General features: G+C 71.1%; 89 protein-coding genes and 6 pseudogenes (1 of these 95 running past the window's edge). 44 read left to right on the top strand and 51 right to left on the bottom strand.

Going from position 1 to position 115,343, the window contains the following annotated elements:
* Positions 1-1,992: the 3' portion of an ABC transporter permease gene (locus ACQEV8_RS02885; RefSeq protein ID WP_432957074.1), read on the top strand. It extends 360 nt beyond the left edge of the window; only the last 1,992 of its 2,352 coding nucleotides appear in the window; its start codon lies beyond the left edge, outside the window; it ends in the stop codon at positions 1,990-1,992.
* Between the two features lie 240 nt (positions 1,993-2,232).
* Here ACQEV8_RS02885 and ACQEV8_RS02880 read toward each other — a convergent pair whose 3' ends face one another.
* Positions 2,233-3,702, bottom strand: coding sequence for a non-reducing end alpha-L-arabinofuranosidase family hydrolase (locus tag ACQEV8_RS02880; RefSeq protein ID WP_432957072.1), 1,470 nt, complete (start codon positions 3,700-3,702; stop codon positions 2,233-2,235).
* A 777-nt stretch (positions 3,703-4,479) separates the two neighbouring features.
* Here ACQEV8_RS02880 and ACQEV8_RS02875 point away from each other — a divergent pair.
* Both ACQEV8_RS02875 and ACQEV8_RS02870 read left to right on the top strand, forming a co-directional pair.
* On the top strand, positions 4,480-5,907 hold the full coding sequence (locus ACQEV8_RS02875; protein ID WP_432957070.1) for an endo-1,4-beta-xylanase: 1,428 nt from the start codon (positions 4,480-4,482) through the stop codon (positions 5,905-5,907).
* 31 nt (positions 5,908-5,938) lie between these two features.
* Complete coding sequence (locus ACQEV8_RS02870) at positions 5,939-7,309, top strand: RICIN domain-containing protein (RefSeq protein WP_432957069.1); 1,371 nt, start codon at positions 5,939-5,941, stop codon at positions 7,307-7,309.
* 482 nt (positions 7,310-7,791) lie between these two features.
* Here ACQEV8_RS02870 and ACQEV8_RS02865 read toward each other — a convergent pair whose 3' ends face one another.
* Positions 7,792-10,533, bottom strand: coding sequence for a SpoIIE family protein phosphatase (locus tag ACQEV8_RS02865; protein ID WP_432957067.1), 2,742 nt, complete (start codon positions 10,531-10,533; stop codon positions 7,792-7,794).
* 195 nt (positions 10,534-10,728) lie between these two features.
* Here ACQEV8_RS02865 and ACQEV8_RS02860 point away from each other — a divergent pair, with 195 nt between their 5' ends.
* Positions 10,729-11,853 carry a PP2C family protein-serine/threonine phosphatase gene (locus ACQEV8_RS02860; RefSeq protein WP_432972365.1) on the top strand — a complete coding sequence of 375 codons (1,125 nt, stop codon included), beginning with the start codon at positions 10,729-10,731 and terminating at the stop codon, positions 11,851-11,853.
* A 215-nt stretch (positions 11,854-12,068) separates the two neighbouring features.
* Here ACQEV8_RS02860 and ACQEV8_RS02855 read toward each other — a convergent pair whose 3' ends face one another.
* A complete protein-coding gene (locus ACQEV8_RS02855) occupies positions 12,069-12,461 on the bottom strand; it encodes a DUF6281 family protein (RefSeq protein ID WP_432957065.1) in 393 nt (130 codons plus the stop codon).
* A gap of 279 nt (positions 12,462-12,740) precedes the next feature.
* Here ACQEV8_RS02855 and ACQEV8_RS02850 point away from each other — a divergent pair, with 279 nt between their 5' ends.
* Entirely contained in the window at positions 12,741-13,448 is a 708-nt protein-coding gene (locus ACQEV8_RS02850) for a GNAT family N-acetyltransferase (protein ID WP_432957063.1), read from the top strand.
* Positions 13,449-13,478: 30 nt separating this feature from the next.
* Here the strand turns inward: ACQEV8_RS02850 and ACQEV8_RS02845 are convergent.
* Positions 13,479-16,318 (bottom strand): annotated as a pseudogene (locus tag ACQEV8_RS02845) (SpoIIE family protein phosphatase).
* A gap of 54 nt (positions 16,319-16,372) precedes the next feature.
* Positions 16,373-17,461 (bottom strand): ABC transporter substrate-binding protein, encoded by a 1,089-nt coding sequence (locus tag ACQEV8_RS02840; protein WP_432957061.1) that lies wholly within the window; start codon positions 17,459-17,461, stop codon positions 16,373-16,375.
* Between the two features lie 233 nt (positions 17,462-17,694).
* On the opposite strand from ACQEV8_RS02840, the gene ACQEV8_RS02835 reads away from it, so the two are divergent.
* Positions 17,695-18,108: a nuclear transport factor 2 family protein gene (locus tag ACQEV8_RS02835; protein WP_432972362.1), complete on the top strand. Its 414-nt coding sequence runs from the start codon at positions 17,695-17,697 to the stop codon at positions 18,106-18,108.
* Between the two features lie 243 nt (positions 18,109-18,351).
* Here the strand turns inward: ACQEV8_RS02835 and ACQEV8_RS02830 are convergent.
* Together ACQEV8_RS02830 and ACQEV8_RS02825 are read right to left on the bottom strand one after the other, a co-directional pair.
* Positions 18,352-18,798, bottom strand: a pseudogene (locus ACQEV8_RS02830) (aldolase/citrate lyase family protein); the annotation flags it as partial.
* Between the two features lie 35 nt (positions 18,799-18,833).
* Complete coding sequence (locus ACQEV8_RS02825; protein WP_432957059.1) at positions 18,834-19,814, bottom strand: aldo/keto reductase; 981 nt, start codon at positions 19,812-19,814, stop codon at positions 18,834-18,836.
* 211 nt (positions 19,815-20,025) lie between these two features.
* Here ACQEV8_RS02825 and ACQEV8_RS02820 point away from each other — a divergent pair, with 211 nt between their 5' ends.
* On the top strand, positions 20,026-20,934 hold the full coding sequence (locus ACQEV8_RS02820) for an endonuclease/exonuclease/phosphatase family protein (RefSeq protein ID WP_432972359.1): 909 nt from the start codon (positions 20,026-20,028) through the stop codon (positions 20,932-20,934).
* Here ACQEV8_RS02820 and ACQEV8_RS02815 read toward each other — a convergent pair.
* The 6 genes and pseudogenes from ACQEV8_RS02815 to ACQEV8_RS02790 form a co-directional block, all read right to left on the bottom strand.
* Positions 20,922-21,995 (bottom strand): ABC transporter substrate-binding protein, encoded by a 1,074-nt coding sequence (locus ACQEV8_RS02815; protein WP_432957057.1) that lies wholly within the window; start codon positions 21,993-21,995, stop codon positions 20,922-20,924. The two genes, ACQEV8_RS02820 and ACQEV8_RS02815, sit on opposite strands and share 13 nt — an antisense overlap.
* Positions 21,992-23,512, bottom strand: coding sequence for an aromatic amino acid ammonia-lyase (locus tag ACQEV8_RS02810; RefSeq protein WP_432972356.1), 1,521 nt, complete (start codon positions 23,510-23,512; stop codon positions 21,992-21,994). Before ACQEV8_RS02810 ends, ACQEV8_RS02815 begins: the two co-directional genes overlap by 4 nt.
* 113 nt (positions 23,513-23,625) lie before the next feature.
* On the bottom strand, positions 23,626-25,119 hold the full coding sequence (locus ACQEV8_RS02805) for a tryptophan 7-halogenase (protein WP_432957055.1): 1,494 nt from the start codon (positions 25,117-25,119) through the stop codon (positions 23,626-23,628).
* A complete protein-coding gene (locus ACQEV8_RS02800) occupies positions 25,116-33,146 on the bottom strand; it encodes a type I polyketide synthase (RefSeq protein ID WP_432957053.1) in 8,031 nt (2,676 codons plus the stop codon). The genes ACQEV8_RS02805 and ACQEV8_RS02800 overlap by 4 nt, the downstream gene beginning before the upstream one ends.
* An 82-nt stretch (positions 33,147-33,228) precedes the next feature.
* On the bottom strand, positions 33,229-33,738 hold the full coding sequence (locus ACQEV8_RS02795) for a DinB family protein (RefSeq protein WP_432957052.1): 510 nt from the start codon (positions 33,736-33,738) through the stop codon (positions 33,229-33,231).
* A 120-nt stretch (positions 33,739-33,858) separates the two neighbouring features.
* Positions 33,859-34,317: pseudogene (locus tag ACQEV8_RS02790) on the bottom strand (FAD-dependent monooxygenase); the annotation flags it as partial.
* Here ACQEV8_RS02790 and ACQEV8_RS02785 point away from each other — a divergent pair.
* Both ACQEV8_RS02785 and ACQEV8_RS02780 read left to right on the top strand, forming a co-directional pair.
* Positions 34,308-34,487 (top strand): annotated as a pseudogene (locus ACQEV8_RS02785) (F420-dependent methylene-tetrahydromethanopterin reductase); the annotation flags it as partial. The pseudogenes ACQEV8_RS02790 and ACQEV8_RS02785 overlap by 10 nt on opposite strands.
* Positions 34,488-34,608: 121 nt before the next feature.
* Positions 34,609-35,034 (top strand): hypothetical protein, encoded by a 426-nt coding sequence (locus ACQEV8_RS02780; RefSeq protein WP_432973406.1) that lies wholly within the window; start codon positions 34,609-34,611, stop codon positions 35,032-35,034.
* Here ACQEV8_RS02780 and ACQEV8_RS02775 read toward each other — a convergent pair.
* Positions 35,019-35,231: a hypothetical protein gene (locus ACQEV8_RS02775; protein WP_432957050.1), complete on the bottom strand. Its 213-nt coding sequence runs from the start codon at positions 35,229-35,231 to the stop codon at positions 35,019-35,021. The two genes, ACQEV8_RS02780 and ACQEV8_RS02775, sit on opposite strands and share 16 nt — an antisense overlap.
* Positions 35,232-35,322: 91 nt before the next feature.
* Here ACQEV8_RS02775 and ACQEV8_RS02770 point away from each other — a divergent pair, with 91 nt between their 5' ends.
* A complete protein-coding gene (locus tag ACQEV8_RS02770) occupies positions 35,323-35,856 on the top strand; it encodes an AAA family ATPase (protein WP_432972353.1) in 534 nt (177 codons plus the stop codon).
* Here the strand turns inward: ACQEV8_RS02770 and ACQEV8_RS02765 are convergent.
* Positions 35,810-36,775, bottom strand: coding sequence for a LysR family transcriptional regulator (locus tag ACQEV8_RS02765; RefSeq protein WP_432957048.1), 966 nt, complete (start codon positions 36,773-36,775; stop codon positions 35,810-35,812). The two genes, ACQEV8_RS02770 and ACQEV8_RS02765, sit on opposite strands and share 47 nt — an antisense overlap.
* A 96-nt stretch (positions 36,776-36,871) precedes the next feature.
* Here ACQEV8_RS02765 and ACQEV8_RS02760 point away from each other — a divergent pair, with 96 nt between their 5' ends.
* Together ACQEV8_RS02760 and ACQEV8_RS02755 are read left to right on the top strand one after the other, a co-directional pair.
* On the top strand, positions 36,872-38,029 hold the full coding sequence (locus ACQEV8_RS02760) for a nuclear transport factor 2 family protein (RefSeq protein WP_432957046.1): 1,158 nt from the start codon (positions 36,872-36,874) through the stop codon (positions 38,027-38,029).
* 28 nt (positions 38,030-38,057) lie between these two features.
* Positions 38,058-38,471, top strand: a complete 414-nt coding sequence (locus tag ACQEV8_RS02755) for a cytidine deaminase family protein (protein ID WP_432957045.1) — start codon at positions 38,058-38,060, stop codon at positions 38,469-38,471.
* Positions 38,472-38,592: 121 nt separating this feature from the next.
* On the opposite strand, the gene ACQEV8_RS02750 is transcribed toward ACQEV8_RS02755, so the two are convergent.
* The gene (locus ACQEV8_RS02750) at positions 38,593-39,870 is read right to left on the bottom strand and encodes a cellulase-like family protein (protein ID WP_432957043.1); all 1,278 of its coding nucleotides are present in this window, start codon (positions 39,868-39,870) and stop codon (positions 38,593-38,595) included.
* Between the two features lie 110 nt (positions 39,871-39,980).
* Between ACQEV8_RS02750 and ACQEV8_RS02745 the strand changes: the two genes are divergently transcribed.
* Complete coding sequence (locus ACQEV8_RS02745) at positions 39,981-42,029, top strand: glycoside hydrolase family 2 protein (RefSeq protein WP_432957041.1); 2,049 nt, start codon at positions 39,981-39,983, stop codon at positions 42,027-42,029.
* A gap of 52 nt (positions 42,030-42,081) precedes the next feature.
* On the opposite strand, the gene ACQEV8_RS02740 is transcribed toward ACQEV8_RS02745, so the two are convergent.
* Genes ACQEV8_RS02740 through ACQEV8_RS02725 form a run of 4 tightly spaced genes read right to left on the bottom strand, consistent with a single transcriptional unit; the run spans position 42,082 to position 47,390 of the window.
* Entirely contained in the window at positions 42,082-43,017 is a 936-nt protein-coding gene (locus ACQEV8_RS02740) for a carbohydrate ABC transporter permease (RefSeq protein ID WP_432957039.1), read from the bottom strand.
* Positions 43,014-43,955: a carbohydrate ABC transporter permease gene (locus ACQEV8_RS02735; RefSeq protein WP_432957037.1), complete on the bottom strand. Its 942-nt coding sequence runs from the start codon at positions 43,953-43,955 to the stop codon at positions 43,014-43,016. Before ACQEV8_RS02735 ends, ACQEV8_RS02740 begins: the two co-directional genes overlap by 4 nt.
* Positions 43,952-45,304 carry an ABC transporter substrate-binding protein gene (locus tag ACQEV8_RS02730; RefSeq protein WP_432957035.1) on the bottom strand — a complete coding sequence of 451 codons (1,353 nt, stop codon included), beginning with the start codon at positions 45,302-45,304 and terminating at the stop codon, positions 43,952-43,954. The genes ACQEV8_RS02735 and ACQEV8_RS02730 overlap by 4 nt, the downstream gene beginning before the upstream one ends.
* A gap of 37 nt (positions 45,305-45,341) precedes the next feature.
* Positions 45,342-47,390, bottom strand: coding sequence for a beta-galactosidase (locus ACQEV8_RS02725; RefSeq protein WP_432957033.1), 2,049 nt, complete (start codon positions 47,388-47,390; stop codon positions 45,342-45,344).
* Positions 47,391-47,541: 151 nt separating this feature from the next.
* Between ACQEV8_RS02725 and ACQEV8_RS02720 the strand changes: the two genes are divergently transcribed.
* The 6 genes from ACQEV8_RS02720 to ACQEV8_RS02695 are packed head-to-tail and all read left to right on the top strand — an operon-like array spanning position 47,542 to position 52,776.
* On the top strand, positions 47,542-48,285 hold the full coding sequence (locus ACQEV8_RS02720) for an SDR family NAD(P)-dependent oxidoreductase (protein WP_432957031.1): 744 nt from the start codon (positions 47,542-47,544) through the stop codon (positions 48,283-48,285).
* A 55-nt stretch (positions 48,286-48,340) separates the two neighbouring features.
* Positions 48,341-49,096: a FadR/GntR family transcriptional regulator gene (locus ACQEV8_RS02715; RefSeq protein WP_432957029.1), complete on the top strand. Its 756-nt coding sequence runs from the start codon at positions 48,341-48,343 to the stop codon at positions 49,094-49,096.
* On the top strand, positions 49,093-50,238 hold the full coding sequence (gene dgoD, locus ACQEV8_RS02710; protein WP_432957027.1) for a galactonate dehydratase: 1,146 nt from the start codon (positions 49,093-49,095) through the stop codon (positions 50,236-50,238). The genes ACQEV8_RS02715 and dgoD overlap by 4 nt, the downstream gene beginning before the upstream one ends.
* A gap of 55 nt (positions 50,239-50,293) precedes the next feature.
* On the top strand, positions 50,294-50,914 hold the full coding sequence (locus tag ACQEV8_RS02705) for a bifunctional 4-hydroxy-2-oxoglutarate aldolase/2-dehydro-3-deoxy-phosphogluconate aldolase (protein ID WP_432957025.1): 621 nt from the start codon (positions 50,294-50,296) through the stop codon (positions 50,912-50,914).
* Positions 50,915-50,955: 41 nt separating this feature from the next.
* Positions 50,956-51,876 (top strand): sugar kinase, encoded by a 921-nt coding sequence (locus ACQEV8_RS02700; RefSeq protein ID WP_432972350.1) that lies wholly within the window; start codon positions 50,956-50,958, stop codon positions 51,874-51,876.
* A 15-nt stretch (positions 51,877-51,891) separates the two neighbouring features.
* The gene (locus ACQEV8_RS02695; RefSeq protein ID WP_432957023.1) at positions 51,892-52,776 is read left to right on the top strand and encodes an SMP-30/gluconolactonase/LRE family protein; all 885 of its coding nucleotides are present in this window, start codon (positions 51,892-51,894) and stop codon (positions 52,774-52,776) included.
* A 17-nt stretch (positions 52,777-52,793) separates the two neighbouring features.
* Here ACQEV8_RS02695 and ACQEV8_RS02690 read toward each other — a convergent pair whose 3' ends face one another.
* The 3 genes and pseudogenes from ACQEV8_RS02690 to ACQEV8_RS02680 form a co-directional block, all read right to left on the bottom strand.
* A complete protein-coding gene (locus ACQEV8_RS02690) occupies positions 52,794-53,480 on the bottom strand; it encodes a GntR family transcriptional regulator (protein ID WP_432957021.1) in 687 nt (228 codons plus the stop codon).
* 54 nt (positions 53,481-53,534) lie between these two features.
* On the bottom strand, positions 53,535-54,248 hold the full coding sequence (locus ACQEV8_RS02685) for an aspartate/glutamate racemase family protein (protein WP_432957019.1): 714 nt from the start codon (positions 54,246-54,248) through the stop codon (positions 53,535-53,537).
* Positions 54,245-55,587, bottom strand: a pseudogene (locus ACQEV8_RS02680) (dicarboxylate/amino acid:cation symporter). The gene ACQEV8_RS02685 and the pseudogene ACQEV8_RS02680 overlap by 4 nt, the downstream one beginning before the upstream one ends.
* A 146-nt stretch (positions 55,588-55,733) precedes the next feature.
* Here ACQEV8_RS02680 and ACQEV8_RS02675 point away from each other — a divergent pair.
* From ACQEV8_RS02675 to ACQEV8_RS02665, 3 genes are all read left to right on the top strand, one after another.
* Positions 55,734-56,447 carry an SDR family NAD(P)-dependent oxidoreductase gene (locus tag ACQEV8_RS02675; RefSeq protein ID WP_432957017.1) on the top strand — a complete coding sequence of 238 codons (714 nt, stop codon included), beginning with the start codon at positions 55,734-55,736 and terminating at the stop codon, positions 56,445-56,447.
* Between the two features lie 354 nt (positions 56,448-56,801).
* The gene (locus ACQEV8_RS02670) at positions 56,802-56,993 is read left to right on the top strand and encodes a winged helix-turn-helix transcriptional regulator (RefSeq protein ID WP_432957015.1); all 192 of its coding nucleotides are present in this window, start codon (positions 56,802-56,804) and stop codon (positions 56,991-56,993) included.
* 215 nt (positions 56,994-57,208) lie between these two features.
* Positions 57,209-58,444: a glycoside hydrolase family 88 protein gene (locus tag ACQEV8_RS02665; protein WP_432957013.1), complete on the top strand. Its 1,236-nt coding sequence runs from the start codon at positions 57,209-57,211 to the stop codon at positions 58,442-58,444.
* On the opposite strand, the gene ACQEV8_RS02660 is transcribed toward ACQEV8_RS02665, so the two are convergent.
* The 7 genes from ACQEV8_RS02660 to ACQEV8_RS02630 form a co-directional block, all read right to left on the bottom strand.
* Positions 58,425-59,858: an aminobutyraldehyde dehydrogenase gene (locus tag ACQEV8_RS02660; protein ID WP_432957011.1), complete on the bottom strand. Its 1,434-nt coding sequence runs from the start codon at positions 59,856-59,858 to the stop codon at positions 58,425-58,427. The two genes, ACQEV8_RS02665 and ACQEV8_RS02660, sit on opposite strands and share 20 nt — an antisense overlap.
* Positions 59,851-61,170 carry a flavin monoamine oxidase family protein gene (locus ACQEV8_RS02655; RefSeq protein ID WP_432957010.1) on the bottom strand — a complete coding sequence of 440 codons (1,320 nt, stop codon included), beginning with the start codon at positions 61,168-61,170 and terminating at the stop codon, positions 59,851-59,853. The genes ACQEV8_RS02660 and ACQEV8_RS02655 overlap by 8 nt, the downstream gene beginning before the upstream one ends.
* Positions 61,171-61,197: 27 nt before the next feature.
* Entirely contained in the window at positions 61,198-62,268 is a 1,071-nt protein-coding gene (locus ACQEV8_RS02650) for an ABC transporter ATP-binding protein (RefSeq protein WP_432957008.1), read from the bottom strand.
* A 3-nt stretch (positions 62,269-62,271) separates the two neighbouring features.
* Complete coding sequence (locus ACQEV8_RS02645) at positions 62,272-63,153, bottom strand: ABC transporter permease (protein ID WP_432957006.1); 882 nt, start codon at positions 63,151-63,153, stop codon at positions 62,272-62,274.
* Entirely contained in the window at positions 63,150-64,043 is an 894-nt protein-coding gene (locus ACQEV8_RS02640; protein ID WP_432957005.1) for an ABC transporter permease, read from the bottom strand. The genes ACQEV8_RS02645 and ACQEV8_RS02640 overlap by 4 nt, the downstream gene beginning before the upstream one ends.
* 3 nt (positions 64,044-64,046) lie before the next feature.
* The gene (locus ACQEV8_RS02635) at positions 64,047-65,171 is read right to left on the bottom strand and encodes a polyamine ABC transporter substrate-binding protein (protein WP_432957003.1); all 1,125 of its coding nucleotides are present in this window, start codon (positions 65,169-65,171) and stop codon (positions 64,047-64,049) included.
* A gap of 196 nt (positions 65,172-65,367) precedes the next feature.
* Positions 65,368-66,543, bottom strand: coding sequence for an aromatic ring-hydroxylating oxygenase subunit alpha (locus ACQEV8_RS02630; protein WP_432957001.1), 1,176 nt, complete (start codon positions 66,541-66,543; stop codon positions 65,368-65,370).
* 328 nt (positions 66,544-66,871) lie between these two features.
* On the opposite strand from ACQEV8_RS02630, the gene ACQEV8_RS02625 reads away from it, so the two are divergent.
* From ACQEV8_RS02625 to ACQEV8_RS02590, 8 genes are read left to right on the top strand one after another with little or no spacing between them, the layout of a single operon-like run.
* Positions 66,872-67,291 (top strand): hypothetical protein, encoded by a 420-nt coding sequence (locus ACQEV8_RS02625; protein ID WP_432957000.1) that lies wholly within the window; start codon positions 66,872-66,874, stop codon positions 67,289-67,291.
* Positions 67,288-68,511 (top strand): NADH-ubiquinone oxidoreductase-F iron-sulfur binding region domain-containing protein, encoded by a 1,224-nt coding sequence (locus ACQEV8_RS02620; RefSeq protein ID WP_432956998.1) that lies wholly within the window; start codon positions 67,288-67,290, stop codon positions 68,509-68,511. Before ACQEV8_RS02625 ends, ACQEV8_RS02620 begins: the two co-directional genes overlap by 4 nt.
* Before the next feature lie 49 nt (positions 68,512-68,560).
* Positions 68,561-68,752, top strand: a complete 192-nt coding sequence (locus tag ACQEV8_RS02615) for a ferredoxin (protein ID WP_432956996.1) — start codon at positions 68,561-68,563, stop codon at positions 68,750-68,752.
* A gap of 1 nt (position 68,753) precedes the next feature.
* Positions 68,754-70,808, top strand: a complete 2,055-nt coding sequence (locus ACQEV8_RS02610) for an acetate--CoA ligase family protein (RefSeq protein ID WP_432956994.1) — start codon at positions 68,754-68,756, stop codon at positions 70,806-70,808.
* A 19-nt stretch (positions 70,809-70,827) separates the two neighbouring features.
* Entirely contained in the window at positions 70,828-72,000 is a 1,173-nt protein-coding gene (locus tag ACQEV8_RS02605) for an acyl-CoA dehydrogenase family protein (protein WP_432956993.1), read from the top strand.
* Positions 72,001-72,034: 34 nt separating this feature from the next.
* Positions 72,035-73,207, top strand: coding sequence for an acyl-CoA dehydrogenase family protein (locus tag ACQEV8_RS02600; RefSeq protein WP_432956991.1), 1,173 nt, complete (start codon positions 72,035-72,037; stop codon positions 73,205-73,207).
* A gap of 34 nt (positions 73,208-73,241) precedes the next feature.
* A complete protein-coding gene (locus tag ACQEV8_RS02595) occupies positions 73,242-74,144 on the top strand; it encodes a 3-hydroxybutyryl-CoA dehydrogenase (protein ID WP_432956989.1) in 903 nt (300 codons plus the stop codon).
* Positions 74,145-74,191: 47 nt separating this feature from the next.
* Positions 74,192-74,803, top strand: coding sequence for a TetR/AcrR family transcriptional regulator (locus ACQEV8_RS02590; protein WP_432956988.1), 612 nt, complete (start codon positions 74,192-74,194; stop codon positions 74,801-74,803).
* A gap of 77 nt (positions 74,804-74,880) precedes the next feature.
* Here ACQEV8_RS02590 and ACQEV8_RS02585 read toward each other — a convergent pair.
* A pseudogene (locus tag ACQEV8_RS02585) lies at positions 74,881-75,360 on the bottom strand (sigma factor); the annotation flags it as partial.
* Between the two features lie 69 nt (positions 75,361-75,429).
* On the bottom strand, positions 75,430-77,109 hold the full coding sequence (locus tag ACQEV8_RS02580) for an NAD-dependent malic enzyme (protein ID WP_432956986.1): 1,680 nt from the start codon (positions 77,107-77,109) through the stop codon (positions 75,430-75,432).
* A gap of 119 nt (positions 77,110-77,228) precedes the next feature.
* On the opposite strand from ACQEV8_RS02580, the gene ACQEV8_RS02575 reads away from it, so the two are divergent.
* From ACQEV8_RS02575 to hypA, 8 genes are all read left to right on the top strand, one after another.
* Positions 77,229-78,803, top strand: coding sequence for a hypothetical protein (locus tag ACQEV8_RS02575; protein WP_432956985.1), 1,575 nt, complete (start codon positions 77,229-77,231; stop codon positions 78,801-78,803).
* 1 nt (position 78,804) lies between these two features.
* Positions 78,805-79,896, top strand: a complete 1,092-nt coding sequence (locus ACQEV8_RS02570; RefSeq protein ID WP_432956983.1) for a hydrogenase expression protein HypE — start codon at positions 78,805-78,807, stop codon at positions 79,894-79,896.
* 73 nt (positions 79,897-79,969) lie between these two features.
* Complete coding sequence (locus tag ACQEV8_RS02565) at positions 79,970-81,763, top strand: nickel-dependent hydrogenase large subunit (RefSeq protein WP_432956981.1); 1,794 nt, start codon at positions 79,970-79,972, stop codon at positions 81,761-81,763.
* Positions 81,756-82,331, top strand: a complete 576-nt coding sequence (locus ACQEV8_RS02560) for a NifU family protein (protein ID WP_432956979.1) — start codon at positions 81,756-81,758, stop codon at positions 82,329-82,331. The genes ACQEV8_RS02565 and ACQEV8_RS02560 overlap by 8 nt, the downstream gene beginning before the upstream one ends.
* Positions 82,328-82,924 (top strand): DUF5947 family protein, encoded by a 597-nt coding sequence (locus tag ACQEV8_RS02555; RefSeq protein ID WP_432956978.1) that lies wholly within the window; start codon positions 82,328-82,330, stop codon positions 82,922-82,924. Before ACQEV8_RS02560 ends, ACQEV8_RS02555 begins: the two co-directional genes overlap by 4 nt.
* 40 nt (positions 82,925-82,964) lie before the next feature.
* Positions 82,965-83,171 (top strand): hypothetical protein, encoded by a 207-nt coding sequence (locus ACQEV8_RS02550; protein WP_432956976.1) that lies wholly within the window; start codon positions 82,965-82,967, stop codon positions 83,169-83,171.
* Between the two features lie 34 nt (positions 83,172-83,205).
* Positions 83,206-83,403, top strand: coding sequence for a hypothetical protein (locus ACQEV8_RS02545; RefSeq protein WP_432956974.1), 198 nt, complete (start codon positions 83,206-83,208; stop codon positions 83,401-83,403).
* A 7-nt stretch (positions 83,404-83,410) separates the two neighbouring features.
* Positions 83,411-83,767, top strand: coding sequence for a hydrogenase maturation nickel metallochaperone HypA (hypA, locus tag ACQEV8_RS02540; protein ID WP_432956973.1), 357 nt, complete (start codon positions 83,411-83,413; stop codon positions 83,765-83,767).
* A gap of 50 nt (positions 83,768-83,817) precedes the next feature.
* Here the strand turns inward: hypA and hypE are convergent, their stop codons facing one another.
* The 10 genes from hypE to ACQEV8_RS02490 all read right to left on the bottom strand — a co-directional run bounded on the left by hypE (position 83,818) and on the right by ACQEV8_RS02490 (position 96,574).
* Entirely contained in the window at positions 83,818-84,888 is a 1,071-nt protein-coding gene (hypE, locus tag ACQEV8_RS02535) for a hydrogenase expression/formation protein HypE (RefSeq protein WP_432956971.1), read from the bottom strand.
* Positions 84,881-86,023 carry a hydrogenase formation protein HypD gene (hypD, locus tag ACQEV8_RS02530; protein ID WP_432956969.1) on the bottom strand — a complete coding sequence of 381 codons (1,143 nt, stop codon included), beginning with the start codon at positions 86,021-86,023 and terminating at the stop codon, positions 84,881-84,883. Before hypD ends, hypE begins: the two co-directional genes overlap by 8 nt.
* Positions 86,020-86,301, bottom strand: a complete 282-nt coding sequence (locus ACQEV8_RS02525) for a HypC/HybG/HupF family hydrogenase formation chaperone (RefSeq protein ID WP_432956968.1) — start codon at positions 86,299-86,301, stop codon at positions 86,020-86,022. Before ACQEV8_RS02525 ends, hypD begins: the two co-directional genes overlap by 4 nt.
* A 3-nt stretch (positions 86,302-86,304) precedes the next feature.
* Entirely contained in the window at positions 86,305-88,629 is a 2,325-nt protein-coding gene (gene hypF, locus ACQEV8_RS02520; RefSeq protein WP_432956967.1) for a carbamoyltransferase HypF, read from the bottom strand.
* Positions 88,626-89,375, bottom strand: coding sequence for a hydrogenase nickel incorporation protein HypB (gene hypB / locus ACQEV8_RS02515; RefSeq protein ID WP_432956965.1), 750 nt, complete (start codon positions 89,373-89,375; stop codon positions 88,626-88,628). The genes hypF and hypB overlap by 4 nt, the downstream gene beginning before the upstream one ends.
* Before the next feature lie 48 nt (positions 89,376-89,423).
* Positions 89,424-90,011, bottom strand: a complete 588-nt coding sequence (locus ACQEV8_RS02510; protein WP_432956964.1) for a hydrogenase maturation protease — start codon at positions 90,009-90,011, stop codon at positions 89,424-89,426.
* Positions 90,008-91,750 carry a hydrogenase maturation protein gene (locus ACQEV8_RS02505; protein WP_432956962.1) on the bottom strand — a complete coding sequence of 581 codons (1,743 nt, stop codon included), beginning with the start codon at positions 91,748-91,750 and terminating at the stop codon, positions 90,008-90,010. Before ACQEV8_RS02505 ends, ACQEV8_RS02510 begins: the two co-directional genes overlap by 4 nt.
* A gap of 77 nt (positions 91,751-91,827) precedes the next feature.
* Positions 91,828-93,318 carry a family 43 glycosylhydrolase gene (locus ACQEV8_RS02500; protein ID WP_432956961.1) on the bottom strand — a complete coding sequence of 497 codons (1,491 nt, stop codon included), beginning with the start codon at positions 93,316-93,318 and terminating at the stop codon, positions 91,828-91,830.
* Positions 93,315-95,252: a discoidin domain-containing protein gene (locus tag ACQEV8_RS02495; RefSeq protein WP_432972347.1), complete on the bottom strand. Its 1,938-nt coding sequence runs from the start codon at positions 95,250-95,252 to the stop codon at positions 93,315-93,317. Before ACQEV8_RS02495 ends, ACQEV8_RS02500 begins: the two co-directional genes overlap by 4 nt.
* A complete protein-coding gene (locus ACQEV8_RS02490; RefSeq protein WP_432956960.1) occupies positions 95,249-96,574 on the bottom strand; it encodes a hypothetical protein in 1,326 nt (441 codons plus the stop codon). Before ACQEV8_RS02490 ends, ACQEV8_RS02495 begins: the two co-directional genes overlap by 4 nt.
* A 208-nt stretch (positions 96,575-96,782) precedes the next feature.
* Between ACQEV8_RS02490 and ACQEV8_RS02485 the strand changes: the two genes are divergently transcribed.
* A complete protein-coding gene (locus tag ACQEV8_RS02485; protein WP_432956959.1) occupies positions 96,783-98,408 on the top strand; it encodes a glycoside hydrolase family 43 protein in 1,626 nt (541 codons plus the stop codon).
* On the opposite strand, the gene ACQEV8_RS02480 is transcribed toward ACQEV8_RS02485, so the two are convergent.
* The 6 genes from ACQEV8_RS02480 to ACQEV8_RS02455 are packed head-to-tail and all read right to left on the bottom strand — an operon-like array spanning position 98,335 to position 106,210.
* A complete protein-coding gene (locus ACQEV8_RS02480; RefSeq protein ID WP_432956958.1) occupies positions 98,335-99,069 on the bottom strand; it encodes a TetR/AcrR family transcriptional regulator in 735 nt (244 codons plus the stop codon). The genes ACQEV8_RS02485 and ACQEV8_RS02480 overlap by 74 nt on opposite strands.
* Positions 99,036-101,042, bottom strand: coding sequence for a CocE/NonD family hydrolase (locus ACQEV8_RS02475; protein ID WP_432956955.1), 2,007 nt, complete (start codon positions 101,040-101,042; stop codon positions 99,036-99,038). The genes ACQEV8_RS02480 and ACQEV8_RS02475 overlap by 34 nt, the downstream gene beginning before the upstream one ends.
* Positions 101,039-102,787: a dipeptide ABC transporter ATP-binding protein gene (locus ACQEV8_RS02470; protein WP_432956953.1), complete on the bottom strand. Its 1,749-nt coding sequence runs from the start codon at positions 102,785-102,787 to the stop codon at positions 101,039-101,041. The genes ACQEV8_RS02475 and ACQEV8_RS02470 overlap by 4 nt, the downstream gene beginning before the upstream one ends.
* Positions 102,787-103,671, bottom strand: a complete 885-nt coding sequence (locus tag ACQEV8_RS02465) for an ABC transporter permease (RefSeq protein ID WP_432956951.1) — start codon at positions 103,669-103,671, stop codon at positions 102,787-102,789. The genes ACQEV8_RS02470 and ACQEV8_RS02465 overlap by 1 nt, the downstream gene beginning before the upstream one ends.
* On the bottom strand, positions 103,668-104,624 hold the full coding sequence (locus tag ACQEV8_RS02460) for an ABC transporter permease (protein WP_432956949.1): 957 nt from the start codon (positions 104,622-104,624) through the stop codon (positions 103,668-103,670). Before ACQEV8_RS02460 ends, ACQEV8_RS02465 begins: the two co-directional genes overlap by 4 nt.
* Before the next feature lie 2 nt (positions 104,625-104,626).
* Entirely contained in the window at positions 104,627-106,210 is a 1,584-nt protein-coding gene (locus tag ACQEV8_RS02455; protein ID WP_432956947.1) for an ABC transporter substrate-binding protein, read from the bottom strand.
* Between the two features lie 201 nt (positions 106,211-106,411).
* On the opposite strand from ACQEV8_RS02455, the gene ACQEV8_RS02450 reads away from it, so the two are divergent.
* The gene (locus ACQEV8_RS02450; RefSeq protein WP_432956945.1) at positions 106,412-107,170 is read left to right on the top strand and encodes an IclR family transcriptional regulator; all 759 of its coding nucleotides are present in this window, start codon (positions 106,412-106,414) and stop codon (positions 107,168-107,170) included.
* Between the two features lie 113 nt (positions 107,171-107,283).
* Positions 107,284-108,510, top strand: coding sequence for a PP2C family protein-serine/threonine phosphatase (locus tag ACQEV8_RS02445; protein ID WP_432956942.1), 1,227 nt, complete (start codon positions 107,284-107,286; stop codon positions 108,508-108,510).
* On the opposite strand, the gene ACQEV8_RS02440 is transcribed toward ACQEV8_RS02445, so the two are convergent.
* Complete coding sequence (locus ACQEV8_RS02440; protein WP_432956940.1) at positions 108,477-109,787, bottom strand: acyltransferase family protein; 1,311 nt, start codon at positions 109,785-109,787, stop codon at positions 108,477-108,479. The genes ACQEV8_RS02445 and ACQEV8_RS02440 overlap by 34 nt on opposite strands.
* An 84-nt stretch (positions 109,788-109,871) precedes the next feature.
* On the opposite strand from ACQEV8_RS02440, the gene ACQEV8_RS02435 reads away from it, so the two are divergent.
* Genes ACQEV8_RS02435 through ACQEV8_RS02425 form a run of 3 tightly spaced genes read left to right on the top strand, consistent with a single transcriptional unit; the run spans position 109,872 to position 113,591 of the window.
* A complete protein-coding gene (locus ACQEV8_RS02435; protein WP_432956937.1) occupies positions 109,872-111,341 on the top strand; it encodes a helix-turn-helix domain-containing protein in 1,470 nt (489 codons plus the stop codon).
* 5 nt (positions 111,342-111,346) lie between these two features.
* The gene (locus ACQEV8_RS02430) at positions 111,347-111,814 is read left to right on the top strand and encodes a hypothetical protein (RefSeq protein WP_432956935.1); all 468 of its coding nucleotides are present in this window, start codon (positions 111,347-111,349) and stop codon (positions 111,812-111,814) included.
* Between the two features lie 4 nt (positions 111,815-111,818).
* Entirely contained in the window at positions 111,819-113,591 is a 1,773-nt protein-coding gene (locus ACQEV8_RS02425) for a WD40 repeat domain-containing protein (RefSeq protein ID WP_432956932.1), read from the top strand.
* 4 nt (positions 113,592-113,595) lie between these two features.
* On the opposite strand, the gene paaK is transcribed toward ACQEV8_RS02425, so the two are convergent.
* On the bottom strand, positions 113,596-114,909 hold the full coding sequence (gene paaK / locus ACQEV8_RS02420) for a phenylacetate--CoA ligase PaaK (RefSeq protein WP_432956931.1): 1,314 nt from the start codon (positions 114,907-114,909) through the stop codon (positions 113,596-113,598).
* Positions 114,906-115,319, bottom strand: a complete 414-nt coding sequence (gene paaI / locus ACQEV8_RS02415) for a hydroxyphenylacetyl-CoA thioesterase PaaI (RefSeq protein ID WP_432972344.1) — start codon at positions 115,317-115,319, stop codon at positions 114,906-114,908. Before paaI ends, paaK begins: the two co-directional genes overlap by 4 nt.
* Positions 115,320-115,343: the final 24 nt, after the last annotated feature.

Below are 115,343 nucleotides of genomic sequence, written 5' to 3'. Positions count from 1 at the left end.
CTGGTCTCCCCCGCGCTCAAGGACATACTGGAGTCGGACGACGCGAATCTGCTGCGGGAGCGTCTGCCGTACAAGGTCACCGGCACGATCGGCGAGAGCGGGCTGGTCGGCTCGCACGAACTGGTCTACTACGCGGGCGCCTCGGGGCTGAAGCTCACGGATTCCACCCTGGTGACGCGGCTGAACCGGTTCGGCAAACCGGACGATCTCACCTCGCCCGAGAAGACCGACCCGGTGCTGCTGCTCATGGTCCTCGTGGTGTTCGTGGCGTTGCTGACGCCGGTCGCCGTGTTCATCGCCGCCGCCGTCCGCTTCGGCGGCGACCGCCGCGACCGCCGGCTCGCCGCGCTGCGCCTGGTCGGCTCAGACCGGGGGATGACCCGGCGGATCGCGGCGGGCGAAGCGCTGGCGGGGGCGCTTTTGGGCCTGGTCGTCGGCACCGGCTTCTTCCTGCTCAGCCGTCAGAAACTGGGCTCCGGCACGTTGCTGGGCGTGAGCGTCTGGCCCAGCTACCTCGACCCCGCTCCCGCGCTCGCCGCGCTGGTCGCGGTGGCGGTGCCGGTCGCCGCCGTACTCGTCACGCTGCTCGCGATGCGAGGCGTGGTCGTCGAACCCCTCGGTGTCGTGCGCTCGGCCAAACAGCGCCGCCGCCGGCTGTGGTGGCGACTGCTGCCGCCGCTGGCCGGCCTCGGGATGCTCTACCCGATGATCGGCCAGGGCCACAAGAACGGAGAGTTCAACCAATACCTTGTCATCGGCGGCGTCCTGATGTTGCTGATCGGCATCACCGCCCTGCTGCCCTGGGTGGTGGAGGCCGTCGTGGTCCGGCTCGGGAAGGGCTCGCTGTCCTGGCAACTGGCTGTGCGAAGGCTGCAGTTGAGCAGCGGCACCGCCGCCCGCATGGTCAACGGCATCGCCGTGGCGGTGGCAGGGGCGATCGCGCTGCAGATGCTCTTCACCGGGACGCAGAGCCAGTACACCGAGAGCACCGGTCAGGACCCGAGCCGGGTCCAGATGCAGGTCGAGTTCAGCGGACCCAAGCAACTGTCCGGCGTCGAGAGCGAGTTCGCCGGCGCCAAGGGCGTACGGGCCGCGGTCGCCCTGGCCCGCGCCGAGTACGGGGACGGACGTCGCGACCCCGAGTACAGCGACAGTATGACCGTGGCCACCTGCGCCGCACTGCGCGAGCTCGCCACCCTGCCCTCCTGCAAGGACGGTGACGTGTTCGTCACGCGACCACGCAGCGGCTCCGCGAACCCCGACACCGCGTCCGAACGCGCCCTGCTGAAGCCCGGCCGGCAGGTCTACATCGAACCGTCGTACGACGGCAGCGACCGCGGCATCGAGGTGCCCTGGACCGTTCCGGCGAACCTTCGGGCGGTGGACGCGCGCAAGGACTCACTGCAGGACTACAACAGCATGCTGGTCACCCCCGCCGCCCTGCCCCGGGCGGCCGCGCCCGCGGTGATCTCGGACGGCGTCTACCTGCGGCTGGACCCCTCGGTGCCGGACTCACGCGAGTACGTCCGCAACGTCGCAGCCCGCCTCGACCCCATGGCGCAGACCTACGGCTGGTCGGCGTCCCAGGAGAACGCCAAGTACACCTCCATCCGCACCGGCCTGTTCGTCGGCTCCGCCTTCGTGCTGGCACTGATCGGAGCGAGCCTGCTGGTCTCCCAGTTGGAACAGCTGCGCGAACGCAAGAAGCTGCTCTCCGCGCTGGTCGCCTTCGGCACCCGGCGCCGCACACTCGGCCTGTCGGTCCTGTGGCAGACGGCCCTCCCGGTCGGACTCGGCCTCGTCCTGGCCACAACGGTGGGTGTCACCCTCGGCTCGGTGCTGCTGAAGATGACCCGTACACCGGTGGCCATGGACTGGGCGAGCGTCCTGACCATGACTGGCGTGGGCGCTGCCGTGGTCGGCGTGGTCACGCTGCTCAGCCTCCCGCCGTTGCTGCGGATGATGCGCCCAGCGGGCCTGCGCACCGAATAACCCCACACACATCCCCAGCGGGTGGGTTCCTCCTGCCAGGAGGAACCCACCCCCTGCACGCGGGCAAGCCCCGGTCACCGCATCGGTTCATGGTGCGCGGTCCTGTGCCTGGTGCACGCTGCCCGCCCCGCGCGCCGCCGCCGTATGCGCCCTGACGTTGTCGCGTGACCCGGGCGGGCACGACTTTCCGCCGAGCCCGCCACGCCGGCTCCATCCCGGAGCCGGACTCGTGTCACGCCGTCAGCGCCGCAGTGTCAGCAGACCCGGACGGTAGGGCAGGAGGCCGTAGTCGCCGCCTGAGTTGGGGCTGCGTCCCTGGTAGAGCAGCTGCAGATTGCAGGGATCGACGGTCATGGTCTGATCGGGGCTGGTGCGGATCAGTTCGCCATGGCTGATGTCGTTGGTCCAGGTGGCGCCGCTGTTGGCCTTGCCGGCGAAGGGATTGCTCTCGGTCGCGGCCTGGGGCGTCCATGAGCCGTTCAGACTGGTGGCCGTGAACGAGCGGAAGTAGCGGTGGCCCTGCGCACCGATCGCTTCGACGATCATGAGGTAGCGGTTCTGGCCCTGCAGCTTGTAGACCTGCGGGGCTTCGAACAAGTTGTTCTTCGTGTCGCTCATGACCACGGTCGAGGTCGCGCCGAAGCTGCCCGGGAAATTCCCGATCGGCATACTGGCCCGGTAGATCTTGCCGTTGTCACCGGCGAAGAACAGGTACATGTTCGTCCCGTCACCGATGAGCGTTTGGTCGATGGGCCCCGTGCCGGAATCGGAGATGCTTCCGGAGAAGAGCACCTGCTGGGACGACCAGCCGTTCGGGTTGGTGGGGTCGCTCGACGTCCGGTAGGAGAAGGCGGTTCCGCCCCACTGGTAGGCGAGCACCCAGATGTTCTTCGGCGCGAAGTAGAAGAGCGTGGGCGCGACGGTGGAAGTCGACATCGTGTTCTGACTGGCCGAGGCCATCTCCGGCCAGTTGGTGAACAGGCCGAAGTTCATCGAACCCCACTTCGTCCCCGTGTCGTGCGTCGTCGCATAGACGAGTTGCCTGCCGTTGTAGGGGACGACGGTGAAGTCCTTGAGCGAGACCCACCCCTGTTTGGGCTGCGCCAGCGCGCCCGTTGATGTCCAGCGGTATGTCGATGGAAGATCACACGGGCCGGGGTTGTCGGCGCCGACCTTGACGAGCTGCCACTGCTGGTTGGTGCCGCCCCAGTCGTCGTACTGGACGATGTTCGCGTTGTCGGCGGTGGCTGCGCCTTGCACTTCGAGGGTCTTGTTGCTGTGGCGGGAGATGAGCCTTACGTAGCCGTCCGAGCTGTCGGCCGGCCGCCACTGCTGGTTGGTGCCGTTCAGGTCGGCCCACTGGACGATCGAGCCGCCGTTCGCGGTGGACCAGTTGTGGACGTCGAGCACCTTGCCCGAGTGGCGGGACTTGATGCGGTAGTAGCCGCCCCCGGAATCGACGAACTGCCACTGCTGCTGGTTCTGATCGTTCCTGGTCCACTGGGTGATGCGAGCCCCGTCGCCGGTCGCCATGTTGTGGACATCCAGGGCTTTGCCGCTGTTGCGGTTGACCAGCACATACGAGGCGTTGGGGTCTATGGTCGCCGCGCCGGCCGGCTGGGCACCGAGGAGGGTGGCCACGAGCAGCAAGGGCGCGAGCACGGCGAGTAAGTGTCTTGGACGGACCAGGGACGGATGGCGAAACCGCATCAGAGGGCACTCCTTCGAGGGGGTGGGGGTGAGGTGACCGCGATGAACCGCAGAGCGGACTGCCAGGAGGCAGAGGCGATCTCGAAACATTTCGAAGAATTCCCGGAAGCTTTGACGCCACAAGCTAGGAATGCGAGGCCGTCTGGTCAAGGCCTGTCGCCGATCTGTCCACAAACAGTTCCTCAAGGTGTCTGCGCATGAGGGGAGGGGGCGAGTGGGCGGCGTTCGTGCCCTCGGCCCGGCCCCGGCTCTACGGCATCCGTCGACGACGTCGCCGAGTGTGCGCCGTCCGGCTCGCCAGGAGGCCTGGAAAGTTTCGGACGAGGAACCGAAACTTCTCTTGCGGTGAGTATTGACGATCCATCGTCAATACCTCAATCTCCCTGTCTGAGAACCCGGCCGTAGTTCGAGATATCGAAGCGAGTCGAGAGCACCGAAGCACCTGCGCCACCCCGTCACGTTCCGGTGAGGTTCGCACCAGCGCATCCTGGCTCTCCGCACAAATGGAGAGGTACGCGACGCCGCGAGGCGGCCCCCGGCTGAGCCGCGATGGAGCGCCCCATGCCTGTGTCGAAACACCGCTGCCCGCCGTGTGTCACGCAACGGCCGACCGCGTGCCGTCCGTGTGGTTGAGATCGTCCCGGTCTCATGACCCCGGTGGTTGGTGATCCCGGGCTGCCCGGGTTCCTGTCCGCCCCGTCCGTCTGCCGTGTGGGAGCGGACGACGCGTTCCCTTCGCTTCAGTCCTTCCGTGATCTCTACCTTGGAGGCACAGCCATGGGCTCGTATGCCCTTCCCAGAGCGGTTGTCCGCCGGAAGATCCGCAGCCTGCTGTTGGCGCCGGTGGTCGGCGTCCTCGGCGCCGCCGCACTGGTCGCGCCGCCGACCGCGCACGCCGCCGAGAACACGCTCGGCGCCGCTGCGGCGCAGAGCGGCCGCTACTTCGGCACCGCCATCGCCTCGGGCAGGCTGGGCGACTCGGCGTACACGACGATCGCGGGCCGTGAGTTCAACTCGGTCACGGCCGAGAACGAGATGAAGATCGACGCCACCGAACCGCAGCGGGGTCAGTTCAACTTCACCGCAGGTGACCGCGTCTTCAACTGGGCGGTGCAGAACGGCAAGCGGGTGCGCGGCCACACCCTGGCCTGGCACTCCCAGCAGCCCGGCTGGATGCAGAGCCTCAGCGGCAGCGCGCTGCGGCAGGCGATGATCGGCCACATCAACGGCGTGATGGCCCACTACAAGGGCAAGATCGCCCAGTGGGACGTCGTGAACGAGGCGTTCGCCGACGGCAGTTCGGGAGCCCGGCGCGACTCCAACCTGCAGCGCACCGGCAACGACTGGATCGAGGTCGCCTTCCGCACCGCGCGCGCCGCCGACCCGGCCGCCAAGCTCTGCTACAACGACTACAACGTCGAGAACTGGACCTGGGCCAAGACCCAGGCCATGTACGCCATGGTCCGGGACTTCAAGCAGCGCGGCGTACCGATCGACTGCGTCGGCTTCCAGTCGCACTTCAACAGCGGCAGCCCCTACAACAGCAACTTCCGCACCACCCTGCAGAACTTCGCCGCCCTCGGCGTCGACGTGGCCATCACCGAACTCGACATCCAGGGCGCCTCGGCCACGACCTACGCCAACGTGACCAACGACTGCCTGGCTGTCCCGCGCTGCCTCGGCATCACCGTCTGGGGCGTGCGCGACAGCGACTCCTGGCGACCGGAGCACACACCGCTGCTGTTCAACCGCGACGGCAGCAAGAAGCCCGCCTACACCGCCGTCCTCAACGCACTCAACGGCGGTACCACCACGCCCCCTTCGGGTTCCGGAACGGTCAAGGGCGCCGGTTCGGGCCGCTGCCTGGACGTGCCCGGCACCACTACCACCGACGGCACCCAGCTCCACCTGTGGGACTGCCACAACGGCACCAACCAGCAGTGGACGTACACCGCCGCCGGCGAGCTCAGGGTCTACGGCAACAAGTGCCTGGACGCCGCCGGCACCGGCAACGGCACCAAAGTCCAGATCTACAGCTGCTGGGGCGGCGACAACCAGAAATGGCGCCTCAACTCCGACGGAACCATCGTCGGCGTCCAGTCCGGCCTCTGCCTCGACACCGTCGCAGGCGGCACCGCCAACGGCACCCTGATCCAGCTCTACTCCTGCTCGAACGGCAGCAACCAACGCTGGACCCGCACCTGATGGGACCCGCCACAGACGAAGGGGTGACTCGATGAAGACCTACCGGGCGGTTTCTCCCGCCCCTCCCCAAAGACACCGCTGGTGCTCCCGGGTCGCCGCCGTGGTGGCGGCGGCCCTCGCGATCGGCATGCTCGCCGTGGTGAATCCGGCGCCCGCCGAGGCGGCGACGGTGGACACCCGTGCCTGGTACGTCCTGGTCAATCGCAACAGCGGCAAGGCCCTGGACGTCTCTGGCGCGCCCACCGCCGACGGCGCGCGGGTCAGCCAGTGGACGCGCGACGACGGAGCCAGCCAGCAGTGGCAGTTCATGGACTCCGGCGGCGGCTTCTACCGGCTCAAGGCCCGGCACTCGGGCAAGGTTCTCGACGTGGCCGGCGCCTCGAGCGCCGACGGTGCCGCGATCCAGCAATGGGCCGACCACAACGGGGCCAACCAGCAGTTCCGCCTGGCCGACTCCGAAGCGGGCCACGTCCGGCTGATCAACCGAGGCAGCGGCAAGGCGGTGGAGGTTCAGGGCGCCTCCACGGCCGACGGAGGCAACGTCGTCCAGTACACCGACTGGGGCGGCGCCAATCAGCAATGGCAGATGATCAAGCTGTCGTCCGGTGGCGGCGGCGGATGCGGCAGCGCCCCGACCCTGGCAAGCGGTACGCACACGATCCAGAGCGGCGGTAAGAGCCGCAGCTTCATCCTCAGGGTTCCCGCAGACTACGACGACAGCCACCCCTACCGGTTGATCTTCGCGTTCCACTGGCGGGGCGGAACCGCCCGCGACGTCGCCTCGGGCGGCACGAGCGGGAACGCCTGGTCCTACTACGGCCAACAGGAACAGTCGAAGAACACCGCGATCCTCGTCGCCCCCCAGGGCCTCGGCAACGGCTGGGCCAATTCCGGCGGTGAGGACATAACCTTCGTCGACGACATGATCCGGCGCATCGAGGGCGGCCTCTGTGTCAACCCGGCACAGCGCTTCGCCACGGGATTCAGCTGGGGCGGCGGCATGAGCTACGCACTCGCTTGCAGCCGGGCCAACGTCTTCAGGGCCGTCGCGGTCATCTCCGGCGCTCAGATCAGCGGGTGCAGTGGCGGGACCCAGCCCATCGCCTACTTCGGAATCCACGGCATCAGCGACTCCGTCCTCAACATCGCGCAAGGACGGTCCCTGCGCGACAGATTCGTCAGCAACAACGGCTGCACCTCCCAAGGCCCGCGCGAGCCCGCGCCGGGCAGCCGAACGCACATCACCACCAGCTACTCGGGCTGCCGTACCGGATACCCGGTCCAATGGGCCGCGTTCGACGGAGGCCACATACCCGGTCCGGTCGACGGCTCCTCCGGCGAAAGCGGCGTCACCACTTGGACCAAGGCAGAGATCTGGAGGTTCTTCGCACAGTTCCAGTGACAGGCCCGCACCAGGGAACGCCCACGCCTTCGGACCGGTGAGGACCGGCGAACAGGCCGTGGGAAGAAGGAAGTCGGAGGCTTCGTCCCCATGGAGCGACCAGGCCTCGTCGGCCGGATGTGGTGCCGCCCTCGCGTCGGCGGCGAATTCCCGCACCGATGCGAAGTGCTGTTGCCGTACCCTGCCGCGAGGCTTGCGGTCCGCGGGCTTGGAACTCAGTGCGGCTCAGCCCGCTTCCAGCCTGGATCGGCCCCGCTCGACGGCGTTGCGGGTGGTGCTTCGGGGTCCCAGGGCGAGGTGCCGGAGCGACCGGGGCCGGGGCCTGTGCGTCCCCGCTCGCGGGAATCGCCCAGCATCCGGGCAGATCGGTGACGGTTCCGATCCCGGCAGTGTGCGCGAGGGGCCGTAGCCGCGGACGTGCCACACGTCGACGACTGGCTCCGCGCACCGGCCCGCTGCCTGGAGACCGGCCCCGACCTCAATCACGGGTCGGCTGCCTCATCGTCCAGGGGTGTGTCCGCGTCGGCCGGACTCGGGGAAGGCCGCCGCATGGCCTCGGGCAGGGCCTGCTCAGCCCAGATCACCTTGCCCTGCGGGGAGTACCGGGTGCCCCAGCGCTCAGTCATCTGCGACACCAGGAACAGGCCCCGGCCACCCTCGTCCGTCGACGCGGCGTACCGCAGATGCGGTGAGGTGCTGCTGCCGTCAGCCACTTCGCAGATCAGCGCACGGTCGCGGATCAGTCGCACGTGGATCGGCCCGGAGCCGTAGCGGATGGCGTTGGTGATGAGCTCGCTCAGGATGAGCTCCATGGTGAAGCCGAACTCTGAGAGGCCCCACGCTTCGAGCTTTTGGGACACGGCGTCGCGCATACCCGCGACGGCGGCGGGATCCGGTGGCACGTCCCAGTCGGCGATCCGGTCGGGCGGCAGTTGCCGCGTGCGGGCGACGAGCAGGGCGACGTCGTCCTTGGGACGCCCGGGGAGCACCCTGTCCAGCACGTCCTGGCAGGTCTCCTCGGGCGGCCGGCCGGGATGGCCGGTGAGCGCATCGCGCAGCAGCTCCATTCCCACGTCCAGGTCGCGCCTGCGGTCCTCGATGAGGCCGTCGGTGTACAGGACGAGCTGGGTCCCCTCAGCGAGACACAGCTCCGCGGTCTGGAACGGCATGCCGCCGAGGCCCAGGGGTGGACCGGCGGGCACGTCCGGGAAAGTGACGGTTCCGTCGGGCCGGACCAGCGCGGGCGCCAGATGCCCAGCCCGTGCCATGACGTAGCGGCGCGTCACGGGGTCGTAGATCCCGTACAGGCAAGTGGCGCCCACGACGCCCGCCGCGCTCTGAGCCGTCTCGTTCTGGTCGATGCTTCCGACCAGGTCGTCCAGATGGCTCAGCAGCTCGTCGGGTGGCAGATCGAGGGCGGAGAAGTTGTGCACCGCGGTACGCAGCCGTCCCATCGTGGCGGCGGCGTGGAGGCCGTGGCCGACCACGTCGCCGACGGCCAGTGCCACCCGGCTGCCCGGCATGGGAATCACGTCGAACCAGTCTCCGCCCACGCCCGACTGGGCCGGGAGGTAGCGGTAGGCGATGTCGAGGGCGTTCTGCTCGGGCATGGCCTGCGGCAGCAGGCTGCGCTGGAGGGTGACGGCCAGGGTGTGCTCGCGGGTGTAGCGGCGGGCGTTGTCGATGCTTATCGCGGCACGGGCCACCAACTCCTCCGCCAGCGACACGTCCTCTTCGTTGAAGCGCTCATGCTGTCGCGTGCGCCAGAAGGTGGCCATGCCCAGCACGACGCCGCGGGCCTGGATGGGGGCGGTGATGAGGGAGTGGATGCCGTAGTCGATGATCGCCTTGGCCCGCTCCGGGTCCTGCACGCGCCAGCCCGTGGCGCTCGGCAGATCGCTCACCAACTGGGAGCGGCCGCTGCCGTAGCCGCGCGCCTGCGGTGTGGAGGGCAGATAGTCGAAAAGCCGGCCCTGTTCGGTGAGCGGATGGTTGTCCACGATGCCGGACACGGCCGCGCGTCGCATGTCCGTCCCCGTGGGGGCCGGCTCCTCGCCGTGCAGGACCGCGTCGGCCAGGTCCACGGTGACGAAGTCCGCGAAGCGGGGAATGGGGACCCGTGCCAACTCGTCGGCGGTGCGCAGCACGTCCAGGGTGGTACCGATGTGGAGTCCGGCGTCGTACAGCAGCCTGAGCCGCTCCCGAGCCACCTCCGCCCTGCCCGTCACCGCTTGCAGCTCGGTGGAGTCGCGCAGTGTCACCACCGTTTCCCTGGGGCCACCCTCGCGACTCGTGGGCCGCTGGTTGACCGCGATCAGTCGCTCTCCCGCAAGGTGCACCTCGTCGGTGGCCTCGCGCCCGGAGGCGAGCAGTGCCTTCGTCTCGGGGTCGAGTCCGGGCAGTTCCGAGACGAGCCGCCCCTCGATGTCCCGGGGCAGCTCCAGCAGTCGTCTGGCCTCGTCGTTCGCCAGCATCACCCGTCCGTCGGCGGCCACGATCAGCACCCCTTCCCGAACGGAGTGGAGCACTGTGTCGTGGTGCTCGTACATCAGGGACATCTCGTCCGGGGCCAGGCTGTGGGTCTGCCGTCGCAGCCGCCTGCCCAGCAGTGCCGTCACGCCGATGGACAACAGGAGCGCTCCGGCCCCCGCGCCCAGGATGATCGGTAGTTGCCGGGCCAACTGACTTTCGACGTTCTCGACCTGCATCCCGGCCGAGACGATCCCCACGACCTCACTGTCGGCGTTCTTGATCGGCACCGTGGCCTGCACCTCACGACCCAGCGGGCCGTCGACGCTCTCCACGTAGAGCTTCCCCGCCAGCGACGGTCCGATCTCACCCACGAACCGTTTACCGATGCGGTCCGGCAAGGGGTGCGTGTACCGGATGCCCTCGGTGTCCATGACCACGATGAAGTCGACGTCGGCGGCCCGGCGTGCCGCTTCGGTGAGCGGCTGGAGGATCTTGCTGGGGTCCGGGGTCCGCAATGCCGCCAGGACACCCGGCGAATGCGCGAAGGTCTGTGCCACGGCCGTGGAGCGGCGCCTTGCCTCGGCGCTGGTGTCCCGCTCCGACTGCAGAATGAGGGCGAAGACACCGCAGGCTACGAGCAGCACCACCAGGGCCACCTGGAAAACCAACACCTGCCCGGCTACGCTCCGCGTGCTCTTGCTGATCAGACGCTTAACCGATAGGCGTTGAAAACGGGCGAAAAGACTCGCCATGCGACCTTTTTAACACCGGTGATCCCAAGTGGCCAGGGCACGCCCCATCCTTGTGTGGCTGATCTCGAACATCCGTGCGGCTGTGTGTCGTATGGCCTCGGCCCCTCCGGGCGGGCCTTCCGTCCCGAAATCACGCGCGCGACGCGTGATCCCTCCGCGCCCAGTGTCTAATTAGGTCGATATGATGCTTTTGTGATCACGCCTGCACGGCTGTGGCGCCGTCGCCCCGCCTACAGCGGCCGATGGGAGGCTGCCAGGCTGTCGCCCTTTGTTCTGACCGTTCTCATCGCCGCCCTCGCGTTCTCCACCCCCAGGGAGATCGCCTTCAGCCGCCTGCTGCCCGCCGCGCCCGCCCTTGCGGCCGCGATGTGGCCCGTGCTCCCCACGATGGTGCTGGGGGCGTTCTGCCTCCTGCTCATGATCGTCCTCAGCTTCTTCCATACCGATCTGGGGACGCAGTACACGTCGGCAGCGATCATCGCCGTCACCTTGGCGGCCGCATACGGCAGTCATGTCCGACTTCAGCGGGAGGAGATGCTCTTCCAGCTCCGCCTCGTCGCCGACGCGGCCCAGAAGGTACTGCTACGCCCCCTGCCGCGCCGCATCGAGGGCGTCGAGATCGAATCGCTGTATCTGGCAGCCCAGGAACAGGCCCGGATCGGCGGCGACTTCTACGAGGCGATCGGTACACCGTACGGGGTCCGGCTGCTCATAGGCGACGTACGGGGCAAGGGCCTGTCCGCAGTAGGGGCTGCCTCGGCGGTGATCAGCTGCTTCAGGGAGGCCGCCTACGACGAGCCCGACCTGCGGGGCATCGTCCACCGCCTGGAGACCACCGTGACGCGCCACAGCGCCGCATTTCCCGTCCAGGACCAGCCCGAGCACTTCGCCACTGCTCTTCTCGCCGAGATCCCGCACGGTGGCGACCGGCTACGACTTCTCAACTGCGGACATCCCCCACCGCTGATCGAGCGTGACGGGAACGTCCGGGTCCTGGAGCCCACCCTCCCCTCCCCGCCCCTCAACCTCGCAGCGCTCATCGGTGACCGCTACTGGGTCGACGTCGTCGCCTTCGCCCCGGGCGAGCGATTGCTGCTCTACACGGATGGCGTGTCCGAGGCCCGGGACCACACCGGCCGGTTCTTCCCGTTGCCGGACTGGATGCGGCGGCAGGATACGGAGCACCCCCGCGAGCTGCTCGACCAGCTGCACCGGGATCTGCTCCGGCACAGCGGCGGAAGGCTCGGTGACGACATCGCGGCCCTCGCGCTGAGGCGCACCACCGCGCTGGACCGGGGAGCCGCCGGAGCCGAGGGCTGAGGTCCTGACCCGCCGTCGTGTCCCGGGGCCCCATTCGGGTACCCGCTCCGCCGGCCGTCGCCGTTCCGGCCGCCCCGGATCGCAGGAGGCATGCCCGTCCGAGTGCGAGTCTTTTCTCAGGGCACAAGGCACCGGATCGGTTCCGACGGAGAGGGAGTGCGGATGTGAGGCGTCAGGGGCGGCCCGTCCGATCAGCTGCGCCCCTCGCACCTTGTTCATGGGCCGGCGATCAGCTTCTTCACCTCGGGGGGAAGTTCGTCGCCGGAGTGGACCGCGACGAACCGCACGTCCTCGGGTGCGTCCCCGACGGCGATGGCGATCTTCGGAGAGATGCCGTCCACTGAGTAGGCGGTCTCCGTCGTGGACGGCATCTCGCCGTTGTTCTGAGCGCCGGTGTCGTCGCATGGCGGTTGGGTCGCTGTACCGAGTTCGCTGCCGACCGTGAACTGCACGTCGGCCACATCCCGGTAGGTGCGCCCTTCGTAGGTCACCTGGTAGACGCACGATGCCGCGCCCTCCGCGCTGTCGTCCTCCGACGTGCAGGCGGCAACCGACGCCGCTACGGCTGCCGCCAGCAACACGCTCGCGGATCGCTTGTCCCAGCTCATGAACGTCCCCCTCGGTAGATCCGGCCTCATGAGTTCCGACGGAGCGCATGCCGTATTCGTTCGACAATCGGCCGGCTGGCTTGATCGTGAAGTCGTGATCGCGGGTGGTGAAGCGGACAGGACGCACCGTAACGCTGTCCCACATCTGCTTGACGATGCGTCTCAGGCCGGCGGCGGCGACCGCGGGGGAGGTGACTACGATGGTTCGCCGGCACCCGATGACGCCGGGTCGGTCAGGGGCGACCGACTTCGACACAGGTTCAGGAGCGGCACAGCACGATGATGGGTCTCCGCGACGTCGTCGCACTCGACGACCCGGTGGGGGAATCGCTCCGCGGCCGCCACGGGCATCTCGCTCGCAGGCTCGGCAGGGCTGTCACATACCTGCCGGGAGTCGCGACCTTTTCCGCGGTATCGGCGGAGGCGGACTCGGAGGAGTGGGGCGACCTCGCCAGGCTGCTGGGGCCCGGCGAGTTCGCTGACATGTTCAGCTGCCCGGCGATGCCGCCGTCGGACTGGGAGCCGGTCTTCGTCCTCGAAGGGCGCCAGATGATCTGGACCGGCGACGGCCGACCGGATGTTTCGCGTGGCGAGCTCGATCCCGCCGTGGTCCAGCTGGGCGCCGGCAGTATGCCGGGGATGCTCGGTCTCGTCGAGCGGACCCGGCCGGGGCCGTTCTGGCCACGCACCCATGAACTCGGCACCTATCTCGGCATCCGCGACGGCGACACGTTGGTGGCGATGGCGGGGGAGCGGCTCCGGCCCCCTGGGTGGACCGAGATCAGCGCTGTCTGCACCGCTCCCGAGGCACGGGGTCGAGGCCATGCCGCCCGTCTGGTGCACGCGCTCGTCGCGCGCATCGTGGGTCGGGGGGAACGTCCCTTCCTGCACGTGGCCGAGGCGAACACCGGCGCGATCGCGCTCTACGAGCGGCTCGGGTTCGAAACCCGGAAGCACGTGACGTTTCGCGGGTTCCGCACTCCCTGAGCATCCATGCGGACCCCGGCGCCGTTCAGCTCACCAGGCCGCGTCCTCCCATTGGTCCAGCAGCGCGTCGGCCGATGCTCCGTCGGGAGAGGCCGGTGGGCTCTGGGTGGACTGTTCCGTCCAGATCACTTTGCCCCGGGCCGTGTAGCGGGTGCCCCAGCGCTGTGCGAACTGGGCGACGAGGAGCAGCCCTCGTCCGCCTTCGTCGGTTGTCGCGGCCCGGCGCAGGTGTGGTGAGGTGCTGCTGCCGTCGGCGACCTCGCAGATCAGGCTGTCGCGGTCGTGTACCAGCCGCAGCCGGATGGGTTCCGTGCCGTAGCGGATGGCGTTGGTGACCAACTCGCTGATGATCAGCTCGGTCGTGAAGGCCATCTCCTCCAGCCCCCAGATCTCCAGCCGGCGAGCGACGTCCGACCGGATGCCGGCGACCACCGCCGGATCGTTGGGTACGTCCCATTCATCCACGTGGGAGGGGTCCAGCAGGCGGGTGCGGGCCACGAGCAGGGCGATGTCGTCGCTCGACCGGGCGGGCAGCACCGCGTCGAGGACGTCCTGGCAGGTCTCCTCGGGGGTCCGGGCCGGGTGGGCCAGGGCTTGGCGCAGTGCTGCGAGGCCGGTGTCGGGGCCGTGTTCCCGGTCCTCGATCAGACCGTCTGTGTAGAGGACCAGCCGGGAGCCCTCGGGAAGGGTGAGTTCGGCGGTCTCGAAGGGCAGGCCGCCGCCCAGGCCGAGCGGCGGTGAACCGGGCACCCTCAGGTACTCCACGGTTCCGTCGGGGTGCACCAGGGCCGGCTCGGGGTGCCCGGACCGGGCCAGAGCGCACTTCCCGGACGCCGGGTCGTAGATCGCGTAGAGACACGTGGCTCCGGAGACGCTCTCGTTGTCCCGCTCGACGTTCTCGTCGCTGTCGATCCGGGCGACCAGCTCGTCCAGATGCCCGAGGAGCTCGTCCGGGGGCAGGTCCAAGGTGGAGAAGTTGTGCACCGCGGTACGCAGCTGACCCATCGTGGCCGCGGCATGCAGGCCGTGCCCCACCACGTCGCCCACCACCAGGGCGACCCGGGCACCGGGCAGGGGAATCACGTCGAACCAGTCGCCCCCACCCCCTCCAGGGCGGGCAGATAGCGGTGGGCGACCTCCACGGCCGAGTGGTCGGGCAGGGAGCTGGGCAGCAGGCTCCGCTGGAGTGTCTCGGCCAGAGTGTGCTCACGGGTGTAGCGGCGGGCGTTGTCGACGGCGACCGCGGCCCGGGCGGCCAGTTCTTCGGCGAAGGCCAGATCCTCGCCGCCGAAGGGAACGGCGTCCGAGCGCCAGAAACTCGCCACGCCCAGCACCACACCGCGGGCCTGGAGCGGCACAGTGATCAGGGAGTGGAAGCCGAGGCTCAGCAGGTGCCGCGCGCGTTCGGGGTCCTGGACGTTCATCCACTCACTGGACGTGGTCAGGTCGGCGTCCAGGACCGCGCGGCCGCGCTCGGCGCCGACAGCCACGGGCGAGGTGGGGGCGAAGCGGATCAGTTCCCCGACCGGGTAGAGCGACCGGGCACCGTCGACGCCGTGTACCGCCACCCGGCGCATCTCGGGGCCGGGGCCGGCCGACATCGCGCCCCGCAGGATCGGATCCAGCAGATCGACCGTCGCGGCGTCGGCGAACCGGGGGACCGCCACCTCGGCCAGTTCCCGCGCGGTGCGCACCACGTCCAGCGTGGTACCGATCCGAATACCTGCCTCGTACAGCAGCCCCAACCGCTCCCGGGCCACCTCCGCCCGGCCCGCCAGTGCACGCAGCTCTGTCGTGTCGCGCAACGTGACGACGCTGCCCGCGGGACGGCTGCCGGGATCGACCGGCCGGATGTTGACCGCCAGCAGCCGGTCGCCCGCCAGGTGCACCACGTCCGTCACCGTCCGGCCCGAGCCCAGCAACTCGGCGGTGTCCGCCGCCAGACCGAGCTCGGTGACACGGCGCTCCTCGGCGTCCGCGGGAAGGTCCAGCAGCCGCCGCGCCTCGTCGTTGGCGAGCAGCAGCCGGGCCTCATCGCCGATGATCACTACGCCTTCCCGCACCGCGTGCAGCACCGCGTCATGGTGCTCGTACATCCGGGTCATCCCGGACGGATCCAGTGCTCGGGTCTGCCGCCGCAGCCGCCAGGAGACGAGCGCCGTGCCGACCGCGGCCACCGCGAGCGCCGCGCCGGCGAAACCCAGCAGCTGCGGCAGCTGCTCCTGCACCACGTCGTCCACGCTGGCGACGGTGACCCCGACCGATACGAAGCCGACGATGGTGGTCCTGTTGGTGTCGTAGACGGGGACGGTCGTGTCCACGGCAAGACCCAGGCTGCCTTCGAACGTCTTGGTGAAGGGCCGGTCGGCGGCGCCGCCCTCGCGCAGGGCGAAGATGTGCTTGCCGATCAGCCTGGGGTCGGGGTGGGTCCAGCGAAAGCCCTGAGGATCGAACGCGACCACGTAGTCGACCCCGGTGTTCCTGCGGGTGTCCTCCGCGCGCGGCTGCAGCAGCTCGGTGGGGTCGCCGGACTTCATGGCAGCCAGCGTCCCCGGGGCGCGCGCGAAGGACTGCGCGACACCCATCGACAGCTGCCGGGCCTCCTGCATGCTCGAGTCACGGGCCTGGACCACGAGAGCCCCTCCCGCGGCGGCGGCGAACAGCACCATGATCACGAGCTGAAGCAGAAACACTTGGCCGGCGACGCTGCGCACCCTTGGCAACAAGGCCCTCCGGCGTCTGCCGGAGGGCCGGAATGCCTGCTCCGGCTGCGGACCGGGCTCCTCTGCCTTGTGCGAGACCCGCCGAGGGCGCCCTCCGCTCTGTGCGGAGGGCCGGAAGGCCGCGAGCCGACCAAGGTGCCTGGCCATACCGACTCTTTACCATCAACAGTCATATACGGCTATATGGCTGGGTTCGGTCGATCAGCCGCGCATCCACTCCTGCCAGCGTCTGGTCACGGAGTCCTGGTTCTCCAGCCACCACGCGATGTCCAGGTCGAAGCCCGACAGCAGGTGCCCAGGCGTGCTCGCCAGGTTCACGGCGGTGGATTCGGTGAGAAATCCGTAGGCGGCGGGCACCACGGGCCCTTCGGGGTAGATCCGGGCCGAATAGGCCTGGACCTCGGGCCGCAGTGCGAAATCGATGAGCCGATAGGCGGCGTCGGGATTCGCGGCACCCTTGGGAATTCCGTAGCCGTTGCTCTGCCTGCGGGCGCCGTTCCACTCGTACGCGAGCGGAGACCCGTCCTTGATCAGGCTCTGGACGCGTCCGGCCCAGCTGCTGGATGCCGCGACCCGGTTGCGATCCAGTAGCTCACCCGGTTCGGCGCCGTACTCCCAGAACGTCCGAACCGAGCTTTTGATCTCGTCGAGGACCTTGAAAGCACGGTTCACGTCGAGCGGGTAGAGCCTGTCGAGCGGCACACCGTCGGCGAGCAGGGCGAACTCCAGTTCCGGCCAGTCCACCGCGCCCTGAAGTGCCCGCCGGCCCGGGAAGCTGCCGAGGTTCCAGAAGTCCGCCCACGACTCGGGCTTCCGCCCGCCGAAGGCGTCCGCGCCGTAGGCGAGGACGCTGGCCCAGTAGCTCTTGCCCACGCCGTTGGGGGTGAGCAGGGAATCGGCGATCCCGGCGTTCCGGGTGTTCTTCAATCGGCCGTAGTCCAGTTCCTCGGAGGCGCCCGCGTGCTCGAAGCGCACCAGATTGGACATGTCGATGTCCATGACGTCGAACCGTGGGCGGCCTTCCTTGATCTGGGCGAGGATCTGGGTGTTCGAGAAGTTCACCACGTTGATCCGGATGCCGGTCTCCTTGGTGAACGGGTCGTAGATCGCTTTCCGGTTCGCCTCGCCGTAAGAGCCGCCGAAATCACGGACCACGAGCAGCTTGCTGCTCTTGGTGGAGCTCCGGTCGGTGCGGCTGTCGCACGCGGTGAGCGCTGCGGCCGCCGCACCCGCTGCGGTTCCGCCGACTCCGCTCAGAAAGGCCCTGCGGTCGATCCCGACGTCTCCCACCGGCTGCCTCCACAGTTTTTCTGGGTGATCCGTGACGGAGGGTGATTCCTGGCCGGTCCTGCTTCGAGCTTCAGTCAGTTCTTATCAGGAAAAGTCCCTTCTTCACAGGCGAGGGGGACGGCTCTTCACAGGCGAGGGGGACGGCCGGTTGTGGTTTCCGGCTTTGAGATCTCAGGGGGTGTTGTCGGAACATCGCCAGCTCCTTCGCCTGCGATTGCCTAGGGTCGGCGGGCATGTCGCAGAAGAGCCGCAACATTGTCCAGAACGCGTGGAAGGCGTTCGCCGCCCACGACCCTGACCGGATCTCCGCGGTCTTCACCGAGGACGCCGAGTGGATCGCGCCGCCGGGAAACGCCACTGCCACGGCACTGCAGGTCCCCAGCCACATGGTCGGCAGGAAGGCGATCGCGCGTTTTCTCGCCGAGGATTTCCCCCGCCTGTTCGTGCGTGACGTCACGGTCACCTTCCACGCACTTCACGCCGATGGCGAGCGGGTGGTCGTGGAGGAGACCATGACGGCGACTCTGGCCGACGGAAACCACTACGCCAATGAGTATTGCCTCGTTTTCGAACTCCAGGACGGGCTGATCCACCGGGTGCGCGAGTACATGGACACGGCCCGCGGGCACCGCATGATCTTCGGCTGATCTCCGGCAGCGCGGGGTCTGGCCGGTCAGTCGCCCGGCATGAGGCCCAGCGTCTCGAGCACCCCGTACACGCAGAGGAAGAGAATCGCCGCGCTGCTGAGTATGAGCGCGGCGGTCATCCAGGGGTTGGCGCGGAAGCGGGGCGGGACGCCGGTGTAGCGCAGGCGCCAGACCGCGATCACCAAGGCCGTCGGTGGCGCAGATCTCTTCGACGTTGGCGAGGCCGTCGGCGGTTTCGATCATGGCGAGGACGGCGGTCTGGGCATGGGTGTCGGCGGGGTCGGGGCCGATGCGGAGCTGGGCGCGCATGGGTCCGTAGGAGCGGCGGCCCAGTGGTGGGTAGCGGACGGCGGCGACGGCGTCGGCGGCGTCCTGGGCGGTGTCGATCAGCGGGACGATGACGGCGGTGGCGCCCGCGTCGAGGGCTTTGCCGATGTAGGTGGGGTCGTTGGCCTCCACGCGCACGATGCCGACGGCGGTGGAGCCTTTGGTGTCGGTGGCCAGGAGGTTGTTGAGCATGCCCTGGTAGCCGAAGAGGCCGTGCTGGGCGTCGAAGGCGAGGTAGTCGTAGCCCAGGCGGGCCAGGCGTTCGGCGGCGATGGGTGAGTCGAGCAGGGACCAGTAGCCGATGAGCTGTTCGCGGGCGCGCAGGGCGGTGGTGAACTCGGCTGGGGTGCGGCCGGTTGCCATGAGGGGGGTCTCCGTAACGGTCCGGGGGTGTGGGGTCAACGGTTGTAGGCGGGCATCGGGCCGCGCAGGCGGGCGCCGACCTCGTCGCAGGCCGCGGTGACATCGGCGGGCAGCGGCCCGGCGGCGGCTGCCGTGATGTTGGCGAGCAGGTGCTCGGCCTTCGAGCCGCCCAGGAGCAGTGCGTCGGTGGAGGGGCGCTCCAGCAGCCAGCGCAGGGCGAGGTCGGTCAGCGGCAGGCCCGCCTGCGAGGCGACGGCGGCCAGCTCCTCAACGGCGGTGAAGAGCCGTTCGTCCCAGTACCGCTGCCGGTACATCGCGGCCAGCTTCGAATCACCGAAACGGCCCGAGCCCGGGGCCTGTTCGAAGGTGTGCCGTCCGGTGAGCAGGCCACCGCCGAGCGGGTTGTAGACCACCGTGCGCAAACCGCTGACGGCCGCGTACTCGACGTATTCCTCTTCGATGCGGCGGGCGAGGAGGTTGTGCAACTGCTGGGCGATAACCGGACGCGGAGCCCCCACCTCCTCAGCCGTGCGGGAGAGTTCGGCGATCTGCCAGGCCGCGTAGTTGGACACACCCAGCGCACCGATCTTGCCCTCGGCGACGAACTCGGCCACCGTCGCCAGCGTCTCGGCCGGCGGCGTCGCACGGTCCGGCTGATGCAGATAGAACAGGTCGACATGGTCCGTGCCGAGCCGCTTCAGGCTGCCCTCCAGCGCGGCCCGCAGCCCGCCCGGCGACAGCGGCGCATGGTCGCCCTGGTCCGGATGCGGGATGCCCGCCTTGGTCGCCAGCACGACCCGCTCCCGGCGCCCCGGCAGCAACTCCCCCAGCAGCCGCTCACTGTCACCGCCCGCATAGCCGTTCGCGGTGTCCACGCCCGTGATGCCCGCATCGAGCGCGGCGTCCAGCATCGACGCGGCCGTCGTACGGTCCACGGTGTCACCGAAGGTCATCGTGCCCAGGACGAGACGCGACAGCGGAACAGGGGCGTGCGGGAGTTCGATGCCGACGGTCACGGCGTTTCCTTCCGGGGCGGTGGGTGCGAGCAGGGCCGGGGCGGGGCGTGGGCGGTGATGCCTCGTGTCACGATCCGGGAAGGTCGCCCCATGCCGGACGATTCGAAGGAGGGGCGATCCCGCGACTTCGCGGCTCTCGGCGTGCCCCGGCTGCTGAAGGATCAGAAGCGTGTGTCGCCGACAGCCTCGTCCCATAACCTCGTGCATGAACATGGAGACGTCGGATGCCACATGTCTTCACATGGAGGAGGCGATGGTGCTCGTCAGGGGTACGCGGTTGCTCGCGGGCGCCGTGGTCGTGGCCTGCATGGTGCTGGTCGGGCCCAGCGCACCCAGCGGTGCCCTCTTCGGCAGGTCGGTGCCCGTCGACGCCGTCAGGGATGTGGTACCGAACCGGGTCATGACATGGAACATCTGCAACCCGTGCGATGCGAGCAACGTCGGCCGGGCGGCGGAGATCGCCACGTACGCGCCTCAGGTCATCGGCCTGCAAGAAGCCTGTGTGCGTGATGTCGAGAGGATCCGGGAGTATCTGAAGAGCCTTCACGGGCTGGAGTACCACGTCGAGTACGGGACGGTTCTGCAGGATTGGGGCCGCTGCGGGGGAGCGCCGTGGAATCCGGGAGGCTTCGGTCAGGCGGTCCTCTCGGCCGCGCCCATGACGGACACCGTCGAGGTGGAATACCCCGACGGAGGATCCGAGGACCGTGGATACATGTCCGTCACGACCATGGTGGGCGGCCAGCCCGTCCGGGTCTTCAACACCCACCTCGCCCAACGACGTCAGGAAGCGGTCCGAGCGGACCAGACCCGCGTACTCGCCGCGGATGTCGCCCGGCACGACCGTGCGATCGTTCTCGGCGACTTCAACGCCGTGCCGGGCGCACCCGAACTCGCCCCTATCTGGGCACTGGCCGCGGACACGGACTCCGAGTGCCGTCCCTCGTCCGTCGGCACCTGCAAGCCGACCACGGACTGGCGCAGCAAGTTCGACTACGTCTTCCTGCGAGGCATCGCCCCGCTCAGGCACCGAGTGCAGACCACCCCGTACTCGGACCACGACCTGCTGTACACCGACGTGGATCCAGCCTTCAGCGAGGGCCCGGCTCAGCCGGTGTGAAGGATCCGAAAGCGATCGGGTGCCGCCGGGTCCCGGTCGACGACTTGGATGGGTGGCCCGGCCCATTGCCAGACGCTGCTGCCTGGCGTACGGGTGAACCGGATCTGCCCGCGGGTTCCTTCGACCGCGACACGCGGCCAGGATCCGGCGATGCGCCGTCGGTCCGTGCCGTGCGAGCGCAGGACGTCGGCCAGTACGGCGATCGTGTCGTAGCCCTCGAAGGCGACGAAGGAGGGCGCTTCGGCCAGCCGCCGGCGGAGGGCTGACCCGACTCGTGCACCGAGAGGGCTGAGGCGCTCGGGCAGGTAGCGCAGGAACGGGACCCCGGCGCCGTCGTCGCCCAGCAGCTCCGCCCATTCGGTGAACTCAGGTTGCCCGGCCGGAGCACCGATCATGATCTCGGCGAGGCGTTGGTCGCGTCGGACGGACCGGACGATCGGCACGGCCGGCTCCGGGTGGCCGACCAGCAGCAGGAGGGCGGTCGCGCGATGGCCGACGAGTGCGTCGCACACGGCTGCGGGAGTGAGCGCGCTCATGTCGAGTTCGGTGACCGTGCCGCCGCGTGGAGCGAGAGAGTCCCGCAGCACGCGGGCCCCGGATGCCCAGTAGGCACTCGGCTGGGTCGCTACGGCGATACGGGTGTGGCCCGCGCCGCGGAGGAAGTCCGCGTAGGCCCGCCAGCCGTCGGACTGCGGCGGAGGCAGGCGCGCGACCCATTCCGTCGGCTGTTCGGTGAGCGCGTCGATCACCGCCGACGAGCAGAGGAACGGCAGGCCGACGGCATCGGCTCTGGCGGCAGCGGTGCGGGCGACGACGCTGTGATACTCCCCGGACAGGGCGGCCACGCCCAGGGCGGACAGTTCGTCCACTGCCGCCGTGGCCCTCTGGGGATCAGCCGCGGTGTCCCGGACCACCAGCTCGAGCGGTCTCCCGACGATCCCCCCGGCGTCATTGACTTCGGATACGGCCAGTTCCAGTCCGGCGAGCAGGTGCCGGCCCGCTTCGGCCCAGCCGGGCCGAGTCAGAGGTACGAGTGCGCCGACCCTTACAGGTGACCTCACGTGCCTTTCCTCCAGATGTCCGTGAACCGGTCGAGCAGTGCGGCCGCCGCCGTCACATCGTCCGTGAGCGGCCGGTCGGCATGGTCCTCGTCGAGCACCGATCCGGCGAGTTCCCACGCGTGGGCCACCGGAAGCCCCGGCTCGGGCCTCAGGCCGCGCTGGCGCAACGCCCGTACGGCGGAGACGAGTTCACAGCCGACGACGAGACGGAACGCGCCGCAGGCGCGCAGTGTCTGACGTGCGGCCAGGCAGGCGAAGCTGGCCTGTTCCTCGACGCCGCGTGAGAGCACGGTGTGGCCGAGCGACGCGGGCGCGGAGAACGCCCGCAGATCACCGAGCGCGGCCCCGGCGGCGTACTCCAGGATCATCACGCCGGAGGAGGCGGGCTCCTGGTCGGAGAGGAAGGGGCGCAGACGGGTGTAGGCGGGCTCGTTCAGGGTCGCGAGTCGGGAGGTCGACAGCCGTGCCACCTGCGTCAGCGACAGCCGGAAGTGGTCCAGGGCGAGGCCGAGTTGGGCCTGGTAGAAGCCGCCGTGGTGATAGGCCGCCATGTCCTCGGGAAAGATGAGCGGGTTCTCGGCGGCCGCGTTGATCTCGACGGCGACGACCTCCTCCAGGGCGTCCGCCGCGTCATGGGCCGGGCCGTGGATCTGAGGCAGACAGCGGAAGCCGTACGGGTCCTGGAGACGGTCCAGCGGCGGGGTCGGACGATCGGCCGCGCCGATCAGCTCCCGCATACGGCGGGCGACATCGGCGCAGCCGCGGTGCGGGCGGGCGGCGTGCACGGGGGCGGCGTAGGCCTCGTGCGAGCCGTCGGTGGCCAGCAGCGACAGCGCGGCGACGACCTGGGTGGCCTCCAGCAGCCCGCGCAGCTCGTGCAGGGCGAGCGCCGACTGACCGAGGGTGAGGGCGTTGCTGCTGATGAAGGCCAGCGCGTCGTTGTTGTCGAGCGGAAGGGGCTCCGGCGGGGTGCCGCCGCGCCAGGGATGCTCCCCTGCCAGGGCCAGCCCCGCCTGCGCCAGGGCCGCGATGTCGCCGGTGCCGACGGACCCGAACTCATTGACGACCGGATACGCCCCGCTCTCCAGTGCCTCGCACAGTGCCGTCACGACGGTGGGCCGCAGCCCCGCGCCTCCGGCCAGCAGCTGGTTGGCCCGTACGGCGAGCATCGCGCGTACCTGACGGGCGGGGAGCTCCGCGCCGATGGCCCCGGCGTGGCTGCGCAGCAGCCGCAGACCGTGCTCGGCGTCCGCCCCGGTGGGTACGTCCTCGTTCCGTTTGGCGCCGACGCCGGTGGAGCGGCCGTAGACACGGCCGGTCGCGGCGATCTGCCGGGCGGCGTTCCAGGACTCCTCCATGCGCAGCATCGCCTTGCTCAGAGGTGTCGGCCGCGCGGTCCCGCGGGCGAGCCGCGCGACGTCCGCCACACCGAGACCGGTGCCGTCGAGAGCGATGAGAGCCGAGCCGAGGCCGACACTCTCAGGAGTGTCCGGAGTGTCCACGATCTGAGACGAGATCAAACGCAAACACCCCTCGATCCAGGCAGTTGACCGCTATTCATGCAGAAAGAACTCTGCATGAGGTCATACATCCGGGCAAGGGGTGTCTCACGGCGGTGACCCCGTGATTCCTACCGCTCAGGGGCGACCCAGGACAGCCCGTCCTCCGACGGCACCAGTCCGCCCGGCCGCTGCGGCGCCTCGTCCTCCAGCGGGCCGCCGAACAGCCCGCGTTCCTGCAGGACGGTCCCTTCCTGGAACACCTGCCGGAAGGTCTCGGACTCGTAGAGCGGATTGCGCAGGTCGTCGGCGTCGGGAAGGCGGCGCACGGCTCGCTCGAAGTCGCAGGCGGCCGCCGTCAGCCGCTCGCCGGCCGGTCCGGCCCCGGTGAGCGAAGCGTCGCCTGACGCCAGACCGCCCACCAGCTCGACGAACGCCTCCAGTTCCGTCGTGCCGACACTGGTGACCTTGCGCGCCTTCCAGAAGTACGACCGTTCGTCCTGGTGCATGTCGTAGAAGGAGACCAGGAACTCGTGGAACAGGCCGTACTCGTGCCGGTAGCGGGCCTCGAACTCGGCGAACAGCCGGTCCTCGTCGAGGGTTCCGGCGAGGCAGCCGTTGAGGGACCGGGCGGCGAGCAGTCCGCCGTAGGTCGCGAGATGCACCCCGCTGGACAGCACCGGGTCGACGAAGCACGCCGCGTCTCCGACGAGCGCCAACCCGGGCCGCCACAGCCGTGACTTCCAGTACGACCAGTCCTTGCGGACACGGACCTGGTCGTAGGGAGTCTCCGTGGCCTGCGGGACCCCGTCGAGGAGGTCGCGTACCTCCGGGCAGGCGTCGATCAGCCGGCGCCAGGCGGTCGCCGGATCCCCCTGGACGGCCTCGGCGTTCTCGCGGGCGACCACTGCTCCGACGCTGGTCAGATCGTCCCGGAGCGGGATGTACCAGATCCAGCCCTCGTCGAAGGCGGCGCAGAAGATGTTGCCGTCGTTCGGTGCCGGGAGCCGCGCGCCGCCGGCGAAGTAGCCGAACACCGCGATGTTGCGGAAGAAGTCGGAGTGGACCCGCTTTCCGCCGACGTGCGGGTGGATCCTGCTGCCGTTGCCGGAGGCGTCCACGACGTACCGGGCGGTGGCCTCGCGGACCTCGCCCTCGGGGCCGGTCCAGCGCACCCCGCGGACCCGCTCCTCGTCGGCGAGTACGTCGATCACCCGGCAGCCCTCCCGTACGTCGACCCCGACCCGGCGGGCGTTGTCCAGGAGGATCGCGTCGAACCGGGACCGTTCCACCTGGTAGGCGAACGAGGTCGGGTCGGCCAGCCGCGGCGACAGCGCGAAGGAGAACTGCCAGGGATCCCGGTTGCGGCCCCAGCGGAACGTTCCGCCGCGCTTCGGCTTGAAGCCCGCCCGCGCCACCTCGTCCTCGACACCGAGGATCCGGCACACGCCGTGCACGGTGGAGGGGAGCAGGGACTCGCCGATCTGGTACCGAGGGAAGGTCTCCTTCTCGAGAAGGAGGACGCGATGGCCGTGCAGGGCGACGGCCGCCGAGACGGTGGACCCGGCCGGGCCGCCACCGACCACGATGACGTCGAAGTCCTGCGGGGGATGGGCCTGACTCACCGGTCTCCCTTCGTCGTGCGCGCGTCGATCCAGGTGCGGATCGTCGACGCGGTGGTCTCCGCGTGCTCCCGCATCATCGTCAGATGGTCTCCGGGGACGTCCGCGACCTCATGTGCCGTGGGCCAGCACGTCCGCCAGTGGTGCGCGTCGGCGGAGGCCGCCATGGCGGGCGTGGGCCGCAGCGCGCGCACCAGCAGCGTGGGCGTGGCGACCGGCTCGGGGGCCCAGCCGAGGAAGATCCGGTTGTAGGCACCGATCGCCGCCAGAGCGCTGTCGTCGTCCCCGGTGGAGAAGGGCTGTTCGGTGTCCTGCGGCGGTGGGGCGCCCAGGGACAGCAGCCAGTCCTTGCCACTGTTCTCCGGCGTGATGTGGTACGTGTCCAGCAGCACCAGACCGGTCGGTGGCCGGCCCATGGTCTCCAGCCGGTGGGCCACCAGGTGCGCCACATTGCCGCCCGCCGAGCGTCCTACGACCACGAAGGGCCCGTCCCCGACGTGCCGCAGCACGTTCTCGGCCTGCGTACGCGCCAGCGCGGCACGGTCCTCAGGTACGGCGGTACCGGCGCCGATCCCGGGGTGCGGGAACTCCAGGACGCCCAGCTCGTCCTGGAGTGCGCGGTGGAAGCGGGGGAAGTCGCCGCCGTCCGACGCGGGCGAGGGACGGTAGGACGGGAAGTAGACGAGCGCGGGCCTTCCGGAGCCGGGCCCGGACCGGCCGTGGGAGCGGCGGATCGGGGGCAGCGCGTGCTCGCGGCCCTGTGCGGCCGGGAAGGTGGGCAGCGCCCAGGACGCGGTGACGAGCAGGTGCATCGCCGCCACCGGCTGGCCGGCGGCACTGACCGTCCGGAACAGGGAGGAGAGGGTGTACGCCTGTGGCTCGGGCCCCGTGGCCTCGGTGGGCGTCGCCGCGGCAGGTTCGCCGTCCAGCAGGCCGAGCAGATGGCGTGCCAGTTCCTCGGCCGTACGGTGCTCGAACACCACCGTGGCCGACACCCGGAGCTTCAGCGCGATGCTGAGCCGGTTGCGGATCTGCACGGCGGTGAGGGAGTCGAACCCCAGGTCGGCGAGGGACTTGCCGACCGGGAGCGCGTCGGCGTGCGGATAGCCGAGCACGGCGGCCACGTCGGCCCGCAGCAGCTCCACGAGCGCCGCCTCCCGCTCACCCGGGGGTACGGGGGCCAGCCGCTCCCGCCAGGCTCCCGGCTCCAGCATCTGCCCGGAAGACCCGGAAGACCCGGAAGACCCGGAAGACCCGGAGGGCGCCTTCGCGACGGCCGGCCGGTTCTGGCGGACGAGCCCGCGCAACGGCGGTGGCAGGTGCCCCGCACCTGATCGAAGCGCTGCCCGGTCCAGCAGGATCGGCGCCAGCACCGGCTCCGTCGAGCGCAGCGCGGCGTCGAAGAGGGCCAAGCCCTGCTGTGTCGACAGCGGCACCAGCACGTCGCGTGGGTGCTGTGGGCGCACGAAGTGCTGCCCCGCCGCCATGCCCTCGGCGTGCTCCCACGGGCCCCACGCCAGCGACACCGCCGGGAGCCCCTCGCCGACGCGGCGCTGGACGAGGGCGTCGAGGAACGTGTTCGCCGCCGCGTAGTTGCCCTGGCCCGCCCGGCCCAGCAGACCGGAAACGGAGGAGAACACGACGAACGCCGAGAGATCCATGTCCCGGGTCAGTTCGTGCAGATGCCAAGCCGCGTCGGCCTTCGGACGCAGCACGGCAGCCATCCGCTCGGGGACAGTGAGTCCAGCACGCCGTCGTCGAGGACCCCGGCGGCGTGCACCACCGCGGTCAGCGGCGGCTCGCAGCGCTCGACCACCTCGGCCAGGGCGCCACGGTCGGCCGCGTCGCAGGCGACGAGAGCGACCCGCGCTCCCAACTCCTCCAGTTCGCCGCGCAGTTCCCGGGCCCCGGGTGCCTGCGGCCCACGGCGTCCGGTCAGCAGCAGATGCCGTACGCCGTACTCGGCCACCAGATGACGTGCCAGTTCCGCGCCGAGCGCGCCGGTGCCTCCGGTGATCAGCACCGTGCCGTCCCCGTCGAAGGGGGCCGCGTGGCCGGAGACAGCACCGGCCGCGGCCAGTCGCGGACGTCATCTGCCCTTCTCGCAACCGGAGTTGTGTCTCACCGGTGGCGACCGCCGACGGCAGCGTCCGCAGCGACTCGGGCCGCCCGTCCACATCCACCAGGACCACACGGCCGGGCAGCTCCGACTGCGCCGCACGCACCAGCCCCCAGACCGCCGCACCCGCCAGGTCCGGCACCGGCCCAGTGGCATCCCGCGTCACCACCACCAGCCGGGAGCCGGCCGTACTTGGATCGCCCTGCCAGTCCTGGAGCGCCTCGAGCACGCGGCCGGTCAGCTCGTGTACGGCGGAGAGCGGATCGGCGCCGGTGACACGGGCGACGGCGGTGACCGCGACGACTTCGGGGTCCACGGCGCCGGGCAGGAACCCGGCGAGGTTCAGCTCGTCGGGCCCGTGTACCGCCCAGGTGTGCCCGTCGGTGTCGCCGGAGACGTCGAAGGCGGCCCACTCGGGACGCAGCAGAGCCCTTCGTACGATGGCGTCGGCCGGGTCGTCCGCCATGTCGGCCTGGTCGGGCGGGAGTTCCCTGGTGGTCAGTGAATCCACGCGTGCCACGAGTCGGCCGGACGAGTCCGCCAGGGTCAGCGAGACCGTGTCCGGGCTCGTCGGAGTCACCCTGACCCGCAGCTCCGTGGCTCCCGAGGCGTACAGGCTCACGCCGCTCCAGGCGAACGGCACCCGGACCGTGCCCGGGCCGGCGGACGCGGCCAGCAGCGGCGCGTGCGACGCGGCGTCGAACAGCGCCGGATGGAGCCCGAAGCGACCCGCTTCCGCGGTGCGCGACGCGGGCAGCCCGACCTCCGCGAAGACGTCGCAGCCGCGCCGCCAGAGAGCGCCGACCCCCTGGAAGGCGGGCCCGTAGACGAGCCCGGCGTCGGCGAGGGCGGCGTACGCGCCGGTGAGGTCCACCGCCTCGGCGCCCTGGGGCGGCCACTGCGTCAGCTCGTCCTGCGCCGCGCGGCCCCGGCCCAGCTGTCCCGTGACATTCCTGGTCCATGATGCGTCCTCGCCGGACTCCTCCGGGCCGGACTCCTCCGGTCGGGAGTAGATGTCGACCGTCCGGGATTTCGAGTCGTCCCACGCACCCACCACGACCTGGATCCGCACCCCGGCGGAGCCGGTCAGCGCGAGCGGCGACAGCAGCACGAGTTCGTCGACCGCGCCGCAGCCCACCTCGTCCCCCGCCCCCACGGCCATCTCCACGAACACCGTCGCCGGCACGACGACCCTCCCGGCGACGACATGATCCGCCAGCCATGGGTGGGTCGCGAGGGACAACAGTCCGGTCAGCACTGTCCGCCCGGTGTCCGGCACCGGGAACGCGGGGCTCAGCAGAGCCGCCCCGTCGTCGGCCGCCGCCGGGCGCGGCGCGTCCAGCCAGTACCGCTGCCGCTGGAAGGCGTACGTCGGCAGATCCACCCGGCGCGCACCGGAACCCGCGTACACCGCCGCCCAGTCGACGGTGACCCCGGCCACATGCAGCCGGGCCACGGCCGACAGCAACGTCTCCGGCTCGTACGTACCGCTTCGTGTCGCCACGGCGAGAACGGAGGGGCGGGTCGTGAGCGCCTCGGTCTGACAGTCGGTGGCCGCCGCGGTGAGGACGGGCGCGGGGCCGAGTTCCAGGCAGGCGGAGATCCCGTCGTCCGCGAGCCGGCGCACGGCGTCGGCGAAGCGCACGGGCAGCCGGGCGTGCCGCGCCCAGTACTCGGGCGAGCACAGTTCCGCGGGATCGGCCGGCCGGCCCGTCACGGTGGAGACGATCGGGATACGAGGCGGCCGGAAGGTCAGCTCCCGCGCGACGCTGAGGAATTCGTCGAGCATGGGCTCGACCAGGGGCGAGTGGAAGGCGTGACTCACGCGCAGCCGTACGGCCCTGCGGCCACGCGCCTCGAAGTCGGCCGCGACGGCGAGTACCGCGTCCCGCGCGCCCGAGATCACCACGGATCGGGGCCCGTTGACAGACGCGACGGCTATCTGCGCCCCGAACTCAGCGAGCGATGCCACGGCTTCTTCCTCGGTCGCGTCCAGCGCCACCATCGCGCCTCTGTCGGGCAGCGCCTGCATCAGGCGGCCGCGCGCGGCGACGAGCATCGCGGCGTCGGGCAGATCGAGCACACCGGCGACATGTGCGGCCGCCAGCTCGCCGACGGAGTGGCCCACCAGGCGGTCGGCTCGCACGCCCCACGACTCGAGCAGCCGGAACAGCGCCACCTCGAAGGCGAACAGTCCGGCCTGGGTGAAGTCCGTACGGTCCACAAGAGCCGCCTCCGGTGAGCCCGCCTCGGCGGACAGCACCGCGCTGAGCGGCTGGGGGAGAGAGCCGTCCAGGTGCCGGCAGACCTCGTCGAAGGCGTCGGCGAAGGCGGGGAAGACGGCGCGCAGTTCGGCACCCATCCGGGGGCGCTGCGCCCCCTGCCCGGTGAACAGGAAGGCCGTACGGATCTCCGGGTCCGCCAGTCCTCGTACGACTCCCGGTGCGTCCCGGCCCTGCGCGAACGCGCTCAGCGCGTCCAGCGTCCTGGTCGGGTCACCGGACGGCACGAGCGCGCGATGGGGGAGGGTGGAGCGCGACACCGCCAGTGAGCAGGCGACGTCGGCGGACGACAGGCCGGGCCGGTTCGCCACTTCGGCCGCGAGCCGGCGGGCCTGGCTGCGCAGGGCGGGTTCGTCGGCGGCCGAGAGCAACCATGGAACGGCGGCGGAGAGCAGCCACGGCACGGGCGGCGCCACCCCTGCCCCCGGTGAGCCCGTGGGTTCCCTCTCCGGCGCCTCCTCCAGAATCACATGCGCGTTGGTCCCGCCGATCCCGAAGGCCGACACCCCCGCGCGCCGCGGCCGGTCCGAAGCGGGCCAGGGACGGGCGTCGGTCAGCAGCTCCACGCGGCCCGAGGACCAGTCGACATGAGCCGAAGGCGAGTCGGAGTGCAGCGTCCGGGGCAGCTCGCCGTGCCGCATGGCCTGCACCATCTTGATGACGCCGGCGACTCCGGCCGCCGCCTGCGTGTGCCCGAGGTTGGACTTGACCGAGCCGAGCCACAGCGGCTGCTCGCGGCCCTGTCCGTACGTGGCCAGCAGGGCCTGTGCCTCGATCGGGTCGCCCAGCTTGGTGCCGGTGCCGTGGGCCTCCACCGCGTCCACGTCGCCGGCGCGCAGTCCCGCGTCCGCGAGCGCCCGTGTGATCAGCCGCCGCTGAGCCGGCCCGTGGGGCGCGGCGAGCCCGTTGGAGGCGCCGTCGGAGTTCACGGCGGAACCGCGGAGCACGGCCAGGACCGGATGGCCGCCCCGCCGCGCGTCGGACAACCGCTCCAGCAGGACGAGGCCCACGCCCTCGCCCCAGGCCGTGCCGTCGGCCGCCGCCGAGAACGACTTGCAGCGCCCGTCCGGCGACAGCCCGCGCTGCCGGCTGAAGGCGAGGAACGGCTTGGGCGTCGCCATCAGCGTGACCCCGCCGGCCAGCGCCATCGAGCATTCGCCCGAGCGCAGCGCCCGCGCCGCCTGGTGCAGCGCCACCAGCGAGGACGAGCACGCGGTGTCGACCGTGATCGCGGGACCGCGCAGACCGTAGACGTACGAGATCCGCCCGGAGGCCACGCTGCCCGCCGAGCCCAGCCCCAGGTGTGCCTCCAGCTCGTGGGAGCGGCTGAAGCGGGCGGAGTAGTCGCCGTACATCACGCCCACGAACACGCCGGTGTCGCTCTCACGCACCGAGGCCGGATCGATGCCGGCGCGCTCCCACACCTCCCAGGACGTCTCCAGGAGCAGCCGCTGCTGCGGATCCATCGCGAGCGCCTCGCGCGGTGAGATCCCGAACAGCCCGGCGTCGAACTCCGCAGCCCGGTGCAGGAATCCGCCGTGTCGCGTGTACGACGTGCCGATCCGGTCGGGATCCGGGTCGTACAGGGCGTCCAGGTCCCAGCCGCGGTCGGACGGGAACGCCGAGATGGCGTCCCGCCCCTGCCTCACCAACTCCCACAGCTCCTCGGGAGAGTTGACATCACCTGGATACCTGCAGCCCATGGCGACGATCACCACGGGGTCGTCCTCGGGGGATTGGTCCTGTGCACGGGGCGTACGCGGCCGGTCGTCGGGCTCGCCCTCGAACAGTGCCACGCGCAGGTAGCGGGCGACCTCGGCCGGCGTCGGCTGGTCGAAGACCAGCGTCGGCGACAGGTCCCGGCCGGTCAGTTCGCCGAGCCGGTCCACCAGCTCGACGACGCCGACGGATGTCATGCCGAGATCGGTGAAAGGGCTGTCCGCGTCGGGCAGATCGCCGGGCGTGTACCGGCAGACCTCGGCCGTTTCGGTGAGCACCGCTTCGCGGAGCGCGCGTTCCTGGTCCTCGGGCGAAAGGGACATGAGCCGCTCGCGCAGGGCGGTGGGAGCGGTGCCGGCCGTGGCCGGAGCAGGGACGGCCAGCGCGTGCCGGGCGATCTTGCCGGACGCGGTGCGCGGGACGGCGGTGATCTCGTGGATCTCGGCCGGAACCTTGTGGTCGGCCAGTCGGGTGCGGCACTCGGCGAGCACCCGCCGTGCGTCGATCCCGTCCGGACCCGGTACGACGAAGGCGACCGGCACCTCGCCGAGCACGTCGTGCGGCACACCCACGACGACGGCCTCGGACACGCCCGGACACCGCGCCAGGGCCTGCTCGATCTCCGTCGGGTGGATGTTCTCGCCGCCGCGGATGATCAACTCGCTGACCCGGCCCGTGAGCCGGAGATGGCCGTGCTCGACGCGCCGGCCGAGGTCGCCGGTGCGGTACCAGCCGTCCCGCAGCGCGGCGGCCGTCGCCTCGGGCTGCCCGTGGTACCCGGTCATCAGGCCCGGCCCGCGCACCCAGACCTCGCCCTCGCCGCCGTCCGGGACGTCCTCGCCGCTGCGCGAGTCGACCAGGCGTACGTCCATGCCCGGGACGGGCGCCCCGCAGGAACCCTCGGCTCTGGGCCCGTCGGGGCGATTCACCGCGATCATGCCGCAGGTCTCGGTACTGCCGTACGCGTCGAGCAGCGGAGCCCCGAGGCTCTCCTCCACGGCCGCGCGCAAGGCGGATCCGCTCGGGGCGCCGGCCACGACGCACACCCGCAGCGCCTCCGGGAGTTCGCCCGCCGAGCCGACCAGCCGGTGATACGTCGTCGGCACGCCGGCCAGCATGGTGAAGGGCCCGCCGAGACCCTCGTACGCCGTGAGCAGCTCCTTGCGCAGACCGCCCGGCGGCAGGGGTTCACCTGCGATCCGGGCGCTCGCGCCCACAGCGATCACGCCCAGGATCGCCAGCGAGTGGCTGAAGCTGTGGAACAGCGGAAGCGGCCAGAGCAGCCGGTCGTCGGGCGAGAGGCCGAAGATCGGGGCGTAGCAGGCGGCCACCGACCACAACGCGGCCCGCTGCGTGGACAGCACGCCCTTGGGCCGGTGCGTGGTGCCGGAGGTGTAGAGCATCCAGGCCGGATCGTCGAGCCCGAGCAGATCGATCTCCGCGGACGCGTCGCTCTCGACCGCGCTCTGGAACAGTTCGCCGCCCTCCGGGACCGGACCGGTCCCGGTGACCAGGACGCCCAGGCGGTCGTACGGCGGTCCCAGTCGGCGCAGTTGTGCGAGATGCGCGGCATCGGTGATGACGAACTGGGCACCGCTGTCCTGGAGGAAGTGCGCCAGCTCGGCGTCGGACGATCGCGGATCGAGCGGCACGCCGACCATCCCCGCCCGCAGCACGGCGAGGCAACTCTCCACCGCCTCCACGCAGTTGCCGAGGCAGATCGCGACGCGGTCGCCGCCGCGCAGTGCTGTCCGGGTTTTCAGGTACGAGGCCAGCGAGCGAGTGTGGCGCTCCAGCTCGGCGTAGGTGACGCTGCGCGTGGAGTCGGAGTAGGCGATCCGCTGCGCGGCCACCTCGGCGTGCTGCCGCAACAGCTCCGGCACCGGCCGGATCAGCTCGTCACGCCTCATGTTTCCGCCTCCCAAGTCCCTCGCGGTGCAACGATGTTGACCTTACGGGACCTGGGAGCGGTGCCCCGGCCGGCGCCCCGGATCAGCTGGGGCGCGTCCGGTCGCCGAGGATCTGCTCGCGAAGGATCTCGGCGTGGCCGCAGTGCTGGGCCAGCTCGCGCAGGGTGTGGAGGTAGATCCAGCGCAACGGCAGTGGGCCCCGGCGGTTGCCCTGGAGGACGTCGTCCAGCGTCAGCGTCTCCGTGGCTCGGCGGGACGCCTCGCACGCCTGCTGATGAGCATCCTGGATCGAGGCGACCGTGTCGTCGTCGTGGAGGTCGAACGACTCGTCGGGCGAGTCGGGAATGCCGATCTCGCTACGGGGCCGACAGGTGATCGCCTCATCGAACCAGACCTTCTCGACGAACGTGGCGTGTTTGACCAGGCCGAGCAGGGTGGTCTTGGACGGGACCAGCGACCGGCGCGCCTGCTCCTCGGTCAGCCCGTTGAGACTGTCGTGCAGCGCGGATCGATGCTCATCGAGGAAGACCTCGAACTGTTCGCGGAACGCCGCGTGGAAGACGGCCGGCTCTGTCGTTGACTCGAAGACCATGCTCGCAACGATAGGCTTCGCAGCCTTTCGCGAAGGCCCCCGGCAGAGCATCGTCGACGACCGGAGCCAAGCAGAGCCGACGCGAGGAAGCCGGGCGCTGCGGACGGGCACGACGCGGGTTCAGGGCTGGGGGCGTGCGTCACCGGCCCGCCCGGGGCGGTCCAGGCTCGGCGGTGTCCGGCCGGCGTGGCGCAGGACGGCGCGGACGGTCGCGGGGGAGGGGGCCAGGCGGAGGGCCGTGTTGCGCAGGGCGACGGCCAAGGGGTGCGTGAGGCGCTGGCCCGTCCGGTCGGCCCGGCGGGCGGCGCGGGCCGCGGACTGGCTGCGTGGGCGGTGCTCGGCGTCGTATCGGGCCAGTGCCGAATCGACCGTCGGCTCGGTGACGAGCGCCGCGGCCAGGGGTGGCCGCGTCTCCAGCGCCTGCCAGGCGCCCTGCCCGAGGTTCGGAGTCATGGCGTGGGAGGCGTCGCCGAGGAGCACCACCCGGCCTTCGGCGAACGCCGGCAGAGGCGTTGCCGGCTCGTGGCTGTCGTGGTGCAGGACGGCGTCCGGCCGGGTGGCGTCGAGCAAGGCGGGAACGCGACCCGATCGCCGTCGCCCGGCAATGGCGCGAGCGCGCCGGGGCGGAGAACCTGTCGATCCGCGAGCTGGTCATCGAGACCACCGGCCGCCAGTCGTTCATCGGCTTCCCGGCCACGGTCGCCGAGACCGTCAACGCCTACGTCCAGGCGGACGCCGCCGACGGCTTCAGCAGCCGAGCCGCTCACGCTTTTGGCGGCGCTTCGCGAGAAGTGACCTCCGGAAGCGGTCGAGGATTGACGCGACATATGCGGCGGAACAGCTCGCCGCCCCGCCGGAGGAGGCACCTATATGCGCCGTGCAGCTTTCGTCGTCGCCGCCACGACCGCCCTCACGCTGGGGACCGCCGGACAAGGCTGGGCGGACACCACCAGTGGCGACATCACCACCAGCTGGGGAGACCGGAGCCGCATTCAGCTGACCTGGGCCGACCGGAACTCCTTTGACAACGGCGCCCTCGCCGTCGCCGACCAGACCTGCGACGACCGGTCCGTCCACGCCACCCTCACCATCCGGACCGGATCCGGTGCGGCTCGCCCTGTGAGCGACAACCACAACACCGAAGGCTGCGGCACGACCGCCGACTTCCAGAACATCGCCGCCACCGACCCGAGCGGCATCAGAAGCCTGACGATGACCCTGTGCCGCAGCGCGCCCGGAACAGCCGACGAGTGCGAGACCGGCTACATCGCCGTGAACCCCTATTTCGGCTCGTGAGCCCGGGCCGGCCCCGCCTCCTTCCAGAACCGTGCGGTCCGCCGATCACCCGCGGGGTCCTCGGGGTTCCGGCCGGCCGGACAGCCGGTGACCGCGCCGGTGGAGAGGGTGCTGAGCAGGGCCGTATCGAGGGCGCCGCCGACCTGCTGCATGGTGTTCACGGCGGCGGAGGCGACACCGGCGTCCCAGGCACTCACCCCGGGGGCGTTCGCGGCACCAAGGTGAAGAGTCGTTGACAGGTCCAACAACTCTCCGGCAGCCGGCACCGTCGGTAACGTGACCGCCGTGATGGTGGGCACCGAAGAAACCCGGCTGGTCGTCCTGCGCGGCAACAGCGCCTCGGGCAAGTCGTCCGTCGCGGCCGCGCTCCGCGAGAGGTTCGGCCGCGGCCTGGCCCTGGTCGGCCAGGACAACCTCCGCCGTATCGTTCTGCGCGAGCGGGACCGGCCCGGTGCCGCGAACATCGGCCTGATCGACCTGACGGCCCGCTACGCGCTGGAGGCCGGATTCCACGTCGTCGTCGAGGGCATCCTCTACGCCGACCGCTACGGCGACATGCTCGCCCGGCTGCGCGCCGACCATCGCGGCCCGACCCACGGCTACTACCTGGACGTACCGTTCGCCGAGACCCTCGCCCGGCACGCCGGCAAGCCGATCGCCGACGAGGTCAGCGAGGCACAGCTCCGCGACTGGCACCGGCCGCTCGATCTGCTGCCGGGCGGGGTCGAGACCGTCATCGGCGCCGGCAGCGCCCTGCACGAGACCGCCGACCGCATCATGCTCGAGACCGGCCTGGACCGCCTTCCCGCACTGGACCGCTGAGCCGCGCGGCCGGGGCCGCCACCGCCGCCGGGCGGATCGACGCGAACGCCGTGGCGAGGTGATCGAGCAGGGGCGCTGCGCAGGGGTGTGGATCGCGGCGTGGGGTGATCGCGTAGACGCCCCGGCCCGGAGGGTCGACGAGGTCGACCGTGGTGACGTCGGTCCGCAGGGCGCGCGTCAGCACGCCGGGTATGAGCGCGATGGCGTGACCGGTCGCGACCAGGGCGAGTTTGCCGGGCAGATCGGCCGCGACGAGGTCGATGCGGGCGCTGACTCCGGCGCGGTCGGCATGCCGGCGCAGGAGCGCCGCCGAGCCGTCGTTGTCCTCGGCCCAGGTCTGGTCGGCGAGGGCGTGGATGTGCACCGGGCCTCGCCCGGCCTGGGGATGGCCGACGGGCAGTGCGACGACCATCTCGTCCAGCCCGAGGAAGCGTCGCTCGACCCGCTGGTCGTGGGGCAGCCCCGGCGGTGCGTCGGTGACGACGGCGACGTCGAGATCACCTTCGAGCACGCGCTGGTGCAGTTCCGGGCTCAGGGCGGGGAGCAGGCTCCATCGGACGGATCCGGCCTGCCGCAACAGCGCCCGGATGGCTTCGGGCACGATCCCGGTGGCCAGGGAAGGGGTCGCACCGACGGCCAGCGGCCGGTTGAACGCCCCGTCATGAGCGTCTCGCGCGGCGCGAACGGCCCGGTCGGCCTCGTTCAGCGTGGTCAGCGCGTGGCGCCGGAACACCTCCCCGGCGGGCGTCGGACGGACACCGCGCGCATGACGTTCCATCAGCGGCACGCCGAGCCGCCGCTCCAGTCCGGCGATCTGCCGGGAGACGGCCGACTGCGTGTGATTGAGCTCGGCGGCCGCAGCCGACAGCGAACCCAGGCGGCACACGGTCACGAAGGTTCGCCACACCGTCAACTCCATGCCGCCAGTATGCGCAGGGGGTATGCGAGTTCCGCAGGGCAGGGCTGCGAAATCTGCGCTTGTCGCAGCCCGGGACGGTGCACGATTCTGGCGCGCATGACCACACCACACACCATCGCCGTCCTCGGCCTCGGGCGCATGGGCGACGCGATGGCGACCCGCCTGACGGCCCAGGGCCGGCATGTCGTCGGCTGGACCCGCTCGGGGCGCACGGCAGGAACCGTCGAGACGACCGCCGATCCCGAAGAGGCCGTGGCCAAGGCCGATCTCGTGCTCCTGACGCTGTTCGACGGCCCGGCCTGCCGACAGGTCCTCGACCAGGTCCGTGACGCGCTGCGCCCGGACACGATCGTGCTGAACACCAGCACCGTCGCGCCCGCCGAAGCATCGGACCTGGCCCGGCGACTCGGCCCCTCCTACGTCCACGCGCCCGTGCTCGGATCCGTCCCGGCCGCCGCCGCGGGCGCCTTGCAACTGCTCGCCGCCGGTGACCACCTCGCGCTCGACCGCGTCCGGCCGGTGCTGGACTCGCTGGGCACCGTGCGACGCGTGGACGACGCCTCCACCGCCGCCGCGCTCAAGCTGATCGCCAACCACAGCCTCGCCGGGGCCGTCCTCGCGCTGCGCGACTCGCTACGGCAGGCCGACGCCCTCGGCCTGCCCCGCGCCCAGGTGCTGGACGTCCTCGAACTCGGGCGGCTCGGTGGGCTCGTGACCGCCAAGAGACCCTTCCTCGCCGGAGAATCGGCCGCTGTCACGGCCGAGTTCACCATCGGTGCGCTGGCGAAGGACATGGCTCTGCTGGCCGACGCGTCGAACACCCCGCTGCGCTGCACGGCCGGCCTGGCCGATCCTCCCGCCGGCCCCGAGGCCGACATCGCCGTCGCCGCCGTGGTCCCCGCGGTGGCGGACGCCGTGCTCGAACCGCTCCGCGCCTACGTGCGCGGACACGCCACCGGCGACCCCGCCCACTTCCGCGAGGCGTTCCTGCCCACCGCGCACATCGAGGGACTCCGGGACGGGATGTTCGTCTCCTGGCGCCTGGACGAGTACTGCGCTCTCTTCCCGGGCCGGCCGGCCCGGGGCGAAGCGACCCGCTCCCGTCGCATCGACGCCGTCGACGTCCACGGCACGGTCGCGACGGCCACCATGACACTGGGGCACGGCACTGACCTGTTCACCGACATCTTCCTGCTGGTGCGAGCCGACGACAGCTGGCGCATCGCCAACAAGGCTTATCACCGACACTCGTGAGGATCCTTTCCTGACGAAGGCAGAGACCATGACCACGCAGACGCACCACATCGACCACGAACTCATCGAGGCAGCGGCTCATGTCGCCCGCACTCGTTGCCGGGGCGACCACCACACCATGGCGGCCGCGGCCCGCGCTCAGGACGGGCGGATCGTCACGGCGGTGAACGTCTACCACTTCACCGGAGGTCCCTGCGCCGAGCTGGCCCTCATCGGCGCGGCAGCCGCACAGGGGGTCCACGAGCTGGCCACGATCGTCGCCGTGGGAGACCGCGACCGGGGGGTCGTCCCTCCCTGCGGCCGGTGCCGTCAGGTCCTTCTCGACTACTTTCCCGCCCTCAAGGTCATCGTCGGCGAAGGCGACCGCGTCCGAACCGTCCGTGTCTCCGACCTGCTCCCCGAGAGCTATGTCTGGGCCGACCACCAGGGCGACGCCGAGTAGGCCGCCGCTCGGCGCGACGTGGCCCGGGGCTCAGGGCCAGACCCCGGAGAAGTCGACGTCGCGGGCCCCTTCGGGTTCAGACCTGAGATACGTGTGCGAAAGGGGCGAAAGATACCCGTGTTCAGCCTGCGGTGATGCGCGCGTTCACCCGTCGCATCCACTCCTGGTCGGTCTGCCACATGGGGTGGTGAGGAGCCGCGTTGGACGTCAGGACGACGCCTCGGAAGCCCGCCGCGAGGCAGCGGTCGACGACGAACTCCGCGATGTCCTTGCCGACGGCGTCCTCCTCGAAGCGCGTCAGGAGCGGGGTGTACCCCACCACGCCTTCGCCCAGGACGGCGGGGATGCCCCGGCGACGGGCGAAGCCGGCGACGGAGTCGATCCACCGGGCCAGCGTCTCGCGCATGGCGTCCCGGTGGGCCGAATAGTTCTCGTAGAGCCACAGGTCCCAGCGGTCGGGGTCCACCCAGTCGTGCGCGTAGAAGAGTTCGCGCGGGATTCCGGTCGCCGCCAGGCGCCAGGGTTCGTCCGGCTGGTGGTCGGCGAAGGCGGGTGCGTCGGGGCGCAGCATGGCGGCCAGTGCGGGAGGGGGCCAGGAGGCAGTCCCGGGTGCCGGTTCGGTGCCGTGGCCGAGTCCCACCGCCTGGTACAGCGCGCCGAGCACGCCGTAGACGTAGAAGTGGAAGTGCGCGATCTGCGCGTGCTCCGGCAGGTCGTCGAGTTCGTCCGGCCAGGGCTCGCCGAGCGAGTAGGTGACGGGGATGCCGGGGTGGCGCGCCCGCAGCAGCTTCACGGCGCGTTCGAGGGGGCCGCGCAGTCGGGCGTAGTGCGTGGAGGTGCCGTCGCTCGGCACCAGGGAGCAGTTGTCGACCTCGTTGTGCACCTCGACGTAGGCGACGCGGTCGGCAAGGCCGTGCTCGGTGAGGAAGTCCAGCAGCCCGGTGAGTGCTTCGGCCACCGCCTCGGCCCGGTCCGGGCCGGGCACATCCGCCAGGGCGCGGTGCCAGGCGTCGGTGTCGGCAAAGCTGGGGGACTGCTGGTATTCCCACGACGACACGATCACCCGGCAGTCGTGCCGGGCGGCCGCCTCGAAGAGCTCGACGAGCCGCCGCCGGCCGTCCAGCGGGTAGCCGCCGTGCACGTTGTACCAGCGGGTGCGCTGTCCGAACTGCTCGCCCAGGCCGCGGATCCGCGGTGACTCGGGGGCGTCGACGCGTCCGGAGAACAGCAGGAAGGGCATGGCGCAGACGCGCACGGTGTTGAAGCCCCGCTCCACGGCCTCGGCGAAGGCGCGGTCGAGGTCGGCGAAGGGCTCGCCGGGTCCTGCCTGGGTGTACCAGCTGAAGTCCCACAGGGTGATGGCGAGGCGCTCCGTGGGGGCCTGTCGGTGTGAGGTCATGAGTTCACGCTAGACCACAATTCATTAATTATGAATAATCCTTGACAGGGGTGATGGGGCTGTCCAGGCTCATGGGGCGAACGAACGCGCGCTACCGAGGAGCTGCTGAGATGACCCAACGCATCCCACCGTCACGGCGGACCGTCGTCACGGCACTCGGCGCGGCCGGCGCGGTCGTCGCCCTGCCGGCCTGGCCTGAAGAGGCCCGGGCGGCGGACGGTGCGGCAACGGCCGCCGCGGACGGCCCGGTGCTCGACACCCACCCGGCCACCGAGCCCTCCGGAACTCATGTGCGAGACGTCGGGGGCACCAACGTCGTCTTCCAGTACGGCGCGGTACTCCCCGCCTTCGACGGCTGGCGCACCCACGAGCCCACGCGCGAGTACCTGTCCCTGGACAAGCGGTGGCGCTTTCGATTCGACCCCGGCAACAAGGGGCTCGTCGAGGGCTGGCAGTCCCCGCGCCTGGACGACACGGCGTGGGGCGGCATCGACGTCCCCTCGGCCTGGGACCTGCTGGACACGCCCGGATTCGCCTCGGAGACCGCCGAGTTCGGCAAGGGCACCGCGTTCGCCGACGGCTACGCCTGGTACCGCACCACCGTCGACGTTCCCGGATCCTGGCGAGCCCGGCATGTGCGCATCGCCTTCCTGGCCGCCGGCTACAGCGCCGAGGTCTGGCTCGACGGCGTGCACCTCGGCAAGCACGAGGGCGCCAACTCGCCCTTCGCGCTTCCGGCGACGAAGGCCCTCAGGCCGGGCACACGCCAGACGATCGCGGTGCGCGTGTTCCGCAGGGCGACCTTCGAGAACTACACGGCCTCGCCCGCGCAGCCGGTCACCGACGACCACGAGATCCCGTACAAGCCGGTCGACTACTGGCCCTACGCGGGTCTGACCAGGTCGGTCCGGATCGAGGCGGTTCCGCGGGTCACCGTCGCCAAGCTGCTCGTGTCCGCGGCGAAGGGGAGGCTCGAGGCACGGGCCGTGGTCGAGAACCACGGTTCCTCGGACTTCGAGGGCTTTCTCACGCTGGATCCCGGCCGGGGGAGCGGCGCCCGGCCCAGGGTGGTCGCGGCCCGGATCGCGGCCCGGTCGGCCGGTGTCGTACGCGTCTCGGTCCCCGTGCCCCACGCGCCACGGTGGAGCCCGGGCTCGCCGCACACCCTCACCGCCCGCGCCACACTGACCGCCACGAAGCCCGGTGGCCCACGGGTGGACACCCTCTCCACGCGCTACGGCGTGCGTGACCTGTCCGTCGCCGATGCCCGACTGCGGCTGAACGGCCGGCCCCTCTTCCTCAAGGGCCTCAACTGGCACGAGGAGACCGGCGCCCACGGCAGGGCGATGACCCCGGCGGAGTACGACAGGGAACTGGGTCACATCTCGGCGGTGGGCGCCAACTTCATCCGCAACTGCGTCTACAACCGCCACCCGTACGTCTACGAGTGGGCGGACGAGCACGGTGTCCTGGTGATGGACGACGTCGACACCATGTGGCTCAACACCGCCCAGGAAAAGCTGCAGACCGAGCGCTATGGCCTCGCCCGCGCCCTGGCCCTGACCATGGCCTGGAACCAGCACAACCACCCGTCGGTGATTCTCTGGTGTCTGCAGAACGAGTCGGAGATCGACCCCGAGGGTGCGCCGGTCTACCGCGCCTGGCTCGCCGACATGAAGGCGGCGGTGAAGGCCGTCGACCTCACCGCCCGGCCCGTGACCTGGGCCTCCAACACCAGCAACGACCCCGCCTTCGACATCGCCGACGTGATCGGGTTCAACGAGTACTTCGGCTACTTCTACGGCAAGGACGCCGATCTGGGCCCGACGTTGGACGCGGTGCACGCGAAGTACCCCGACAAGCCGATCCTGATCACAGAGAACGGCACCTGGGCCGTGGCCGGCACCCACGGCCCGGACACCACACAGGGCACCGAGGAATGGCAGGCGGCGAGCTTCACCGCCCACTGGAAGCAGGTGGCCGAGCGCAGCGAGTTCGTGGCCGGCTTCACCTACTGGGTCCTGAAGGACTACAAGCAGCGGGCCGGGTACAACCAGGACCACAACGGCATCTCCGTCATGGGGCTGCTCACCTTCGCCGACGAGCGGCCCAAGCTCGTCCACGAGTCGTTCCGGAAGGCGGCCGACCCCAGGGCGTAAGCGCCGTCGAAACCGTGGCCCGTGTCCCGAGCAGGACACGGGCCACGGTGCGTCAGCCTTTGACGCTGCCCTGCGTCAGACCTGAACGCCAGTACCGCTGGAGGACGAGCATCGCGGCGGCCAGGGGGAGGACCGAGAGGAACGCGCCGCCCACCGTGAGCTGGTTGAGCTCGGGAATGCGGTTGGCCGCTGCCTGCCAGGTCGTCAGGCCCAGGGTGATCGGGTACTTGCGGTCGTCCGAGAGCATGACCAGCGGCAGGAAGTAGTTGTTCCAGATGCCGACGAACTGGAAGAGGAAGACGGTCACGAGCGCGGGTGTCATGGTGCGCAGGACGAGGGTGCCGAAGATCCGCCACTCGCCGGCGCCGTCGACGCGGGCCGCCTCCAGCATCTCGGCCGGTACCGCGGCCTCCGCGTAGATCCGGCACAGATACACCCCGAACGGGCTGACGACGCTGGGAATCAGCACCGCCCAGTAGGTGTTGGCCAGGCCCACCTTGCTGAACAGCAGGTACAGCGGCAGTGCGAGCGCGGTACAGGGGAGCAGCACACCGGCGAGTACGGCCTTGAAGACCGCCTCCCGCCCGCGGAAGCGGTACACCGCGAGGGCGTATCCGGCGGCGCCGGCGAGCAGGGTGGCCAGCGCGCCGCCCACCCCCGCGTACAGGAGGCTGTTGAGCGTCCAGTCCCAGAAAACGCCGTCACTGTAGGAGAAGACCTTCGACAGGTTGTCCAGCCACCGCGGATCGGAGAACCACAGCCCGAAGGTGCCGAAGAGGTCGGCGCTGCTCTTGGTGGAGGCCACCACCAGCCAGTAGACGGGCAGCAGGAAGTAGAGCGCCGCGAGGGTCAGCAGGGCGACCAGCAGGATCCGCGAGGGCTTCACGGTACGGCGCCGACCGCTGTCAGGGCGGCCTCGCCCGGCCGTCTGTGGAAACCGGGCGGAGGCGGCGGTCGGTTCCTTGGTGCGGGGTGTGGACACGCTCACCGTGCATCCCTTCCTTCCCTGCGGTTCACCAGGCTGAGGAAGCCGAAGGACAGCACGCTCGCCACCAGGGCGAGGATCACCGACTCGGCCGCGGCGAGGTAGATGTTGTTGTTGGCGAACGCCTCGTTGTACGCGCTCAGGTTCGGTGTGTACGAGTTGGTGACCGCCGGGGTCAGTGGCTTGATGACCAGCGGTTCGGCGAACAACTGCAGCGTTCCGATGATGGAGAACACTCCGGTGAGCACCAGGGCCGGCCGGGCGAGCGGCAGCTTGATCCGCATCGCCGTCTGCCACGCACCGGCCCCGTCGATGCGGGCGGCCTCGTAGAGCTCCTGGGGGATCGCCTTGAGCTGGGCGACGATCACCAGCATGTTGTAGCCGGCGAACTCCCAGATCACGATGTTGGCGATGGACCACAGCGCGGTGTCGTAGCCGAGGAAGTCCGGTGCGAGCCCGGCCCGCCCGAGCAGATCGGTGATCGGGCTCACGCCCGGTACGTAGAGGAAGCCCCAGAGGATCGAGGCGATGACACCGGGCACGCCGTAGGGCAGGAAGTAGGCGGCACGCAGGATGCCCGCCCAGCGGTGGGAGAGTGTGTCGAGTGCCAGTGCCAGCGCGGTGGACAGCAGCAGCATCACCGGGATCTGCACCAGGCCGAAGAGCAGCACCCGCGCGAAGCTCTCCAGGAAGGCCGACTGCCGCAGAGCGAGGGCGTAGTTGTCCAGTCCGGCGAAACCGAGGGTGGCCGGGCCCAGGCCCAGCGCGCCGGAGCGGACCGGTGTGAGCAGGCTCTGGTAGACCGCGTAGCCGAGGGGGAGGACGAAGGTGAACAGGAAGAGGGCGACGAAGGGGAGCAGGAACCCCCAGGCCGCCCGGTCCGGGCGAGCCGAGCGCCGGCTGGGTGCGGACTTCTCCGTCCGGTCGGTCATGGTGCTCATCGCGCGCTCCTCGCCTTCAGGCCCTTCGCCAGCAGGTTGTCCACGGTGCTCTTCTGACCGTCGGCCAGCGCGCCGGTGAGCCCGCCTCCCGCGTCGATGGCGGCGCCGAAGGCGTCCTGGAGCTGGGCGAAGTCGGCGTCCGTGGTGGGCGACCACTTCCAGGAGGTGTCGATCGCCCGGTCGGACACCGTGAACACGTCGTTGTAGCGCTGGCCGCCGAAGAACGGGTCGGGCTTGTCGAGCGCCGATCCGCGGAAGACGCCGGCTGCCGCGGGCCAGCCGTAGCCGACGGAGACGTTCAGGTCGACGGCCCGGCGGTCGGTGTTGATCCAGTGCGCGAACCGCAGTGCCTCGCGCGGGTGCCGGGTGCCCTGGAGGATCGCGGTGGACGATCCGCCCCAGTTGGCGGATGCCTTCTGCCCGGCCTTCCACTGGGGCAGCAGGGCGACCCGCCACTTTCCCGTGGTGCCCGGCGCGTTGCCGCGCAACAGGGCGTCGCCCCACTGCGGACCGACCCAGGCGGAGATCTGTCCGGTCTGGATGTGCTTGTACCAGGCGTTGGACATGTCGGGTTCGATGAAGACGAGGTCGTCGCGGACCATCCTCTCCCAGTACTCCGCGACCTCGCGGGAAGGACCGTCGTCCATGTCGACGACCCAGGTGTCGCCCTCCGTGCGTACCCACCGTGCGCCGCGCTGCCAGCACATCGCGGCGAACCAGGTGGGCTGGTTGGGCGCGAAGGCGCACAACCTGGCACCGTTGCCGCGGGCCTTGACCACGCGGGCGGCCTGTTCGAACTCGGTCCAGGTGGCGGGCGTTTCGATGCCCCACTTCGCGAAGAGGTCCCGGCGGTAGAAGAGTCCCATCGGGCCGGACGCCTGAGGGACGGTGTACACCTTGCCGTCGAAGACTCCCTGCTGCCACTGCCACGGCACATAGCTGTCACGCAGTTCGTCGGCCCCGTACTCGCTCAGGTTCGTCAGACCGTTGACCAGCATGAAGCTGGGAAGCTCGTGGTATTCGACCTGCGCCAGGTCGGGAGGGTTCCCGGCCGTCAGCGAGGCGTGCATCTTCTGGTAGCCGCCCGTCACGTTCTGGGGGATGGTCTGCATCTCGACCTGGATGTCGGGGTGTGTGCGGTTCCACAGGTCGACGGTCTTCTGCATCGGCACCCAGGTCCAGAAGACGAGCTTGACCTTCTGGCCGCGGCGCGTGGGCGCCTGCCGGGTGGCGCGGGCGGCTCCGACGCTCTGACCGCAAGCGGTCAGCGCGGGGACGGCGGTGAGTGCCGCGGCCGTCCCGGCGCCCCACCGGAGAACGGCTCTCCGTGAGGTTGTTGAGGTGTCCATGTGTCTTCCTTCGGCTCTGCGGTGTGCCCGGTGCGGCTCAGCGGGTGTTCGGCGTGCTCAGTACGGCCACTCCGGCCGCGGGCAGCCGGAGGCGGTCGGCGGGTGGTGCCCCCGGGGTCAGGGCGTCGGCCATCGGCTCGGGCAGCCGGACCTCGGCTTCTCGCTGACCGTGGTTGAGCAGGAAGACGAACCGCCCGCCGTCGCCCTCACGCACGGTCGCCTGGACGTGCTCGGGAAGTCCGGGGAGCACGGGGCCGACGGACGCCGCACGGCACACGCCGTCGGTCAGGGCGCGCATGGCCTGCGGTGCGAGGCGCGTCGCGACGTACCACGCCTGTCCCTCGCCGAAGGCGTGGCGGGTGACGGCCGGCTGCCCCGTCAGCGGGCCGGAGCCGAACTCGGCCACCGTCTGGGCCCCTTCAAGCTCGACGGCCTCCGACCACAGGTCGGCGCGGCTGACCGTGCCGTCGGTGTGCCGGACGTCCACCGCGTCGTTCTCGCCCAGCGGCCAGAACTCCTCGACGCGCAGGCCCAGCACCTCTCGCAGGGGCGCGGGGTATCCCCCCAGGTGCACCCGGTCGCAGTCGTCGACGATGCCGGAGAAGAACGACACCAGCAGGTGGCCGCCGCCGCGTACGAAATCGGTGAGACGTCCGGCGTCCCGCTCCTCGAGCAGGTACAGGTTGGGTGCGATGACAAGGCGGTAGCCGGACAGGTCGCGGTCGGGCGGTACGACGTCGCAGTTGACGCCTGCTTCGAACAGCGGCCGGTAATGGGCGAGCGCGATCTCCATCTGGTTCAGCGCGGTGGACGGGTGCGAGTCCAGCTCCAGCGCCCACCAGCTGTTCCAGTCCAGTACCAGGGCGACGTCCGCGGTGGACCGGGTACCGGCGATGCGCGGCACGGATGCCAACTCGCGGCCCAGCTCGCTCACTTCACGGAAGGTGCGGGTGCCGGTGCCGCCGTGCGGGACCATCGCCGAGTGGTACTTCTCGGCTCCGCCCCGGGACTGACGCCACTGGAAGTACAGCACCGCGTCGGCGCCCTGGGCGACCGCCTGCCAGCTCCACAGCCGCATCCGCCCGGGCGGCTTGGGACCGTTGCGGTCGCGCCAGTTGACCGCGCTGGGGGCCTGCTCCAGCAGCATCCACGGCTGACCGGCGCGGGCGGACCTGGTGACGTCGAAGATGAACCCCGCCGAGACATGCGTGTTCTCGTCGTGCGGGTCCTGATAGACGTCGACTGAGGCGACATCCTCGTGGGCGGCCCAGCGGAAGGCGTCGACGGGCTTGTGCACGCCGATGAAGTTCGTCGTGACGGGCACGTCCGGGGTGATCCGCCGCAGGACGTCCTTCTCCGCCAGGTAGCACCGCAGCAGCGCGTCGTCGGAGAACCGGGCGAAGTCCAGCTGCTGGGCCGGGTTGGGAAACGTCGGCGCGAGCCGGGGAGGCAGCACCTCGTCGAAGCTGTCGTAGCGCTGCGCCCAGAAGGCCGTCGACCAGGCGTCGTTGAGGGCCTCGATGCCGCCGTACCGCTCGGACAGCCAGCGCCGGAAGTCCGTCGCCGACTCGTCGCACCAGCACATCGGGGTGTGGCAGCCGTACTCGTTGCCGATGTGCCACATCTCCAGAGCGGGGTGGCCGGCGTACCGGGCGGCCAGTCGCTCGACGAGGCGCACGGCGTACTCGCGGTAGACGGGGCTGGAGGGGCAGTAGTGCTGGCGTCCGCCGGGCCACAGGCGCCGGCCGTCGGCGGTCTCGGGGAGGATCCCGGGGTGCAGCCGGGACAGCCACGGTGGCGGGGAGGCCGTCATGGTGGCCAGGCACACGGCCACCCCCGCCCCGGCGAGGTTGTCCATCACCCGGTCGAACCAGTCGAAGTCGTACTCGCCGGGCCTCGGCTCCACCCTGGCCCAGGAGAAGATCCCGGCCGTCACCAGGGAGACGCCCGCCTCCTTCATCAGCGCGATGTCCTCCGCCCACACCTCCTCGGGCCACTGCTCGGGGTTGTAGTCGCCGCCGAAGGCGATGCCGGCCGGGCGCAGGCGCCGCCGGGAATCGATCGCTACTGAGTCTGCCTGTCGCATGGCGGTCAGTCTTGAACCGTCACTGCCCTCCGTCAAGATATATTCATTATTAATTGAAACAGCTATGATGGGGGCGAGAAGACGGGACCTGCCCGGGCAGCAGGATGCAGGCAGCGGAGGGGTGAGGCGCACGATGACGGAGTGCCACAGGATGGCGGGGCGCGTGGCGGTGATCACCGGCGCGGCGCACGGGATCGGCGCGGCCACGGCGCGCAGACTCGCGGCCGAGGGCGCGGCGGTCGTGGTCACGGACGTGGACGACGCCGCCGGCAAGACGGTCGTCGCGGACATCGAGGCCGGTGGGGGACGCGCGGAGTACCTGCGCTGCGACGTGACCTCGGCCGCCGACTGGGAGCACCTGGGCCGCCATGTCCAGGAGCGCCACGGGCGGCTCGACGTGCTGCACAGCAACGCCTTCGCCCAGCTGAACAAGCCCGCCCATGAACTGAGCGAGGCCGAGTGGGACGGCCAGATGGCCGTGCTGCTCAAACCGGCCTGGCGGGCGCTGAAGACCTTCGCGGTCATGCTGCGCGAGGCGAACGGGGCCGTGATCCTCACCTCCTCGGTGCACGCGGTCATCGGCCTGCCCGGCCACGCCGCCTACGCCGCCGCGAAGGGGGCCCTGTGCTCCCTCGGGCGCCAACTGGCCGTCGAGTACGGGCCCGGCATCCGGGTCAACACCGTGCTGCCCGGGCCGATCCTCACCGCCGCCTGGGAGGCAGTCCCGGAGCCCGACCGGGCGCGCAGCGTGGCGGCAACGGCGGCCAAGCGGTTCGGGCAGCCGGAGGAGGTGGCCGCCGCGGTCGCCTTCCTGGCATCGGCGGACGCCTCCTACGTGACCGGGGCGAGCCTCGTGGTCGATGGAGGATGGAGTGTCATGAAGGAGTCCTCGTGAGCGACGCCCACCGTGCGCGCTGTCAGCGACAAGGACCGGAGCGGAAACGGAGAACGTGGTGACCCATCCCGGTAAGGGGCTGCACGGCCAGGCCGTGGAGGAGCTGGGCCGGCGCATCATCCGCGGCGACTACCCCCCGGGCTCCGTCGTGGACCCGGTCAGCTTCGAGACGGAACTCGGCGTCAGCAAGACCGTGGTCCGCGAGGCGATGCGGGTGCTGGCGTCCAAGGGACTGCTCGAGTCCAAGCAGAAGCGCGGTACGACCATCCGGCCCCGTGCCGACTGGAACCTGCTCGACAGCGACCTGCTGCGCTGGCAGGGCAGCAGCGCCCCGACCGACGGTTTCCTGGAAGACCTCGCCGAGGTCCGCGCGATAGTCGAGCCCGCCGGAGCCCGGCTCGCCGCGACCCGCCGCACGCCGTCCGACCTGGACGCGATGCGGCAGGCGATCGCGGCGATGGCGGCGGCGGGAACGGACGCGGACGCCATGGTCGAAGCGGACCTGGCCTTCCACCGCGCCCTGCTGGACGCCGCCCACAACGAACTGCTGAGCCGCATGGAGGTCGTCATCGAGGCCGGTCTGCGCGTGCGCGACCGGATCGTGCACGGCGCCCAGCACTTCTCCGACTCCATACCCGTGCACCAGGAACTGCTCGACGCGGTCGAGGAGGGCGACCCGGACGCCGCCGTGGCCGCCGTAGTGTCACTCCTGGCCCAGGCCTCGGACGACCTGGCGGCCGTACGGGCCGGTGCGGAACCCGAAGACCCCGACCACCTCGCTAACGACACGCCGTCCAAGGAAACTCGTTGAAGATAACCGGACTTGAGACATTCCTGGTGGCCCCGCGCTGGCTGTTCCTGCGCATCGCCACTGACGAGGGCATCACCGGCTGGGGCGAGCCCGTGGTCGAAGGACGCGCAGACACCGTGCGCGCCGCCGTCCATGAACTGGCCGACCACCTCGTCGGCCGCGATCCGCTGCGCATCGAGGACCACTGGCAGGTCCTCACCAAGGGCGGCTTCTACCGGGGCGGCCCCATCCTCTCCAGCGCCGTCGCCGGCATCGACCAGGCCCTGTGGGACATCGCGGGCAAGACCTACGGCGCCCCCGTGCACCGCCTCCTCGGCGGCCCGGTGCGGGACCGCGTCCGGATGTACGCCTGGATCGGCGGCGACCGGCCGAGCGACGTGGCGGAGCTGGCCGAGGAGCAGATGAAGGCGGGTTTCACCGCCGTGAAGATGAACGCCTCGGCCGAACTCGCCCCGATCGACACACCGGCCCGCACCGCCGAGGTAGTCGAACGCGTCGCGGCCGTCCGCGAGGTGCTCGGCGACGAGCGGGACATCGCCGTCGACTTCCACGGCCGCGTCTCCACCGCCATGTCACGCCGTCTGCTTCCCCTCCTCGAACCACTGCACCCGCTGTTCGTCGAGGAACCCGTCCTGCCGGAACACTCGGGTCACCTGCGCAGCCTGGTCGAGTCCACGAACATCCCGCTCGCGACCGGCGAACGCCTCTACTCCCGCTGGGACTTCCGGGAGGTCCTGGCCAGCGGAATCGCCGTCGCCCAGCCCGACCTGTCGCACGCCGGCGGCATCTCCGAGGTCCGCCGCATCGCGGCCATGGCCGAGACGCACGACGTCGCGATGGCGCCCCACTGCCCCCTCGGCCCGATCGCTCTGGCCGCCAGTCTGCAGATCGCCTTCTCCGTGCCGAACTTCCTCATCCAGGAACAGAGCATGGGCATCCACTACAACCAGCAGTGCGACCTGCTGGAGTACGTGATGGACCCCGAACCCTTCCGTTTCGAGGACGGCTACGCCGCCCGGGGATCCCGCCCCGGGCTCGGCGTCGAGATCGATGAGAAGGCCGTACGCCGCGCCGCCGAGACCGGGCACCGCTGGCGCAACCCCGTATGGCGGGGCGTCGACGGGGCGTTCACCGAGTGGTGACACCGTCGAGTCCGTCGCGCGCCACGCACCTCACGTACAAGGAGAGCCCGCTCCCATGAACCTGGTGGAATCGCTCCGAGCCCATCGCCTGCTGGCGATCGTCCGCGGCAAGGATCCCGCCGCGGCCCTGCGCACCGTACGCACCCTCGCCGAGGAAGGCGTCGCCGCCGTCGAGGTCTCCCTGACCACCGCCGACGCCCTGACCGTGATCAGGCAGGCGCGCAGCGACCTGGGCCCCGAAGCCCTGCTCGGTGCCGGCACCGTGCGCTCGGCCGAGGACGCCGCCCGCGCCGTGGAGGCCGGTGCCTCCTACCTCGTCACTCCCGCGCTGGTCGACGGGCTGGAGGAGTACGGCGTACCCGTGCTGATGGGCGCCCTGACACCGAGCGAGATCGAAGTCGCCCTCGCACGAGGAGCCGCCGCGATCAAACTCTTCCCCGGCTCCCTCGGCGGACCGGACTATCTGCGGGCCCTGCGCGACCCCTTCCCCGAGGTGCCCTTCGTCCCTGTCGGGGGAGTGGACGCCTCGGCCGCACGCGAGTACCTGGACCGGGGCGCCCTCGCCGTCGGCGTCGGCTCACCGCTCGTCGGGGACGCGGCCGACGGCGGCGACGTGGAGCGACTGCGTGCCCGCGCGGCCGAGTTCCGCACGGTGGTGGCGGGGGAGAGGCCGTGACGGCATCGACCGCACCGGAGGTGGTGACCTTCGGCGAGACGATGGCGGCGCTCCGGGCCCAGGGCGCGCTGCGGCTGGGCGGCAGCCTCGGACTGTCCGTGGCGGGAGCCGAATCGAACGTCGCGATCGGCCTCGCCCGGCTCGGGCACCGGGTGCGCTGGGCCGGGCGGGTCGGTGCGGACGAACTCGGCGCACTGGTACTGCGCACGCTGCGCGCCGAGGGCGTCGACACCGAGCACGCGGCCGTCGACGACACCGGCCGGCCCACGGGACTGCTGCTGACCGAACCCCGCCTGGGCACGCTCACACGGGTCAGTTACTACCGCGCCGGTTCGGCGGGTTCGGCGGTCTCACCCGCCGACGTCCTGCCCGCACTGGCCTCCGGCCCCCGGGTCCTGCATCTGACCGGCATCACCCCGGCGCTCGGCCCCTCGGCGGCCGAGGCGGTCCAGGCCGCCGCCGAGGCCGCTCGCGACGCCGGCGTCACCGTCTGCCTCGACATCAACCACCGCTCCCGGCTGTGGTCCCACGACCGGGCCCGCACCGCCCTCAGACCGCTGCTGGCCCACACCGACCTGCTCATAGCGTCCGAAGACGAGCTGCCGCTGGTGCTGGAACGGCCCGCCGCGTCCGAGCCGGAGGCCGTGCGCAGCCTCCTGTCCGCAGGCGTCGGCGAGGTGGTCGTCAAACGCGGCGCACGCGGCGCGACCGGCTTCACCGCCGAAGGGGCGACCGACCGCGCCGCTCGCCAGGTCGCCGCCGTCGATCTGGTCGGCGCGGGCGACGCCTTCGTGGCCGGATACCTGTCCGGACTCCTCGACGGCGTGGACCTCCCCGCCCGCCTGCACCGGGCCGTCACCACCGCGGCCTTCGCCGTCGCCACCCGGGGCGACTGGGAAGGCCTGCCGACCCGGGACGAACTCGGCCTGCTCGACGAGCCCGACGGCACGACCATCCGCTGACCCAGGAGGCCGGACATGACAGCTACGGCAGCATCCGCGGCGGTGGTGGTGGACGGAGGATACGAACTCGCCGAGGGCGGCCGCTGGGTCGACGGCCGGTACGTGTACGTCGACATCCTCAGCGGCCGGCTCTTCGAATTGCGTGAGGACGACGGGCCGACGGTGCGACAACTGGCCGGGCTGGAAGTGCCGTTGGGTGCCGTCGCGCCCGTGACCGACCGGCCGGGCACCTGGATCGCCGCCGCGGGCACCGGCATCGCGCTGCTCACCCCCGAAGGCGCGCCGACATGGCTGGACCGCCCCGAGGACCGCACCCCGATTCCCAGCCGCATGAACGACGGCGTCGCGGACCCCGCCGGACGCTTCTGGGCCGGCAGCATGGCCTACGACGGCACCCCCGGCGCGGGCTCGCTCTACCGAACGGACCCCGACGGCACGGTGATACGCGTCCTCGACGGCCTGACCATCGCCAACGGTCCGGCCTTCACCGCCGACGGCACGACCCTGTACCTCGCCGACACGGCCGCGGGCACGATCCTCCGCTGCCGGATCGACCCGGTCTCGGGCGACCTTTCGGGCGGCCCGGAGACCTTTTCCCGCCTGAGCGAGGCCGAGGGCAGCCCCGACGGAATGACCGTGGACGACGAGGGCTGCCTGTGGGTCGCGATGTGGGGAGCCGGCGCGGTCCGCCGGTACCACCCGGACGGCCGTCTGCTCCAGACGCTGACGGTGCCCGGCCCGCACCCCACGTCGGTCTGTCTGCACCCCGGCGGCAACCGCCTCTTCGTCACCACGGCCCGCTACGGAGTCAAGAGCCCGACCCCGGCCTCCGGCGCGGTGCTCAGCGTCCCGGTACCGAGCCGGGGAATGGCCGCCTGCTCCTGGCGGGGCCGGAGCTGACAGCGGCGGCCGCCCCGTCAGGCGGGCGCGGCTTCCGTGAACTGGTTGGTGTCGAAGAGCCGGCTGATGTGGCCGCCGAGCTCCGACCAGTGCTGCCCGGAGAGTTCGGCGGCGGCGCGGGCGTCGCCGCCGGCACAGACGTCGATCAGCTGGTCGTGGTGCTCGATGGTGTTGCGGCCGCCGAGCAGCGTGGAGAACTTGCGGTAGAGGATGCGGTGGATCTGCGGGTGGAGCTGCTCGACGATCCGGCTGAGGACGGGGTTGTCCGCCGCGGCGATGGGGACGGCGTGGAAGCGGTCGTCGGCGGCGAGGGCGGCGTCGGTGTCGTTGGCGGCGACGGCCCGTTCGAAGTCCCGGTTGGCCTGGCGCATGCGCTGCCGGTCCTGCTCGGTCATGACCGGCACGGCGGTCTCGATGGCGAGCTGGTCGAGGGAGCGCAGGACGGCGAGGGTCTTCTCGGCGTCACGGCGGTTGAGGGTGGTGATGCGGGTGTAGACGCCTGGCTTGGCCTCGACCAGACCGATGTCGGCGAGCCGGGCGAGCGCCTCGCGCACCGGGGTACGGCTGAGACCGAGACGCTCGGCGAGTTCGCCGTCCTTGACCTTTTCCCCGGGCGCGAGTTCCCCGCGCACGATGGAGTCGCGCAGACGGTGGAAGACCTCGTCGCTGAGGAGGCGGCGGGAGACAGGGCTGTCGAGTGACATATTGCGTACAGTACATCGGCTGCCGCTCGGAATCCCCGCCCGCCGCCTCCGTCCTCATGCCGCGCGCACCCGGCGGACCAGGGCCTGAGCCAGGACGACGGCCGGATCGATGAGAGGGACCTCGGCCGTGCCGGAGGGCAGCCCGAGAGGTATCTCCGTGCAGCCCGCGATGATCACTTGCGCTCCCCGCGCCTGGAGCCCGAGCGCGGCCCGCACCAGCGGTTCCGTGGCCGTGGCGTCGCGCCGGCCGGCCTTCACCGCCTGGATGGCGGCCATGACCTCGTCCCGCTGGCTGCCGGGGCCGGGCAGCACGAGGCTGATGCCGAAGCGGTCCAGCCACTCCTGATAGAGGCCCGCGCGGACGGTTCCGGTCGTGGCGAGCAGCCCGGCGGTGTGCACGTGCGGCCGCAGGGCGGACAGATGCCGTGCGACCTCGCCGATCATGTGGACGATGGGCAGGCCCACCTGGCCCGCGATGCGGGGGACGAACGCGTGGGCGGTGTTGCAGGGAATGGCGATGACGGTGGCGCCCGCCTCGCGCAGGACGCGCCCGCCGTGCAGGAGCCAGGGGGTCGGGTCGGGTCCGTCGCCGAGCAGGGCCGCCGTACGGTCGGGGATGGTGGGGTCGGACCAGATGACCGTCCTGAGGTGGTCCTGGTCGCCGCTGCCCGGCGTCATCGACACCAGCTTGGCGTAGAAGTCGGCGGTGGCGGCCGGGCCCATGCCGCCCAGGATGCCGATGATCTCCGTCGTGGCAGGACCGCTCACCGCGCGGTCTCCTTCTGCAGCGTCCGGGCCGGCTCCGCGGTCTCGGGTTCGGTGGTGGGATGCGGGCCGCGCCTGGCCTCGCGTCGCCTTTCGGAGCTGTCGACGACGGCGGCGGCGAGTGAGTTGCCGAGGACGTTCACGCCGGTCCGGGCCATGTCCACGATGAAGTCGACGCCGAGGAGCAGGGCGATGCCCTCGGCGGGCAGGCCGATGGAGTTGCCGGCGGCGATGAGTACGACGACGGACGCGGAGGTGACGCCGGCCATGCCTTTGGAGAGGATCACCAGCACGCCGACCATGAGGAGCAGGGCGGGCAGCGAGGTGTCGGCGCCGTAGGCGTTGGCGAGGAAGACCAGGGCGGCGGCCTGGTAGAGGACCGAGCCGTCGGTGTTGAAGGAGTAGCCGAGGGGACGACGAACGAGGTCGTCGACCGGCTGAGGCCGAAGGCTTCCAACTTGCCCATCAGCGGGGCCAGCACCGCTTCGGAGCTGCGGGTCACGAAGGCGATCCCGGCCAGCCCGGCGACGGATCGCAGCAGTTCGACGTAGCGGATGCGGTAGATCGCGGCGATCAGCGGGAACAGCACGCCCACGACGATGGCCAGGCCCGCGTAGACCACGGCGATGAAGCCCAGCAGGCTGCGCAGGTTGCCGAAGCCGTAGTGGGCGACGTCGTACGAGATGAAGCCGAGCACGCCGAGCGGCGCGACACGGATGACGTAGCCGACGACCTTGAACATCACCGAGGCCACGGACTCCAGGACGGAGGCGAACGGCTCGGACTTCTCCCCGATCGCGGCCATCGCCACGCCCACCAGCAGGGCGAAGACGATCGCGCCGAGCAGATTGCCCTCGCCGAACGCGGCGAAGATGTTCTTCGGGAAGGCGTGCAGGACCAGTTCGTGGAAGTCGATGCCCTGGCTCATGCCGTCCAGATCCTGGGCGTCGGCCCCTTCGACCGGGGCGCCCTTGCCGATGCCCGTGAACCTCGCCAGGCCCACCGCGATCAGCAGGATGACGGTCGTGACGATCTCGAAGTAGAGGATGGCCTTGCCGGCGATCCGGCCGACCTTCTTGACCGACTCCATGCGGGCGATGCCCAGCACGATGAGCGGGAAGACCAGCGGCAGGACCACGACCTGCACCAGGTTCAGGAACACCTCCCCGAGGATCTTCATCTGCTCACCGGCCGAAGGGGCCAGGGATCCGATGAGGGCGCCGAGGCCGACGGCGATGATCGACTGGATACCGATCGGCACCTTCGGACAGCGCGGCCAGAACCCTGTGGGGCGGGCCGGTGGGGTGTCTGTGCTGGTGGGACGGGGGTGAGTGGCGTCCATGAGACTCCTGCCATATGCAATATATTGCGTTCTGCGTTTTGGCGGGTAACACTGGGCCTGAAAGCGGGGTCTGTCAAGGGGCGAGAGGAATGGAGAGGCCATAGCGGTGGTTAGGCTTGCCGGCAGACACAAGGGAGTTGACCCACATGGCACTGGTCCTGGTGACCGGCGCGGCCGGCGGACTCGGGCTCGACACGGCGAACGCGCTGGCCGACGAAGGGCACGAGGTGGTCGTCCACGTGCGCAACCGGGCCCGTCTCACCGAGGCGGGTGACACGGCCCGGTGGGAGGGCGTCGTCACCGGGGACCTCGCCGAGCCGGACGAGATCCGCGGGGTTGCCCGGCAGGCCTCAGGGTTCGGCCGTTTCGACACCGTCATCCACAACGCCGGGGTCATGAACCGCCCGGAGGACGTCACCGTCAACACCGTCGCGCCGTACACGCTCACGGCGCTGATGGAGAAGCCGGGCAGGCTCGTCTACCTCAGCAGCTCCATGCACCGGAGCGGCTCCACCGACCTGCGACGGCTGACCTCGGGCTCCGCCTCCTACGACGACACCAAGCTGTGGGTCACCGCACTCGCGCTCGCCTTCGCCTCCCGCTGGGAAGGAACGACCAGCCATGCGGTCGACCCCGGGTGGGTCCCCACCCGCATGGGCGGTCGCGGCGCCCCGGACGACCTGACCGCCGGGCACCAGACCCAGGTCTGGCTCGCCACGCACCCCGACGCGACCCCGGGCACCGGCGGCTACTGGTACCACCAGCGGGTACAGACACCCCACCCCGCCGCGCAGGACGAAGAGTTCCAGGCTCGCCTCATCGAAACCCTGGAGCAGTACACGGGCGTTTCGCTCGACTAGGCCCTGACCGCCTCCCCCACCGCAGCGGACGCAGTGCCGTCCGCCGTGCCCCGGCAACGACCCCCGGCCGCCGTTCCCCCACCCACGTCGCCTGCTCGAAGACGTGCCCCGCCCACAGCGCGGCCGCGTCGCCCCGGTGCGGTCCCACCACCTGGGGCCCGACCGGCACCGTGATCGGCATACGCTGCGCGCCCGGCCAGGCCCGCGTCGTCGCCACCGCGCCGCCCCGGCTGCGTCACGCGGGCCTCCTCACGGGGGTCGGGATCGCCGCACTGTCCGAGGGCGCACCCACCGTCGCGGGACCTCCTGCCTGCCTCCGAGGGTGCCGAACTCGCCCGCTCCGAGCTCCTGTTGGTGAACACCCTGGCCGAGGACGGCCGGTGTGCCTACGACGAACTGGCTCGGGTGGCAGGGGTGTCCGAGGCCACCGTCCGACGCCGACTGGGTGCGCTGCGCCGGGAGGGACGCGTCCGCATCCGGGAGCGTCACCGGCGAACGCCGACTGCTCGCCCTCACCGCCTTCCCGGACGAGGCGGCCCTCCATGACTTCGTGACGCGCTTCCCGAGGCTGGACTAGGCGGCGTCCGTGGATGTGTCGATGGTCCTCGGATCTCTGAAGCGGGGCGGGATCCTCGCGCCGTGGCTGCGCGGCCGACATCTCACTCTGCCGCCATACATCGGATGAGTCGTGGCCACTGAGGTCATTGACAGGGCGCCCGGGCCTGACCAGTTGTCACCGCTGACCTTTCTGGAGGACCAGCATGAGTGTTTCCCGACGTACGGTGCTGGCCACCGGGGCCGGTGCCGTGGCGACAGGCGCCACCTCGACACCGGTTGTGGCCGCCGGGACGCCCCCGGCACCGACCCTGCGGAAGCTCCGCACGGCCGCCGACTACGCCATCGAGAAGCTCCACGCCGTCGCACCGACCGTGACCGCCTTCCCCGTCGGCACGAAGTTCGGGAAGTGGACCTACTCGCAAAGCGGCGACTGGGTCGGCGGGTTCTGGCCGGGCACACTGTGGATGGCATGGCTCTACAGCGGGGACGAGGCCTTCCGCACGCCGGCATCGGCCTCGGCGCGGAAGCTGGCCCCGCGCCAGTACGGCACCGGCACCCACGACCTCGGTTTCCTCTTCTACCCGTCCTGGGTCACCGCCTGGCGGCTGACGGGCGACGAAGCCTGGCGGACGGGCGCCTTACGGGCGGCCGACTCGCTGATCCAGCGGTACAACCCGCAGGGCCGCTTCATCAGGGCGTGGGGCGCACTGAACGACGAGAAGAACGCCGGCCGGTTCATCATCGACACGATGATGAACCTCGACCTGCTGGCGTTCGCGAGCCGCCAGACCGGCGATGCGAAGTACCTGGACATCGCCGTGGAGCACGCGAGGACGACCCGGCGGGTCTTCCCGCGACCGGACGGATCCACCCCGCACGTCTACGACTTCGCCCCGAAGAGCGGTGCGCCGGTCGGCCCGAACACCGTGCAGGGGTACAGCCCCACCTCGTGCTGGTCGCGCGGGCAGGCGTGGGGGCTGTACGGCTTCACGACGATGTACCGGAGGACCGGGAACCGGGACTTCCTGGCCACCGCCCGCAAACTCGCGGACTTCGCGATCGGATCACTGACCCCGGGCCACGTCCCCGTGTGGGACTACCGGGCTCCCCAGCAGCCCCACGACATCAAGGACGCGTCGGCCGGAGCGATCACGGCCTGCGGCCTCCTCGACCTGTCCGCCGTCACCGGCCGACAGACCTATCGCGATGTGGCGCTACGGCTGCTCACCGCCCTCTCGGAGACCTGCCTGACGCGGAACTCGGCCCGAGCGGGAGCGGTGGTGGCCCGCTGCACCCGCCACCGTCCGAACGAGGACGGCATCGAGATCTCTCTTCCGTACGCCGACTACTACCTGCTGGAGGGCATCCTGCGGGTATTGCGGCCGCAGGACGTCGACCGGGCGATCGACCTTTCCTCGGTCACAGCATCACATGCTTGACCTGCGTGTAGTCGAGCAGACCGGTGAGCGAGAGGTCGCTGCCGTACCCGGAGTGGCCTACGCCGCCGTGCGGCATCTCCGACACCGTCGTGCCATGGGTGTTGACCCAGACGATGCCGGTCCGCAGTGCGCGGCTCGCCCGCATGGCCCGGTCGTGGTCGCGGGTCCAGACGCTCGCCGCGAGTCCCTGGGGAACGCCGTTGGCCAGGCGGAAGGCCTCGGACTCGTCGGTGAAGGGCTGGACGGTGACGACCGGGCCGAACACCTCGCTCCGTACGATGTCGTCCTCCTGCCGCGCCCCGGCGACCACCGTGGGCTCGTGGAAGTAGCCGGGGCGAGGCAGGCTCGAGCCGCCGGTGACGATCTCGGCGTGGTCCGGCAGCCCGTCCAACAGGCCATGCACATGGGTGAGTTGAGCGGCATTGGCGAGCGGGCCGAACGCGGCCCGCTCGTCGTCCGGTGCTCCGGGCCGCAGGCCGGCCGCGCGTTCGGCGAAGCGGGCCAGGAAGTGGTCGTGGACGCGCCGGTCGACCAGGATCCTGGTCGCGGCCGTGCAGTCCTGCCCCGCGTTGTAGAAGGACAGCGACGACAACTGCTCCACCGCGTCGTCGAGATCGGCGTCCGCGTGGATCAGCACCGGGGCGTTGCCGCCTAGTTCCAGGTGCAGCCGCTTGAGGTCGGCAGCCGCCGCGGCGGCGATCTCCTGCCCCGCGCGGACACTGCCCGTGACGGCCACCAGCCGCACGTCGGGGTGGGCGACGAGGGACCGCCCGGTCTCGCGGTCACCGCACACGACGTTGAGCACGCCGGGCGGCAACTGCTCGGCGGCCAGCCGGGCCAGGAGCACGGCCGAGGACGGCGTGGTGTCGGACGGCTTCAGGACGACCGTGTTACCGGCGGCCAGCGCCGGGGCGATCTTCCACAAGGCCATCATCAGCGGATAGTTCCACGGGGTGATCTGGGCGCAGACGCCGACCGGTTCGCGGCGCAGTACGGAGGTACGGCCCGGTGTGTACTCGGCGGCCGCCGCGCCCGGCAGGTTGCGGGCGGCTCCGGCGAAGTACCGCAACACGTCCACGATCGCGGGCAGTTCATCGCCCAGGAACAAGGCGCGCGGCTTGCCCGTGTCGGCCACCTCGGCACTCGCCACCGCGGCGGCGTCTCGCTCCAGCGCGTCGGCGATCCGCAGCAGCGCGGCCTGCCGTTGCGCCGGAGTCGTCACCGCCCAGCCGGGAAAGGCCCCTTCGGCCGCCCGGCAGGCCGTGTCCACGTCCTCGGGGCCGGAGAGCGGGGCCGTGCCGTGCGGGAGTCCGGTGGCCGGGTCGATCAGCCGCAGGGTGGCCCCGGAGGCGGCCGGTACCTCCTTGCCGCCGATGTGGTTGAGGACCTGCGCGAGGTCGGAGGTGTCAGCCACGGCGCAGTGCCTCCTCGGCGGCGGCGCGGCCGGTGCGGACGGCGCCCTCCATGTATCCGGCGACCCACTGGTCCGAGCCGCAGACGTAGAGCGGCGGTTCATGGGTGCCGTGCAGCGGGCCGACCGCCATGACCTCGCCCGGCGGCCACTGGGTGACGTAGCCCTGGGTCCACGGGTCGGTGCCCCACAGCCGCAGCTGGCAGGAGGCCGGGCGGAGCGCCTCGTCGCCGAACATGCCGGCCATCTCGGCGAGCAGCTCGGGCGTGCGGAGCTGGGGCGGGGTGCCGAGCAGGACGCCGTAGCGCTCGGGCGGGATCAGCGCCGACAGGACGCCCTCGTTCTGCGGCCAGGTGCTGCCCAGCACGCCCTCGGACTCGGACAGGCCGTTCAGATCGGCGTCCCGCCAGAAGGGCCGGTCGTAGACGGCGGCGAACTTCGCTGCGGTCGCGTGGCGTTGGCGGTGCAAGGAGGCGAGCCGGGCTTCGCCGACCCCGCTGATCGCGACGGACCGCAGCGGGCCCACCGGGAGGGCGCTCACCACGGCCGCCGCTGTGAGGATCTCGCCGATGACCAGGTGTACGGCGCAGCGGTCCGGGCGGATGTCCAGGGCGGCGACGGGGGAGCCGAGACGGATGCGCGCTCCCAGATCGCCGCCCATGACCTCGGCGAGCGTCGCCGAGCCGTCAGCCAGTCGCAGTCCTTCCCAGTCCTCGTAGTCGTAGTCGCCCGTGCCCGGCCCGGGGACCGCCGCGCTCTTGCGCAGTGCCGCCAGCAGGGAGATCCGCTCGTAGGAGCCGCCGGCCAAGGCGAGTTGGCCGATGTCCCACAGGCGTACCACGGCGGGCGTGGCCTGCCGGGAGCGCAGCCATCCGGCGACCGACAGCCGGTCCAGGGCGGTCGCGTCCGGATGCGACCACGGGTCGTCGGGGTCGACGGTGCCGGCGAGGGCGGAGAACTCCTTGCTCAGGCGCGAGTGCAGGGCCGTGTCGCCGGGGCCGAACCAGTGCGGCGGATCGCCCGCCGAGCGGCCTTCCGGAGTGGCCCGGGTCATGCGGCCGGGTTCGGCGACATAGCTGGGAACCAGCTTCAGGCCCAGCTCCTCGGCGAGTCGGAGATAGGCGGTGTGCCCGTGGCCGACGACCTCACCGCCCAGCTGGACGGTACGGCCGTCGGGCGTGTGGCTCTGCTCGACCCGGCCACCGACCCGGTCGCGGGCCTCCAGGACGAGCACGTCGGTGCCGGCGGCTGCCAGGTCCCGGGCGGCGGCGAGCCCCGCGAGACCGGCGCCGAGCACGATCACGTCGTGATGCATGGTTTCGCTTTCCTCAGTCAGGGGTGCTCAGGCCAGGACCAGGCAGTGCTCGGGCCGCCAGCCGAACTCCACGGTCTCGCCGCCGCACCAGCGGTCCTCCATGCGCGCACGGTCCGTGTTCTGCTCCAGCACCGACAGCGTGACGCCCGGGGCGAGTTCGATCAGATAGGTCGTGGTCGGGCCGCTGTAGACGGTCTCGCGGACGACACCGCTCAGCATCGACATGCCGGGCTCGAAGTCCGACAGCCAGATCTTCTCGGGGCGTACGGACACGCTGACGGCGGTGCCGTCCGCGATTTCGGAACGGGGTCCGACGGGCAGGGCAGGCCCCTTCTCCAGCGCCACCTCACCGCCCCGGTAGGTGCCGGTCATCAGGTTGGAGGTGCCCATGAAGGAGGCGACGAAGCTGCTGGCGGGGTGCTCGTAGATGTCCTCGGGGGTGCCGCACTGCTCGATGCGGCCCTCGTTCATCACGGCGATCCGGTCGGACATGGTCAGCGCCTCGTCCTGGTCGTGGGTGACGAAGACGAAGGTGATGCCGACCTCGCGCTGGATCTGCTTCAGCTCGACCTGCATCTGCCGGCGCAGCTTCAGGTCGAGGGCGGCCAGTGGCTCGTCGAGGAGCAGGACGGCCGGACGGTTGACCAGCGCGCGGGCCAGCGCGACGCGCTGCCGCTGCCCGCCGGAGAGCGTGCCGGGCTTGCGGTCGGCCAGCCCGGCGAGCTGGATCAGCTCCAGCATCTCGCCGACCCGCTGCCGGATCTCCGCCTTGGCGACGTTCTTGCGCTTGAGGCCGAAGCCGACGTTGTCGGCGATGCTCAGATGGTCGAAGAGCGCGTAGCTCTGGAAGACCGTGTTGACGTTGCGCTTGTTCGGCGGCAGCGCCGTCACGTCCTCACCGCCGAGCAGCACGGCACCCTCGGTGGGGTCGCTGAACCCGCCGATCATGCGCAACGTCGTGGTCTTGCCGCAGCCGGACGGGCCCAGCAGGGAGAAGAAATGGCCGGCCTCGATGTCGAGATCGAGCTGGTGGACGGCGTAGGAGTCGGCGAACTGCTTGGAGACGCCGTCGAGCCGGACGGCGGGGGTCGCGTCCATGGATCACTTCCCGGAGAAGAGGTCGAGGCCGCCGCGGCGGCCGAAGAGGCGCGGGATGAAGAGGGCCAGGGCGATCAGGGCGATGGATCCCGCGAGCATCAGGGTGCCGACGGCGTTGATCGTGGGCTGCACCCCGAAGCGGATCGCCGAGTAGATCCGCACCGACAGGGGCTGCGGGTCGACGCCGGTGGTGAAGTAGGCGAGCACGAAGTCGTCGAAGACCAGCGCGAAGATCAGTACGGCACTCGCCAGCACGGCGGGCAGGAGTGCCGGCAGTGTCACCAGCCGGACCGCCTGCCACCGCGTCGCCCCGAGGTCCATCGCGGCCTCCTCCACCTCCGGGTTCAGCGCGGCGACCCGCGAGCGGAGGACGACCGTGACGTAGGAGATGGAGAAGGTGATCTCGGCGAGCATCACCGTGCCGGTGGACAGCGGCACGCCCAGTCCCTTGAACAGCAGCATCGACGCCACGCCCGTGACGATCTCCGGCGTGATCAGCGGCACCAGCATGATCAGGCCGGCCAGTGAGCCCAGCCGGGTGCGGCTTCGGACCAGGCCGAGCGCGAGCGCCACCCCGAGGACCAGCGAACCGGCCATCGCCACCAGGGAGATGCGCAGGCTGGTGGTGAGGGACGCGATGAGGACGTCGTCGTGGGCGAAGGCGCGGTACCAGCGCAGGCTGAACCCGTCGAACACCGTCAGCGACTTCACGGAGTTGAAGGAGAACAGCGCCACCACGGCGATGGGCAGGTAGAGCAGCGCGAAGAACAGCCCGGTGACCGCGACCAGGACACGGGGCCTGCGCTGGGCCCGGCCGCGCCGCGTACGGGTCCGGGAAGCCGGACGGGCCGGGGCGGTGGGGGAGGGGAGCCGGAGCAGGGTCATCGGCGTGCCTCCGCCTCGTCCTTGCGGGTCCGCCGCAGATAGCCGAGCATCCCGATCAGCAGGACCAGCATCAGCAGCATGGTGAGGGAGGAGCCGAGCGGCCAGTTCTGGCCCTGGAAGAACTTGTCCTGGATGAGGTTGCCGATCATGATCTGGTCCGGGCCTCCCATGAGCTGTGCGCTGACGAAGTCGCCCATAGCGGGCAGGAAGACCAGGACGAGCCCGGCCGCCGCGCCCTGCCGGGTGGCGGGCAGCGTGACGAAGAAGAAGGTGCGGACCGGGCCGCCGTACAGATCGCGGCCGGCCTCGATGAGGGAGACGTCAAGCCGTTCCAGGGCCGCGTACAGCGGGATGATCATGAAGACGACGAAGCCGTAGACGAGTCCCGCGACCACGCCGAAGCCGCTGTTGAGGATCTTCGTGCCGGCGTCGGCGAGACCCACCGCGCGCAGCGTGCGCAGCACGGGCCCGTCGTCGGAGAGGACCACTGACCAGCCGTACATCCGCACCAGGTAGTTGGCGAAGAACGGCACCACGATCGCGGCGATCAGCGCGTGCTTGTACCGCCCGCCGTGCAGGGCGATGGTGTACGCCACCGGATAGGCGATCAGCAGACAGATCAGGCAGGTCAGCAGCGCGTAGCCGAGCGAGCGGGCCAGGACCTCGGCGTAGGCGGGGTCCGCGAGGGCGCGGATGCCGGCGAGGTCGAAGCCGAAGCGCGGGTTGCCCAGCTCGTCGGTGGTGCCGACCGCCAGGACCGCGACGAGGGCCAGCGAGGCGATCAGGAAGCCGGTCATCCAGAGGGTGCCGGGCAGCATGAGCCAGGTCCAGATGCGGGTGCCGTCGGCATCTGGGCGGCGGGCGCGGGAGGAGGGGCGGAGCAGTGCCATGTCTCAGCCCGCCTTCACATGGGTCCAGGCGGTGTCGCGGGCGTCCTCCGCCGCGCGGCCGCCGTTGCGGAAGAACAGGTCGGCCCTCAGGTCCGCCTCGGTGACCAGACACTCGGGGAAGGGCTCGACCAGGTCGGCGTAGATCTTCTCGGAGCCCTCGACCGGCATCGGGTAGCCGATGTACTCGATGTTCTTCTTCACGTTCTCCGGCCGCAGCATGTAGTCGATGAACAGCATCGCGGTGCCGGGGTGGGGCGCGTTCCAGGGGATGGCGTAGCAGTCGGAGTTGATCGGCGTGCCCTCCTTGGGGGCCTGGAAGCCGAAAACGGAAGGGTCCTCGGCCTGGTTGAGCATGGCGGCCATGTCGCCGCTCCACGCCTGCTGGATCAGCGCGTTGCCGTTGAGGAGGTTGTTGTAGCTGTCGCTGGAGAAGCCGCGCAGCCGCGGTCGCAGGGTGCCCAGCAGCGAGGTGATCCGGTCGAGGTCGCCGGTGTCACCGGAACTGACGTCGAGGCCGAGCGCGAGGGCGCCCATGCCGAGCACCTCGTCACGGTCGTCCAGCAGGAAGACCTTCCCCTTGGCCTTGTCGTTCCACAGGTCCCGCCAGCTGTCGGCGAGCTCGCCGATCCGGTCGCGACGCCAGCCGATACCGGTCTTGTACGCCGTGAAGGGGACCGTGTGCGCGGAGTCCGGGTCGTACCAGGGGTCGGCGAAGTAGCTGTACGAGCCGAAGACAGCCTGTGAGTTGGTGAGGTGGGAGTGGTCGATACGGCGCAGCCGGCCGCCGCGGACCAGGCGCTGGGCCCACTTGGCCGAGGGGAAGACGATGTCGTAACGGTTGCCGGCGTTGAGCTTGGCGACCATGCCCTCCATCGAGTCGAAGTTCGACTGGACGACCTTGACGCCGTACTCCTTCTCGAAGCCCTTGAACACGGCCGGGTCGACGAAGTCGGCCCAGTTGAAATAGACGAGATCGCCGTCGACGCGCGGCTCGACCGGGGCGAGCCGGTCGGCGTCGGGTTTCTTCGCGGGCATGAACCCGCAGCCGCCGGCCGCCGCGCCCAGCAGGCCGCAGGCGCCCGCCCGCAGCACGGCACGGCGGGACGGCGGTATTGCCTCGGGGGACATGGAGCGTCCTCTCCGTCGAGGAACGGCACAACTCCAGGGCGGGACCGGCTGGTCGGCTCACTTCAGGCCCTGATTCCGCAGTGAAGACCGGTCTGGGGAGGGTGCGTACGCGCAGGTCAGAGGGCGCGCGATAAGGACGACGGGAGCCGGAAGGCGGCGTCGCGCGGATGCGGTGAGCTCGCTGCTCCGAAGGGCTTCACTCGGTGATTCCCTCCAGGTCCTCCCGGACCCGGCGGGCGAACCAGCCGACCGCGGCCTCGCGCTGCGAGAGCGGGCCCGGCTCGAAACCGGGGGTGCGCATCCCGGCCTGCACCCGCTCCACCAGCTCGGCGTCCTCGTCGTTGGTGACCCAGCCGATGTGGATGTTGAGCCGCCGGGCCAGCCGGGTGCGGACGTCCTCGCCGGGCTTGGTGTAGAAGGCGCCGGGGATCGCCGCCCGGTCCTGGGCGGTGGGCAGGGCGGTCCACGCGAGCACGTGGTCAGGGTAGAAGTCGATGAGCGTGTTGGGATAGATCACGGCGTACCGCCACACCCGCCGGTCGGCCTCGGCCAGCCCCGGCATGGGGGTCGCCAGCCGCTGGTAGAGCCGCTCGGTCCAGTTCGAGGACGGCCTGTCGCGCAGTGGGGACTCGAAGAGTACGTAGTTCTCCCGCACGTCCACCGTGTACGCCTGGTAGTCGAGCAGCCGCATGAGGGCGGGGTGGGCCACGGGGACGTGGTAGCCCTCCAGATAGTTGTCGACGATCACCTTCCAGTTGGCGTTCTGCTCCTCGCCGCCGGCCAGATCGTGGATGCGGTGCTTGCCGACGGGCACGAGACCGGGCCCCGCGTAGCGCCCGACGGCCTCGGCGAGCCCGGCACAGGTCTCGGAGAGCGGCGTCGCCTCGAGGTCGAGGTTGACGAAGACGAAGCCGAGGAAGGACTCGACATTGACCGGGTGCAGCCCGAGCCCGGGCTTGTCCAGGCAGGGGATCCGGCGAGCCTCGGGGGCGCCGACCAGCCGTCCGTCCAGTTTGTAGGTCCAGCCGTGGTAAGGGCAGCGGATCGCCTTGCCCGACGGCTCGGGGGCGGAGACCAGCCGGGTGCCGCGGTGCCGGCAGACATTGAGGTGGGCCGCGAGGCCGCCGTCCTCGGTCCGGACGACCAGTACCTCCCGGCCGGCGGCGGTAGCGGCGAGCCGGGCGCCTGGCCCCGGCAGGTCGGACTCGTGGCAGACGAGCTGCCAGGACTTGGCGAAGACGCGGTCGGTCTCGGCCTTCGCGATGGCCGGGTCGGTGTAGTAGCGGGCGGGCAGCGCTTCCCCGGGGTGCTCGAGCGGCGCCTGGGGCGGGGAAGAGGTGCTTGTCTCTGCCCGGGTGGTCGAGGGGTGCATGGGGTCCTCCTCCGCGCCGCTGCGGCGGCGATGGGCGGTGAGGCTGTGGCCGGTGCGGCTCCAGGAGCCGCCGCATCCGGCTGACTGATTGGTTAGTCAGACTGGGACCACCGTGGAGACAAGTCAAGACTTGTGGGCTGACTAATTAGTTAGTTAGTCTCGTGGCAAGCGGATGGCCCGGACCCGACGACGGATGCCCAGGCACACCCCGCCCCGTACAGCTCCCCCGCCCTTCTCGCCACGGCGCCGGAGCATCACCCCTCACGTCATCGCCGCGCCACCCCCGTCTTCCGGACCACCCGGAGACGGCGCGACCCCGGAGGCACGCATGAGCGCTCGCCGAAGTCTGGTTTGGCTCGGCCTCACGCCCGAGCCCGAACAGGAGCTGCCCGCCGCGGTGGCCGCACTGCGGGCCCGGGCGGACGGCCGTCCGCCGTCGCCCCTCGTCGTCGCCGAGCGGCAGCGGGTCGAGCGGCTGGTGCTCGGCGGCACCCAGCGCGGCTGGCTGCGCTATCTCGGCGAGGTCACCGAGCTGGTCGTCGAAGCCGCCACCGAATCCCGGACCGCCGATCCGCGAGCCGCGCTGCTGGCCGGCGAGGTCGTCCTCGACCACCACCGCATGCTGATCGGCCTGCCCGGGGCCGGCTACCAGCGCACCGCCGCACAACGGCGGGAACTGGAACGGGCGTTGGCTCGGCTGAGGTCTCGCCTACCCCTGGGACACTCCGAGCTAAGGAGCGCCCTGTGACCGGCGTGTTCTCCCTCCTCCCCGAAGGCGTCCTCGTCCCCTCGCCCTCCGGCGCCGAGGACCTCTCCCGATACCTCGCCACGGGCGGCTACGCGCCGTTGCCCACGCCCGACCGGTTGCTCGACCTGATCGGCACGGCGGGGCTGCGCGGCCGCGGTGGCGCCGGATTCCCCGCCGCCGTCAAGCTCCGCGCCGTCCGGGACGCACCGGGCCCGCACGTCGTCGTCGCCAACGGCGAAGAGGGCGAGCCCGGCTCCGTCAAGGACCGCTGGCTGCTGCGGCACCGGCCGCACACGGTCCTGGACGGACTGCGGCTGGCCGCGGCCGTCACCCGGGCCGGACACGGTTACGTGTACCTCTCCGACGGCCCGGCCGAGCAGGCTGTCCGGCGCGCGCTCGCCGAGCGGCCCTCCGACCTGCCCGTGGACGTCGTACGGACGGAGCACACCTACGTCTCCGGGGAGGAGACCGCGGTCGTACGACGCATCGACGGCGGTCCTGCCCTGCCCGCCGCGAAACCACCACGCCCGTTCGAAAGCGGTGTCGGCGGTGCGCCCACCCTCGTCGCCAACGTGGAGACCCTGGCCCGGATCGCGCTGATCCACGCGCGGCCCGAAACCATGGACCTCGTCGCGGGTGCCCATCTGGTGACCCTCTCGGGCCCCGGAGACGCGGCACTCGTCGAGGCGCCCGCCGGTACGCATCTGAAGGTCCTCGCCGACCTCTGCGGAAACGGCAGGGCGGAAGCGGTCCTGCTGGGCGGCCTGTTCGGCGGACTGTACGGCGAGGGCTGGACGGACCTGCGGCTCGACCAGGACCAGCTGCGCGCGGTCGGTGGTGCGCTCGGGTGCGGAGCGCTGCACTTCCCCGGTCCGGACGACTGCCCGGTCGCCGTGGCCGTCGAGGCCGTCGCCCATCTCGCTGCACAGAGCGCCCGGCAGTGCGGCGTGTGCGTCTCCGGCACCGGGGCACTGGCCAGGACCCTCGCGGCCGTCGCACGCGGCGAGGCCGGCCATGACGCGGTCGGCAAGCTGCGCCGTTGGTCGGAGCAACTGCCCGGCCGCGGAGCCTGCGGGCTGCTCGACGCCGCCGCCCGTATCGCGGGCACCCTCCTCACCCACTTCCCGGACCGGATCGACACCCACCACCGCCCCGGCTGCCCCGCCTGTGCGGGCACCGCGCCCCAGGACGGGCGCCGCTTCACCGTGCCGGTGCCCTGAGCCACACCCCGCTCCCTCAACGGCCCCCGCCGCTCTGAAAGGACCCGCCATGAAACTCCTGCTGGACTCCACCCGCTGCCATGGCTACGGCCTCTGCCAGGAACCCGCACCCGAGCTGATCGAGCTCGACGAGTGGGGCTACGCGCAGGTACGCCCGGCCGAGGTGCCGGACGGCGACGAGGAGGCCGCCGAAGCCGCCGTCGGCGCCTGCCCCAACTCCGCGCTGCGGCTGGAGAAGTGACATGGGACGCGACCTCTCCGCCCTCTTCGACCCCGTCTCCGTCGCCGTCGTCGGAGCCAGCGACGACCCGGCCAAGTACGGCCACGCCATCGCCGCCCAGGCCGTCCGTGCCGACGGCCGGCGCCCCGTGCACATGGTCAACCGCCGCGGCGGCACGGTGCTCGGCCGCCCTGTCGCTCCCAGCCTGAGCGCGATCGGTGAGCCCGTCGACCTGGCGGTGGTCTCCGTGCCCGCCGCCGGCTTCGAGGACGCCGTCGACGAGGCCCTGCGGTGCGGGGCCCGGGCGATCGTCGCGATCACCGCCGGATTCGCCGAGACCGGCGAGGCGGGGCGGACCCGGCAGCAGGCCGTCGCCGAACGGGTCCGTGCCGCCGGTGCCGTGATGGTCGGGCCCAACTGCCTGGGGATCGCCGACAACACCACCGACCTCTTCCTGGCCTCCGACACCTTCACCCCCGGTGGTGTCGCGCTGCTCAGCCAGAGCGGCAACCTCGCCCTCGAACTCCAGCTCCGCTTCCGCCCGCACGGCCTCGGCTTCTCCCGGTTCGTGTCGCTCGGCAACCAGGCCGACGTCACCCTCGTCGACCTGCTCGCCGACTGCGCCCGCCACGAGGGCACTCGGGCCATCGCGGTCTACGCCGAGGACTTCGGCGACGGACGCGCCTTCGCCGAGGCCGCCGCCGACGCCGGAAAGCCGGTGGTGCTCCTCACCGCCGGACGCGGGGACGCTTCCGCGCGCAGCGCGCAGTCGCACACCGGTGCGCTCACCACCTCGGCCGACGTGGTGAGCGCGGCCTGCCGGGACGCCGGTGTGGAACTGGTCGCAACTCCTCGTGAACTCACCGTCGCGCTGGCCGCATTGAGCGGCGGACGCCGGGCGACCGGTCATCGGGTGGCCGTACTCACGGACGGCGGCGGGCACGGCGTCGTCGCCGCCGACGCCGTGGAGGCGGCCGGGCTGGCCGTGCCCGAACTCCGGGAGCCGACCAGACGGCGACTGCGGGAAGCCCTGTGGGAGCAGTCGGCCGTCGCCAACCCGGTGGACCTCGCCGGGATGGGCGAGCAGGACCCCGGCTCGTACGCGGAGACCGTCGCCGCGCTGCTGGCGGCCGAGGAGGTCGACTCCGTGCTGATGACCGGCTACTTCGGCGGCTACGCGGCCGCCGACGGCGGGCTCGGCGGTGGCGGCGCGGCGCTCGCGGCCGGGGAACAGGAGGCCGCACGCCTCATCGCCGCCCGGCACCGCGCCACCGCCAAACCCGTCGTGGTGCAGTCGATGTACCCCGAGTCCCCGACTTGCCGCACGCTCGCCGCCGCCGGCATACCGGTCTTCACCGCCACCGAGGACGCGGCCCGCGCCCTCGCCGCGACGGCTCCCGTCGGCCGGCTCACCGGGGTCACACCTCTTCCCCGGCCCGCGTCCCCGCTCCGCGAGAGCGGCTACCTGGAGACCCGCAGAGCCCTGGAGGAAGCCGGAGTCGCCTTCCCCGCCGCCCGTGAGGTCCACGACGAGGCCGAACTCCTCGCCGTCGCGGAGGAGTTCGCAGGACCGTACGTCCTCAAGGCGCTCCACCTCCTGCACAAGTCCGACGCCGGGGGAGTGGCACTCGGCCTGGCCGGAACCGGCGAACTGCTCGCCGCCTTCCGCGAGATGCGTGCCCGGCTCGGCGCCTCCTCCTGCTCCGTGGAGGCCATGGCCGACCTGACCGACGGCATCGAGCTGATCGTGGGCGTCAACCGTGACCCGCGCTTCGGTCCCGTCGCCATGGTGGGCCTGGGCGGAGTGCTGGCGGAGGCACTGCACGACGTCGCCTTCACCCTCGCCCCCGTGTCCGCCGACCGGGCCGAGACCCTGCTGCGCGGACTGCGCACCGCCGCCCTGCTCGACGGGGTGCGGGGCAGGCCGCCCGTCGACGTCGCCGCCGCCGCGAAGGCCGTCGAGACGATCACGGCGTTCGCCGCCGCCCACCCGGAGATCGCCGAGATCGAGGTCAACCCCCTTCTCGTACGCCCCGACGGCGTGCTCGCCCTCGACTCCCGAGCCGTACTCGCCTGACCCACTGGAAGAGGCCCCCATGGACATGCGCTACACCCCCGAGCAGGCCGACCTGAAGCGTCGCGCCGCCGACTACGCCCGGCTGCTCATGCGGTACGAGGACCAGTCCGAGCAGGCCGGCGGACCCCTGCCGCAGCAACTCGTCACCGAACTGACCCGGGCCGCCATGGACGCCGGCGTCTACGCCATCAACATGCCGGCCGAATGGGGCGGCGCCGGACTCAGCCTGCTCGACCAGGTCATCGTCGAGGAGGAGTTCGGCAAGGTCACCAACTGCCTGTGGGACATCCCCTGGCGGCCCGCCAACGTGCTGGCGTACGGCGACGAGCGGCAGTGTGAGAAGTATCTGCTGCCGGTGATCCGCGCGGAGAAGTTCGACGCGTTCGCCGTCACCGAGCCGGGCGCCGGGTCCGACCCGTCCTCGGGCACCTCCACGGCCACCCGCACCGACGGCGGCTGGCTGCTCAACGGCGAGAAGTGGTTCGTCACCTGCGGCGACATCGCCGACTTCCTGCTGGTGCAGGCGGACGCCGGACCCGAGCGGCAGCCCACGCTGTTCTTCGTGGACCGGGCCGCGCCCGGCGTCGAGATGACGCGGGTCCCGCACTTCATGCACTCCGCCGTCAACGGGCACCCCGAGTTCACCTTCACCGACGTCTTCGTGGCCGACGAGGACGTGCTCGGCGGCGTCGGCAACGGCTACGAGCTCACCAAGGAATGGTTCACCGACGAACGCCTGATGATCGCGGCCCGCACGGTCGGCGCGGCCGAGCGTGCTCTCCGACTCGCCCGTGACTGGGCCGTGGAGCGGGAGCAGTTCGGGGCTCCCATCGCCTCGTACCAGCTGATCCAAGGAATGCTCGCCGACTGCGCCGTGGACATCGCCGTCAACCGGGCCTACACCCACCAGGTGGCTTGGGAGGCCGACCAGCCGGGCACCGACCGCAAGACGCTGCACGCCAAGGCCTCCACCGCCAAGCTCGCCGCCAGCGAGGCCGCCGGCCGGGTCGCCGACCGCTGTCTGCAGATCTTCGGCGGCCGGGGCTACGACCGCACCTACCCCGTCGAGCGCATGTACCGCGAGCTGCGCGTCGACCGGATCTGGGAGGGCACCTCCGAGATCCAGCGGCTGATCATCGCCAACGAGCTCATCAAGCGCGGCACGCGCGCCCTTGCCCTGCCCACGCCCTGACTCCCTCCCTTCATCACCATCAGCGAGGATTTCCATGGACTTCCGCCTCACCCCGCGCCAGGTTCAGCTCAAGGCCGACGCGCGCGCCCTCACCGACTTCATCGCCACGTACGAGACCCGGTGCGAGGAGGACAACGGGCTGCCCGCCGACGCGCACGCCAAGGTCCGTGACGCCGTCCTCGACGCCGGACTCCAGGCCGTCAACATGCCCGCCGAGTGGGGCGGCGCCGGACTCACCATCGCCGAGCAGGTCACCGTGCAGGAGGAGTTGGGCCGCCTCACCGGAGCCCTGTGGGACATGGTGTGGCGGCCCGCCAACGCGCTGCGGTTCTGCACCCCCGAGCAGCGCGAGCGGTTCCTCATCCCGGTGATCAACGGCGAGCGGCGCGACTGCTACGCCGTCACCGAGCCCGGCGCCGGGTCCGACCCGCAGAACCTCGCCACCACCGCCACCAGGAACGACCAGGGCTGGGTGCTCAACGGCGAGAAGTGGTTCGTGACCGTCGGCGACCACGCCGACTTCATGATCGTGCTCGCGGCGGCCGGCCCGGAGCGCGCACCGACCCTCTTCCTGGTCGACAAGGACACCCCCGGCATCGAGATGACCCGGATCCCGCGCTGGATGCACACCTTCGTCTACGAACACCCCGAGTTCACCTTCACCGACGTCCAGGTCGGCGACGACGCGGTGCTCGGCGGCATCGGCGAGGGCTACGACATCACACGCTCGTGGTTCACCGAGGAGCGCCTGATGATCGCCGCCCGCACCACCGGGGCCGCCGAGCGTGCGCTGGAACTGTCACGTGACTGGGCCATCGAACGGGAGCAGTTCGGGGCGCCGATCTCCTCGTACCAGCTGATCCAGGGCATGCTCGCGGACTGCGCCGTGGACATCGCCGTCAACCGGGCCTACACCCACCAGGTCGCCTGGGAGATCGACCAGGCCACCGCCGAGGACCGCAAGACGCTGCACGCCAAGGCGGCCATCGCCAAGCTCTCGGCGAGCGAGGCCTCGGGACGCGTGGTCGACCGCTGCCTCCAGATCCACGGCGGGCGCGGCTACGACCGCTCCTACGCCGTCGAACGGCTCTACCGCGAGCTGCGCGTGGACCGGATCTGGGAGGGCACCTCCGAGATCCAGCGGCTGATCATCGCCAATGAACTCACCAAGCGCGGCACGGGCGTCCTGGACCTGCCTAGCGCCTGACCCGTACCGCCGCGGACCGGAGAGAGGGAGACGGATGACCGACATCAAGCGCGTGGGAGTCGTCGGCTGCGGGCTGATGGGCGCCGGCATCGCCGAGGTCTGCGCACGGGCCGACGTACCGGTCACGGTCGTGGAGCGCGACGCGGAGGCGGCCCGGGCCGGCCGCCTCCGCGTCACCCGCTCGCTCGACCGGGCCACCGCACACGGCAGACTCAGCGACGAACGACGGGAGATCGCCGATGCCCTGATCACCGTCGTCCATGAACTCGACGTGCTGCACGACCACGACCTGGTCATCGAAGCGGTCGCCGAGGACGAGGCCCTCAAGGCCGACGTCTTCACCCGCCTCGACTCCGTGATCACCGGCGACGACACCATCCTGGCGACCAACACCTCCTCCATCCCGGTCATCAGGCTCGCCGCCGCGACCACCCGGCCCGACCGGGTCGTCGGCGTGCACTTCTTCAACCCCGTGCCCGTCCTGCGCCTCGTCGAGCTGGTGCCCTCGCTGCTCACGTCGCCCGCCACAGCGGCACGGGCCGAGGAGTTCGTGACCGGCGCCCTCGGCAAGGAGGTGGTCCGGACCCGCGACAAGGCCGGGTTCGTCGTCAACGCGCTGCTCGTGCCGTATCTGCTGGCCGCCGTCCGCATGGTGGAGTCGGGCAGCGCGACCGTCGAGGACGTCGACCGGGGCATGGTCCTCGGCTGCGCGCACCCGCTCGGCCCGCTGGCCCTGACGGACCTGATCGGGCTCGACACCACGCGGGCCATCGCCGAGTCGCTGTACGCCGAGTTCCGCGAGCCCCAGTACTCCCCGCCCCCGTTGCTGTCCCGGATGGTGGAGGCCGGGCTGCTGGGGCGGAAGTCCGGGCGGGGCTTCCACACGTACGACGAAGAACCGCGGCAGGAGGCCCCGGTACCGGCTGGCCGGCCGTGAGGGAAGATGGTCATGGCCCACGACCACCGAACGAGGGGAGCCGCAGGGTGTCCACCAAGGTGCGCACGGCAGACACGCGCGAGCGCATCCTGACCGCGGCGTGCGAGGTCATCGCCGACATCGGCTTCGAGAAGATCCGCATGCGCATGGTCGCCGAGCGTGCCGGGGTGTCGACGGCACTGCTGCACTACCACTTCGACACACGCGAGAAGCTGTTCACCGAGGCGATGACCCACTCCTTCGCCCACACCGCCGTCGATCTCGAAGCCGACGCGGAGACGGCCCCGGCGGCGGTCATCCTGGCCCGCATCCTGCGCAATCTGCTGCCCACCGATCCCCAGCTCCACCAGGACTGGCGGCTCTGGCAGGAACTGTGGGTCAGGGCGCTGCGCGACGAGGCCACCCGGATCTTCGCCGTGGACCTCTACGCCCAGCTGCACGCCTGGGTGGGGGACGCGGTACGGCGCGGCATCGACTCCGGCGAGTTCACGCCGACCGACGTCGACGACCTCAGCACGCTCGTGCTGTCCCTGAGCGACGGCTACGGCATCCGCCTCATGCTGCGCGACCCGACGGTCACCCTCGACACTGCGCTCACCTCCGTGTGGCGGCACGTCTCCACCGCACTCGGCCTGCCGGACACCGTCCCTGCGGAGTGAATCCCCGGCCGCTGTCACAGACCCGGACGCCGCCCTGTCTCTCTGGTGAGTCAGCCAACCAGCGAAGGGAGACAGTGGACGATCTGCCGCGTGTCGGCCTGGCTCAGCTCCAGCATGCCCGCGATCTCGTCGTACGCGTAGTCGAACGCCTCGCGCAGCGCGTACGCCGCCCGCTCCACGGGATTCAGCCGCTCCAGGACCAGCAGCACGGCCAGCGCCTCGCCGCGCTCCGCGCCGACCTGCGGATCGACGCTCGTGTCCACGGGCTCGGGCAGCCACGGCCCGACGTAGCCCTCGCGGCGCACCCGCGCCGACCGCGCCACATTGATCGCCAGACGGGTGGTGATCTTCGCCAGGAACGCGCCGTGATCGAGCACCGCGCTCCGGTCGGCGCCCTGCCGGCGCAGCCACACGTCCTGCACCACGTCCTCGGCCTCGGCCTCGGACACACTGCCCAGGACGCGGTAGGCGATACCGAACAGCCGCGGACGCAAGCGCTCGAAGGCGTCGGCGGCCGCGTCCAGCGGATCGTCGGAGAGGGGCTGCCGCTGGTCCATGCTGCCGATGCCTCCGGGGCCGACCGTCGGGTCTCCGACAGTACGTCCCCGGAGCGCCCGGATACGTACCTAGCCCTCGTAACGGGGTGTCCACTGGGCCTGCGCGACCGCCTTGCGCAGCTCCTCCTCCGTGGCTGCCGGGGCCACCCCGTCCTCGACGGCGGCGAGGGCCGCGGCCAGGGCGATCTCGCGGGCGGAGTCCCGCATCCCGGTCAGGGGCGGCAGGAGCGGCACGGGCCCGTCCTCGCCATCCGCCGCCCGTACCGCGCACTCGGCGACGGCGCGGGCGGCGGCCACGAGCATCCGGTCGGTGACACGGGTGGCGCGGCTCGCGGTCACGGCGAGCCCCATGGCCGGGAAGACGTACACGTTGTTGGACTGGGCCACCGGCACCTCGTGCCCGTCCACCGTCAGCGGCGGGAAGGGCGAGCCGGTGGCGATCAGGGCCCGGCCGTCGGTCCAGCGGGTGAGGTCGGCGGGCTCCGCCTCGGAGTGGGAGGTGGGGTTGGAGAGCGGGAAGACGACGGGCCGTTCGCAGGTCGAGGCCATCCGCCGGACGATCTCCTCGGTGAACGCGCCGTGAGCCGTCGACAGCCCGATGAGCGCCGTCGGCTCGACGCGGCGCACCACCTCGGCGAGGCCGGTGCCGTCCCAGTCGGCCACCTCGCCGTCGTCGCGTGCGAACCTCCGCTGCTGTGGCGTCAGTTCGTCGCGGGAGCGCACCAGCAGACCGTCGACGTCGAGGATCCAGAACCGTGCCGTGGCCTCGTCCTCCGACAGCCCCTCGTCGACCATCGCCGTACGGATCATGTCGGCGACGCCGATGGCCGCCGACCCCGCGCCCAGGATCACCAGCCGCTGGTCGGACAGCGGGGTGCCCGCCACGTCCGCCGCGGTGGACAGGGCGCCGAGCGCGACGGCCGCGGTGCCCTGGATGTCGTCGTTGAACGTGAGCAGCCGGTCACGGTAGCGGGCGAGAATCGGATGGGCGTGGGCGGTGGCGAAGTCCTCCCACTGGAGGAGCGTCCCGGGCAGCTCCGCCTCGACCGCCGACACGAAGGCCTCGATCATCTCGTCGTACTCGGCGCCGGTCAGCCTGCGGTCACGCCGGCCCAGGTAGCGCGGGTTGTCCAGCAGGGCCTCGTTGTCCGTGCCGACGTCCAGCAGGATCGGCAGCGTACGGGCGGGGTGGATGCCGCCGATCGCCGTGTACAGGCTGAGCTTGCCGATCGGGATGCCCATGCCGCCGACGCCCTGGTCGCCCAGCCCCAGGATGCGCTGCCCGTCGGTGACGACGATGACGTCCACGTCGTGGTCCGGGTACGGGCGGTTGCGCAGGATGTCCCGGAAGCGGCGCCGGTCCTCCCAGCTCAGGAACAGCCCGCGCGGACGTCGGTAGATCTCGCTGAAACGCTGACAGGCCTCACCCACCGTCGGCGTGTAGACGACGGGCAGCAGCTCCTCCAGGTACTCGGTGACCAGACGGTAGAAGAGCACCTCATTGGTGTCCTGCAACTGCCGCAGATAGATGTGCCGGTTGAGGGGCTTGTCGTAGCCGTGGAAGGCCTCGTAGGCGCGGGCGACCTGCTCGTCCAGGGTCTCCACGGCGGGCGGCAGCAGCCCGTCGAGCCCGAGCCGGGCGCGTTCCTCCCGGCTGAAGGCGGTGCCCTTGTTGACCAGCGGGTCGGCCAGGGTCGTGACGGCGGGGCCGGTGGTCGTGCGGGGGTGGTGATGCATGGGCTGGTCCATGAAATGACGCCTTCCCCACCCCGAACGGCCCAACCGAATGGGCCGGAGGAGGCGGGGGTGGATGAGCGGTGTGAACGTGGTGGAAGGGATGCGCGTGCACACACGGACGAGGAGGCGCGATGGCAGAGGGACTGGTCGAGGGCGGCAGGGCGCGCCCTGCCACGACGGGCTCGGCGGAACAGCCGCCGGAACGGCCCCGGGGTGTCTTCGAGCAGCTGAGCGCCGTCGCCGACGCCGTCCTCTACGAGGGCTACCTCCTCTACCCCTACCGCCGGTCCTCGGCCAAGAACCGCGTCCGATGGCAGTTCGGGGTGCTGTTCCCCCGGGACTGGGTGGAGTCGGACGGCCCAGTCGTCCCCGGTGTGTCGGGTTCCGCCGACTCCTGGTACCAGCAGACCGAGTGCCTCCTGAGGATCCGGCGGCCCGGCGACGCCTCCGTCCGCGTGCGGGTCCGCTACCTCCAGGCGCAGCGCAAGCAGGTGGAGGAATCCGGGAACTCCGGGAACTCGGGGGACTCCGGCCACCGTCCCGTCGCGTCACTGCGCACCGACGACGGCACGGTCCATCTGACCTTCGACGAGGCGGTACCGCGCGAGTGCGAGGTCGTGGTCCCCCTCGATGAGCTCCTCGAGACGGGACGCACCGTTCCCGTGGGCGCGGCGGCGGGCGTGGACGTCGAGCCGCTGCCCGCGGGCGCAGGGCGGGTGGTACGGCACCGCGACGAGATCCGGGCCGACACCACCGTCACCGCCGAGCGCCTCACCGACGACCTCTGCCGGCTTCGGGTCCGCACGGCCAACACCGGACCCGCACCGGAAGGACGGGCCGCGCGTGACGAGGCACTGCGCCGGGCCCTCATCGCCACCCACACCCTCATCGGCGGCGACGGAGTGGAGTTCGTCTCGCTGACCGATCCGCCGGGGGACCTGGCGGCACCCGCGCGCAACTGCAGGAACGAGTTCACCTTCCCCGTACTCGGCGGCGCGGCCGACGATGCCGGGTACCTCCTGCTGTCCGCGCCGATCATCCTGCCCGACCACCCCCAGGTCGCCCCCGAAAGCCCGGGCGACCTGCACGACGCCGCGGAGATCGACGAGATCCTCACCCTGCGCACCATGCTGCTGACCGACGAGGAGAAGCGCGAAGCGCGGGCCACCGACCCCCGGGCGGCCGCGATCCTCGACCGGGTCGACACCATGCCGCAGGAGGTTTTCGAACGGCTGCACGGCGCCGTCCGCTCCCTGGCACCGGTAACTCCGGCTACCGCTCCGGAGACCGCTTCGGCACCCACGGATCGCCCTGCCTGGTGGCAGGAGGACGCAGACGACGGCCTCTCCCCGACCACCGACACCGTGCTCGTCGACGGCGTGCCCCTCGGCGGCGGCAGCCGCGTCCGACTCCGTCCCCGCGGACGGGGCGCCGACGCCCAGGACATGTTCCTGGCCGGACGGACGGCCGAGGTCGCCGCCGTCTTCCACGACGTGGACGGCAGCGTCCACCTCGCCGTCACCCTCGACGACGACCCCGCGGCCGAACTGCACACCTGGTACGGCCGCTTCCACTACTTCCGGCCCGACGAGCTCGAACCGCTCGTGCCCGCCGGAAACCCGGACGAGCCGTCGGCACCGGCTCCCGCCGCGGCACCAGCGCGGCACACGACCGACTCCGAGACCCCCACAGCGGAGGCCGACTGACATGACAACGAACAGCAGTACAGCCGAGGTCAGCAAGGAACCCGATCGCGCCGAGGACCGTCAGGGCATCGACGAGATCACCATCCTCTGGATCTCCGAGGGCATGAGCTGCGACGGCGACACCGTCTCGCTGACCGCCGCCGACCAGCCCTCCATCGAGGACCTGGTGCTCGGCCTGATCCCGGGCCTGCCGAAGGTCAACCTGGTCAACAAGGTGCTCTCCCCGAGCCTGGGCGGCGAGGACTTCCTCGCCCCCTACCGGGCCGCCGTACGCGGCGAGCTGAAGCCGTTCATCCTCGTCATCGAGGGTTCCATCCCCAACCAGAACATCATCGAGGGCGACGGGTACTGGACGTCGTTCGGCAACGACCCGGAGACCGGCGAGCCCCAGACCCTGAACTGGTGGATCGACCAACTGGCCCCCAAGGCCTGGGCGGTGGTGGCCGCAGGCACCTGCGCCACCTTCGGCGGCATCCACGCCATGTCCGGCAACCCCACCGGCTGCATGGGCCTCGCCGACTACCTGGGCTGGGACTACACCTCGCAGGGCGGGCTGCCCATCGTCAACGTGCCCGGCTGCCCGATCCAGCCCGAGAACTTCATGGAGACCCTGGTCTGGGTCCTCTACCACGCGGCAGGTTCCGCGCCCCCACCGCCGCTGGACCACATGCTGCGCCCGCAGTGGCTGTTCGGGAAGACGGTCCACGAGGGCTGCGACCGCGGCTCGTACTACGAGCAGGCCAGCTTCGCCAAGGACTACAACTCGCCCAAGTGCCTGGTCAAGACGGGCTGTTGGGGTCCGGTCGTCAACTGCAACGTGCCCAAGCGCGGCTGGATGGCCGGCATCGGCGGCTGCCCGAACGTCGGCGGTATCTGCATCGGGTGCACGATGCCCGGCTTCCCCGACGCGTTCATGCCGTTCATGGACGAGCCCCCGGGCGGAACCCTGTCGTCCCTGGCCATCAAGCCCTACGGCGCCGTCATCCGCAGGCTGCGCGGCGTTACCAACGAACTGGTCAACCACGAGCCCAGGTGGCGCCACAACAAGCGCAAGCTGACCAGCGGATACGACCCGCACTGGCGGTCCTCATGACGCCCGGCGCGCACACCGGCGCGCGCCTCACCACCACCCACCGGAACACCGACAGCGAGGGGCAGTACCGCAGATGACCACCACCGAGGCCCGGCCCACGGAGCGCAAGCCGCCACAACTCGTGGACATGTCCTGGGATCCCATCACCCGGATCATCGGGAACCTGGGCATCTACACGAAGATCGACTTCGCCAACCGGGAAGTCGTCGAATGCCACAGCACCTCGTCGCTCTTCCGCGGCTACTCGGTGTTCATGAAGGGCAAGGACCCGCGCGACGCGGGCTTCATCACGTCCCGGATCTGCGGCATCTGCGGCGACAACCACACCACCTGCTCCGACTACGCCCAGCAGATGGCCTACGGCGTCAAGCCGCCCCCGCTCGCCGAGCACATCGTCAACCTCGGCGAAGCGGCCGAGTACATGTTCGACCACACGATCTTCCAGGACAACCTGGTCTTCGTGGACTTCTGCGAGGCGATGGTCAAGGCCACCAACCCCGGCCTGCTGGCCCGCGCCGAACGCACCGACGCGCCCCGCGGCGAGATCCACGGCTACCGCACCATCGCCGACATCATGAAGGCCTTCAACCCCTTCGAGGGCGAGGTCTACAAGGAGGCCCTGAAGGTCAGCCGGGTCACCCGCGAGATGTTCTGCCTGATGGAGGGGCGGCACGTCCACCCGTCCACGCTGTACCCGGGCGGTGTCGGCACGATGCCGCAGCCGACCGTCTTCACCGACTACCTCAGCCGCCTCATGCGGGTCATCGACTTCGTGAAGAAGGCCGTCGCCATGAACGACGACGTCTTCGACTTCTTCTACGAGGCGCTGCCCGGCTACGAGGAGGTCGGCCGCCGCCGTGTCCTGCTGGGCTGCTGGGGCGCCTTCCAGAACCCCCAGACCGTCGACTACCGCTACGAGACGATGAACTCCTGGGGCAAGGACATGTACGTCACCCCCGGCATCATCGTCGACGGCGAGCTGGTCACCAACAACCTCGTCGACATCAACCTCGGCCTGCGCATCATGCTCGGCAGCTCGTACTACGAGGACTGGGTGAACGAATCGCCCTTCGTCACGCACGACCCGCTCGGCAACCCCGTCGACATGCGCCACCCGTGGAACCAGACCACCGTCCCGGTGCCGCAGAAGCGCGACTTCGACGACAAGTACAGCTGGGTGATGAGCCCGCGCTGGTACGACAAGCGGACCGACGCACACCTCGCCCTCGACACCGGCGGCGGCCCGCTCGCCCGGCTCTGGTCGACCGCGCTGAGCGGCCTCGTCGACACCCCGTACGTCAAGTCCACCGGCCACAGCGTGCGCATCTCGCTGCCCAAGGGCGAGTCCCTGCCGGAGACCACCCTGGAGTGGCGCATCCCGCAGTGGAGCAACACCATCGAGCGCGACCGCGCCCGGCCGTACTTCGTCGCCTACGCGGCCGCCATGGCCCTGCAGTTCATCGAAGAGGCCATGGGGATGGTCCGCGCGGGCGAGACCAAGGTGTTCGAGAACTACGAGGTCCCCGACGAGGCGATCGGCTGCGGCTTCCACGAGGCGGTACGCGGCGTCCTCTCCCACCACCTGGTGATCAAGGACAAGAAGATCGCCAACTACCACCCGTACCCGCCCACCCCGTGGAACGCCAGCCCCCGCGACATCTACGGCACACCCGGTCCGTACGAGGACGCCGTCCAGGGCCAGCCCATCTTCGAGGAGAACGGGCCGGACGACTTCAAGGGCGTCGACATCATGCGCACCGTCCGCAGCTTCGACCCCTGTCTGCCGTGCGGTGTGCACATGTACGTCGGCAAGGGCAAGACGCTGACCACCCTGCACTCGCCGACGTACGGGGCGAACCATGGCTGAGGCCTCCGGAGCGCGGCTGGCAGACCCGGACGTCGAGGCCCGGCTCGCCCGGCTCGACGAACTGCTGGAAGGCCTGGAGTCCGCGCCCGGCCCCACCACCCGCTCCGCCACCGAGGCGGTCGCGCTCTTGACCGAGGTCTACGGCGAGGCGCTGGCCCGCGTCATGGACCACGCGGACGGGACGCTGGCCGGGAGCCTGGCCGACGACGAGTTGCTGGGTCATCTGCTGGTCCTGCACGACATCCATCCCGAGCCCGCCGAGCGCCGGGCGGCCCGCGCGGTCGAACGGCTGCGGCCCGCCGTACAGGAGCGCGGCGGCGACGTGGAGTGGGCCGGGGTGGAGGGACAGACCGCCCGGGTGCGCCTGACGGCGGGCAGCGGGTGCGGCTCCGGCTCCGGTTGCGGTGGAGGCGGCGGTGGAGGTGGCGGAACATCCGAGGTCACCGACGCGGTCCGCGCGGCGGTACTCGCCGTCGCTCCCGAGCTGACCGCGGTGGAACCACTGCCGAGCACGCCGGCCCCCGCGTTCGTACCGCTGACCACGCTGACGACCCGGGACGCCCGGTGACCACCGAAGGGGCGCTGGCCCGCCTCATCCGCTCCTCGGCCGACCGCACGGCGGCGGCCCGGACGGAGGTGTGCGACCTGTGCGCCGCGCCGCTCGCCGACGAACACGCCCATCTCCACGAGAGCGGTCAGGAGGAGGTGCGCTGTGTCTGCCGCCCCTGCTCGGTGCTGTTCGCCGAGACCGGGGCGGGTGGCGGCCGGTCCCGGCTCGTGCCCCGGCGCCGGCTCCGGCTGCCGCACGTCGACACCGCGGTGCTGGGCGTACCGGTCGGTCTGGTCTTCTTCGTGCCCCGGGCGGACGGCACCGTCACCGCGCAGGGCCCGAGCCCGGCGGGGGCCATGCGGTGGGAGGTGGACGCGGCAGCCTGGCGGGAACTGGCCGGTACGGTTCCGCAGCTCGCCACCGTGGAACCCGAGGTGGAGGCCCTGCTGGTGAACACCGTCCACGGTCTCGACCACCACTGGATCGTGCCGGTCGACGACTGCTACCGGATGGTCGCCGTCGTACGCCGGGAGTGGCGCGGCCTGTCCGGCGGCGGCCGGGTCTGGCCGGCCGTAGAGCGGTTCTTCGAGGACCTCACCGAGCGGCCATGAGCACGCACTCCGCAGGTCGGAGGCGAGGAAGGAGAGCATCATGGGCAGCATCAGAGTGGGCAAACCGCAGGCGAAGCCCGACACCCCCGGGCACGTCACCGGCATGCACCAGGGCAACAAGGGACGGTACGCGGAGCAGAAGGGGCACCACGAGGACGGCACCGCCGACGCGCGCCGCTCCACGGGGATCCACTGGAAGCGGCATGACGCCCTCGTGGAAGGCATGCCGAACATCTCGCCGGGATGAGAGCCGTTCTCGGACAGAGCAGGGAGTCGTCGCAATGAAGGTCAAACGAGTGCGCAGACCCGTCGCCCGCAGGCGTGGCGGGATGAGCGGACAGCGGGTGCTGAAGGCCGAGGCCGTCGTGATGGGCGGTGTGGCCCTGGCCCTGCTGTGCTGGGAGTGGCCCAGCCTGAGGCGAGAGGCGCGGATCTGGCGGATGGCCGGCGGTTTCCGCGCGGGCAACCGGTATCCGTGATCCGGCCGTGCACGAGCTGTCGATCGCGACCGCGATCATCGAGCGGGCCGACGAGCTGGCCCGGGCGGACGGGACGGACGCCGTCTCGACGGTGACCGTCCGGGTCGGCGAACTGGCGGGCGTCGTCCCCGACGCCCTCGGTTTCGCCTTCGAGGTGGCCAGGGAGGGCACCGCCCTCGCCGGGGCCCGGCTCGTGGTCGAGCAGGTCCCCGGCCAGGCCTGGTGCGGCCCGTGCGCCGAGGAGTTCCCGGTGGGCATGCCCCCGTTCTTCTGGTGCCCGCGCTGCGACCGGCCCACCAACGATCTGCGCAGCGGCCGGGAGCTGGAGATCACGGGCATCGAGCCGTCACCGGCCTCCGCATAGCGCGAGTGGGCCCCGCCGACACCTTCGGCGGGGCCCACTCGCATGCCAGGTCAGCAGATGCGCGGCAACTGCTCGCCGAGCGGCAGATCCACCACCCGTGTCCCACCGAGCCCGGTCGCGACCACCACCATCCCGGGGTGCTCGGCGACGCACTCGCCGATCAGAGTGGCCCCGACGCCCTGCGGATGGGCACGCATCGCCGTGAGCACCTCGTCCGCCGCCGACGGGGGCACGAAGGCGACCAGCCGGCCCTCGTTGGCGACGTACAGGGGATCGAGCCCGAGGAAGCCGCAGGCGTTCGCCACGGCGTCCGGCACCGGAATGGCCCGCTCCTCAAGCCGGACCCCGGTCCCGGACGCACGGGCGATCTCGTTGAGGGACGCCGCCAGACCACCCCGGGTGGGGTCGCGCAGCACATGGATGTCCGGCGTGACGGCCAGCATCGCCGCCACCAGATCCGCCAGCGGCGCGGTGTCGCTGGCGACCTCGACCCCGAACTCCAGCCCCTCCCGCACACTCATGATCGCCACCCCGTGCAGACCGATCGGCCCGCTGACGATCACGGCGTCACCGGGCCGCGCACGCTGGGGGCGGATGTCCACGCCATCGGGCACGAGCCCCACCCCGGCGGTGGTGACATACACCCCGTCGCCGTGCCCGGACTCGACGACCTTGGTGTCGCCCGTGGCGATCGTGACCCCGGCGGCCTTGGCCGCCGCACCCATGGCGTGCGCGATCCGCCCGACGACGCTCAGCTCCACGCCCTCCTCCAGGACGAACGCGGCGGAGAGATAGGCCGGCCTGGCGCCGCTCATCGCGAGATCGTTGACCGTGCCGTTGACGGCGAGGTCACCCAGGCTGCCACCGGGGAAGAACAGCGGCCTGACCACGTACGAGTCGGTGGAGAACGCCAGCCGCGCGCCTCCCAGTTCGAGGACGGCGGAGTCCGCGAGGCCGGCCAGGGTGGCGTTGCCGTAGGCGGGGACGAAGACCTGCTCCATCAGCTCCGCCGACAGCGCGCCTCCGCCGCCGTGGCCCATCACCACGACCGGCTGGTCGCGCAGGGGAGCGGGGCAGGTCCAGTTCGCCGGGTCGACGGTGTCGGCGAGTTGTTCAGGCAACGGGGTTCATCTCCTCCCGCGCGGCCCGTTCGGCCTGCGGTGTCGCGGCGTTCATCCGGCGGTACAGGTAGTAGGCCGCGCAGGCGCCCTCGCTGGAGACCATGGTGGCGCCGAGCGGGGTGCGCGGGGTGCAGGTGGTGCCGAACGCCTCGCACTCGGTCGGCTTGATCAGCCCCTGGAGCACCTCGCCGCTGCGGCACTCGGCGGGCTCCTCGGTGCGGATCCCGGTGACGTCGAAGCGGTGCTCGGCGTCGTACGAGCGGAAGGCCTCGGTCAGCCGCCACCCGCTCAGCGGGATCGGCCCGATGCCGCGCCAGTTCCGGTCGGTGACCTCGAACACCTCCTCGATCATGCGCACCGCGGCCGGATTGCCCTCCTCGCGCACGGCACGTGGATACGCGTTCTCCACCCGGTGCTCACCGCGCTCCAGCTGCCGGACCGCCAGGCGGATGCCCTCCAGGATGTCCAGCGGCTCGAAGCCGGTCACCACCATCGGCACGCGGAACCGTTCGGCCAGCTCCGGGTACTCCGCCATGCCCATCACACTGCACACATGCCCGGCGGCCAGGAAGCCCTGCACCCGGCAGGCGGGCGCCGTCATGATCGCCTCGACGGCCGGAGGGACCCGCACATGGGACACCAGCAGGCTGAAGTTGGTCAGCCCGAGGCGCCTCGCCTGGTGCACGGCCATCGCGTTGGCCGGGGCCGTGGTCTCGAAGCCGATCGCGAAGAACACCACCTCCCGGTCCGGGTTGCGGCGGGCCAGCTCCAGGGCGTCGAGCGGCGAGTAGACGACCCGTACGTCGCCACCCTCGCCCTTGACCCGGAACAGGTCCCGGTCGGTGCCGGGCACCCGGAGCATGTCGCCGAAGGAGCAGAAGATCACGCCGGGGCGCGAGGCGATCTCCAGCGCCTTGTCGATGACGTCCAGCGGCGTCACGCAGACGGGGCAGCCGGGTCCGTGGATCAGCTCCACCTGCTCGGGCAGCAACTGGTCGATGCCGTGCCGGATGATCGAGTGGGTCTGCCCGCCGCACACCTCCATCAGGGCCCACGGCCGGGTGGCGGTGGCGCGGATCTCGTCCAGCAGCCGCCGGGCCAGCTCGGGGTCGTTGAACTCGTCGATGTACTTCACGCTGTTCCCGCCTCCTTCGCCGCCTGCTCCCAGGCGTCCCCGAACTCCTCTTCCAGCAGCCCCAGTTCCTCGAAGAGCTTCAGCGAGGCCAGGGCCGACTCCTCGTCCAGACGCTGGAGTGCGAAACCGACGTGCACGATGACGTACTCACCCACCCGCACATCGGACACGTACTCCAGGCACGCCTGTTTCTGCACTCCGCCGAAGTCGATCAGTCCGGTGAGAGGTTCCGCGCTGTCGTCGATGGACACGACCTTGCCGGGCACTGCCAAACACATGGGTCACTCCTCCTGTCGTAGGTGTGCCGCGACCACCAGCTGGCCGAGGGCCAGCCCGCCGTCGTTCGGCGGGACTTCGCCGTGGCGGAGCACCGCGAAGCCGTCTTCGGACAGCAGCCGCGCGCACTCCTCCTCCAGCAGCGCGTTGGCGAAGACCCCGCCGCTGAGGGCGACGGTGGCCAGGCCGGTGTCATGGCGCGCACGCCGGCAGATCTCCGCGACGGCCGTCGCCACCGCACGGTGGAAGCGGGCGGCGAGCACGGGGGCCGGGGTGCCGTGCCGCAGATCGGCGACGAGCGCGCTCAGCACCGGCGCCGGGTCGTACGTGCCGGCGGTGAAGCCGAAGTCATAGGCCGAGGTGCCCTCGCCCCAGGCCGAAGCGGCGGCGGCCTCCAGCTCCAGGGCGGCCTGGGCCTCGTACCCCGCGCGATGGCACACGCCCACCAGGGACGACACGGCGTCGAAGAGCCGGCCCATGCTGGAGGTCGCCACACAGGCCACGCCGCACGCCAACTGGCGCTCCAGAACGGCTAGTTCGTCGGCGGTACAGGCGGTCACACAGGGCAGATCCGCGTCCCACGCCAGACCCGCCGCCCGCAGCCGGGCCAGGGCCAGCCGGCACGGGTTGGCCACGCCCGCGTCCCCGCCGGGCAGCGGGGCCGGGGCCAGGCGGGCGAAGCGCCGGTAGCCGGCGTAGTCGGCGAGCAGGATCTCGCCGCCCCAGACGGTGCCGTCGTCGCCGTAGCCGGTGCCGTCGAAGGCGACACCGATCACGGGTGCGGTGCCGTCGAGGCCGTGCTGGGCCATCGCCGAGGCGATGTGAGCGTGGTGGTGCTGGACGAAGACGGGCGCGAGCCGGTGGGCCCGTCGACGCGCCCACCGCGCGGAGTGGTACCCCGGATGCCGGTCGGCGGCGACGAGTTCGGGGGTGACTCCGGTCAGCGACCGCATGTGCGCCTCGGCCCGCCGGGCCGCCTCCAGGGTGGTCAGGTCGCCCATGTCGCCGATGTGCGGCCCGAACCAGGCGTTCTCGCCCTCGCCGAGGCACAGGGCGTTCTTCAGGTCCCCGCCCACGGCCAGCGTCGGCCGCACCGGGATCGGCAGCCGCAACGGGCGGGGCACGTACCCCCGGGACCGGCGCAGCACCTGCTCGGTGCCGTCCGGGCGCACCCGCAGCAGCGAGTCGTCGCAGGGCGAGGAGATCGGCCGGTCATGGGCGAGCCAGGCGTCGGCCAGGCCCGCCAGCCGGGTCAGTGCCTCGTCGTCGTCCGTGACGATCGGTTCGCCGGAGCGGTTGCCACTCGTCATGACCAGCATGCGCGGGCCCGGCGGATCGCCGGGCAGACCGAACAGCAGGGTGTGCACGGGCGTGTAGGGGAGCATGACGCCGAGGTGCGGGCTGCCGGGACAGACACCCGGCGCGAGGCCCGCCCGCTCCGCTCGCCGCCGCAACAGGACGACGGGGCGCCGGGCGCTGGTGAGCGCCGCCAGTTCGGACGTGGAGGGGTCGGCGATCCGCCGTACGGCGTCGAGGTCAGCGCACATCACCGCGAACGGCTTGCCACCGCGCGCCTTGCGAGTGCGCAGCGTCTCGACGGCCCGTGCGTCGGCGGCGTCGCACGCCAGGTGATAGCCACCGAGGCCCTTGACGGCGACGATCCGCCCGGCGGCCAGCAGCGCCCGCGCCGAGGCCAGGGCGTCGGCGTCGCGCGCCGGGCGGACATCGCTGCCGGAGGCGGGCACCAGGCTCAGCCGGGGGCCGCAGCCGGGGCAGGCCACGGGCTGGGCGTGGAAGCGCCGGTCGCCGGGATCGCCGTACTCCCGGGCGCAGTCGGCACACATCGGGAAACCGGCCATGGTCGTGGCGGTCCGGTCGTACGGCATGCCCGTGGCGATGGTGAAGCGGGGCCCGCAGTGGGTGCAGGTGACGAACGGGTGCCGGTGGCGGCGGTCGGCCGGATCGGCCAGTTCCCGCAGACACTCCGGGCAGGTCGCCGTGTCGGGTGGGAGCAGGGTGCGGCCGGGGGAGCGGTCGGTGGAACGGATGCGGAAGCCGATGTCGGCGCCGCTGACGGGCAGGTCCTCGAATCCGAAGCCGGTGACCGTCGCCAACGGCGGCGGCTCCTGGGCCAGCCGGTCGCAGAAGCCGGCGATGCCCTCCGGCGGTCCCTCCACCTCGATGAGGACACCGCTCGCCGTGTTGCTCACGAACCCCGCGAGCGCGAGATCGGTGGCCAGGCGGTGCACGAAGGGGCGGAACCCCACACCCTGCACCGTGCCGCGCACGGTGACGCGTCGGCGCACCGCCTGGGTGGCGGGTGCCGTCACGAGACGAGGCCGGCTTCGGTGCCCTCGTGAGTGTGGGAGTGGGAGTGGGAGTGCGGCCGGGGCGCCAGGGGAGGCCGATGGACGGGGGCACCGTCCCGTACGGCCAGCACACGCTCCAGAAGAGCGTCGACACCGTCGTCGGTCCGGGCGCAGGAGAACAGCAGCTCCACCCCGGGGTTGACCCGCTGGACATTGGCGGCGAACGCGGCCTGGTCGAACCTGGCGGGCCCGGCCAGATCGATCTTGGTGAGCACCACCAGATGGGCGGACCCGAAGGCCGTGGGGTACTTCAGCGGCTTGTCCTCGCCCTCCGTCACCGCCATGAGCACGATCCGCAGGCTCTCGCCGAGGTCGTAGGAGGCCGGGCAGACGAGGTTGCCGACGTTCTCGACGAACAGCAGCGAGGTGTCCCCGGGCAGCCAGCTCTCCACATGGCCACGCAGCTGCCGCGCCTCCAGATGGCACAGTCCGTCCGTCAGCAGCTGCTTCACCGGGGCGCCAGAACGGGCGAGCCGGTCGGCGTCGTTCTCGGTGGCCAGGTCGGCGGTGAGCGCGGCCACCGGAAGGCCTCGCTCCACCGCCCTGGCCAGCACCCGCCCGAGCAGTTCCGTCTTGCCGCTGCCCGGACTGGACAGCAGGTTGACGACGCTCACGCCCCGCCGGGCCAACTCCTCACGCAGCCCCGCGGCCAGGGAGTCGTTCTTCGCCAGCACGGCCTGGGTGACCTCGTCCACGGAATCGCACATGGGGCCGCTCCTCGCGGTCGGTAAGGCATCGGTAGGGAAATCGGTCCGCTACCGATCCTCCGCGCCGCCGCCCACCGTGCCCGGCAGCCCGGCCGACGACAGGGCGGTGGATTCGTCCGGGCGGCCCAACGGGGGCGTGGCAGCCGGGTCGGCGAGCAGCACCGGAACCATGGTGTGCAGCGCCGCGACGGCCCGCCCGACCGCCTCGCGCACCGTCGCGCTGATGCCCGGCGCGATGTCCTCGTCGGCGGGTGCCCGCAGCTCGGGCTCGCAGGCGAGGACCAGTACACGCGGCAGCGGCTCGTCGCCCAGATGGGCGGCCAGGGCGAGGACCTTCGCCGGGTCCATGCCGTGCGCCTCGGGCGGGGCGCCCGCCGATCCACCGTCCGGCAGGTCCGGCTCGACCAGCGACAGGGTGCCCGGCTCGTGCCCCCGAACCGCCGCGTCGACCAGGACGGCCGTGTCGTAACCGTCGAGCAGCTCGTACGCCAGATCCATCCCGCGGATGCCGAAGTCCCGCACCCGCACCTGCGGCGGCAGCGGGTTCCGCTCCAGGGCGAGGATCACCTCGGGGCCGAAAGCGTCGTCCGCGAGGAAGATGTTGCCGACGCCTGCCACGAGCAGCCGCGCGCTCATCGAGCGTCTCCGGTGAGCAGGGGCCTCGGGGAGCCGGTCGGGAGCTTGCGGACGAAGGCGGACCGCAGCGCGTGGTACGGGGCGTTCCGGTCGAAGAGGATCGCGCGCATCCGGGCGAGTTCGGTCCGCCGGTACTCGGCGAGGGGGCGCTGCAACTCGTCCGCGTGACGAGCCGTGGTCTTCGCGGTGATCCGGCCTGCGAGATCCGGGTCGTCGGCGAGTGCGGCAGCCAGTCGCTCCACCTCGGGCGTGAACTCCTCCGGCCGGGCAGGCACCAGACGGTCCACCAGCCCGATCCGCGCAGCGTGTGCCGCGCTCAGCGGCAGCGCCTCGGTCGTCAGCCGCTCGGCCGTCTCGGCTCCCACGCGGCGCGGCAGCGAGTACGTCCAGTACTCCGAGCCGTACAGGCCCATGTTCCGGTAGTGCGGGTTGAGCACGCTGCCCGTGCGGCACCAGACCTCGTCCGCGGCCAGGGCGAGCATGACGCCGCCGGCCGCCGCGTTGCCGCCGAGCGCCGCGACCACCAGCCGGTCGGTGGTGCGCAGCACAGCCTCGACCAGGTCGTTCATGGCGTTGAGGTTGGACCAGGACTCGCCCGCCGGGTCGCTCGACGCCTCGATGACGTTGAGATGGATGCCGTTGGAGAAGAAGTCGCGGGCGCCGCCGAGCACCAGCACCGAGGTGGGGCGGCTGAGCGCGTACCGGTAGGCGGCGAGCAGCCTGCGGCAGTGGGTGGTGCTCATCGCTCCGCCCGGGAACGAGAAGGTCACGAAGCCGACCCCACCGTGCTGCCGGTAGCGGATGTCCGCCCAGGTGGCGCGGTCCGGGGGCAGCTCGAGCGGGGCGGCGATCTCGGGCAGCCAGTGCGGGCGGTCGCTCGAGCTCGGCATGCCGCGGGATCCGGGCGGGGCCGGGAAGCCGGCGAGGACCGAGGCCGCCGGGCGGCGGAACGGCGCCGGGTCGCCGGAGCTCTTGCGTGGGCGCAGCTCCGGGATCCACACCGCGCCGTCCCGGGTGGCCCGGCACACCGCGCCGGACCGGGTCGCGAGCAGCTCCCCGGGTTCCCCTCGCAGCCGGTCCTCCGGGTGCCCGCCGTGCAGGAACACCTCCCGGCCGCAGATCTCGTCCCGGACACCGGGCTGTGAGTCCCCGCCGCGGAGCTTGCGCAGCACGGTCCCCGTGCTGTCCCGTTCCCAGTCGATCCGCCGCTGCTCCTGGCGGAAGAAGTCCCGCCACACCACGTGGATCCCGGGCTCGCTCTGCGGGCGCGGCTTGTACGAGCCGTCGGCGTATCGCCGCACGGCCTGGAGGACCGCGGCTGTCGCGGCGTCGGCGACCTCGCCCCGGTACATGCTGCTCTTGCCCGCCGGCGGCACGGCGAAGGACTCGTCCGCCCAGACGTCGCCCGCGTCCATCGCCGCCTCGGCCTGAAGCACCGTCACACCCCACTCCGGCGCTTCCCCGGCGATCGCCCAGTCCAGGGACGACGGCCCCCGGTCACCCGGAGGCCCCGGGTGCACGATCAGGCAGGTGTGCTCTCGCCACACATCCTCGGGCAGGGCCGACTTCAGCATCGGGGCGACGACCAGTTCCGGGCGCACCTCCTGTACGGCGGCCCGGACCGCGTCGGCGCCGTGTGAGGCGAGCACCACGTCCACCCGGTGACCCTCATCCGACAGTTCCGCGTACACACGCTGGGACAGGCTGTTGAACGCGCTGACGACGAGCAAGATGTCCATAGCATGGGATGCTCGCCCTTCGGGCGAGGGCCGAGAAGTACCACTGCGGCGTTTCGCGGCCCTCGCCCGCTTCCGGGCTACTCTCCCGACGGCGCGGTCAGCGCAACCCCCAGGCCGACCGGGGTGCCGAAGTTCGGCGTCCCGTCGGCGTTCCAGGTGAATTTCTGCGCCCTCGTGGAGCGGTTCATGTCGCAGCCGCCTCCCGCGGAACTGTTGGCGTGGTACACCATCCAGTCCTCCGTACCGTCCGGCGACTTGAAGAAGCCGTTGTGGCCGGGTCCGTACACCCCGTTGGCGTTGGACCGCTGGAACACCGGGTTCGGTGACTTGACCCAGGACGAGGAGCTCAGCGGGTCGCCCCCGTTGTACGTGAGCATGCCCAGCTTGTAGTCGGGCGTGGAGCAGTGGCTGGCCGAGTAGACGATGAAGGTCTTCCCGTTCCGCTGCAGGACCTCGGCGCCCTCGTTGACCGCGCCGCCCACCGTCTCCCAGCCGTGGGTGGGGGTGGAGAGGACCCGGCGCGTGCCGCTCGCGGTCCACGGGTTGGACAGCGGCCGGATGAACATCGGCTGCGAGCCGTTGTAGAAGGTGCCGAGCAGATACAGCTTGCCGTTCAGCTGCAGAATGCCCGGGTCCAGCTCCCAGGTGTTGTCCTGGGACGGGTCGAGCAGGTCGGCCTTGAAGGTGTAGGGGCCCATCGGGTCCTGGCCGGCGCTCTCCAGGACATGGATGCGTTGCGTGCCCAGATCGAACGGTTCCCGCCCGGCCGTGTAGTAGAAGTACCACCGTTTGCCGTTCGGGCCGTCGAGCAGATGGAACTCCGGGGCCCACATCGTGCCCGCCCCGTTGGGCCTGGTCAGATTGAAGATCACCTGTTCGGAGGCCGTGGCGAGACCTCCCAGCGTGCGGGACTTGCGCATGGTGACCGTCGAGTTCCAGGTCGTGGTGGCCAGGTAGTAGTAACCGTCGTGGTGGGTCAGCCAGGGGTCGGGGCCGCGCTGGGCGATCGGGTTGGTGAAGGTGCCCGGGCTCGTGCCGCCGCCGGTGAAGCCGGACAGGCGCCACACCCTGCCGTTCGCGGCGGAGCACGGCAACTGCACCAGGCCGGTGTTCGACGCCGACGAACCGCCGCTCGGTGTCACGCACTTGCCCGAGGCCGTGGAGACCACATTGAAGGCCTTGTCGGCGCCGCTCACCGGCATCAGCCGCCACTGCTGGTTGGTGCCGCCGTGGCAGGGCCACTGGATGACCGTGGCGTTGTCCGCGGTGGACGCGCCGGACACGTCGACGCACTGCCCGGACTGCGTGGTGATCGTGTACGTGTCACCCGAGCCGGAGACCGGCGCGAAGCGGAAGTTCTGGTTCGCGCCGGAACCGCACGTGAACGCACGCAACTGCGTCCCGTTCGTCGACGAACCGCCCGGCAGGTCCAGGCAGTTGCCGCCGTTCTGGTTCACCCCCGTCGACGTGAACGCGACGGCGGCGGCAGCGGGCTGCGGCGCGGCCAGGAAGGCGACCACCATGATGAGGACGCCGATGAGCGCGGACAGACATCTGAAACGGGTCACGGGCCGTACACCTTCGCTTCGAGGAGGCCGACGGAGTTGGTGCCGTTGCCGGTGAGCTGCACACGCAGCCGCGTGGTGTTCGTCGCGGTGAACGTGACCGCGTTGTACTGGTTCTTCGCCACCGGGTAGCCGCTCGCGCCGGGCACGTCGGCGTAGGCGCTGCCGTTCCAGTACTGAAGCCTCCACGAGGCGGGCATGTCGATGCCCTGGTCGTCGTCGAAGAAGTACACCTCGGCCTTGTTCACCGTCTTCGCCGACGGCCAGGTCAGCTCGGCCCACTGCTGCCCGCTCTCCGGCCAGGTGCCCCAGCGGGTGTTGACGGTGTCGTTGGACGAGGGCGGGTCGATGCCGTCGTTGATCGCGGTGACGCTCTCCCAGGAGGAGGTGTACGAGGCGGACGCCGTCGCCGACGTCGCCAGGTTGGCGGGTGGCTGGGCGCCGCCCCGGTTGTGGACCTTGATCTCGGTGAGGCCCGTCTTCGCCCCGGAGGCGTTGGTCGCCAGGACCCGGATGCGCTGGGCGCTGATCGCCGGGAACCGCACCAGGTTGTAGTTGGCACGGGGCGCGGCCGGGCTCTTGGTCTGCCCGTCGGCGTTCACCCAGGAAGTGCCGTTGTGGTACTGGACCGTGTACGAGGACGGCGCCCGGTAGGTCGTACTGGCGGGGCGGCTGTCCTTGAAGTACAGGCGCACCTCGTTGAGCGTCCGGGCCGTACCGAAGTTCAGCTCGTACCAGTCCTGGCTGTTCGAGGAGCCGCCCGCGCCCCAGAACGGTTCGTTGGTGGGGAGCCCGTCGACCGCGCCCGAGACGGCGCTGCCCGACCCGGTGTGGGAGGCGGACGCGGTCGCCCCGGAGGCGAGGTTCGCGGGGTCGCCGGTCAGGTCGACACCGGCCTTGGCGAGCATGTCGACCATGCGGGGGCTGTCCTGCACGACCTGGTTGGGAGCCTTGAGCCCGGGGACGGTCGTGCGGTGGGTGACCGTGCCCTTCGTGGTGACCTCGCCGGTGGCCGGGTCCCAGGTGAAGGGCACCAGGGAACTCACGGTGGCGGCCCGGGTGCCGTTGACGTAGATCGAGTAGCCCTCCGGGATGCCGGGGTAGCGCACCACGCCGTCGGCCGGGTCGTCCCAGACGACGGACAGGTCGGCGCCCCGGTAGCGCAGGTTGTTGACCGTGAAGTGGGACCAGCCGATGTCGATGGGGGAGAGCTCCACCTTCGCGTCGCCGCGCGGCCGCAGCCCCGCCACGTCCTCGATCACGGTCCAGTTGCTGCTGCCCAGGATGTTGTGGTGGATCCAGGAGCGGTAGTCGATGGAGCTGCCGTTCCAGTCGGCCCAGAACTCGTTCGCGTCGGGCCACTGGGTGTTGCCGCCGACGTACTGCGCCCAGGTGTTCCAGTAGAGGAGCTTCTTGTAGTCGGTGGCGTTCATCCAGGAGTTGGGGTAGTTGCGCAGCACCGAGGAGTACAGCCGGAACTGGACGGTGGAGTTGATGGTGGAGAAGTTGTTGGAGCCCGGCTCCCCGGCCTCGGCCGCCGCCTTCTTGTCGACCTGGTTGGCCGTGTAGAAGGGGAAGACCGGATACTGCGCCGGGTCGTCGAAGAGCCGCAGGGCCTGCTTGTACGTCGCCGTGTCGGGGACGGCGCCGACCGAGAAGGGGTAGTAGTTGTTGATCTCCTTCCAGGGCACCCACTCGTTGGTCGACTTCAGCCGGTGCTCGAACAGCTGCCGGTTGGGGTTCCAGAGCACGTTGACGATGGCGTCCTTGATCTGGTTGGCGAGGGTGCGCATCTCGCTCGCCTTGGCCGTGTTGCCGGTCGCCTCGTAGGCCTGAGCCGCGGCCAGGGCGCCGCTGTACTGGTAGGCGGACTCGGCGCGGTCCATGTTGCCCGGCTTCCAGTGGAAGGAGACCGCGTCGGCGTCATTGCCGGTCAGGGCGCCCCAGTCGTACTCGATGAGCTTGTTGTCGTCGCGGTCGTAGTGTGCGAGCTGGCCCTTGACGTCGCCCTCCGCGTAGCGTGCCAGGTTGGCGGCGATGCCCGGCTGGCCGCCGTGGATCTGGTAGCTCTTCCAGGCCGCCTCGGCGATGTACTGGGTGTAGCTGTTGGACCAGTTCTCCGGATCCCCGGGTTGTCCAGGAAGCGGCCGCCCTTGGAGGTCTGGCCGACACTCAGCCAGTCGCCGTAGGCGTACGACGGGTCGCGCAGATACTTCAGGTCGTCGATGTGCATCGGCTGGGTCAGCGCGATGGCGTTGTTGTAGCCGAGGACGCCCTCGGTCGAGGTCGGGAACTGGAAGGTCTGCCCGGGGATGTCGGCGTCCAGGTGGTTGAAGCGCATCAGCCACCAGCGGTAGTAGATGTTCTTCTTGATCGCGGGCTCGGGCACGTCGATGTACGGCACGTTCTGCGCCCACCACCGGTTGTAGGCCCGGACGTGGGTGGCGAACGCGGTCGAGGCCGAATAGCCCGCGTAGGCGTCGTACTCGGTCCGCGACTCGGGGATCTCGTCGGTGACGAAACCCATCACGACCTTGGCGGTCACCGTGGCACCGGCCGCGACCGTCACGGACCGGTTGAGACCGCCGCCGGAGACGGCGAACCCGTCACCGGTCAGCCGGGGGCGGAGGGTCGTGAGGTTGTTGTAGGCGTTGACCTGCCCCGTCAGCTCGCTGCCGCTGCCCGAGGTGGCGTAGGGGGACGTCGCCCGCAACTGGAGCGTCGTGGAGGACGAGCCGTTGTTCTTGATCGACAGATTGGTCACGGCCACGTTGTTGTCCGTGATGAACTTCGTCTGGTCGACCGTGACCGAGCCGCTGGTGTGCACGCTCTTCCAGTGGCTGGGCGTCTGCCGGCGCTGCGCGACCTGTTCGGCGAAGGTCCCCGGGGTGACCGCGACGGTGTAGGCACTGTTGCCGTTGATGTTCTCCCAGTAGGCGACCTTGCCGCCGAAGCCGAACCGGGCCGGGTCGTGCTCCTTCATGAACAGCGCGCGTCCCCGGCTCATCAGCCAGGGACCGGCCGGGTCGTTGCCCGAGCGGGCGAGCAGACGGTCCATCCAGAAGTCGGTCCCCGAGCTCTCCGCGTCGTAGATCGCCCGCATCATGTCGCCCGGTGTGTGGGCGACGGGCGGGGCGGGGATCGCGGGGCCGCCGAAGCTGGGGAAGCCGATGGTCTGCGCCGCCGCGGCCGGGGTGGAGGGGACGACGCAACAGACGGCGAGTACCAGTGCGGCCAGGAGGATCTGCGGTCTTCTCATCGGAGCTCCCTGTCCGGACCTGCAGAGCACGGAAACGACCTAAAAGGTTTTCGCAACGTAGGAGGGAGCTGATGAAGTGTCAAGAGCGTTGTGAGCGACTTGAGTTGGAAAACCTTTCAGGCCGGCGTTGCCAGCGAACGTGTTCGACATTACGGTCCTGCGGTGATCACCCGGCACACGCCGGAGGGGCGACACGAGGGGACATCGCATGCGAAACCGGCCGGCAGGCGTCATCCGCAACCCCGTGCTCCCCGGCTCCCACCCGGACCCGTCGATCCTGCGGGTGGGGCCGGACTTCTACCTGGCCACGTCGACGTTCGAGTGGTATCCGGGCGTGCGCCTGCACCACTCCACGGACCTGGTGCGCTGGCGCCCCCTCGGCGGTGCCCTCGACGACGCCCGACTGCTCGACCTGACCGGCTGCCCGGACTCGGGCGGTGTGTGGGCGCCCAGCCTCACCCACGCCGACGGCCTGTTCCACCTCGTCTACAGCAATGTCTCCACGTACGTCGGCGGCTTCACCGACTGCCCCAACTACTTGATCACCGCCCCCGCCATCAACGGCCCTTGGTCGGATCCGGTACCGCTGCACGCCCGGGGCTTCGACGCCTCCCTCTTCCACGACGGCTCCGACAGCCGGCTGCTGAACCTGGTCCACGACTGGCGCCCCGGCCACGGCGGCTCGGCGGGCCTGGAGGCCCGGCGCTACGACCGTGCCGAACGCCGCCTGACCGGCGACCCCGAGCGGATCGAGCTGCCGCCGCAGGCCGGCTGGATCGAAGGCCCGAACCTCTACCGCCGGGGCGACTGGTACTACCTGCTCACCGCGGACGGCGGCACGGGCTACGACCACCAGGTCACCGTCTCCCGCTCGCGCACCCTGACGGGCCCCTACGCACGCGACCCCGACGGCCCGCTCCTCACCGCCCGCGACCACCCCGACCTGCCCCTGCAGAAGGCCGGGCACGGCAGCCTGGTGGAGACCGGGGACGGCGACTGGTACCTGGCCTACCTCGTGGCCCGGCCCCTCGGGCGGCATGGACCGTGCGTCCTGGGTCGGGAGACCGCACTCGCCCCCGTGACCTGGACCGCAGACGGCTGGCCCCGCGTCGAGAACGGCCTGCCCGCCCTGGAAGTGCCGGCCGGTACGTCCAGGGCGGGCAGGGACCACGCGGACGAGGACGACACCGACGGATTCGACGGCCCGGCCCTGGGCCCCCAGTGGTCGACCCTGCGCCGCCCCGCGACCCCCGACTGGGTCTCCCTCACCGAACGCCCGTCCCACCTGCGGCTCCGGGGCGGCCGGTCACCGCAGAGCCTGGTCGAACCCAGCCTGGTGGCCCGCCGTGTCACATCGGCGCGCTGCTCGTTCGAAGCGACGATGGAGTACCGGCCCCACACGTTCCAGCACCTGGCCGGGATCACCGCGTACTACAACACCCGTAACTGGTACTGCCTGTACGTCACGGTGGACGAGGAGGGGCAGCCCGTTCTGCGCGTCGCGAGCTGCGACCGGGGTGTGCTCAGCGTCGACGAAGCAGGTGAGGCACTGCTCGGTGACAGCACACGGTTGCGGCTCGGCCTCGACTTCGACGGGGCCGACCTGCGCTTCCGCTACGACACCGGCCGGGGCTGGGAGCCCTTCGGAGGCGCGTTGGACGCCACAGTCCTGTCCGACGAGCACGCCGAGCACATAGAGGACGGCCAGATCCGCGCTCTCGGCTTCACCGGCGCGTTCGCCGGCCTGTGGGCCTGGGACCTCACCGGGGGCGGGCACCCGGCCGACTTCGACGAGGTGACGTACCGGGCTGGGGAACGAGCTCCCGTTCGATGAACCGGTTGAGGTGGTGCCGTGCCTCCTCAGTGGTCAGGGGAGGCGCCTGGCGCAGGCGTTGCAGGGCGAGGCCGTCGGCGAGGGCGGCGAAGCGGGCCGTGAAGCCGTCGAGGTCGTCGCCGGTGAACTCGCCGTCTGCGACGCCCCGTTCGGCCAGGGCGCGGATCTGCCGATGCCAGGCCGCGTACCGGTCGGCCTGCCCCCGGGCGAAGGTCTCGTCCGTGCTCTGCTCGCCCGCGTGCCAGAAGTCGAACCACATCCGCCAGTGCCGGTCTGTGTCCTCCGTGAACAGCGCGTCGACGAGCAGCCTGAGCGCCTCGGCCCCGCTGGTCGCGTGCTCGGCGGCCTCGCTGAGCGCCGCGTAGTACTGCTCGATGTGCAGCACCATGGCCTCGGAGAGGACCTCCTGCACGCTGTCGAAGTGGTACGTGACCGTGCCGACGGACACCCCGGCCGCGGCCGCCACGTCGCGCACGCCGACCGACTTGTAGCCGCGCTCCGCGATCAGCGGGACGGCCGCGTCGACGATGAGGCGCCGCCGCACCTCGGTGGGCTGCCGGGTCCGGTCGCGGGCGGCGACGGCACGGCGAGGGCCCTTCCCGCCCTGCCGGGGCTGCTCGGCGGCCGTCATCCCGACGTCCTCGGGGTGGTGCGGTGCCATGCGCGCTCGGCCACTGTCTCTCCGTTCCCCCGTGCCTCGATACGGCTGTCCATGACGAACTCCGCGGCCGTGGCGCGCAGCTCGGTCCGGGCCATGATCTCAGCGTCCCAGCCGTCCCCGCGCCGCAGCCGGATGCGCCACTCGGAGACGGCTCGCGCCGACAGCGGGTCGTCGGAGCGGATGGTGTACGTCTCGCGGGCGCTCTCCTCGTAACGCAGCCCGTCCGGGTACGTCCGCGACCCGCCGTACCCGGGGTCGACGTCCAGTGTCCACTCGCCCTTGGCCACGTCGTGCGTGACCAGCCGCTCGGGGCGGGGGTCCGGGGGAGTGTCGTAGGTGACCGGCATCGGTACCGCCTGCTCCGGTTCCTCGAAGCGGACGGCGACCTCGTCGGCGGCCTCACGCACGGGCAGCAGGACCGCGCTGTCGGCCGGGACGACGTGCAGCGCCCCGCGTTCGCCGTGCGGCCACACCCACGGCCAGTACGTGTCGGAGACGGCGACCCGGACACGGTGCCCGGGCGGGAAGGCGTAGCCGATGCCGCCCAGCTCGAACTCGACATCCTCGTACGTCCCCGGAGTCCACTCGACGGCGTGCTCGCGGCCCTTCCTGCTGAGCAGGTTGAGCATGCCCCGCGTGACAAGCGTGGACGAGCCGTCGGGAGCGACGTCGCACACGCGGGCGATGACATGGGCCCGCGGGGTATCGCTGTCGAGGCGGAGCCGGACACGCGGCCGGCCGAGGATCTCCACGCGCCGGTCCAGGGGCGCGGAATCGAAGCAGACGGAGCGCCCGTCCTCCTCGCGCTGGTCGGGCGGCAGATCGGCGGCGTTGCCGAACGGGAAGAAGCGGCCGGCGTCCAGGCCGGTGTGCTGGGGAGAGCGCACGACAACCGGCTCGCGGCTCTCGCCGAGGGGACGGGAGTCCCAGCTGACGTCCGGGCTGGGCCACTCGGCGTCGGTCACCCAGCGGCCGGGCATCTCCTCGTGCGACGGGGAGGGCGGCACGGGGTCGTTGAGCCAGGCGCGCAGCAGCGGCTCCGCCATGACCCCGGTGTCGACGCCCTTGAGGTGCTGGTCCCACCAGCGCAGGGTCTCCTGGAGGAACCCGATGGCCGGGCCGGGCGGCAGTCCCCGGTCGGGGTACTGGTGCGACCAGGGGCCGACGATGCCCCGCACTTGATCACCGGGGAGGTGCTCCACGAGCCGCAGCACGGTGTCCCGGTACGGATCGTTCCAGCCGCCGACCGCGAGCACGGCCGCGTCGATCGCCGTGTAGTCCTCGCAGACGCTGCCGTGCCGCCAGTAGTCGTCCCGCTGCTGGTGCTCCAGCCAGGTGTGCAGGAAGGGTTCGAGCGCGTCCAGGCGTTCGCGCCACATAGGCAGCCAGCGGTCCGCGCCAACGTTCGCGGGGTCCGGCGGGCGTGCGGTGAAGGCGAGCATGGTGCCGGCCCAGGCGAGCATGTCGATGCCGAGGACGGCACCGCCCGTGTAGTGCACGTCGTTGTCGTAGCGGTCGTCGGTGGAGCACACCGTCACGACCGCCTTGAGCGGTTCGGGGGCGAGGGCGGCGATCTGGAGGGAGTTGAAGCCGCCCCAGGAGATGCCGAACATGCCGACCTTGCCGGTGCACCAGGGCTGCGCGGCGAGCCAGTTGACGACATCCACGCCGTCCGCGAGTTCCTGCGTGTCGTACTCGTCGCCTGGCGTGCCCTCGCTGTCGCCGTGGCCGCGGACGTCGACCCGGACGGAGGCGTAGCCGTGACCGGCGTACCAGGGGTGGCGCTGGGCGTCGCGCGGGGCGGTCCAGTCGCTCTTGCGGTACGGCAGGTACTCGAGCAGCGCGGGGACGGGGTCCGACTCGGCGTCGGCCGGGCGCCAGATCCGGGCGTGCAGGCGGGTTTTGCCGTCCCGGGTGGGGATCCACACGTCCTCGCGGACGACCTGGCGTTCGAACCGGTCGCGGTACTTCACGAAACTCCTTCTGCGACGGGAGTGGTCGGGTTGTCGTCGGGGGTGCCGGCGGGCCGCCAGCGGCGCACGCGGTGGCCGTCGCCGTGGTCGGTCCACACCTCGCCCTCCTGGGCGGCGTCGGTCCAGTCGGGGGCCGCCTCCACCGGTGGCTGGGCGTCCGGGTCGGGTTCGAGGGCGGCCGCCATCAGCTGCCGCGTGTAGGGGTGCCGGGGATCCGAGAAGACAGCCTCCGTCGGGCCCTCCTCGACCACGACACCGCCGCGCAGGACGACGACACGGTCCGCGATGCCCCGGACGACGGCCAGGTCATGGCTGATGAACAGACAGGCCAGGTCGCGTTCCCGGCGCAGGTCGTCGACCAGGTGCAGCACATCGGCCTGGACGGAGACGTCCAGCGCGGTGGTGATCTCGTCGGCGATGAGGACGTCCGGCTCGCCCGCCAGCGCCCGTGCGATGCCGATGCGCTGGCGCTGGCCGCCGGAGAGCTGGGCGGGCAGCCGGTCGGCGAAGGCCGGGTCGAGGCGTACGTCGGCGATGAGCCGCCGGGCGCGCTCGACCGACTCCGCCCGGCCGCCGGCCGTGCCGAAGAACCGCAGCGGGCGCCGGATGGCGTCGCCCACCGAGCGCCGGGGGTTGAGAGAGGTGTCCGCGTTCTGGAAGACCAGCTGCACTCGCCGCCGCAGGGACATCGGCCGCCGCTGCGCGGGCCGGGCCAGATCGCCCGACTCGTGGGTCATGGCGCCGCCGGACGGTGTGCGCAGCCCCGCGAGGGTCCAGGCCAGCGTGGACTTGCCACTGCCCGACTCGCCGACGAGGGCGAGGACCTCGCCGCGCCGGACCTCGAAGGAGACCCCGTCCACGGCACGAGAGCTGCCGTAGTCGACGGTGACGTCACGGGCCGAGACGGCGACCGGCGCGTCCTCGGACACCACGGCCCGTGGCCGTATCTCGCGCTCGCCGGTCTCCCGCACGAGCGCGAGACCGGCGTCGTCCAGTCGCGGCACGCTTGCCAGCAAGCGCTTCGTGTACGGCTCCCGGGGCGTCGCGAACAGCTGCCGGGTGGGCGCGGACTCCACCACGCGGCCCGACTTCAGCACACACACCTCGTCGGCCAGGTGCGCGACGACGCCCAGGTCATGGCTCACCAGCACGGCCGCCAGCCCCAGTTCGTCGCGCAGCGCGGCGATCAGGTCCAGTACGCCCCGCTGGGTGACGACGTCCAGGCCGGTCGTCGGCTCGTCGAGGACCAGCACCTTGGGGCGGGCGGCGATGGCCATGGCGAGGGCGACGCGCTGCTGCTGGCCGCCGGACAGCTCGTGCGGATAGCGGCGTGCCAGCTCGGCGGGGCGCGGCAGCCGGACCTGGTCCAGCAGATCGGTGACGGGGATGTCGCCACCCGCCTCCGCGATCTGCCGGCCGACGCGCATGGACGGGGTCAGCGCCTGGCCCGCGTTCTGGGCGACCATGGCGACCGTCCGGCCGCGCAGCCGCCGCAGCTCGGGAGCGGACAGGGCGAACACGTCCTGGCCGTCCACCGTCACCGAGCCGCCGGTGACGTGGGAGCCGTGCCGCAGATGCCCGAGCAGGGCCGCGGCGAGGGTGGACTTGCCGCTGCCGGACTCGCCGACCAGGGCGAGTGTCTGTCCCGCGCCTGCAGCGAGCGACACCTCGTGCACCACGGGTACCTGACGACCACCGGAGCGGTAGGCCACGGACAGGGAGTCGACGGAGACGAGCGGGGTCATCAGGAGCCCTCCCTGATCCGGTCGACGCCCCAGGCCTTGGAGAGGCCGTCGGCCGCGAGGTTGAGTCCGATCACGAGCGTGGCCAGGGCGATGATCGGCGCGACGCTCGCCATCGGCACGACGGTGATGGCGGTGCGGTTCTCGGCGACCATCAGGCCCCAGTCGGGCGTCGGCGGGTCGGCGCCGAAGCCCAGGAAGGACAGCGAGGAGATCAGCAGCACGACCCAGGAGGCACGCATCGCGAACTCGACGCACACCACGTCGACGATGTTCGGCAGGACCTCCCGCCGCAGGATCGACCAGGTGCCCTCCCCGCGGGCCCGGGCGGCGGTCACGTAGTCGGCGGGCACCACCGCCAGGGCGGCGCCGCGCACCACCCGCACCACCTGGGGCACGAAGACCACCGCGACGGCGAGGACGATGACGGCCGGTCCGGTGCCGAGCGCGGTCACGACCACGAGCAGCGCCAGCACCGCCGGAACGGCCAGCACGGCGTCCAGCACCCGCCCGATCAGGTCGTCGAACCAGCCACCGCGCAGGGCCGTCGCGCAGCCGATGACCGTACCGAGGGCGACGCTCACGACGGTGGCGGCGACGGACACCCCGAGCGCGTACCGGCCGCCGTACAGGACACGCGCGAGGACGTCGCGGCCGTACTGGTCGGTGCCCGCCCAGTGGTCCCCGCCCGGACCGAGCAGGGCCTGTGAGGCGTCGCCCGCGATCGGGTCGTAGGAGGTGAGCAGGGGGGCCAGCAGCGCGATCACGACGTGGACGGCGACGATCGCGAGCCCCACGACGGCCGCGCGCGAGGAGCGCAGGGTGCGCCACGCACGGGCGGCGCGCGAGGCCGGGGCGTCGGCCCGGACGGTGTCGAGCGTGGTCATCGGGTCCTCCCTCGGGTGCGGAGCCTGGGATTGAGCGCCATGGCGCCGAGGTCGGCGGCGAGATTGCACCCGACGTAGACGACGGCGCTGATCAGGGCGATGGCCTGGATGACGGGCAGGTCCCGGTTCTGCACCGAGGAGAGCATCAGCTTGCCGATGCCCGGGTAGTTGAAGACGTTCTCGACGACGGCGACGCCGCCCAGCAACCAGGCCACGTTGAGGGCGATCACGTGCAGGACGGGCAGCAGCGCGCTGGGCAGGGCGTGCCGGGTGACGACCCGCCAGGTGGACAGGCCCTTGAGGCGGGCGGTGGTGACGTACTCGCTCGCCATCACGTCGATCACAGAGGTGCGGGCCATGCGGACGATGTAGGCGGCCATCACCACGGCGAGGGCGAGGGCCGGGAGCCAGACGGCGGGCAGGAGCTGGCCCACGGTGGCGTCGGGGCCGTAGAGGACGACCGCGGGGAACCACGGCAGCGCGACCGAGAAGCACAGGACGAGGACGGTGGCCACGACGAACTCGGGGACGCTCATGCCGACGAGACTGACCGTCGAGATGAGGTGGTCGGGCCAGCGGTCGCGGTAGAGCCCGGCGACGATGCCCAGCAGCAGTGAGCCGGTCACCGCGAACAGGATCGTCAGGGCGGCGATGAGCAGGGAGTTGCCCAGATACTGGGTGACTTCACCACCGACCGCCGTCCCGGAGACCAGGGACGTGCCGAAGTCGCCGTGCAGGGCGCCCCACATCCAGTCGCCGTAGCGTTCGAAGGCGGGCCGGTCGAGGCCGAGGCTGCCGCGCAGCTCGGCGACCGCCTGCGGGGTCGCGTCCTTGCCGAGGACCTGGGTGGCGACATCCCCGGGCAGGGCCTGGACGGCGAGGAAGACCAGCAGCGAGGAGAGCAGCAGCGTGCCGAGCGCTGCCGCGATCCGGCGGGCTGTGAAGGAGAGCATGGTCAGGCCCCCTTCAGGCCGATGCCGAGGTAGTCGAACTCGAAGCCGTGCTCGGCGTAGCCGCGCACCTTGCGCGAGATGCCCACGAGCCGGTCGGCGAACATCGGGGTCATCGCGCCGCCCTTGTCGATCACCCAGGTCTGCGCCTCGCCGTAGAGGTCACGGCGCCTGGCGTCGTCGGTCTCGGCACGCGCCCGGTCGAGCAGCGCGTCGAAGCCCTTGTCGGACCAGGCGGTCTCGTTGTACGAGGAGCCGCCGCGGAAGACCTGGTTGAAGAGCTGGTCGACGGGCCGGCCGGTGTACCAGTAGGTGGCCATCAGCGGCTGCTTCATCCAGATCTGCGTGTAGTACGAGTCCGCCGACGCCGTCTTGACGCGGATCCGGATGCCCGCCCGCTTCGCCGACTCCTGGTAGGCGAGCGCCATGGGCGTGAAGAGGGGGTCGTACGCGGAGGTGTACAGGTCGACAGCCAGGTCCTCGTGGCCCGCCTTCCTCAGCAGGTACCGCGCCTGCTCCGGATCGTGCTCGGGGTGCGCGGAGATGTGCGCCGGGTCGTCCGGGGGCACCGGGTTGTCCCAGCCGGGCCTGCCCGCGCCCTGCAGCGCGGCCTTCACGACGTGCTCGGGGTCGTAGGCGAGCTTCATCGCCCGGCGGACGCGGACGTCGGTGAAGGGCTTGTCGGTGGTGAGCATCGGCAGCACGTACCACTGGCCGTTCTTCACCCGGGCGATGGTGGCGCGGTCGGAGGCGGCCACGACACGGGCGGTGGCGAAGTCCAGGTTGGTCTGGGACAGCAGGTCGACCTGCCCGGCGAGCAGGGCGTTCGATCGGGCCGACATGTCCGCGACCGAGTAGAAGGCGATCGCGTCGAGCACGGGGCGGCCCGCCCAGTGGTCCTTGTACGCGGTGACGCGGCCGGGGCCCGCCGGTGCGAAGGACTCCAGCTTGAAGGGGCCGGTGCCGATGCCGGTGCGGCCGATGGACTTCCCGCTGCCCTCGGGGACGACGTAGCAGTTGTAGTGCGTGAGCAGGCTCGGGAACTCGGCGTTCGGAGCCTTCAGCGGCACGACGAGGGTGTGGGCGTCGGGGGTGCGCAGCCGCCCCGGGTCGACGAGGGGGGCGAGGACGCCGGCCTGCGGGGACGCCGTGGCCTTGTCCAGGATGTGCCGCAGCGTGTAGGCGGCGTCGGCGGACGTGAAGGCCCGGCCGTCGTGGAAGGTGACGCCCTTGCGGAGCCGGAAGGTCCAGGTGCGCGCCGCGTCGTCCGGCTCCCAGGACTCGGCGAGGTCGGGAGCCGGCTCGCCGTCGGCGCCGATGCGGACCAGCCGGTTGTAGAGAGCGCCCAGGTATTCGTAGGCGGACAGGGAGCTCGCCGGGTCGAGGGTCTCGGCATCGGAGGCGGGCGGACGGGCGATCCTCAGGGTTCCGCCGCGGTCGGGCGCGCCGCGCTGGGCGGCGGCCGGCAGGACGGGTGCGGCGGTGGCGCCCGAGCAGCCGGACAGCAGCCAGGACGCGCCGAGCGAGGCCGCACAGGCGGTGCCGGCGGCGAGCACCGAGCGACGCCCTGGGTGGTGCGTGCCGGACATGAAACCGACCTTCCCTGTCGCTATTCGTTCACTGAACGATTGAGTGAAGTCCGTGAACGATAGCGAGCAGGCTGTTTCAAGCCAACCCTTCGGGCTGTGAAGAAGTCGTCACAAACGCGACGGCGGCCCCGGGCCCGGGGGTGAGCCGGGTCGGATGCCCGGCCGCCTTGCCCCTCCCTGCGCCTGACGCAGGCTGGTCCTATGGCTGAGCAAGCCGGCCCTACGCTGATCACGTCCGTCCAGCGGGCCATGCGCCTGCTGGAGGCGGTCGGCGCGCACGAGAACGGCGCGCCGGCGAAGCAGCTGGCGCGGGAGACGGGCCTGCCCCTGGCCACCGCCTATCACCTGCTGCGGACCCTGGTCCACGACGGGTACGTGCGGAAGCTGGACGACGGCGGGTTCGTCCTCGGCGACAAGCTGCAGACCCTGAAGTCCACCGGCCGTGCCCAGGCGCTGCTGAACCGGGTCCGGCCCACGCTCGCCGCGCTGCGGGACGAGCTCACGTCCGCCGCCTACCTCACCTTCTACGAGGAGGGCGAGATCCGGGTCGCCGAGATCGTCGACGGCCCCGGGACGCCCCGCGTCGATCTCTGGGTGGGCTTCGAGGACGCGGGACACGCGACCGCGCTCGGCAAGTCCGTGCTCCGGGAGCTGGACGTCGAGGCCCGCAGGGACTACCTCTCCCGCCACCAGCTCGCCGACCTCACGCCGCGCACGATCACCAGCCTGCCGGAACTGCTCCGGCGGCTGGAAACCGCCCCCATGGCCCCGGCCGTCACGGACCTGGAGGAGTACGCCCTCGGCACGGTCTGCGTCGCCGTCCCGATCTACAGCGGGGACACCGTCGGTTCCCTCGGCGTCTCACTCCCGGTGAACCGGCTGTCCCGTCTGCAGGAGGCCCGGGAGCGGCTGCTCCCGACCGCGAGCCGGGTGACCCGGAGCCTCTCGCTCACTATCTGAAATTCCGCTCCTTGCCGGTGCCCCGGTCACCCTTTTTCTGGATAAATCAGACATTTAAGGGGTGTGCTCCCGGACTCGCACCCCGCGCACAGGTGAGGGACACGGATAAGAACATGAGCCATGCGCGTGACCTTGGTGCCGACCACCGGCCTGCGGGGCCGTCCAGAAGCCGAGTCGCCGGTGCCGGGGATTCGGCCCGCAGCCGCGCCTTCGCGCAGCTGGCCGCCGGTATGCCCGTCCTGCCCGTCCTGCCTGTACTGGTCGTCACAGCCGTCCTGCTCGCCGACCTCGCCGATGGCGGCGCGGGGATGATCTGGCTGCCCCTGCTCGCCGCCGGCCCCGCCCTCGCGGCCACGACCAACGGGCCGCGCGGTGTCGTCTGCGTGGGCCTCCTCGCCGCGGTGCTCGGCGCGCTGCTCGGAGTCCGGGACGGCGTTCCGAGCCGTGAACTGGCCGCGGTGCTGTCGGCTCTGATGGCCGTCACGCTCGCGAGCGGCCTGGCCAGTGTCCTGCGCGGGCGCCGGGAACGGGTGCTCGCTGCCGTCCGCTCGGTCGCGGAGACCGCCCAGCACGCGCTGCTCAGGCCCGTACCGGCGAACGTCGGCCCCTTCCAGGTGGCCGTCCGCTACAGCGCCGCGGCCGCCGAGGCCCGCATCGGCGGCGACCTCTACGCCCTGATCCCCACCCGGCACGGGGTGCGGCTGATCGTCGGCGATGTACGTGGCAAGGGGCTGCCCGCCGTGGGGACGGCCGCGCTGGTGCTGGGTGTCTTCCGCGAGGCCGCCCATGACGAGGCCGACCTGCTCGCCGTGGTCGAGAGGATCGAGCGCAGCCTGGCGCGCAATCTCGGCCACGACGACTTCGTGACCGCCATCGTCGCCGGATATCCGGAGCCCGGGCAGCTGGAAGTGGTGAACTGCGGGCACACGCCCCCGCTGCTGGTGAGCGCCTCTGGGAGTGTCACCCCGGTCGAGCCCGATCTGCCGTCCCCGCCCCTCGGCCTGCGAGCCCTGGCCGGCCACGCGCCCGGCCTCCAGTCACTCCCGTTCACCGACGGCGACCAGCTGCTGCTCTACACCGACGGCGTCACCGAGGCCCGCGACCACGGCCGGGCCTTCTACCCGCTCGCGGAAGGACTGGAGCGCCATGTCTCCCACGAGCCGGCCCGCACCCTCGGGGCACTCCACGACGAACTGCTGGCCCACGTCGGCGGACGGCTGCACGACGACGCGGCCCTGCTCCTGATCCGCAAGCCGGCCGCATCCGAGGCAGGCGTCGCGGCGGCGATCGACCCGGGCAGCACGGTTCAGGTTCCGGCGTGCGAGGCGGGGTGCCGCTGACGCTCGTCGCGTGACCGCAGGCGGCGGGTGAGCCGGCGGCCCCAGGCCTGGCCGGGCACTTCGACACAACGGTAGGTCAGCAGACACAGAGGCAGCAGCACGCCGAAGAACGCCACTTCCAGCGCAGGACTGTCCTGCCGCCGTCGGCCCATCGTGCTGTCGATCACTGCCAGCAGGACCGGATGCACCAGATAGACCGAGTAGCTGATCGTTCCCAGTCCGGCCAGCATCCGCGGCATGCGCCGCCGGCGCCACCACAGCCCGGCGCCGGCCAGCATCCGCGGCATGCGCCGCCGGCGCCACCACAGCCCGGCGCCGAAGGTGAGCACGGCCAGCAGGAACGCGACGATCCAGCCGCGCCGCGTGAAGTGGTCACCGTCGCCGTACCAGGAGGCACTCCCCACGGCACATGCGACCACCAGGAGAGCGATTCCGGCCGTCTCGCGCCAGGTGCTCCGACCGTGCTCGGCACGGTGGACGGCGGTGCCGAGGAACATCACGGCGACAATCACCAGGCCCTCCCACAGCGGGACCGTGCCGTTGAACAGGACCAGGACGAACGCCAGGACCCCGCCCAGCACACCCCCGGACACCCGCAGCGCGGGTGAGCCGGAACTCGCGCAGCCGATGGCGACCACCATGGCGATCGAGGCGAACGCGATCAGCGGGCCCGCGCCGACCAGGCCCGACAGAGCGGAGACCGGCAGCACCACCCCTGCCGCCACGCTCACGGCGGCGAGCCCGGCCAGGACGACCGAGACCGCCGCGGACCGCTGGTGCAGACGGACCGTGAACAGAGCGACGACCAGCAGGTAGAAGGACATCTCGTACGAGAGCGTCCACAGGACGAGCAGGAGATTGGGTGTCCCCAGTAACTCCTGGAGCATCGTGGCGTGGGCGACCGCCGCGGTGATGGCGTTCTGCCCACCGAAGTCACGCAACTCCACGACGCCTATGAGACTGAGGGCGAGAAGTGCGGCGACGACGGCCGCCCACAGCGGATACACGCGGCAGATCCGTCCGACCCAGAACGTCCGTACACAGCCCCGGCGTTCCAGCGAGGCCGGGATGATGTAGCCGCTCACCAGGAAGAACACCATGATGCCGTAGCGGCTGGTGTTGAACTCCGGCATCAGCTCCCGCCGGAACTCCGGCATGAAGGTGTACGACGAGTGGTCGAACACCACGACGAGCGCCGCGATGCCGCGCAACGCGTCCAGCCAGCCCAACCGCGAGGGACGCGTCGGGAAGGCGGGGACGAGGGGTGGGGATTCCATGCGGCCGAGTTCAGCGGCTGGATCATTGTCCGGCAGTACCGTTCTGGCGGCCTGACAATGAGGCGGGCCGGAGGGGGGGTAGGCGTGGCGGGGCGTCATGAGGTGCCGGTGGATCCGGCGGCGGGTCCGGTGCAGCGGTTCGCGTTCGAGTTGCGCGAGCTGAGGGCTCAGGCGAACGGGATCACCTACCGGGCGCTGGCACAGCGGGCGGGCTACTCGGTGACCACGCTGGCGCAGGCGGCGGGAGGCGAGCGGCTGCCGACGCTGCCGGTGGCCCTCGCCTATGCGGAGGCGTGCGGCGGAGACCAGGCCGAATGGGAGGCCCGGTGGAAGGAGGCGGTGGAGGAGTCCGCCGCCGACGACTCCCGGGACGACGGCCGATCTCTCCCGCCGTACCGGGGACTGGGACGGTTCGAGACCGGGGACAGCGGTCTGTTCTTCGGCCGGGAACAGCTCACCGCCGACCTGGTCGAGCTGTTGCGCCGGCGGCGGTTCGCCGCGGTCTTCGGCCCCTCCGGCAGCGGCAAGTCGTCCCTGTTACGGGCCGGCCTGATACCCGTGCTCCGGCACGCCCAGGAGCCGGACCTGCGCCCGGCCGCGATCCGGATCCTGACGCCGGGCGAACGCCCCGCCCGCACCCACACATCTGTGTCGATCCCCGCAACACCCCACGACGGCAGCGCCGGAGCGGACACCGTCCTGATAGTCGACCAGTTCGAGGAGGTCTTCACGCTCTGCCACGACCCGGCCGAACGCGCTCGCTTCATCGACCTGCTGCTGAGGGCCCGGCAGCCCGAGAGCCGCCTGCGCGTGCTGCTCGCGGTGCGCGGCGACTTCTACGGCCGCTGCGCCGAGCACCGGGACCTGGCCGACGCACTGCGCGATGCCAACCTCCTGGCCGGAGCGATGAGCCGGGCGGAACTGCGGGCAGCCGTCGTCAAACCGGCCCAGACCACAGGACTCACCGTCGAACGCGCCCTCACCGCCCGGCTGGTCGAGGAGGTCGCCGACGCGCCGGGCGGACTGCCGCTGCTGTCCCACGCGTTGCTGGAGACCTGGCGCCGCCGCCGTGGCAAGACGATGACCCTGGCGGGGTACGAGGCGGCGGGACGCCTGGACGGCGCGATCGCCAGGACCGCAGAGGAGGTGTACGGCCGGTTCACCGAAGACCAGGCGACTGCCGCCCGCCGAGTGCTGCTGCGCCTGATCGCCCCCGGTGACGGCACTCCTGACACCCGCCGTCCCGTCGACCGCGCTGAACTGCCCGGCACCGGCCGGGACGACATGGCCCGGGTGGTCGACGCGCTCGCCGGGGCGCGGCTGCTCACCCTGGACGGCGACACGGTCGAGATGGCCCACGAGGCCCTGATCACGGCCTGGCCCCGGCTGCGCGGGTGGATCGAGGACGATCGCGAACGCCTGCGTGTGCACCGGGACCTGACCGAGGCGGCCCATGCCTGGGAGGAACTGGGGCGTGAAGAGGGCGCGTTGTGCCGGGGAGCCGGCTCGCCGCCGCCCAGGAACACTTCGGTGACGCACCGCGCGATGACCTGACCGACTTGGAGCAGGCCTTCCTCGACGCCAGTCGTGTGCACGAGCAGAAGGGGCGTCGCCGGTACCGGCTGGTGCTCGGCGCGGTCACCGCTGCGTTGTGCCTTGCGCTCGTGGCTGCGGGGCTTGCGGTGGGGCAGTGGGAGAGTGCGGTGCGTGCCCAGCACGTGGCCCAGGCACGGCAGTTGGCTGCCGAGTCCAGTGCTCTGCTGGACTCTGACCCCGATCTCGCCTCGCTTCTTGCTGTCCATGCCTACCGCACCAGTCCGACGCGTGAAGCAGCCGCCGCTCTGTATGACGCCGCGGCGTTACCGTTGCGCAAGCGCCTCGTCAGTGGCAACGAACCCGTGCATTCCCTCGCCGTCAGCACGGACGGACGTACCGTCGCCACTCACAGCAAAGACGGCAAAGTGCGGATCTGGGAACTGCCCGGGGGGGCGGCTCAGACATACGTTCACTGGCCCCGGCAGCAGTGAAGTCGTGGCGCTCAGCGCCGACGGACGCACGCTCGCCGTCGCGACCTTCAGTGGCGCCGACACCGTGATCGGTCTGTGGGATCCGGCCACGGGCAGGAGAATCAGTACGTTCACCGTCCTCGACGACACCGTAGGCCACATGGTGTTCAGCCCTGACGGGCGTACCGTGGCAGCCGCATCCGCGACGGCGGTACGGACGTGGGACGTGGCCACCGGCCGCTCGCGGCACAGCTTCACCAGCGACTCCCCAAAGGCGGTCGCCTTCAGCTCAGACGGACACACTGTCGTCGCGGCAAGCTACAGCGGACAGGTGCGGACGTGGGACGTGGCCACTGGCCGCGCTCGGACCGCCCACGAGAGCCCGATCGATGGCTCTGCCGTGGCCGTCAGCCCTGACGGCCGGACCTACGCTGTAGTCCGCACCGACAGGTCGGTGCAACTGCGGGACGTGGTCACCGGCAGAGTCCGGCGCACCATCAGTGACGGTCCCATCGAGGTGAACGAGGTGGCCTTCGCTCCGGACGGGCGCACACTCGCCATCAGGGGCGGTGAGGACACGGTGCGACTGTGGGATATCGCGTCCGGCGCGGCGCTGGGCACCATGACCGCAGGACATCGTGGACGGTGGTTGACGAACGTGGCCCTCGGCGCGGACGGCCGCACTGTGGTGACCCGTAGCAGACGGGACCCCGCAATCCGTATCCACCGCCTGTCCGCCGATCACCCGCAACGCACGCTGCCAGGCCATGCAGATACGTTCATCACCGACATCGCATTCAGTCCCGACGGAAACACGGTGACCGCGGTTCGTCAAGCACCGCCCGGCCGTGGGGCGGTACAGCTGTGGGACACAAGGACCGGCGATCGCGACGGCCCACTGACGCTCGACACCGAACCGGCTCCCCGGGGAAAGCAGTTGCCGGACATGGTTCACCGCTTCGGAGCTGTGGGATTCAGTCCGACCGGACGCGCCCTGGCCGCCCGGGCCACCAAGAACGAGGTGATCGAAGTCCGGGAGGTGACCACGGGCCGCCTTCTGCAAAGCCGGGCCCTGCGCAACATCCACACGGCGGTCTTCAGCCCCGATGGGAGACGGCTCGCCGTCGTCGGCCATGACGGATCGGTGCGGATCTGGAACCTGTCGACCGGCGCACTGCGCACCGCCTACCCGGGCCACGGCGAACCCGTCAGGACGCTGGCGTTCGCCCCGGACGGCCGCACACTCGCCGTCGCGCACATCAGGGAAGGCCACGAACAGGTCAAGCTGCTCGACGCAGCCACTGGCCGGACCCATCGCACCATCGAGCCGAGCGCCGGGGACCTGCTGTCCCTCGCGTTCAGCCCGAACGGCCACACTCTGGCCACCGCAGGCAGACCCAGGGGAACCGTGAAGACGTGGAACGCCCGCACCGGTCAGCTCCAGGACAGCTTCAACGTCAGGAGTGAAGTGGCGGCGCTGGCCTTCAGCACCGATGGACGTACCCTGGCTGCGAGCCATGCAAGAGGAGTCCACCTCTGGGACCTCTCCACCAGCCAGATCAGAAGAACCCTGCCGGCCCGCTCGCGCGCAGCGGCGGTGACGTTCAGCCCGGACGGGCACACCCTGGCCATCAGCGCGGGCACCTCCGTCGAGCTGTGGAACATCGACCTCCCCGACCCGGCACGCGCGATCCGCGACATCTGCGCGGCCATCGACACCACGCTCACCCCGCTGGAACGGACCCGCTACCTGCCCGACCAGGCCGCCGAGACCGGGTGCCCGGAGGCCGGGCGATAGGACGTCACCGCAGATCCTTCACCCGCCGCAGCTTGCCGACCGACCGCTCCAGCGTCTCCGGCTCGACGATCGCCACGTCGACCGTGACGCCGACGCCGTCCTTGACGTCCTGCGCGATCGCGCGGGCGGCGGCCTCGCGCAGCTCGGTTGGCGTGCCCGGGCGGCTCTCGACGTGGACGGTCATGTGGTCCATGCGGCCACGCCGTGTCAGCTGGATCTGGAAGTGCGGGGCGACGCCGGGCGTGCGCAGGACGATCTCCTCGATCTGGCTGGGGAAGACGTTCACCCCGCGCAGGATGATCATGTCGTCGCAGCGGCCGGTGATCTTCTGGATGCGCCGGAAGGCGGGCCGGGCCGTGCCGGGCAGCAGCCGGGTCAGGTCGCGGGTGCGGTAGCGGACGACCGGCAACGCCTCCTTGGTGAGGGAGGTGAAGACCAGCTCGCCCTCCTCGCCCTCGGGCAGCACCTCACCCGTGATCGGGTCGACTACCTCGGGAAGGAAGTGGTCCTCCCAGACGTGCAGGCCGTCCTTGGTCTCCACGCACTCCTGCGCGACCCCCGGGCCGATCACCTCGGACAGGCCGTATATGTCGACGGCGTGGAGGTCCATGCGCTCCTCGATCTCGCGGCGCATCTCCTCCGTCCAGGGCTCGGCGCCGAAGATGCCCACCCGCAGGGAGGTGGAGCGTGGGTCGACGCCCTGGCGCTCGAACTCGTCGAGGAGCGTCAGCATGTAGGACGGCGTGACCATGATGATCTCGGGCCCGAAGTCCTGGATGATCTGCACCTGGCGGGCGGTCATGCCACCGGAGGCCGGGATCACCAGACACCCGGCGCGCTCGGCGCCGTAGTGTGCGCCGAGGCCTCCGGTGAACAGGCCGTATCCGTAGGAGATGTGCACCTTGTGGCCGGGGCGTCCGCCGGCGGCGCGGATCGAGCGGGCCACCAGGTCCGCCCACATCGACACATCGTTCTCCGTGTAGCCGACGACTGTGGGGCGGCCCGTGGTGCCGCTGGAGGCGTGCACGCGGCTGACCTGGTCCATGGGGACGGCGAACATGCCGAACGGGTAGGTGTCGCGCAGATCGGCCTTGGTCGTGAAGGGGAACCGGGACAGGTCCTCCAGCGACCGGCAGTCGTCGGGTGTGACCCCGGCGGCGTCGAACTTCTTCCGGTACGTCTCGACGTTGTCGTAGGCGTGCCGCAGACTCCGGCGCAGCCGGTCGAGCTGGAGCTCCCGCAGCTGCCCGCGGGTGAGGCGCTCGGCGTCGTCCAGCAGATCGTGGGGGAGGGGCTCGCCCCGCCGCTGCCCGGTCATCGCGACTCCTTCGATGTCGTACTCGCGGCCGTACCGGTGCTCGCGCTCCCGATGGTGCGGCTGCGGCCCCGGAACTCCGCGATCACCTCGTCGCCCCGCAGCACGCTCACGTCGTAGAGGCCGCTGCGGCCGAACCGGGTGCGTTGCTCGGCCCGCGCCACGAGCACGTCGCCCTCGTACGCCGGGGCCACGAAGGTGACGTCGGCCCCGGCCGCGACCGTCACCGGGCCGTGGCTGTTGCAGGCACAGGCGAAGGCGCTGTCGGCGAGCAGGAAGACATAGCCCCCGTGGGCGATGCCGTGCCCGTTCACCATCCCCGGGGTCACGGTCATCCGGAGCACGGCGGTCCCCTCGCCCTGCTCGAGCAGCTCGACACCGAGCCCGCGTGAGGCCTGGTCCGCGGCGAACATCGCCTCCGCGGCCGGTGTCGCGTC

It is taken from the genome of Streptomyces sp. CA-179760 (genome assembly GCF_050937045.1).
Lineage (GTDB): Bacteria > Actinomycetota > Actinomycetes > Streptomycetales > Streptomycetaceae > Streptomyces.
This window is presented reverse-complemented; position numbering and strand designations above follow the sequence as displayed.

Bases quoted from the DNA above. Each gene is read 5' to 3' on its own strand.
- ACQEV8_RS02880 (WP_432957072.1), bottom strand. From the start codon at position 3,702: ATGCGGTTTCGCCATCCGTCCCTGGTCCGTCCAAGACACTTACTCGCC.
- ACQEV8_RS02875 (WP_432957070.1), top strand. From the start codon at position 4,480: ATGGGCTCGTATGCCCTTCCCAGAGCGGTTGTCCGCCGGAAGATCCGC.
- ACQEV8_RS02870 (WP_432957069.1), top strand. From the start codon at position 5,939: ATGAAGACCTACCGGGCGGTTTCTCCCGCCCCTCCCCAAAGACACCGC.
- ACQEV8_RS02865 (WP_432957067.1), bottom strand. From the start codon at position 10,533: ATGGCGAGTCTTTTCGCCCGTTTTCAACGCCTATCGGTTAAGCGTCTG.
- ACQEV8_RS02855 (WP_432957065.1), bottom strand. From the start codon at position 12,461: ATGAGCTGGGACAAGCGATCCGCGAGCGTGTTGCTGGCGGCAGCCGTA.
- ACQEV8_RS02850 (WP_432957063.1), top strand. From the start codon at position 12,741: ATGATGGGTCTCCGCGACGTCGTCGCACTCGACGACCCGGTGGGGGAA.
- ACQEV8_RS02835 (WP_432972362.1), top strand. From the start codon at position 17,695: ATGTCGCAGAAGAGCCGCAACATTGTCCAGAACGCGTGGAAGGCGTTC.
- ACQEV8_RS02820 (WP_432972359.1), top strand. From the start codon at position 20,026: ATGGAGACGTCGGATGCCACATGTCTTCACATGGAGGAGGCGATGGTG.
- ACQEV8_RS02800 (WP_432957053.1), bottom strand. From the start codon at position 33,146: ATGAGGCGTGACGAGCTGATCCGGCCGGTGCCGGAGCTGTTGCGGCAG.
- ACQEV8_RS02795 (WP_432957052.1), bottom strand. From the start codon at position 33,738: ATGGTCTTCGAGTCAACGACAGAGCCGGCCGTCTTCCACGCGGCGTTC.
- ACQEV8_RS02780 (WP_432973406.1), top strand. From the start codon at position 34,609: ATGCGCCGTGCAGCTTTCGTCGTCGCCGCCACGACCGCCCTCACGCTG.
- ACQEV8_RS02770 (WP_432972353.1), top strand. From the start codon at position 35,323: ATGGTGGGCACCGAAGAAACCCGGCTGGTCGTCCTGCGCGGCAACAGC.
- ACQEV8_RS02765 (WP_432957048.1), bottom strand. From the start codon at position 36,775: ATGGAGTTGACGGTGTGGCGAACCTTCGTGACCGTGTGCCGCCTGGGT.
- ACQEV8_RS02760 (WP_432957046.1), top strand. From the start codon at position 36,872: ATGACCACACCACACACCATCGCCGTCCTCGGCCTCGGGCGCATGGGC.
- ACQEV8_RS02755 (WP_432957045.1), top strand. From the start codon at position 38,058: ATGACCACGCAGACGCACCACATCGACCACGAACTCATCGAGGCAGCG.
- ACQEV8_RS02750 (WP_432957043.1), bottom strand. From the start codon at position 39,870: ATGACCTCACACCGACAGGCCCCCACGGAGCGCCTCGCCATCACCCTG.
- ACQEV8_RS02745 (WP_432957041.1), top strand. From the start codon at position 39,981: ATGACCCAACGCATCCCACCGTCACGGCGGACCGTCGTCACGGCACTC.
- ACQEV8_RS02735 (WP_432957037.1), bottom strand. From the start codon at position 43,955: ATGAGCACCATGACCGACCGGACGGAGAAGTCCGCACCCAGCCGGCGC.
- ACQEV8_RS02730 (WP_432957035.1), bottom strand. From the start codon at position 45,304: ATGGACACCTCAACAACCTCACGGAGAGCCGTTCTCCGGTGGGGCGCC.
- ACQEV8_RS02725 (WP_432957033.1), bottom strand. From the start codon at position 47,390: ATGCGACAGGCAGACTCAGTAGCGATCGATTCCCGGCGGCGCCTGCGC.
- ACQEV8_RS02720 (WP_432957031.1), top strand. From the start codon at position 47,542: ATGGCGGGGCGCGTGGCGGTGATCACCGGCGCGGCGCACGGGATCGGC.
- ACQEV8_RS02705 (WP_432957025.1), top strand. From the start codon at position 50,294: ATGAACCTGGTGGAATCGCTCCGAGCCCATCGCCTGCTGGCGATCGTC.
- ACQEV8_RS02700 (WP_432972350.1), top strand. From the start codon at position 50,956: ATGGCGGCGCTCCGGGCCCAGGGCGCGCTGCGGCTGGGCGGCAGCCTC.
- ACQEV8_RS02695 (WP_432957023.1), top strand. From the start codon at position 51,892: ATGACAGCTACGGCAGCATCCGCGGCGGTGGTGGTGGACGGAGGATAC.
- ACQEV8_RS02690 (WP_432957021.1), bottom strand. From the start codon at position 53,480: ATGTCACTCGACAGCCCTGTCTCCCGCCGCCTCCTCAGCGACGAGGTC.
- ACQEV8_RS02675 (WP_432957017.1), top strand. From the start codon at position 55,734: ATGGCACTGGTCCTGGTGACCGGCGCGGCCGGCGGACTCGGGCTCGAC.
- ACQEV8_RS02665 (WP_432957013.1), top strand. From the start codon at position 57,209: ATGAGTGTTTCCCGACGTACGGTGCTGGCCACCGGGGCCGGTGCCGTG.
- ACQEV8_RS02655 (WP_432957010.1), bottom strand. From the start codon at position 61,170: ATGCATCACGACGTGATCGTGCTCGGCGCCGGTCTCGCGGGGCTCGCC.
- ACQEV8_RS02650 (WP_432957008.1), bottom strand. From the start codon at position 62,268: ATGGACGCGACCCCCGCCGTCCGGCTCGACGGCGTCTCCAAGCAGTTC.
- ACQEV8_RS02645 (WP_432957006.1), bottom strand. From the start codon at position 63,153: ATGACCCTGCTCCGGCTCCCCTCCCCCACCGCCCCGGCCCGTCCGGCT.
- ACQEV8_RS02640 (WP_432957005.1), bottom strand. From the start codon at position 64,043: ATGGCACTGCTCCGCCCCTCCTCCCGCGCCCGCCGCCCAGATGCCGAC.
- ACQEV8_RS02635 (WP_432957003.1), bottom strand. From the start codon at position 65,171: ATGTCCCCCGAGGCAATACCGCCGTCCCGCCGTGCCGTGCTGCGGGCG.
- ACQEV8_RS02630 (WP_432957001.1), bottom strand. From the start codon at position 66,543: ATGCACCCCTCGACCACCCGGGCAGAGACAAGCACCTCTTCCCCGCCC.
- ACQEV8_RS02625 (WP_432957000.1), top strand. From the start codon at position 66,872: ATGAGCGCTCGCCGAAGTCTGGTTTGGCTCGGCCTCACGCCCGAGCCC.
- ACQEV8_RS02615 (WP_432956996.1), top strand. From the start codon at position 68,561: ATGAAACTCCTGCTGGACTCCACCCGCTGCCATGGCTACGGCCTCTGC.
- ACQEV8_RS02610 (WP_432956994.1), top strand. From the start codon at position 68,754: ATGGGACGCGACCTCTCCGCCCTCTTCGACCCCGTCTCCGTCGCCGTC.
- ACQEV8_RS02605 (WP_432956993.1), top strand. From the start codon at position 70,828: ATGGACATGCGCTACACCCCCGAGCAGGCCGACCTGAAGCGTCGCGCC.
- ACQEV8_RS02600 (WP_432956991.1), top strand. From the start codon at position 72,035: ATGGACTTCCGCCTCACCCCGCGCCAGGTTCAGCTCAAGGCCGACGCG.
- ACQEV8_RS02595 (WP_432956989.1), top strand. From the start codon at position 73,242: ATGACCGACATCAAGCGCGTGGGAGTCGTCGGCTGCGGGCTGATGGGC.
- ACQEV8_RS02580 (WP_432956986.1), bottom strand. From the start codon at position 77,109: ATGGACCAGCCCATGCATCACCACCCCCGCACGACCACCGGCCCCGCC.
- ACQEV8_RS02575 (WP_432956985.1), top strand. From the start codon at position 77,229: ATGGCAGAGGGACTGGTCGAGGGCGGCAGGGCGCGCCCTGCCACGACG.
- ACQEV8_RS02570 (WP_432956983.1), top strand. From the start codon at position 78,805: ATGACAACGAACAGCAGTACAGCCGAGGTCAGCAAGGAACCCGATCGC.
- ACQEV8_RS02565 (WP_432956981.1), top strand. From the start codon at position 79,970: ATGACCACCACCGAGGCCCGGCCCACGGAGCGCAAGCCGCCACAACTC.
- ACQEV8_RS02560 (WP_432956979.1), top strand. From the start codon at position 81,756: ATGGCTGAGGCCTCCGGAGCGCGGCTGGCAGACCCGGACGTCGAGGCC.
- ACQEV8_RS02550 (WP_432956976.1), top strand. From the start codon at position 82,965: ATGGGCAGCATCAGAGTGGGCAAACCGCAGGCGAAGCCCGACACCCCC.
- ACQEV8_RS02545 (WP_432956974.1), top strand. From the start codon at position 83,206: ATGAAGGTCAAACGAGTGCGCAGACCCGTCGCCCGCAGGCGTGGCGGG.
- ACQEV8_RS02525 (WP_432956968.1), bottom strand. From the start codon at position 86,301: ATGTGTTTGGCAGTGCCCGGCAAGGTCGTGTCCATCGACGACAGCGCG.
- hypB (WP_432956965.1), bottom strand. From the start codon at position 89,375: ATGTGCGATTCCGTGGACGAGGTCACCCAGGCCGTGCTGGCGAAGAAC.
- ACQEV8_RS02510 (WP_432956964.1), bottom strand. From the start codon at position 90,011: ATGAGCGCGCGGCTGCTCGTGGCAGGCGTCGGCAACATCTTCCTCGCG.
- ACQEV8_RS02505 (WP_432956962.1), bottom strand. From the start codon at position 91,750: ATGGACATCTTGCTCGTCGTCAGCGCGTTCAACAGCCTGTCCCAGCGT.
- ACQEV8_RS02490 (WP_432956960.1), bottom strand. From the start codon at position 96,574: ATGAGAAGACCGCAGATCCTCCTGGCCGCACTGGTACTCGCCGTCTGT.
- ACQEV8_RS02485 (WP_432956959.1), top strand. From the start codon at position 96,783: ATGCGAAACCGGCCGGCAGGCGTCATCCGCAACCCCGTGCTCCCCGGC.
- ACQEV8_RS02480 (WP_432956958.1), bottom strand. From the start codon at position 99,069: ATGGCACCGCACCACCCCGAGGACGTCGGGATGACGGCCGCCGAGCAG.
- ACQEV8_RS02470 (WP_432956953.1), bottom strand. From the start codon at position 102,787: ATGACCCCGCTCGTCTCCGTCGACTCCCTGTCCGTGGCCTACCGCTCC.
- ACQEV8_RS02465 (WP_432956951.1), bottom strand. From the start codon at position 103,671: ATGACCACGCTCGACACCGTCCGGGCCGACGCCCCGGCCTCGCGCGCC.
- ACQEV8_RS02460 (WP_432956949.1), bottom strand. From the start codon at position 104,624: ATGCTCTCCTTCACAGCCCGCCGGATCGCGGCAGCGCTCGGCACGCTG.
- ACQEV8_RS02455 (WP_432956947.1), bottom strand. From the start codon at position 106,210: ATGTCCGGCACGCACCACCCAGGGCGTCGCTCGGTGCTCGCCGCCGGC.
- ACQEV8_RS02450 (WP_432956945.1), top strand. From the start codon at position 106,412: ATGGCTGAGCAAGCCGGCCCTACGCTGATCACGTCCGTCCAGCGGGCC.
- ACQEV8_RS02445 (WP_432956942.1), top strand. From the start codon at position 107,284: ATGAGCCATGCGCGTGACCTTGGTGCCGACCACCGGCCTGCGGGGCCG.
- ACQEV8_RS02440 (WP_432956940.1), bottom strand. From the start codon at position 109,787: ATGGAATCCCCACCCCTCGTCCCCGCCTTCCCGACGCGTCCCTCGCGG.
- paaK (WP_432956931.1), bottom strand. From the start codon at position 114,909: ATGACCGGGCAGCGGCGGGGCGAGCCCCTCCCCCACGATCTGCTGGAC.
- paaI (WP_432972344.1), bottom strand. From the start codon at position 115,319: ATGTTCGCCGCGGACCAGGCCTCACGCGGGCTCGGTGTCGAGCTGCTC.